This is a genomic window from Rhizobium pantanalense (assembly GCF_030182525.1).
GTDB lineage: Bacteria > Pseudomonadota > Alphaproteobacteria > Rhizobiales > Rhizobiaceae > Rhizobium.
Genome location: NZ_JAQJCH010000001.1, coordinates 562,512 through 677,854 on the forward strand (window position 1 = coordinate 562,512; position 115,343 = coordinate 677,854).

The window sequence follows — 115,343 nt, forward strand, 5'->3', positions numbered from 1 at the left end:
CAAATCCTCTATCGATTGGTCATGATTTTCGGGCGGATACCAAATCGGATGGATATCCGCTTGCCCAAGCTCATTTCTACGGGCTTCGCGGTCCGTCCCTTCAACCAGGGGGAGGAAGGCGAAATGCCGAGGAGTCTCGACGACGGCGGCCTGCTTTATTTCACCTAGCACCTGAACGGTCCGATCGACCGACAGACTGCAGCCAAGGAAGAGCAAACTCGTATTAGCAATCAATAGCTTGAAAATCTCCCGATAGTTCCCGCCGTCTCCATAGCAGGCCGCATATTCATCGCGAGTAAGAACGCGCCCTTGAGCGCTATCGGCTTCACCGTGGAGCCGAAGAAGGCAGTGCGGTTCGTCCGCTAACCTTCTCGGCGCCTCTTTCAGCCTTGTCCCAGCAAACTCGCCCTTGAGGTGGCAATCAGAAGCCTCATAGACACGATTCAGGACATAATCGAAGTTCGTTGTCAGGCAGCCACGCCTGAAAATCAGCGGAAGAAGTTGAACTGGTCCCTTCAAGGTCTTGATGCGAGAACCGAACGCGTTCTGCACGGCCTCCTCGAAGACATCGGGTCCCATACGGTCGAGCACGAGCTGCGCCGCTTCTTCGTATCGGTATGCTGCCAGGTGGGCGCGAACCTGATCGGCAATTGAGGGATAGTCGGCAGTCAATCCGTCGAGAAACGCTCCCCACAATGGAAAGCCCGTCGGCCGCGAAAGGCCGGCGCCGACAAAGGGAATGACGCTTTGTCGTTGGAGTTGCATATGTAGCCGATTAAAACGATCAAGGCAGTTGAAACGCTCAAGGAATTCGCGGGCACGATCCATTGCATTCTGCTTCTGGCTCGCAACCCAGTCTAGGAAATGCGCCTCGTAGTCGTGAGGTGCCATTGTTTGAAGGACGTCGGCAGGCGGCCATTCAAAGGTCCGGACGCTGACGAGACCTTCATCGTTGAGTTCTTCGACGAAGCGGTGACGGAAATACTCCACGCCGCACCCCCGTCAAACGAACGACGCCGCGTCACCGACGCGAACTTCGCCAGACATTAATCTCGGAAGCAGGAAATCGCGTGTGGCGGCGAGGGAGCGGTTCTCCTTCTCGTTAGCGACGATCCGATCAAACAAGGGCCTTGCGGTTTCGTCGAACGCCCGTAGGAGTTCAGGTGTCGCAACGGTGAGCTCGATCGGTCGGAAGTTCGCTTTGCTAATCTCCTGGAAGGTTGACCCGTTTGCATTCTGGTGAACCGTCTCCATGTTGGCTTGTGTCCATAGCCAAACGAAGATGTTGGACAGCCGCTTCTCGCAGATCATCGCGATGAAGCCCTGATTGACCGCAACCGGTATCTGAGCGATCGCCATGTAGCCGATGGGTGCGCGTGACGACAGGAGCACCGTTCCCACTGGCAGCAAACCCGAACCGATCTGGGCAAGACCAGCGTCGGTTATCTGTCTTTCCGTGCTGAGCAGCGCCGGAGTGCTCAATGACGAGAGATCCTTTGGTGTAGCCCACGCGATGTCGCCGCCCCAAAAGGCGGGCTCCTTCGTGCTCGGTGTTGATCCGCCGAAAACCTCAACTTCCTGCCCGATCGTTGATGTGATCCACCCAGTCGGCTTGCCTTGGTCATCGAGGCGGTCGGGGAAGAGGGACCAGATATTCGGCGCGAGGTAGGGCGCGCGGCCTTCCATCTTCGCGCGGGTCGGGCCGAAATCGACAAACCAATCCTTGTAAATCGCCCGCGCCATCGCCTCCAGCGTTCCGTTCATCCGTCGGTTTAGCTCGATCTTGTCGTCGAGCGTTCCGAGGACTGAGGCGATCGCCTCTTGTTCTGCAAGTTCGGGAACGCTGAGATCGCGTACGTACACTGCCGCTCTAGTTGTCGAAGGGATCGGTGACCCGTCGTCGATCTCGCCAAGCTTGTGATGGATGATCGCATAGTAGAGCCATCTCATGTCCAGTTCAGACTTCGGCACGACGTAGTACGCCGTGTCGATCACGAAGAACGGCTCTTTCGAAAACTGGACGCCGCGATATGCTCCTTTGCGTCCAAGAATTACTCCCGGCCCCGGAGCCAGCGGCTCATTCGTCCAGCCAACCGGTCCGTTCGACCCGAAAACTCGATATGGACCCACAGCGTCCGCATAGCCCCGAATACCCTTGCCGTATTCAAGGCTGATTTCGGTTCCCCATGTGGTTTCTCGCCACTCAACCATCCGCGCCGACTCCGGCCAGCTTTTTCAGGATGGCAGCAGTTAGGGTCTCTGCCTCGGCGAATTGCTCGTTGAGTGTCGCCTGAAGAGCAGCGAACCGCTCTGCAAATGGCATATCATCATCCTCGACATCGGCCGCGCCGACGTAGCGGCCCGGCGTCAGTACGTAGCCGTGACCCTTGATCTCTCCCAAGGTTGCCGACTTGCAGAAGCCTGGCACGTCCTCATAGACGCCTGCATCGCCTTCGCCCCGCCAGGCGTGGTAGGTACGCGTGATTTTCTCGATATCGGTGTTGGACAACTCCTTGCGCGTGCGGTCCACCATGTGGCCGAGCTTGCGCGCATCGATGAACAGGATTTCCTTGCGCCGGTCGCGCAACTTTTCACTTCTGACCAAGCCATTTGATCGATCTCTCGCGAGGAACCAGAGGCAGACCGGAATCTGGGTCGAATAGAAAAGCTGGCCGGGCAACGCGACCATGCAATCGACCACGCCGGGCGCACCATTCACCCCTTCAATCAGCGCTTGGCGGATCGCACCCTCGTTGTTCTGCGTGGACGACATCGAGCCATTTGCCAGCACCACGCCCGCCACACCCGAGGGCGAGAGATGGTGCACGATATGCTGCACCCAAGCGAAGTTGGCGTTACCGGCGGGCGGAATGCCGTATTTCCAACGCACATCTTCGCGCAAGCGGTCGCCACCCCAATCGGAAATATTGAACGGCGGATTGGCAAGGATGAAGTCGGCCTTCAGATCGCGCAGCTCGTCCTTGTGGAAGCTGCCTTCGCTGTTCCATTTGATGTCGGCGTCAATCCCGCGCACAGCGAGGTTCATCTTACACAGCCGCCACGTCGTGTAGTTCGACTCCTGCCCATAGACCGCGATGTCGCCGATGCGCCCCCCGTGAAGTTCGACGAATTTTTCCGACTGCACGAACATGCCGCCTGAGCCGCAGCACGGATCGTAGACGCGGCCCTTGTATGGCTCGATCATCTCGACCATCACACGCACGACCGAGCGCGGCGTATAGAACTCGCCACCGCGCTTGCCTTCCGAACCGGCGAACTGGCCGAGGAAATACTCATAGACACGGCCGAGCACGTCGCGCGCCTTGCCATCTTCCTGGCCGAGCGCGATGCCAGAAATAAGATCGATCAGTTCGCCGAGCATTACCGCGTTGAGCGCGGGCCGGGCATAATCCTTGGGCAGCACGCCTTTCAGTGTTTCGTTGCGCTTTTCGATGGCGATCATCGCCTCGTCGATCATCTTTCCGATCGACGGCTGCTTTGCGTTCGCTTGAAGATGCGACCAACGCGCTTCTTTCGGCACCCAGAATACGTTTTCGGCGGAGTATTCGTCCGGGTCTTCAGCGCCGTCGGGATAATCGGCCAGCAGCTCGGCGCGCTTGGCCTCGAAACTATCGGATATGTGCTTGAGGAAAATCAGGCCCAGCGCAACATGCTTGTAGTCCGACGGCTCCATGTTGCCGCGCAGCTTGTCGGCTGCCTTGAATAGTTCCGCCTCAAAGCCGAGATCGCTACCATTGCCATTGCCATTGCCATTGGCACGGACAGGCTTCGAGCGTGGGGCGACTGGCGCCGATTCTTCGGTCGCCGCCTCCGCGGCTCCAGCAAGCACCACAGATCCGCCACGCCCTCGCCCGGGCGTCACAACGCTTTCGGCAAGGAGCTCATCCTTCACGGCGTTGTAGACGGCTTCGTTCCACCGCAGGGCCTCACGCAAGCGCACGTTGCCAGCGGAGCCCCCAAGCTTTGTCAACGCCGCCACGAACATGTCCTTCTGAGCCTGATCAGCCACGAAATCCTCGCAATTCTTCGTTCGGTTCCAGCGAACTCCGCTGGCGCCATATCCATATATTTCGTTTGTCTGTTATCGGAAGCTGCTTACCAAGTCCCCGACTCAATTATCAAAATCAACACGGCATATTCAACAACGCCCCAGATGTTGCAATTGGAAGACGCTGCGATAAGTCTCAGGCGTTGGCAATCTGAAGTCACCCTGTATGTGTACTGGCCCGGAAGCTAATAGCGAATGCGTGTATCAACTGCCGAGCGCGTATCCGGAAGAAGGAGGCTCTGCGAAGCAAAAACCTAATAAAACACGCAATTTCTGATATTTTGAATTGCTGCGACCGCTTTGCGCCCCTTCTCCTATTCTTCATCAAAACTGCACGTTATCGGCAGAGCTTCTTCAACCCCGCCAAATGCTTCCCGTCGACCTGCTCCATCATTTCGATCAGCGCGCCGGCCGCGGCTTGTGTTTCCTCCAGCGTCATCGAAGAGAAGGATAGCAAATCGTCCAAATTGTCCGAATGCGATTCGACTTGAGCTAGTCGTTCGAGTGCCATCAACTTGTCTCGATCGAGCTCGGTATAGTCTGCGTAAAGCTTGGCCATCTGACCGGTTAGCCCGGAGCTCCCGGGACATTTGAAAGCTAGAAAGACATCGAGGACACGCCGCATGACATTAGGGATCATGTACCCGTGATCGTCATAGGCACCTGCCTTCTCGACGAAGCGTAGGACATGGCTGAAGAGGAAATGATACTCGGAGTCATATTCCCGAAGCAGCTTCGACATCTCGACGATTGTCGATGATCGCCGGATTTGGCCTTCCGGAACAGCGACGTCGATGAACAAGAAGGTAGCTGAAGGCTCCTTGCCCTCAGGGGGGCGCGCCTTGTTCTTCCATGCCTTCCGAAATTCGTTCATGCACTGGAGATTGTGGGTGAGCACGATAACCTGGCCGGCCTTGTCGAGCCTGTTACGAACAAGTGAGCAAGCGAAATTGAGCGCCTTTGTGTCGAGGCTTGACACCGGGTCGTCGATGACAACGATAGCGTCCTTTAGTTTGCGATTGTCCGCCTCGATCGAGGATAGGAAGTATGAGATCGCAATTGCAGTCTTCTCTCCTTCGCTCGGCATCCCTGTGATCGGCATACCGTGACGATGAAGCTGATAGCCATCTTCCACCGGATGGATTGTCAGTTCTGCATGTCCGAGGTACGACGCTACCAGCTTGTTAATCGCCGTTGCTGCAGGGCCGTGAACCCTGATTTTCTGTCGCAGGTCGGTTGCGGTCTGTTTCAATGCAGCCAGCGCATCACTTTCCGTGATGACATTGGTGGTCGCGTCAGCGAGGTCTTTTGCCTGCTGAGCAAAATCGGTGCGGCACTCAAGCAGGAAATGGCGACGGATCGCCATCTCGGCGGAGTTTCTGTGCTTGGCAAAATTATCGACGATGTCGTTGTGTGTAGTGATCGCCTCATTGATCGCTGTGATCGCTTTAGCCAATTCATCTGCGGTTGCGATGACGTCCGCCTCAGTCGACAAATTGCTGGTATCTGCGGGTGATGCGGGGCGCGTGCGTTTGGTATCGAGGACCCCTCGCAGGCCGGAAAGGTGCGCAATCGCATTTCTGACCTCTTGTGAGACCAGCTTTCTCGCTTCACTGAAGCCTTCCCGCAGTTCGGCGGTAAGTGCCTCTTTCGATGGTACGCGCTCCTCAATATCTGTGAGTGTTGCGATCACTGCATCGAGGCGCTCAGCGGTCTTGTCGAGGCGTGCGACGAACTGGTCGACTTGGTCGTCAAGCGCGGCGGTTAGTTGGGCGCGTCGCTCACTTGAGATTGCATTCCCGCAATAAAGGCAGTCGGCCATCTCATTCGCTTGATGAAATTCGTGACCATGCTTCAGCCATAGCAGCATATCGGGATAGCGTTGCACCTCATCGAGGGCGACTGTGGTAAGTGACTGACCGCAGATGTCGACGATAAATCGGTACGCGGCGCCTATACTTGTTGCTTCGAAGGCAATCGGTGCGATTCGCGGCATTGGTTCGTCTTGGCGCCGCGTATTTTCGGCGGCCATCAGTTCATCCTGGGTTAGCGGAGTGCCATCATCATCTTTCCAAGACTCGAAATCCTTGGTGAGCGTTGGGGCCTCATATTTGCGGCTGCCCAGATGAAGGCGCGAAGCGATCGATTTCGCGCGCTCGCGTTTAAAGGTCGCGAAGGATTTTTCAGCTGCTTTCTCTGCCGCGAGCGCCAGAGCGTTGGCCGTCTCTGCCTTCACGATCTCGCCTTCGATCTTGGTCAGCTCGGCGGCGGCATCCGCCTGCTCGGCTCCAATGTAGAAGACAGGGTTTGCCATCCCTGCCGCCCATTGCAGGTTCTGCTCAATATAATCGGTATTGAACACCAGCAAACGCTGTTCGAGGCCACTGGGATTTGTCGGGCAACCGTACGCAGCACCATCGTCCAGCACCACCTCGAACGAACAACCGTCGGGCAACCTCGCGTGCAGCTCTCCGGCTTGTAGGCTCGAGAACAAACGCGAGAGCGTGCTCTTACCAGACCCATTAAACCCGTAAATAAGATTATACTGGCGCAGATTGAGTGACGGGGATCGCGCATTCCGGTCAACGTGAATGCCCATGCCGTGCATTGATCGGATATTGGCGATGATTCCCATGAGTTGAAATTCACAACCTATTCTATTCTTGTCAAGATTGCGAAAGGTCGCATAGACAAGAATAAGCGGGACATTCACCGGCCCATTCCCTAGCCAGTCGGCTAGCGGCCACAAGCGGTCACTCTTCCAACCTGATCGCCATGTCTCCTGCTGGCGATGAATAGCCGTCATTCTCCTAAAACGTATAAAAAGGACCAACCTCACAAAACACACATTTCCTGACGTTTTCGTGCTTAATGATGCTGACTCCTTGATCCTGCAGAGCAATTCCCGGCGTGCAATGAACACTCGCCCTTTCCGATGATCGGCAACATAACGAACGGCACAGAAACGCTGTCTTTTGTGAGGTTCTGATGAAACAGGCGCGGGTGCTGACTGATGCGGAATTTAAGCGCCTGCTGGCCGTGGTTGCACAGATGAAACACGCTGGCCGTAACCGGCTGGCGCTGACACTGTCCCACCTCGCAGGTTTACGCGTGGGCGAGATTGCGGCCCTGACGGTGCGCGATGTTATCGACAGCGACGGCAAGATACGGGAACAATTGCGCCTTCGGGCCGAGGTCACCAAAGGCGGCCATGCCCGAGTAGTCTTTCTGAATGAGAAGCTGCGTAGAGAGATTGACCGATATGCCGGCGACCATCTTGGCGGCCGACCGGCGGATGCGCCGCTGCTGATGACGCAGAAGCGTACTGCGTTTTCTGCGAATACGCTCTGCCAGTTGATGGGACAATTATATAAGAGTGCGGGTCTCGACGGGGCGACTTCACACAGCGGTCGCCGATGGTTCATCACCCGGCTTGCCCATTCCGGCGTCAGCCCGAAGGTCATCATGACGCTGGCAGGCCATCGCAACCTGACGACCACCCAGCGATATATCGAGGTTCGAGACGAGATGATGAAAGCGGCGGTCGATCTGCTATAGCTGTTCGACCACGAAAAGTTCGTGGCCCGAACTTTTCAGCGGGGTTTTGCGATTGCAATGCGCACGTCTCCCGCGCGTCCGGTTCTCTTCAGCATTTCGCTTCGGTCAAGAAGGTGTTCGCTGCCTTTGCGGGTACTCATCCTTAATCCCTGATCCGCATACATCTCGGCCATTCGAGTATTGCCGATTTTCATTCCCGCCACGCGGTCGGGGAAATGCGAAGCGCCGATGCCGAATTCTTGCAGTACGATGTTGCCGCAGCGTCGCACAGAATAACCCTGTTTCAGGGCTTCAATTGCAAACAATGTATCTTCACCATGGAAATCAAAATCTGCAGGCAGCAACACTGTGGGGTTTCCGAATTTGCGGAAGTTTCGAACGACAAATAAGCTGCCCTTCAAGTCATGCTCGGGATCGAAAACGTGATTGCGTTCAAATAGTTCGGGTTCCGGCTTCCAAAGGGGGCCTTGGCTATTCGCTTTACCGGGGAAAATCGGATAGAAAATATCAATGTCATCATAGTCGGCAGGGCTGTTTGCAGCTATCTCCGAAAATAATGCAGCGCCGCTGTTGTATAAGGGGCCATGGGAGATTGCAGCATCGTCATCCATGACGATACCCCAATCAAAATCGCTGGCGTAGAACTCGGTGAGGCAGCGATTTCGGTTGAGCGTTATTCCTTGAGCCGGTTCCCGTATGATGCGCCCGCCTTGTTCCTTCACGCGTTGCAATTCCTCCATTTCGGTGACTTCGCGATCCGTCCAGTTGGACGCAACGACATGAACCGGGATATCGGTCATGCGCCGCCACCATTCCAGTTGCCAAGCGAAGTCAAACTTTCTTTCCGTCCGATGATGGGGATAATCAGGCAGGAAGGAGCTTATGAACGCGCCGAATATCTTGCCTGACGAATATGGCTGCGCCGGAAAGGCAGTATTTTTCCTTCGGTTTGCAAGCGTGCCTGGATAATTGTGGCTTTTCCCTTTGGAGGATGCTGGCGCATTTGACGGGGAGGTCCCTTTCGATCCTGATGACGGCGTGGGGGAAGTCGGTGGTGGGATGGGCTCAGCAGTGAAGTTTTCGCAGACTTGGGTGCGTGCCATCGAAACACCGAGCACCATCGGCGAGATGTATTCGAAGCGGTCGCCGTCATGAAATGTATGGTCGATGCAAAATGCTGCATCGGCTACGTCGCTATCGGCGATATAACCGGCCAGGTCTTCTCCGTAGGCTGACGCGGTTTTCCAGAGTGCTGCAATGTCAGCCAGCGAAAGTTCCATCTGCGGATCAATCGCCATCGTTGGAGCGGTGAATTCAAGGAATGGGTAGCTCAGTCCAGAATAGATATGTGCGTTGGCGAAGCCGACTTCTGGTGTTGCTCCCTCTGATAGCCACTGAAGGCGTTTTGGTGTCGGATTAGCGGCGGGCTGTGCTCTGTTGGCCTTGTCGAACAAGGCAGCGGCCATTTCAAGATTGCTTGCGGAGGCCTTCATTCCTGTGCATGTCGCCTGGAAGTGCCGTGTTCTCAGCCCAAGCTTCGCACCCTGTCGTAGCTTCACATCGAGATAGTTCGCAATCGGTCGAAGCGTCAGCCGTGCTTGCGACTTTGCATCATCAACGATGGAAATGGCCTGATCGTCAATCGACATATGCCATTGGCAATCATGCTGGAATAGCTGCCGGAAGGTTTCGGCGTCGGAGAGCTCAAGGACAAGCTGCCCTTTGCCTTCCAGTTCCGGCAGTGCGTGAGCAAGCGTAACGGTGGCATTTGTGAAACGGTTTGCATCCGACAGGAAGCGCAGTTTTGTGACGGGTACATTATCGGTTGCTTCGTTCCAGATCGCGATCAACTGGAGTTTGCCCGTATTGGACGGCTTGCACGTGCCGACGATCAGGTCGACGGCCCGAAACAGCGGATAGAGTGGACGAGCGGCAAGCGGATGATCGTCGGGTTGCCTGTTGCCAGCGACTTCGAGCAAATATTTGTCGATGGTCTTCTGGTTGTCCTCATCGCGGACATGGACAAGGAATGTCTGGCCGCCTTCAGAAAACAGCAAGGAACGGTGGAAGCCGTCGGCAAGCGTCACCCCCGGAAGCGGGCTCGTGACAATTCGCGATTGCGTCAACTCGGCAGTGATCATGTCGAGCCGCGAAGACCGGAGCTTTTGGTTTTTTTGGGTCGCTGTACGTGCGAAGTAGTCCTTTGCTTCTTTGTAGCGCCCAGAAATGCCATCGCCGTCTTTCAGCCATTTGTGCAAAGGCTCTGTGACTTTGGTTGCGGACGCGAGCCTCAGAACATTGCTGATTTCGCTGCGCCAGCTTTTGCTACTGCCCTTCGAGAACGTCAGATCGACCAGCGCATTGTAAGGGTTCTCTTTAGTGACTTTGTTCAGCGTCTTGTCGTGGTCATCAAGGAATTTCTCGAACGTCGGCATATCATGGCGGATTTCCTCGCCGAACGCGAAAACTTGTTCCAGAGCCACATACAACAGCTTCTGGCCTTGGCTGTCATGGTTTTCGAAAGCATTGGCGGCGGCGATAACGGTCTGAAACTGGTTCCTGTACTGATCGAGAACGGAAAGGATTGGTTCTTTCTTAACGGCTTTGCCCATTGGATGCTCGCAATGACTTCATCAACATTGCTGCAATCAAGCCGTGCAGATCTTAAGAAAATTGCAATGGGCCAGCAAGACAAGGACTTTAAGGTTATTCAATGCTTTCCACGAAATCCGCGCATGCCGTCTACCTGCCCGCCATCAGTGCAAACTTTGCGAAACTCGGCCACTCGCTGCATCTCAAGCGCAACTTTTCGTTTGCTGAGAGAGATCTGAATTTCCTCAATCCGTCGAGCGGCCTGTTTTATTATCCCTATGCGCTCTACAGCGCGGGACAGGCCGCCAGAACAGAGGGCGCGGCGAAGCAGACCGACATCGTGAGCCACAGAGATCGCGACCAGACAACAGTGATCGGTGATAGTGGTGGCTTCCAGATACAGGAAGGCACGATCAAGTTTACCGGCGATGCCACATGCGAACGTATGCTGCGCTGGATGGAAGACCATTCGGATTATTCCATGTCGCTGGATTTTCCGACCGGCGGCATATCGCCGGGGAATGTCGCGCAGCACACGACGCGGCTCAACGCGCAAGGGCAAATCACGGCAATGAGCGCGGCCAACGGCTTATCTTTGGACTATAACGCTTGCCTGACGCAATCGCTGCTCAACCTTGATTATTTCGTTCAGAAGCGGATTCCGGGAAAGACCAACCTTCTCAATGTCATCCAGGGTCGCACCGAACGCGAAAGCAAAGTCTGGTACGAGGCCGTAAAGGGCTACCCGCTGGAGGGGTGGGCCTTCGCCGGAGCGCATCAGAGCGCGTTTTCCATGACCATGGCTCGTTTGCTCGATATGTATGATGATGGCCTCTTACAGAAAGCCAAATGGCTACATTTTCTCGGCATTTCGACTCTTGAGCCTGCTTACTTGTTCACGACGATCCTTCGCTGCCTGCGCCAATACAATCCCGATATCGGCGTCTCCTTCGACACATCGAGCCCGTTCGTTTCAGCGGCGAACTTTAACATGTACACCTCGTTCCGGTTCGACAAGTACGGCTGCGCCCTGACATCGGTTTCCTTTGCGGAGCATGCAACCGCCGATGACAACCGGACACTCAATGAAATGGCCCGTGACCTTGTGAAAGAGGTGATCATCGAGCGAGCGAGGACACCCGAACTGCGCTTCACGCCGCTCCCCGTCGCGACAGCCATCGGTTCAAAAGTGACCGCCGCCGAAATTTGCGAGATTCAGGATAACCGGTTGCGGGTCACGACAGATGGCGTCTGGATTTTGATGAACCACAATGTCGAGGTGTTTAAAAAGGCGTTCGAAGCTCTCAATCGCAGCTTCGATGAGAACCCATTGCATGATGACGTGCCGGTGTATGTCCGGGCGGCGAAGGTCGCAATCGAGAAGATTTTTGAGGAGCGCGTATCGAAAGGTCCGGTCGCCGCCCGAGACTTGTTGCGAGAGTGCACTGCTTTGTTGGACGTATTCGCTGAACTTAGGTGATTGATTTCGCAGCGGATCATCGCATGAACACGATTCCGATGAACAGCTCCACACAAAATATCCTTCAAACGTGAGCTAACCCCGGATATCCATCGCAGTGACCGAAAGCCGTTTCAGCTCTGGCGTGCGTTCAAAAAATGCGACGAGAAGGATATTAGAATTCGTGAGCCATTCTCAGTACGTGCCTAGTCACGACGATTTGGAAAATCTTTTTGTCAACAATGAAAAACTGGATCGTGTGGGGGCTTACCTAAATCGCTTCAACCCGATCAAGACCATGCAAATGGAAGGGATGGAGATCCGTCACTCTGCAATACTCGCATGGCTTCTCGATCCTCGCGAGACGCATGGATTTGGCGATCGCTTTTTGAAAGCCTTCCTTTGCGAAGCCCTTCGAGGGCGAAGCGGATCGGGTAGCCTGACAGCAATTGAAGTGTCACAAGGAGATTTGAGGGACGCAACTATTCGGCGTGAATGGCGGAATATCGACATCTTCATATTGTCGCCCGGAAATAATTGGGCCTTCGTGGTGGAGAACAAGTTCCACAGCAAACAGCGGGAAGGGCAACTTCACAGTTATATTGGCAAAGTGAAAGATGCATTTGAGCCGAAGGGGGAGGAGCTTATCGTTTGCGGGGTGTTTTTGACGCTGCAAGAAGAGGACCCGCAAGACCCGCGCTATGCTCCCTTGAGGTACGCCGATATTTGCGATTTTCTCCCCCGCCTTATCGACCTCGAAGGGCAATCGATCGGGCAGGAGGTGAAGGTCTTTCTACAGCATTATCTGGAAGTTATTAAGGACGCGACTGGCATGAACGAACAGCGAAACGAAATGGAGAAATTGGCGCGTCAGTTGTACCGGACTCATCAGAAGGTGTTGGAATTTGTGATGGAGCACGGCGCAGCCACCGATTTCATAATCGCTGCAGAAATGATTTTCCGCGAAGTATGGGAAAGCGGAAACATCGTCCGAGCTTCTGACGTAAACTATGTTTACAGCCACCACACCAGCAACATATTCAGCTTCTTGCCGGAGAGTTGGTCTAAGGCGTTGGGTGGCAGCAACCATTCTTGGGAAGGCTGCCAAAATTGGTGGGCGGGCTATCCTCTGATCTGCTGGTTTCAGCTCTTTGAGGGAGGCGATGGGGGCAAGGGCTATCTTCGGCTCTTTGCTGAAGTTGGTCCCATTGCGAAGCACGAAGTTCGACGAAGGCTAATCGATGTCATAAAGTCGCTTTCGTCTGAAGAAAGCCTGAAAAACATTCGTTTTCAGCAGGGAGCTGCTGACGCAGGTAAGAAATACTCGAAATTTTTCAGGAACAACAACGTGGATATTCAGGACGTTCACGATGCCGACGAAATTGCCAAAGCTATAAGCGCCCTACTTACTCGATTTGGGCCTTACTTCGATGCTATATCAGCTCGCTTGCCAGATTTCAGATCATATGCACTGGACGAACGTGATTGAGAGAAGCGCTGCTGCGCTTCTGTCGTGTTCGCATCCGATAGGACGCTCAGCCCGCTGACCTCTTGAGTGCTAACCCGACGCCCTTGCATGAAAAGCGCGTGTCGAATGCCTTGGTAACATCGGTCTCGGGCTTGAGAAGTTTGACGCTGACCAGCGTTTTTGCGAACTGCGTGTAGTGTTCCGCAGTCAAGCAGCCGATGCCCTTGTCCAGAGCATCGCCGCTATCAATGATCCCGTATTCCTTGAGCTTGCTGATCGCATATTCGATCTGGCCATCTGTCATATCCGGGTTCTCTTTCTTAATCAGCGCGTTCGCGGCTGAGTTATCCCCGTACAAATAGTTGTACCAGCCCTCAATAGAGGCATCGACAAAGCGTTGCACGAGATCGGGGTTGGTATCGATCAGCTTACGAGGGACGGTGATCATCGTCGCGTAGGGCGCGTAACCGGCGTCGGCGAGCAGGAATATCTTCGGGTCGATACCTGTCTGCGTTTTGATCGCGTAGGGTTCAGATGTAATCAACCCCTGCTGAGCGGAATTTTCATCGGCAAGGAAAGGTGCAGGGCTGAAGTTATAGGGGCGAAATTGCTCGTCGTGGAAGCCCTTGAAGTTGGCCTTCATCCATTCGAAATACGCGCCGAAGCCGCCCTGTGTCATGAAGATTGTCTTCAGCTTGGCAAGGTCTCCGAACTGGTCGATGCCCTTGTTTGGGTGGGCCAAAATGACCTGAGCGTTCTTCTGATAGATCGCTGCGACATCGACCAACGGAATGCCCTGCTCCTGGCCGACAAGCTGCTCCTGCTGTGTGCCGAGATAGAAATCAAGTTTGCCAGCGAGGAGCATTGCCCGATTCTGCGCTCCTGGTCCCCCCTGTTGGATTTCCACTTCGAGGCCGTATTTCGCATAGGTGCCATCGGCAACCGCTTGATAAAAACCACCGTGATCAGCCTCGGCAAGCCAATCGGTACCGAAACGAACTTTGTCGAGAGCGAAGGCGGGCGATGTGATGGAGACGGCGGAAATCGCGAGCAAGGCAACAACTGCCGGCTTGCTAGAAGAGATATGCGCATTCATCGGAAATTCCTGATACAGAAAGATGGGAAAGATAAACGCGATGATTGTATTGGGTGGCAGTTGGCCAAACGTTAAGATCGATGGCGGCGGATATCGATTATCGCTCTGCGATCGATCTCGTTGGCGAGTTTCCGCTGGAATTCTAGCAGGGCCGGATTGGGTACAGGCGAAGATTGAGCCTGTAGCTGTTCAAGTCTCCATTTGATCCCATACAGCGTGGCAAGACCCGGTTCTCTGCCGACGGCGATGAGGTGCGAATAATAACGCGGGCTGCGTCCAAGCCAGATGCTTGAGAACTCCATCTGTGAACTGGTCAATCCATCCGTCCGCATAGCCTCATAGATTTCCTTAATCTTCATCTGCATAACTCCTTGATTTAAATATTTATTTCCAAGGAGCTGCGGAGCTAAGATGGTGCTGGATAAATAGCACATTATTTTAGCAGGAGATTTTCATGACGAACGCCATGTGGGAGCTACGGAACGCAATTTGGGCCGCGCCCGGATATATTGACTGGGGCGACAAGAAGAGGTTTCGCTGGCTCAGCGAGGGGAACGAGCAGCAACGAACCAAGCTGATGGACGCCTTGGGCTACGGCCATCCACTGAGAGGGACCGCTATTCGCTGCGGCAGGATTGACGACCCCGACACCAACTACATGCAGCGATGCGGCATTCCATTATGCCCGCGCTGTTTCATGACGGAGCGAAGCAAGCAGATAAAGCAGGCGACACGAAAGCGGTTCGTCGGCATACCCAACGAGCAGTTAGCGTTTGTGACAATCCTCTTGCCGATGGCAACCATGCTTTCTGATGTTTCCGCAATCATCGACACGGAGAAGACGCGCATTCGCAACTTGGTGGGGCTGAAACGTCGCAAGGACAGCCGATGGGATAACTTCGAAATTCTTGGATGGTGGGAGATCGACCGCATGACCTACAGCGATTACGAAGGCATGGGCCGCAATTCGCGGATTGCGTTGGAACAGCTTGGCATTCCTTTGGTCTGGTCCGACGACACGACTATTTGGCGACCGCACCTTCATGCGATTATTCGGCTTGATCAACTCTCCATCTCCGAAGTGGCCGATGCCTTCCGCAAAAACGGATACGGCGCTGCGTATCAGGTCGATATCGAGCCATTTAAGGCCAACCGGAAAGTGGGCCAAAACATCAAGCGGGTAATCCAATATGCCCTGAAACTCCGTATAGAGGGCGATTTCAAAGCCGCTGATAGCGATTGGAATACTGACAAATATGATCTTGCAAATCGAAAGTGGTGGCCGGCTGAAGACATCAAGGCATATGCGGAATGGCTATGCAAAGAAAACTCGGGGTTTCAGTCGCTTCGCTTTTCATTGGGTGTGAGGGGCAAAAGGGCGAGCGCAGGTGCCGCGAGGTCGAATCCAGCTATTGCCGTGTCAAATTCAATGCCGATGCGGAGGTCAGACAATAACGATCTTGACGGTGCTAATCTTCTTGAAGAAGCATTCGATGACCGTTTCGATCAATCAGATGATATCGCTGGGTGTTTTCTTGACGAGTACTCAGCTCATGGGATTTGTGTTGAAGACGAAGGAGTTGTTGAGTGGGGAAGTTCTGTTAATGGTGTAAGGTATAAGAACCCTTATGTAGATACGAACTGGACAGATGCCGGCATTGATATGCCACCGTCAATCTCGAAAACGGAAGATGTCAGCAAGACATCTAGATACCCAGGAAACGTCATCAGCCTGAAGGAGCGTGTACGCAACATTCGGACATCCATTCGTGCCAGCGGTGATCCGGTGGAGCCGGCGAGGCAATAAGATAAAAGTTCGTTCAGCGAACTTTCGTGGTTTTATGTGGGCTGTATAAAATTGTAGTCCTCATAGATCGTTCGGCTACGAAGCTGCTCAAGCTCGGGATGTTCACGGCACTGATGATCGAAAATACGCTGCACGGTCGGCGCCGGCTCAGGCAATCTCAGTCGTGGCACATTACCGCTGAGCGGCAAGATCCTGATCTCGTCTTCGTCTACAATGCGGCCGGTCAACGCGGCAGCTTCGATATATGCGCTGATCGGCATTGCTGCGGCAAACGCCTGGTCGCGTACGAGCTTCATGCCGATCTTTGTATCGAGCCGCATCAGATCGGAAACCCAAACCGGTTGAAACACAGGCTTGCCGTCGTCCAGATTGTGGAGGGCATCGACGGCATGGCCCGCGCAGCGGCTTCGCGTAACGATGACCGTCGCTGACCCGGATGGATCGATCAGCTTCAAGACAGGTACGATGTCGCCATAGGCTTTGGCGTTGTCGTCCAGTCGCCGCGTGATGTTTTCGGGAAACAACTGCCCGAGCCGTCCCGGCTCGTCCATCTCATAAACCTTGAATTCCTGGCAATCTTCCAGCGCGAACAGCATCAGCGCGCGCCATGACAGTGCTGAGAGATAGCTGCGCTCCTGCACAAGGCCATCTGCCTTATAGCGCACCCAAAACGGTCGTTTGTTCGTATTGATCCGGTAGATTGATCGACCGCCGACGCGCAGGTCGCTCATGAAGAGCAAGGCGAGGTCGATTTGCGTCTGAGACAATCGGGAAGTTTGCGCGCTGGTTTCGTCGTGTCGATGCATGCTGCCTCCGCTGTACGCGGGCCAGCAAAGTGCCATTGAACAAAAAGGGCTAGAGACAGACACGGTGAGCGCAAAACCAAAGCATCGCCCCACAGGTCTTCCTATCCGGCGGAGAGGAAGAAAGTGGAAAGTCGGCAGCAGGCGTCCAGTGCAATCATAGAGACCAATAGACGTGTCAAGGAGCGCATCGAAGGGCAAAAGCGCAATGCGACAACGAACAACACCGAATGCTTATCGCTGATGCTCCATTGGACCCGCAGGCATTAAACAAATCCGCTCGGACGGTACGCCATCTGACAGGGTAGAGATCCGCCTTTGGGCTTTTGCCACCATGCCGTCTTTCTGGTCTTCGGGACTGGCGACGCGTTACAGGGAGTAATCGGCGTTCAAGAACAGGTTGGAACATCAGGCCGTAACGTACCGGTAAAGTCTCCCAACTACTCTGCTGTCACCAAAGCAACTCAAGAGAGCAGACATGGTACAGCGACATTGCGTAGTCATTCCTAAAGAAGACGGCGGATTGGAAGTTTATCCGCTAAAGAATTGGCTCCGACAAAATCCGCAATATTTGCCTGCTGATCTCGACGCTACGAGAAGCACGTCGCATCAGTTGCGGAGCGCACTCAAGCAAGCCGGATGGACGATGCAGGAGACCCTTGACGAAGTTCGTATGATATTTCCGGGCCAATCCAGCAATATTGATGTCGTGGAAGAATTGCTGGGAGGTGTCGAAGATACTGTCGTGGGAGACGAAAGCTCTCCATATTTCTCTCTGGAGTATCAGTTGCGGGATTTTCTCGCTGCAAACCTTGGCTCAATAGATTTTGGAGGAAAGAAGTTGCGTCTCTACGTCGACCCCACAGGGCGGGACGGCATCGAATACCCTTCCGCCGTTGGTCCGATCGACATCCTTGCTGTCGATGAGCACGGAGCGTTTTTCATTTTCGAGCTAAAGCGAGCCCAAAGCGCAGACCGTGCTCTTGGTCAAATCGCCCGATACATGGGTTGGGTCAAGCAAACCATCGGCCATGATAATGATGTGTCCGGCATCATCATCTCTAAATCAGTCAGTCGAAACCTGAAATACGCGCGTACGGTAATGCCGAACGTTTATCTTTACGAATATGCTGTGAGCTTTACCGTGACGCCGGCACACGATATCGAACCTAGCATTTAGCATCGCGCCGCGACTGTCGTGCAGATGCCAGCAGCTATCAAGGAGCGCGACGAAGGGCAAAAACGCAACGCGGCAGCGACCAGTACCGAACGCGCATCGTTGACGCTCCATTGGCCCCGTAGGCAGAAACGCGAGCCCCATGAGATGGAAACCATCTCATGGGGCTCGGAGGGTATTTCGAGGGATAACGTGCTGCTTACTGTGTCTTGCGCAGCATCTTGCCGCGCTCGATGGCTGCAGCGGTCAACTGCGCGTCAAGCTCGCCCGCGCGGACGGCCTCGATCAGCGTCTCGATGATCTTCGGCAGTGCCGCCAGTTCGCCAACCTCGATGGCGTTCTTGTCCTTGGCAAAGTCGATCACCTTGCCGGCGTAACGCAGGATAAAGAATACCTTGCCCGCCGCATCCATGAACCAGCCCTGACGCACGCGCTTGGCCGTCTCGACCTCGACGCGCTGCCCCTCGGCATTTTTACGGCGAACAATATGCGTGGGGGTGAATGCCTGACCGGCAATCTTCGCCTCGGCCATCTGCTTCTGCTCGATGAGCGCCGCAACCATCTTTTCCCGCGCCCTTGCGACGGGATCGTTCGTCGCGCGAACCGGAATCGCCTGAGCCAGCTTGAGATCCTTCAAATGAGACATGCCATTGCCTTTCCCGAACCGTTGATCGTAAGTCCGGGATACAGCCATCCGCCAAAAGGGCGAGCAAAGAATGAGTTCAGCGGTCAATACCATCAGCCTTGCCTCAAGGTAATCTGTCAACTACTGGCGAAATAGTTGCATAATGTTCTGCGTGCTGGAATTTGCGATCGAAAGCGCCTGCACGGCGAGCTGCTGTTGCGTCTGCTGTGCTGCAAGCTTGGCAGACGCCTGTTCCATATCTGTATCCACCAGACGACCTACGCCTTTATCGATGCTGTCCATCATGTCGTTGGCGAAGCTCAATTGATAGTCAAGCCGCTTTTGTAGGCTGCCGACCTGTGAAGCTCCCGCAGTTACGCGCTGACTGATGGTTTCGATATAGTCGAGGTAATCTTTGATGCTGCCTGGGTTCTTGACGATATCGATATCCATGAAATCGATCGTGGGCAGTGGCTCGTTGCTGACGTGGAAATTGGAGAATGAGACGCTCGTACCCGCACCGGATAAACGATCGAGCGCAGGGTCTGATTGAACAACAACAGATGACGAGCTGTTTGCATCGATCTTCAGAGTTGGCCAATCAGCCGACATCAGCGACCGGAGAAGCGTCGCCATTTGCTCAGACGTCTCGACCTTTCCATTTTCAACGCCAAGCAAGTCGTTCACATAAGTACGATTGAAGGTGTAAGTTTTCGGGGCAGCGCCGTTGATTGAAAAATTGAAGCTGATTGTGATGCCGTCCGGATTGTCACCGTCCTTGTAATCCTGAAACGGTGTAAAATTCAGCGTCAACGTCGATCCGCGTGAACCGTAATCCGACGCATTCCCAAGCCCGCCGGAGCCAACGTTACTCGCAAAGTTGCTGACTTCAACATAAGATCCGCTCAGCCCGGTTGAGCGGTCCTGCTGTGTGTAGATGCCAACCCGATTGATGATCGGTTGATTGTTTACGTCAACATACGTCGTGGCAGCGGCCCCGGTGTTGGCCTGCGAAAGTACATAGTTCAGCACTTGCTGATATTGCGTATAGGTAGAGATCACCCCATTCCACGAGGCGTTCACTGCATCGATTGTCGACCTGTCGATTGTAACGGCTGTGGTCTTTCCGGCCGCATAGGGCGGGTCAATGCCGTCGGCCGGGTTATCTGCGTCTACCGTCACGTCGAAGCTGATCTGCTTTGATGGATCATTGAAGGTCAATGGCCCTGAAAATGTGAAGTCGAAGCTCGCCTTCATCCCTTGGCTTGCGTTATAGGGATTCCAGCCTGTTTCGATCTCGGAGCCATTCTGCCAACTGGTCAAGTAACGTAGACCGCCGATCGATCCCGCATCGCGGCCGTCCTTTTGCAAGATGCCGCCGCCCGTGCTGTTGAACAGCGACGTTTCCGACAAATGCATATTGGCCGAATTCACCGAAACCGTGCCGTTGGCGCTTCTGACGAATGAAGACGCGACCGTGTCGCTATTGGCGCTGACGTCATAGATGTCGTCAACGTTTGTGGATAGCCAATTCTGGCCGTTGAAGGAGCTGGACTGCGCGATCCCGAGAATCTGTTGTTTATATTGATCCAATTCTTGCTGGATTTTGTCTTTGTCCACGCTGGTTTCGGTTGCGGCGACGAGCTTCTCCTTGAATTGGGAGAGAATATCGCTAACCGCATTGAGCCCGCTATAGGCGGTATCGGCTTTTGCTTGTCCAAGGCCTATAGCGTCGGAAACGGCGGAAACTGCCGATCTATCCGAGCGCATCGTCGTTGCTATCGACCAATAGGCAGCGTTATCAGCGGCCTTCCCAATCCTTAAACCTGAGCTGACCTGTTGCTGTGTTTGCTCAAGGCCTGAGTTTACGGTGCGAAGGGTTTGAAGGGCGGCCATTGCCGCAGTATTGGTTAAAATGCTGGTCATGTTAAAAGCCCCCTGAGTATAGGCTAGCTCCCGGACGTCATGATCGGTCCGACAGAAAGAGGATAGGGTGGGAACACTTTTAACGGTTAACCACTGGGGTGCTCGCCATAATGGCGAGACCGTTGCCCTAAAAAGCGGGTAAACTCGACGGTTTAGGGCTTCTCTGCAGAGATTTGCCTATGCAACCAGGCAGAGTACTTTCATTAACGCTTTTGCAACAGAAATGGTTAACAAAGAGTTAACTGCGCCGATGCCGTCTAGCAATATTGACGAATAACCCTGCAAATTACTGCTGCCCTCAAGCTGTTCTGTATAGCTTTGTGCAAGGTTATGGCAGCTCGTCCGATAGCTCGGGTATAAGGCTCGCAACCAAATCGAACTCTGGCTCGAAGTCAGCAATAAGCTGTTCGAATTTTTTCTCCATTTCGTCTGTGTCGCGAATGTCGTTCACAGCGATGGAATTCCGGCGTAGGAAACGTGAATAGAGGCGTCCTTTATCCAAGGCGTCAGCGGGAAATTGGATACGATCAAAGTTTTTCGCAAGTGCGGCCTGTGTGATCGTCACGATGATACGTTTCCGGACATTGTGCTCTGAAAGCGGGCCGACTTCAGCATTCAGCTTGAGGTGTCCTTTAATGCCGTCATCGGATACCTTCAATTCCATCAAAGCGACAAATGGATAGCCCAGCCACCAGTTCTCGCAACCCCGCCATGTGACATTGATCTTATCCAGTTCTTTGCGCCAATTAACGGGCAAGAAGCTCACGAGGTCCTTCTTAACGCCCGAAAATAGGAATTCATGGTTTACAATCCTGGCTGTCTTTCCTCGCTGGCGTTTGTCACCAAACAAGTGATGGATCGCAGGTTCAAAACCCGAACGGGACTTCGGCTCCTTGATGAGATCCAGTATGTTTCTTTGATCCCGAAAAAGCTGGCGGGCCTGATCCTCCGTTTCAGAGCGTCCTTTGCTCATGTTAGTAAGGCATCCCCCGTCTGGCGCTTCTGCTTCCGTCAGCCTAATTTGCGTCCCAGCAAGTGTTTTTGCACTCAGCAAAAATTTATATCTTGTTACCCGGGCGGGCCACAGTAATCTCGCTGGAATCAGCGACGACTTACGCCCAATTTCCTCAACCCAATTCCGCAAGCCGTAACTTTACGCCGGCTTAGCCCTTTACACCCGGCCATCCTCGCGCTCGAACCTCATCGCCTCTGGTGTTAGCGGTACGACGCAAAGGAGGCGGTCATGCAGGACGATTTCCCCGGCAATCATCATTCATTGGGTCCGGTGCGGGCCTATTCTTACGTGCGTATGAGCACTCGCAAGCAGCTTCGCGGCGACAGTTTACGCCGACAGCTTGAGCGGTCGAAAGCCTTTGCGGAGGAACATTCTCTGCTTCTGGATGACAGCTTGCAGGACTTGGGGGTGTCGGCGTGGAAGGGAAAGAACTTCAAGCACGGAGCGCTTGGACGCTTCCTCGCCATGGTCGAGAACGGGGAAATCCCCAAGGGCAGCTATCTGCTGATCGAAAGCCTCGACCGGCTATCGCGAGAGGCCGTGCCGGATGCGTTGACGCTGTTCATGGCGATTATCAACGCTGGCATCGTCATTGCCACGCTCGGCGAGGACCGGCAAATCTACAGCCGCGACCGGCTCAACGGGGACTGGACGAAGCTAATCATCGGGCTTGCGGTGATGTCTCGCGGTCACGAGGAGAGCCAGACTAAGAGCGAGCGCGTCAGTGCAGCCAATCGGAAGAAGCGCGAGAATGCCCGTGAAGGTAAAGGGCAGATCACCGGACTGACACCCGCATGGATCGACGCCGAGCGGATCGACGCGAACCGCTATGAGTTCGCGCTGAACCATCATGCGGAGACGGTGAGGGCAATCTACGAAATGGCAACGCGTGGTCTTGGCGCAACGGCAATCGCCCGCAAGCTCAATGCAGATGGAGTTCCGGCTTTCAAGAGCAAGGAGGGCTGGTACCAGAGCATCATCAAGGCCCTGCTCGCCCGACACGATGTCATTGGTACGTTTCAGCCGCACCGCATCGTCAACGGCAAGCGTGTACCGGATGGCGATCCCATCGAGAACTATTTCCCCGCCGCGATCGACAAGGATTTGTTCCTGCGCGTGCAGGCTATGCGCAGGAACCGCGGCAGACCGGGCCGCAAGGGCGAAACGTTTGCCAATCTCTTCACCGGACTGTGCCGCTGCGCGCATTGCGGCGGGTCGATGACGATGAAGTTAAGCCGCGTCAAAGGCAACGAGAACGGGCGTTATCTCGTCTGCGCCAACTATGTGCGGGGGCATCGCTGCACCGAGGGCAATCGGCATTTCCGCTATGAGCCGTTCGAGATGGCTGTCCTTGATCACGTCAAGGAACTCAACCTTGCGGAAGCACTGCAAGCGACTCGCGCCGATCAGGTCACCAGCGACATCAATGAGACGATTGCTACGCTGATGCTCAGGCTGGAGGAGCTTCGCCACAAGGAACACCGGCTGGCGCTCGCCATCGAGGATGATCGCCAGCCACTGGAAACCGTCCTCGATTTGCTCAAAGCAAGGCAGGCCGAACGACAAGCCGTCGAAGCCGAATTGCGGCACCATCAGAATGAGCGGCAGAGATTGTTAGCGAGACATAACGCTCCTGAACTGACTGGCGCCCGGATCAAGTTCTTGCGCGCGGCATGGGAAGCCGCCGAAGGCGCTGACACCCGGTATGAGCTTCGGTCGGAAGCCCATGCTGCGATCAGGGAGCTTGTCAGCGAGATCAGCTTCGACGGCGGCAACCAGGAGGCAATCATTATCGTCGCGAACGGAATAACCGCCTACAGGGTCAAAGACGGACGGATCAGCGGGAATTTCCGAGCGTTTGCTGCGTAAACATCAGTGGCCATCCAATGCTAAAAGTTCGTTCGAATGAACTTTCTCGCCTTAACAGCTGGAAATGCCAAGAAACCATCCCCCGCAAGGCTCTGCCTATGCTCCTTAGAGCTGCGTGCCGTACCTTTTCGAAAGTTTCTCTGCGGTTTTGGTACTCATTTCGCCAGCCTTCAATTCGGCCAGCCGCTTCTCCAGCAGGGCGATTTCGTCGTAGGTCTCGTCGTCCAGCAGTTTCGGTTCGTTCATCAAGTCCTGTTCGCCGGGGCGGAGGAAATCCTTGATCTGCTCCGTGTTGACCTGAGCGTAGTGCTTGTCGATCATCGCAATGGAGGTTCGGGTGTTGCGGGCGACGTGATGGATCGAGACGTTGTTCGCGAGCATCTGCGAGATGTAGAAATGCCTGAGCGAATAGGCGGTTCGCTTGACGCCCCGCTGATCGCGTTCCAAGTCTGCCGCCTTGAGCAAAGCGCTCAGGCCGCGACTGAACGACAAGATTGCCGTGCCCTTCGCGTCGGCAAAGACAGGATCGTCATCAGTAGGTTCGCGGCCGACCTCGCCGACAAAAACAGTCCATAGCATGCGAAGCGCCTGTATCGCCCCATGCAGTGGCACTGCATTACCGTGTTTGCTTTTCCCATGCACCTGGAGCCGTGCATCTTGCTGGAATTGGGGAAGGTCTTTCGTTTCCCTATACCGGAGAATGTTGCCCCATTTCAGGTTCTTCGCCTCCGTGGGACGCAGGCCTGAATTGGCCATGAGTTCGATATAGGCGTGCAGGCGCATCCGATCCGAGCGCACGCGGTCTGTCAGCGTGCTTTGCGTCCAGACCCGTCCGTCCTTGGCTTTGATCAGCCTCACCGCATGCTGCGGTTCGCTGATTCGTTCCAAACTCTTGTTGAGAAGCCGTTCATATTCCTCCGGCGAGAAACCCGGACGGCGCGTGTCGGGTTTCTTTCGGGCTTTGACCGCTGGAATGACGATCGGCTTGCAGTAGCCCCACTTGGCTGCCTGCGCAAATATCTCGCGGATGATGACCATTTCACCTTTGATCGTGCTCAGCGCTGCGACCTTGCGCGGTGCGGGCCGAATGAAAATACGACCATCGTCCCGTTCGCATCGGATTTTCTGAACCTGCAAACCCGGGCCTGTGGTCCAGTAGGTCTTGCGCCATTCCAGATAGCGCTCGATGTCGGCGGTGGTGATCGTTTCGATGGGACGGTTACCGAAGTAGCCGATCGGAAAGCGACGAATGATCGGCGGCCAATAAATCGGATGGTATTTGCTGCGTTCGTCGCGCTCGGCTTCAGCAACGACTTTTTCGATGAACTCCTCCGCTACCTCCGAGAACGGGTGACTGTCCAGCGATAGGCCCTGCTTATTGCGAAAGCTCTGCTCGTGCCAGATTTCATAAGCGAGTTGCAGCGCCTGATCCTCGTCAGCGGTGCCAAGAGTTTTCTTGTATTGCTTACCGCCGAGCGAATAGCGCATCGACCAATTCCGGGTGCCTTCGCGCTGAAAAAGCGTGAACGGGGTTTTCTTGGTCGGGGCAGGGCTGTGGAGCATAACGTTGGGCACCTTTCGAGTTGCTTTGGTCGGTGCGCTGCGCTGGAACTGCGCTAGGCGCGTGCCCAAGCCCTGGAAAGCTACGTTGAAATCATTGAGAAATTCCGAAGGGTATGCGCTACTGAGCTAGGACTGAGCTAGCTTATTTCCAGCGCGCGCGAGGACAAGCAAAGACTGATAAGTCAATAATTTCAATGGGAAAGGAACCGCACCCGACAGGATTCGAACCTGTGACCTTTGGAATCGGAATCCAACACTCTATCCAGCTGAGCTACGGGTGCATGCCGTGGCGGTTTTGAATCGCCTGTCCGATGGCTGGTTCTTAGCCTAGGAAGCGCTTGGCTTCAATCGGGAAAATTCAGGAAAGCGTGAGATCGGACATTTTGGTGGGGAGGCCGCGGGCTTTTGACGCGCGGCCTCGGTTTTGGTGGCCGGATCGGCTCATTCCTTCATGGCGCCGGGGCCGGGGGTGGCCTTTGGCGGCACCTTGCCGAGGATGATCATGCCGAGAACTTCGTCCTTGGTGACATCTTCCGTGCGGGCGTGGCCGACGACCTGGCCGTTCTTCATGACCGAGACGCGGTCGGCGAGGTCGAAGACATCGTGGATGTCGTGGCTGATGAGGAAGATGCCGATGCCTTCCTTCTTCAGCTGCTTGATCAGCTCGCCGACCTGTGCCGTCTCCTGCGGGCCGAGCGCCGCAGTCGGCTCGTCCATGATCAGGATGCGGGCATCGAAGAGGATGGCGCGGGCGATCGCGACCGACTGGCGCTGGCCGCCGGAGAGCGCCTTCACCGGCTCCTTGAAGCGCTTGAAGTTGGGGTTGAGGCGTCCCATCACTTCGCGGGCCTTGGCCTCCATCGCCACGTCATCGAGCGTGCCCCAGCGGGTCTGCAGCTCGCGGCCGAGATAGAGATTGGCAGCCGCGTCGACATTGTCGGCGACGGCGAGCGTCTGATAGATCGTCTCGATGCCGTATTTCTTGGCGTCGCGCGGGCTGCGGATATCGGCAGGCTCGCCGTTGATCAGGATATCGCCGCTGTCGCGCTTGTAGGCGCCCGAGAGGATCTTGATCAGCGTCGACTTGCCGGCGCCGTTATGGCCGAGGAGCGCTACGACTTCGCCGGGGTAGAGATCGACCGAGGCGTTGTCGACCGCGTGGATGCCGCCGAAGGAGATGGAAATGTTCTTCATTTCCACAAGCGGAGTGGTTTGATCCGTCATGGTTCAGAATTCCTTTTACTTGGCGCGCGAGCGATAGACGATGTCGAGCCAGACGGCGATGACGAGCACGACGCCGACCACGACGTTCTGGATCGGCGTATCGACATTGGCGAGCCCCATGCCCGATTGCAGCGACTGCATGACGAGGGCGCCGAGCATGGCGCCGGCGATGGTGCCGCTGCCGCCGGCAAGCGACGTGCCGCCGATGACGGCCGCGGCGATGGTGAAGAGTTCGTAGGTCGTCCCTTGCGAATTGGCGGCAGCGTTCAGGCGGGCGGTGGAGATAGCGGCGGCGACCGCCGCAAGCAAGCCCATCAGCCCGAAGATGCGCACCGTCACCCAGCGGGTCTTGATGCCGGCGAGCTCGGCTGCCTCCGGATTGCCGCCGATCGCGAAGACGTAGCGACCGAAGCGCAGGCGGGTGGCGATGAAGGTCATGATGATGCCGATGCCAACGGCGATCAGCACGGGCACGGCAATGCCGTAGGGGATATCGAGCCCGGTTTCCGGCCAAGGAATATTGTGTTCGGTCGCGTATTTCTTCGCGATGCCGACCGGCCAGTAGTAGATGTTGAACACATAGATGGTGCCGAGGACCAGGACCGAACCGAGAATGGCGAGGAAATATTCGGCCCAGAGTGGGCGGCGCGGGAAGTTGAAGCGCTTGCGCTGATGCCGCCCGCCGATGATGCCGAGCACGATGAAGACACAGGCGAGCACGCCGAGTATCCAGCTCCAGGTGGCGCCGATCGAGCCTTCGGCGCCGCCGCCCATGATGCGGAAAGTCGCATCGAGCGGGGCGACCGTCTGGCCGCTGGTGACATACCAGGCAAGACCACGCCAGGCGAGGAAGCCGCCGAGGGTGACGATGAAGGAGGGGACATTGAAGAAAGCGATGATCACGCCCTGGAAGGTGCCGAGCAGCGTGCCGACTGCGAGGCCGCAGATCAGGGTGATCGCCCAGGTCCAGGAACTGTCGAAGCCGAGATAGGTCGGCAGATATTTTGCCTGGACGACGCCCATCACCATGGCGACGAAACCGAGCAGCGAGCCGACGGAAAGATCGATGTTGCGGGTGACGATGACGAGCACCATGCCGGTGGCGAGCACGGCGATTTCGCAGGTCTGGACGGAAAGGTTCCAGAGATTTCGAGGCGTCAGGAACAGGCCGCCGGTATAAAGATCGAAGCCGATCCAGATGACCAGCAGTGCGCCGACCATGCCGAGCAGGCGGGTATCGATTTCCGTTGCACGCAGGAAGCGCGTGATGGCGCCTTCTTCTGCATTGCGCGGACCGCTCGATGTTGTGGAATGTGTCATGTCGGCCATCGCTTTGCCGTTCTCCCACTTGTTGGGCGCAGGCCCGCGAATGCTCTTTCTTGATCGCTGGGCAGTATCCGCGCTGGTCACAATAGACGTCATCGCTTGCCCATCCGGTGTCCCGGGTCCACGACCGCCATCCGGCAGGCCGATCGGATATGCGATGACGCAACACATGCGGGAGGCCTTCATTCCCATTCTGGGTTTGGTTGCGGGCCTCTCATCCGCATTCGACGCCGCAATGGAGAGCCCCTTGCGGCGTCGGCATTATCTTCGGGTCAGCCCGTCAAGCCGGGTGCTTATTTGCAGGCAGCGACGCTGCCGGCCTTGACGCCCTGGCAGGCTTCAGCCTTGGAGATCCAGCCTGCGTCGATGACGACGTTCAGGTTGTCCTTGGTGATCGGGATCGGGGTCAGGAAGACCGACTTCATGGCGACGTGCTTCGGGCCGCCGTTGAAGGTCTGAACGCCTTCGATCTGGTCCTGGGTCTTGCCGCCGGCAAGAGCGAGGGCGATTTCAGCGGCGCGCTTGCCGAGTTCGCGTGAGTCCTTCCAGACCGAAACGGTCTGCGTGCCGAGCGCGATGCGGTTCAGAGCGGCCTTGTCGGCGTCCTGACCGGAAACCGGCACGGAGCCTGCGAGGCCCTGGGCGTCGAGAGCAGCAACGGCGCCGCCGGCGGTGCCATCGTTGGAGGCGACGACCGCGTCAACCTTGTTGTTGTTGGCGGTCAGGAACTGCTCCATGTTGCGCTGCGCGTTCTGCGGCAGCCAGCCGTCCGTATAGGCTTCGCCGACGTTCTTGATCTTGCCGGCGTCGATGGCAGACTTCAGCACTTCGATCTGGCCGGAGAACAGGAAGTCGGCGTTCGGGTCGGACGACGAACCCTTGATGAAGACATAGTTGCCTTCCGGCTTTGCCTTCAGGACTTCGCGAGCCTGCATGCGGCCCACTTCCTTATTGTCGAAGGTGATGTAGAAGGCTGCCGGATTTTCGATCAGGCGGTCATAGCCGACAACCGGAATGCCTTCGTCGGCGGCCTTTTCAACGGCGGGGCCGATGGCATCGGAATCCTGGGCGAGAATGATGAGGGCGTTGGCACCCTGCGAAATCAGCGACTCGACATCGGTCAGCTGCTTGGAAGCGGACGACTGGGCGTCGGCGGAAATATACTTGGCGCCGGCGGCTGCAAGCGCTTTCTTGATGGCTGCTTCATCCGTCTTCCAACGCTCTTCCTGGAAGTTCGACCAGGAAACGCCGACGACGAGATCCTTGGCGAAGGCAGTGGTCTGCATAGTCAAAACGATGGCCGCGCCCGCAGCCAGCTTGATGAAAGCTTTCATGTGATCCTCCCGAGTGAATGCGACCGCACGTATCCTGAACTCCCGTCGGCCGCGGCGAAAATGCTGACAAGAAAAGCTTTGGACTTTTTTCTCGACAGTCGAGAAATTTAGTGTCAGAGATTTTTTCAGCTGTCAACACCCGCATCGCCAGGTTTCATCGGTCATCCGAAAAAGCTATCACGGGCTGCGGAGGAGGAGGGTTGAATGAGCAGGGAGTTCGCCGATGCTGGCCAAATCGAGCACCGAATTGGTCCGTCAAAAGAACAGCGCTTTGGTCCTGTCGGCGCTGCGCCGGCATGGCCCGCTTGCCCATACCGAGCTTTCTGATTTCACGAAGCTCTCCTCCGCGACCGTATCGGTCATCACGGCGGATCTCGAGCGGGCGCAGATCATCGAAAAGGCGGAGCAACAGGCGGCCGGCGGCCGGGGGCGGCCGCGCGTCCTGTTTTCGCAACGGCGCGATTGCGGCTATCTGATCGTCGTCGTCATCTCGTCGGATGCCGTGCAATATTCGCTCGTCGATTATACCGGTCGGCTGATCGACCGCTTTACCGAGGACAGGCAACAGAACGCTACGGGTGTCGAGAGTTTCGTGGCCGGATTGCGCGATGCCCTAAACCGGATCGTCACCCGCTCGCAATTGCCGCGCGACAAGGTGCTGATGATCTCGATCAGCAGCAAGGGGCTCGTCGGTGCTTCGGAGCCAGTGCTGCGCTGGTCGCCGATTTTCGGGCGCGAGGAAATCGATTTCGCTGCCGTACTTCGCGACGAGTGGTCGGCGCAGATCATTCTCGGCAACGAGACTTTGCTGGTGGCTGCCGCGCTCGGGCGGCAGGAAGAAATCGATACGCGTGGTGATTTTCGCGCAATGGCGGCGCTATCGCTCGGCCATAGCATCGGGCTTGGTATCGTACGCCGAGACCATGAAGGCCATCACCAGATATCGGCACCGAATTTCGGGCATATGATGCATGTGCCCGGCGGCGGCCTTTGCCGCTGCGGCGCGCGGGGATGTATAGAGGCGTATGCCGGTTTCTACGCCATGCTGCGCACGGCCTTCGATGTGCCGCTCGATACGATCCCGGCGAAGTTCGTGCCGATCGCCGAGCTCGACAAGATCGCCGCGAGCGCGCGCCACGGCGGGCGCCGCAATGTACTGGCCTTCCGCCAGGCGGGCCTGGCGCTCGGCAATGGCCTTTCGCGTGTCTTGAGCCTGCACGAGCGGATGCCGATCGTCATCACTGGTCCCGGCGTACGCTACTATGATCTGCTGATCGAGGGCATAACCGAAGGTTTGGCGGAATCGCATGTCGTGCGCATGGAGGGTATGCCGGAGCTGCGAGTCATCGTCGACGAGCCAACGCTCGTCTTCGAAGGGCATCTGGACCGCGCATTCTCGATCATCGACAATGATATCGTGAAGAGGGGAGGCTCGATCGTGGAGCTGCGCGACCAAGCGGGCTGAGAGGCGTGAGGACAGGGCAAGGCTTAGCAATGCGCTTGGCCGTAGGGGTCGTCATTTTAATCAATCTGCATCAATCTGCCAGGCCTAAAGGCTGTTCGTCTTCGCGGACCTGAAGGATACGGTCGATCAGCCCCCATTCGAGAGCTTCTTCCGCCGTCATGAAGTGGTCGCGGTCCATGGCGCGTTCGAACTCTTCATAAGAGCGGCCACAATGCTCGGCATAGAGTCGCGTCATGCGATGCTTCGTTCGCCTCATTTCTTCCGCGTGGATAAAAATGTCCGATGCCTGTCCCTGGAAACCGCCCAATGGCTGGTGAATATGGATGCTGGCATTTGGAAGCGCGGAGCGCTCACCCGGCTGGCCTGACATCAAGAGGAAAGAGCCCATCGAACGAGCGGTTCCCATGCATAGCGTATGCACCGGCGCGCGGATGTAACGCATGGTGTCATACATTGCGAGACCGCTGGTCACGACGCCACCGGGCGAATTGATGTAGAGATGGATCGGTCTCTTGGGATTTTCGGCTTCGAGAAACAGCAGTTGCGCGCAGACGAGAGCTGAGACGTCGTCGTTGACCTCGCCATTCAGGAAGATGATTCTCTCGCGCAGCAGGCGGGAATAGATGTCGAAAGATCGCTCCCCTCTGCTGGACTGTTCGACGACCATAGGGACGAGTTGCATCGCTTCGCGCATCGGCGAACTCCAATGTTCTTGAAATTGTTGATCTATTCAGAGCGTCAGGCGGCGCGCATGACGGTCAGGCTGTTATTGTTTGCTGCAGCTCTTTCCGTTTCGCGAATCCGAACGTCATCGAGCTCGTGGATGATCCGCAGGCTGGTGCCACCGCTTGCGTTTGAAGATATTCTGAAAGTCACAGTGCTTTCGAGGAAGGGCGGTGCGTCGTCTCGCAGCCTGTAGCTGACTTCCTTGCCGGGCGTGACCGATATCGCCTCGGGATTGGCCAAGGCCTCCTGCGGCAGCCAGTTTTGGCGAAGCTCAGAGGTGCTGATTGCACGCCAGACTTTTTGCGGCGCTTCGTCGAGTTGGTATTCCAGCTCGATGCCGTTCTTTCGCTCGGGGATCTCGGGATTGTTCATTGATCCATATCCTTCAGCAACACCTTGAGAGCTTGGATGCGGGCGGGCCAGTATGCGCGGTATTTCGCCAGCCACTGGGCGATGAGGGCAAGTCCCTCCGGATCGACCTCGTAATTCACGAAACGCCCCTGTCGTTCTTCCCTGACCAGCCCGGCATTCCGCAGAACCGCCAGGTGCTGCGACATCGCCGGTTGGCTGATGTCAATACCTTCACGCAGGGCGCTGGCATTCATGCCGCCTGCCGCCAGCTTCTCGAAGATGGCGCGTCGCGTCGGATCGGCCAAGGCCCGGAATATCTCGTTCTCCATCATGAGAACAGATAAGCATGGACTTATGTGATTCGCAAGGGATTTCCATCGAAGCCTCTTCGGGAGCTCCAGATTGTGCGAAAGAAAAAGTCCGCCGCAAATGGAGATCGCGGCGGACTTTTGGGAGGATCGCATTCCTTGAGGAATGGAGACGGCTCAGTCGATCTTGATCAGGCGGCCTTCCTTGACGGACTGCAGGGCGGCATCCGCCAGCTTCAGTGCGGCAAGACCATCGGCGCCCGATGGTGTGATGGCGACGCCCTTTTCGACCGCGGCGATGAAGCTCGCGATCTCGTTGGCATAGGCTTCGGTGTAGCGGGTCATGAAGAAATCGTGCAGCGGCGGGCGGGTGTAGCCATCGCCGTTTGCGACTTCGATCGAAAAGGGGCGCTGGTTTTCGGCCGATACCAAGCCCTTCGAGCCATGGATCTCGATCCGCTGGTCGTAGCCGTAGGTGGCCCGGCGCGAGTTGGAGATAACAGCCTGCTTGCCGGATGCCGTCTGCAGGATGACCGAAACGCTATCGTAATCATCGGCTTCGCCGATCGCCTTGTCGACGAGGACTGCGGCGGTTGCGGTAACGGCGACCGGCTCTTCGCCGAGCAGGAAGCGGGCCATGTCGAAGTCATGAATCGTCATGTCGCGGAAGATGCCGCCGGAGCGTTTGATGTAATCGACAGGCGGGGCGCCCGGATCGCGCGAGGTGATCGTCACCATCTCCACGGTGCCGATGCGGCCTTCGTCGATCGCCTTCTTCACGGCCATGAAATGTGGGTCGAAGCGACGGTTGAAGCCGACCATCAGCTTGCCCTTGGTTTCCTCGACAACCTTGATGCAAGCCTTCACGCGGGCGACGTCGAGATCGATCGGCTTTTCGCAGAAGACGGCCTTGCCGGCGCGCGAAAAGCGCTCAATCAGATCGGCGTGGGTATCGGTCGGCGTGCAGATGACGACGGCATCGATATCCTTGGCGGCCTCGATCGCCTCAATGGTGCGGACTTCGCAGCCATAGGCGGCGGATATGGCTTCCGCAGCCGCGGGAAACGCATCCGCAACGGCGACGAGCTTGGCGTTGGCATCGCCGCTGACGGCTTTCGCATGCACCTTCCCGATGCGTCCGGCGCCGAGCAGACCAAATCTGACAGTCATTCTTACCTCCCTGAATTCGGAATAAATGGACCGAATATAAATCTCTATGGAATTTTCATTCCATTTTCCGGTGGCGGCGTCAAGCCGCCTGGACTTCACAATTCTCAAAATCACCGTTCGATGCCGGCTTAGCCGAAATCCGCCCGCGAAACCTTATTTTATCTGGACGGCTTCACAATTTTCGTGGGGATGCGCTAAAGACATGTCTTCTTACACAGGCAGAAGAAACCCATGCAACTGATCGATCCCAGCCATCCCATCTACAAGCCGCTTTGGGTGCGCATTCTCATCGTGGCTGTCTGCTTTGGCTGGGCAGCGGTGGAAACGCTGGGCTCGCAGCCATTCTGGGCGATGCTGTCGGGTGCGCTCGGCGCCTATTCGGCCTGGATGCTGCTCCTGAATTTCAAGCCGCAACCGCCTGAAGCCGCAAGCGAAGCCCGGCCGCAAGAGGACGCTGCTGAGGATGATGAGCCATCCTCTGACGACAAGAAATAATTATCGTCTGAGGCGACGTATGGCTTCATCGATCAGCTGATTGGCGAGCGTCATACGGATCGTCGCCTGTTCGCGGAAGAGAGCGGCGACGCTGTCCGGATGATTGGCCTTGGCGAAACTGCGGCGTTTTTCCTGCAGGGCTTCGCGTGTGAGGTCGGAGGTAATTGCGAGCTCGGCGGCAACTTCTTCCCGCGATGTTCGTGCCAGATGTTCTGGCATGATCGGCGGCTCCGGCTTTTGCGGAGCGGGTTCAGGCTCCAATTCAGGCAACATGATGGGGTCGCCGAGGTTGTCGCGGTAGGCTTCGTCAGGCCGATGGGCGTCCGGTGTCTCTCCGCCCAGCACCGTTGCGGCAAAGCTGACGTTCAGGCCGCGGATGCGATGCGCGGCCTCTTCCTCTTCCGCGGGTTCCTCTTCGCTATCGAGGCGATCGAGCACGGATTGAAACAATGATTGCTTGAACAGCATGCGTGGTCTCCACACCAAGCTTCATAGGAGAGGAAGTTGGCGCGGAGCTTATGGCTTGCATGTATGTTATGTCAGCGAGAGATGCCGGCTCTCTTCCAGGATCATGTCGTGCAGCAGCCGCGCGCTCGGCGGCATGGCGCGTTCACGGGCGGTGATGAGGCTATAGGGCCTGACGTCGATATCGAAATCGATCGGCAGGATGGAGGATTCGCCGGCCTGGGACGTCTGCCCGCAGATGAATTGCGCCATGTCGAGCGCAATCGGTGCGATCGCATCCGTCTTGCAGACGACCGCAAGCGTCAGAAGCAGAGACGAGGTGTTGACGACGTTTTCGGGCAGGGGCACGCCGGCGGCGAGAAAAATGTCTTCCACCTTGCGGCGAAGCAACGTGCCCGGCGGTTGGAATACCCAGTCGTAACCGGCCAGATCGTGCAGGCTGGCTACACCTTTTTCAAGCAGCGGATGCCCGTTGCGGACCACCAGGCAGGCTTTCTCGACGCCGATCTCATGGGCAGTGAACAGACGCGGATCGAGATCGTCCGGGATGCGGCTGATGATGAAGTCATGGCGGGCCGCCAGCAGCTCGCGGGCGAGCACATTGCTGTTCTCGACCTCGATATTGATCTCTATGCCGGGATAGGTGCGCGTCACACGCTGGATCGCCGGAACGACAAGGCTGATCGCCGGCGCGGTCACCGCCCCCAGAAAGACCGAGCCGCCCTTGCCAGTCCGCAAGGCGCCAAGCTCCCGGCCTGCCTCGCGCAGCTCCAACAGGATCTTGCGCGCCCGCTTGGCCAAAGCGAGGCCGAAAGGGGTCAACACGACGCCTCTGGCGACGCGCTCGTAAAGCGGGCTTTTGACAATCGACTCCATTTCTGAGAGCATGCGTGAAGCCGCAGGTTGTGACATATTCATGGACTCAGCGGCGGCGGATATTTGCCCGTGATCCTCGATCGTGACGATCATGCGCAGGTGATTGAGCTTCAAACCGGCTTTCAACAACGCATCGTCGCGAAAATTGTCGGAATGAATCTCAATGCCATCGCTCACATAATCGTTATATATTTTCTCCATAACGGCCAATTTTCCCCTTCATCGGCAAAAAAGTACTATTTTTTAACATTATACCAAACTTGGTATATGTTTAGCCAGTTATTCTATTTGACAGTTATACGAAATCGTACGAGTTTGCCGATTGTGCGCTGGGTACAGCTCATAAACCGTGAGAGCGTGGAGGAGACCTACTTCGTTTCTCACAATTAGAAGTAAATCATTCCTTCTACGGAACCTGCCGCAGTTTCGGGCGGGCATTTTTTGTCCGCCGCATTAATTCAACAAGGGAGAGAGTAATGAAATCCATTATCTCATTGATGGCCGGCGCTGCGTTCGGCGTCGCTACGCTGGTGGTACCTGCCTTCGCGGCGGACAAGGGCACGGTAGGCATCGCCATGCCGACCAAGGCTTCGGCTCGCTGGATCGATGACGGCAACAACATCGTCAAGCAGCTCCAGGCTGCGGGTTACGGCACCGACCTGCAGTACGGCGACGACGACATTCCGAACCAGCTCTCGCAGATCGAGAACATGGTCACCAAGGGCGACAAGGTCCTCGTCATCGCTTCGATCGACGGCACCACGCTGTCCGACGTTCTGCAGAAGGCTCACGATGCCGGCATCAAGGTCATCGCCTATGACCGCCTGATCCGCAACAGCCCGAACGTCGACTATTATGCGACCTTCGACAACTTCAAGGTCGGCGTCCTGCAGGCAAACTCGATCGTCGACGCTCTCGGCCTCAAGGATGGCAAGGGCCCGTTCAATATTGAGCTGTTCGGCGGTTCTCCGGACGACAACAACGCCTTCTTCTTCTATGACGGCGCAATGTCGGTCCTGAAGCCGTACATCGACAGCGGCAAGCTGGTCGTAAAGTCCGGCCAGATGGGCATGGACAAGGTCGGTACGCTGCGTTGGGACCCGGCAACGGCCCAGGCTCGCATGGACAACCTGCTGTCGGCCTACTACACCGACGCTCATGTCGATGCCGTTCTGTCCCCGTATGACGGCCTGTCGATCGGCATCCTCTCCGCGCTCAAGGGCGTCGGCTACGGTTCCGGCGGCGTGAAGCTTCCGATCGTCACCGGTCAGGACTCCGAAATCCCGTCGGTCAAGTCGATCATTGCCGGCGAGCAGCATTCGACGATCTTCAAGGACACCCGTGACCTTGCCAAGGTTACCGTCAACATGGTCAACGCTCTGATGGAAGGCAAGACGCCTGAAGTCAACGACACCAAGACCTACGACAACGGCGTCAAGGTTGTTCCGTCCTACCTGCTGACCCCGGTCGCAGTCGACAAGACCAACTACGAGAAGGTCCTCGTTGAGGGCGGTTACTACAAGGCTGACCAGCTGAAGTAATTTTTCAATAGACCGGTCAGGGCTCGCTGAAAGGCGGGCCCTGGCTTTCATATTTAAGACGATCGCGCGGTCTGCTATGTTCAGTCGTGGCGTTGGATTTGGACAATGGACAATACCATTCTCGAAATGCGGAACATCACCAAGTCGTTCCCCGGTGTGAACGCCTTGGAAAATGTCAATCTGAAAGTCCGTCAGGGCGAGATCCATGCCTTAGTTGGCGAAAACGGGGCCGGCAAATCCACCCTGATGAAGGTGCTTTCAGGCGTTTATCCGGCCGGCACCTATGAAGGCGACATCTACTACGATGGCGGGGTCCGCCAATTCAAGACGATCAGGGATTCCGAAGACATCGGCATCATCATCATCCATCAGGAGTTGGCGCTCGTTCCGCTTCTGTCGATCGCCGAGAACATTTTCCTGGGCAATGAGGTCGTAGCCAATGGCATGATCAATTGGCAGGAGACTTTTAGCCGGACCAAACAACTCCTTTCCAAAGTGGGCCTCAAGGAATCTCCGAATACGCTCGTGACCGACATCGGTGTCGGCAAGCAGCAGCTCGTCGAGATCGCCAAGGCCCTGTCGAAGAGCGTCAAGCTGCTCATTCTTGACGAGCCGACGGCATCGCTGAATGAAAACGACTCCGATGCGCTCCTCAATCTCCTCATGGAGTTCCGTAACCAAGGCATCACGTCGATCATCATCACGCACAAGCTCAACGAAGTGCGCAAGGTGGCCGATCAGATCACGGTGTTGCGCGACGGCATGACGGTGAAGGCGCTGGACTGTCACGAGGAAGAGATCAGCGAAGACATCATCATTCGCAACATGGTCGGCCGTGAGCTGGCGGATCGCTACCCGCCGCGTTCGGTTCCGATCGGCGAAACGATCTTCGAAGTGAAGAACTGGAATGCCTTCCACCAGCAGCATCGCGATCGCCAGGTCCTGCACAATATCAACATCAATGTGCGCAAGGGCGAAGTGGTCGGCATTGCTGGCCTGATGGGCGCGGGCCGTACCGAATTCGCCATGAGCGTCTTCGGCAAGTCCTATGGCCACAAGATCAGCGGCGAAGTCTTCCTGGACGGCAAACTGGTCGACACCAGCACGGTGCGCAAGGCGATCGATGCCGGTCTTGCCTATGTGACCGAAGACCGCAAGCAGCTCGGCTTGGTTCTGACCAACAGCATCCTGCACAACACGACGCTTGCCAATCTGCTTGGCGTTTCCAAGGCGACCGTCATCGACGACGTGCGCGAGCTGCAGGTGGCGACGAACTATCGCTCCAAGCTGCGCATCCGTTCGGCCGGCGTCTTCCAGGAAGCGGGCAACCTCTCCGGCGGCAACCAACAGAAAGTGGTGCTGTCGAAATGGCTGTTCTCGGACCCGGACGTCCTGATCCTCGATGAGCCCACACGCGGCATCGACGTCGGCGCCAAATACGAAATCTATTCCATCATCAACCAGCTTGCCGCCGACGGAAAGGGCGTTCTGATGATCTCATCGGAAATGCCCGAGCTTCTCGGTACCTGCGACCGCATCTACGTCATGAACGAGGGTCGAATTGTTGCCGAACTGCCGAAGGCAGAGGCAAGCCAGGAGAGTATCATGCGCGCTATCATGCGCTCAGGGGAGAAGCATCAATGAGTTCGGCCAACCCAGCCACGGAAAGCAGCCACGTCGTTTCAATCGGCGACCATATCCGCAACAACATTCGTGAATACGGCATGTTGATCGCGCTCGTCGTCATCATGCTGCTGTTTCAGTACTTGACGAACGGCGTTCTCTTTAGGCCGCAGAACCTGACCAACATCGTCCTGCAGAATTCGTTCATCGTCATCATGGCGCTTGGCATGCTGTTGGTCATCGTGGCCGGCCATATCGACCTTTCGGTCGGCTCCGTTGTCGGCTTTGTCGGGGCGGTTGCGGGCGTTCTGGTCGTGCAGATGCACATGAATCTTGCGCTCGCAACGGTCATTTGTCTGCTGATGGGTGCTGCGGTCGGCGCCTGGCATGGCTATTTCATCGCGTATCACCGCATTCCGTCGTTCATCGTGACGCTGTCAGGCATGCTGGTTTTCCGTGGGCTGACCTATACGATCATCAACACGACCGGCAACGGCAGCAGCATCGGTCCGTTCCCGCCGGCGTTCCAGATCGTCGCAACAGGCTTCATTCCGGATTTCGTCGATTTGGGCGGCATCCATTCGACATCGATGTTGCTGACAGTTGCCATTCCGATCGTGATGTTCTTCCTGTCATGGCGTCGCCGCAGTGTGAACGAGAAGCATGGCATCGATGTCGAGCCGTTCAGCTTCTTCGTCGCCCAGAATCTGGTGGTTGCTGCCGCCGCCATCTTCATCGGCTATCAGATCTCCTCCTACAGGGGCTTGCCGAATGTTTTGGTTCTCATGCTGCTTTTGATCGCGCTCTATAGCTTCGCGACACAGCGCACGACGATCGGCCGCCGCATCTATGCCATGGGCGGCAATGAGAAGGCGACGAAGCTCTCAGGTATCGATACCCGCCGCCTGACCTTCTACACCTTCATCAACATGGGCATCCTGGCGAGCATCGCCGGCATCATCATCGCGACGCGCCTGAATTCGGCAACCGCAAAGGGCGGTGACGGCCTCGAACTCGACGTCATCGCAGCCTGCTTCATCGGCGGCGCTTCGGCCTCCGGCGGCGTCGGCAAGGTGACGGGTGCCGTTATCGGCGCTTTGATTATGGGCGTGCTGAACCAGGGCATGTCGATCCTCGGATACCAGACGGACTCCCAGAAGATGATCAAGGGTGCGGTTCTGCTCGCCGCCGTGTTCATCGACGTCTACAACAAGAACAAGGGTTGATCGTTTAGCGATCAACCCAGCTTTTAAAACCAAATCTATGACAGAGTCCGGCTCTCGCTGAGAGCCGGAACGGGAAACTGCATCCGATCTCTGTCTGTTAGGAAAGGATGAAAGACATGCTCATCTCGCAGATCAAGGGTTCGAACGGCGAGATCGTCGTTGCGGTCCGCAACGGACCCGGCGAAGCTGCCAAGGCTGTCGTCAATGGTGGCAGCGTCTACAAGCTTGCGATCGAAGCTGCCGATAGCGGCAAGTCCCTCGCTTCAGTCATCGAGGCCCATGGTCTCGGCGAGGCGATCGATCTCGAAAAAGCCTATGCAGAGGGCCGTTTCCTGCCGCCGATCACGCATCCAGATGCAGCTCACCTGCACCTGACGGGCACCGGCCTGACGCATCTCGGCTCTGCCGCGACGCGTGATTCCATGCACAAGAAGACGACGGAAGCAGCCGAGGAGACGCTGACCGACTCCATGAAGATGTTCAAGATGGGCATCGAGGGCGGCAAGCCGAAGGCAGGCGAGAAAGGCGTGCAGCCCGAGTGGTTCTACAAGGGCAACGGCTATGGCGCTGCAGCCCCGGGTGCGGCACTCGTATCTCCATCCTTCGCGCTTGATGGCGGCGAGGAGCCGGAAATGGCCGGCATCTATGTCATCGCCAAGGATGGCACGCCGTTCCGTATCGGATTTGCGCTGTCGAACGAGTTTTCCGATCACGTCACCGAGCGGATCAACTATCTCTATCTCGCCCATTCCAAGCTGCGTCCGGCAAGTTTCGGCCCGGAAATCCGCGTCGGTGTTGCGCCAGAAGATATTCGCGGCACGTCCCGCATCAAGCGTGGCGACAAGGTGATCTTCGAGAAGCCGTTCCTGTCGGGCGAAGCGAACATGTCGCATACCTTCGCGAACCTTGAATATCACCACTTCAAGTACGGCATCTTCCGCGTTCCAGGCGATGTGCATGTCCACATGTTCGGCACTGCGACGCTTTCGTTTGCCGAAGGCATCAAGCCGGAAGTCGGTGATGTCTTCGAAATCGAAGTTGGGGAATTCGGACTGCCGCTACGCAATCCGCTGGCGATCGATGCCGAGGAGAATGTGGCTGTTCGCCAGCTGTAATGCATCGAGCCCGGCCGCAAGGGATCGGCCGGGCATCTTTAATACGATCCAGGAAGGCATGACGCCATGACCATTCATCAGAACTTGATCGCCGGGGAGTGGACGGGGACGAACGGCACCGAGAACATCAACCCGTCGGATACGAACGAGGTCGTCGGCCTCTATGCGAGCGCAAGCGCGCAGGACGTCACGGATGCGATCGCTGCTGCGAAGGCTGCTTTTCCGGCCTGGTCGCGTTCCGGTATTCTGGAGCGCCACACGATTCTGAAGAAGGCCGGCGACGAGATCCTGGCGCGCAAGGACGAGCTCGGCGCGCTGCTCGCCCGCGAAGAGGGCAAGACGCTTCCGGAGGCGATCGGCGAGACGATCCGCGCCGCGCAGATCTTCGAATTCTTTGCCGGCGAGGCCTTGCGTCTGGCAGGCGAGGTGGTGCCTTCCGTGCGCCCGAACATCGGCGTCGAGATCACCCGCGAGCCGCTTGGTGTCATCGGCATCATCACGCCCTGGAACTTCCCGATCGCCATTCCCGCCTGGAAGATCGCGCCGGCGCTCTGCTACGGCAACACCGTCGTCTTCAAGCCGGCCGATCTCGTTCCCGGCTGCTCATGGGCGATCGTCGATATTCTCCACCGCGCCGGTCTGCCGAAGGGTGTCTTGAACCTCGTCATGGGTAAGGGCTCTGTCGTCGGTCAGGCAATGCTCGATAGCCCGGTTCTTTCGGGGATCACCTTCACCGGCTCGGTCGGCACGGGCAAGCGCGTGGCGCTGTCGTCGGTCGAGCACGGCCGCAAGTACCAGCTGGAAATGGGCGGCAAGAACCCGATGGTGGTGCTTGACGATGCTGACTTGACCGTCGCTGTCGAGGCGGCTGCCAACTCGGCTTTCTTCTCGACCGGCCAGCGCTGCACGGCCTCGTCGCGCCTGATCGTCACCGAGGGCATTCACGACAAGTTCGTGGCGGCGCTGACGGAAAAGCTGAAGACGCTGAACGTCGATAACGCGTTGAAGTCGGGCACGCATATCGGCCCGGTCGTCGATGCCAAGCAGCTGAAGACGGATACCGACTATATAGAGATCGGCCGGCAGGAAGGCGCCAAGCTTGCCTTCGGCGGCGAACTCGTCAACCGTGACACACCCGGCTTTTACCTCCAGCCGACTTTGTTCACGGAAGCGACGAACCAGATGCGCATCAGCCGCGAAGAAATCTTCGGCCCGGTTGCTTCCGTCATCCGCGTTAGGGATTACGAGGAAGCCTTGGCAACGGCCAACGACACGCCATTCGGCCTGTCCTCGGGCATTGCTACGACGAGCCTGAAGCATGCGACGCATTTCAAGCGCAATGCGGAAGCGGGCATGGTGATGGTCAACCTGCCGACGGCGGGCGTCGACTTCCACGTACCGTTCGGCGGCCGCAAGGGCTCGTCCTTCGGTCCGCGCGAGCAGGGCAAATATGCCGCCGAATTCTTCACTACCGTCAAGACGGCTTACACGCTCGCCTGATCATCGATTTTAAAGCCCAGGCGCGAACGAGGCGGCCTGGGCGACGCAAAGGGTACTGAGACATGAAAAAGAAAGCTGAATGGCCGCGCAAGCTGCGCTCCTACGACTGGTTCGGCGGCACCGGCAAGAACGCGATCATGCATCGCTCCTGGATGAAAAACCAGGGCCTGCCGGCCGATACGTTCGACGGCCGTCCGATCATCGGCATCTGTAACACCTGGTCGGAGCTGACGCCCTGCAACGCGCATTTGCGTGATCTTGCAGAGCGCGTGAAGCGCGGTGTCTACGAAGCGGGCGGTTTCCCGGTCGAATTCCCTGTCTTCTCCGTCGGCGAAAGCACGCTGCGCCCGACCGCGATGATGTTCCGCAACCTCGCGGCCATGGATGTCGAAGAGGCGATCCGCGGCAACCCGGTCGATGGCGTCGTGCTGCTCGGCGGCTGCGACAAGACCACGCCGAGCCTGCTGATGGGTGCGGCGTCCGTCGACATTCCGGTCATCCTCGTTTCCGGTGGCCCGATGCTGAACGGCAAGTGGCGCGGCAAGGATGTCGGTTCCGGCACGGCGATCTGGCAATTCTCCGAAATGGTGAAATCCGGCGAGATGTCGCTGGATGAATTCATGGATGCGGAGCAGGGCATGGCTCGCTCGGCTGGTAGCTGTATGACCATGGGTACGGCTTCGACCATGGCGTCGATGGCCGAAGCGCTTGGCATGACGCTCCCCGGCAATGCAGCGATCCCGGCCGTGGATGCTCGTCGCCGCGTCATCTCGCAGCTTTCAGGCCGCCGTATCGTCGACATGGTCAAGGAAGACCTGAAGCCTTCGGATATTCTGACCAAGGAAGCCTTCGAAAACGCGATCCGTGTCAATGGCGCCGTCGGCGGCTCGACGAATGCCGTTCTGCACCTGCTGGCGCTTGCCGGTCGCGTCGGCGTCGATCTATCGCTGGACGATTGGGATCGTCTTGGCCGCGAAGTGCCGACGATCGTCAACCTGCAGCCGTCGGGCAAGCACCTGATGGAAGAGTTCTACTATGCCGGCGGCCTGCCTGTCGTCATCAAGGCGGTTGGCGAGATGGGCCTGCTGCACAAGGACGCCATCACCGTCACCGGCGATACGATCTGGGCCGGTGTCAAGGATGTCGTCAACTACAATGACGACGTGATCGTGCCCCGCGAGAATGCATTGACGCAGTCGGGCGGCATCGCCGTCCTGCGTGGCAACCTGGCACCGAAGGGTGCGGTCTTGAAGCCGTCGGCCGCTTCGCCACATCTGATGCAGCACAAGGGCCGCGCCGTCGTCTTCGAAAGCATCGAGGACTATCACGCCCGCATCAACCGCGACGATCTCGATATCGACGAGAACTGCATCATGGTGCTGAAGTATTGCGGCCCGAAGGGTTATCCGGGCATGGCCGAAGTCGGCAATATGGGCCTGCCGCCGAAGGTACTGAAGAAGGGCATCACCGACATGATCCGCATCTCCGATGCGCGCATGTCCGGCACAGCCTATGGCACGGTCATCCTGCATACGGCTCCGGAAGCCGCCGATGGCGGCCCCCTGGCGCTGGTCCAGAACGGCGACATCATCGCCGTCGACGTTCCCGCCCGCACCATCCAGCTCGAAGTGTCGGATGAGGAACTGGCAAAGCGCCGCGCGGCCTGGGTTTCCCCGGTCAAGCCGCTCACCGGCGGTTACGGCGGCCTCTATGTGAAGTCGGTCATGCAGGCCGACACTGGCGCCGACCTGGACTTCCTCGTCGGCCAGCGCGGCTCGGAAATCCCGAACAACCGCGACAGCCATTGAGATTGGTGTCTGGAGTTTGATAGGGGCGGGGCGAAAGCTCCGCCCTTCTTCATTCCCGCACTTTAGGGTATTGACCGTCTCGCTTTAGATGACCATATTTTATGTACATCTGTACGGGAGTTGTGCCCATGTCTGTCAAATCTGTCGGTGCCGCCGAATTCAAAGCGAAATGCCTTCATCTGATCGATCAAATGGGCAATGACGGAGAGCCCATTATCATTACGAAGCGTGGAAAGCCGGTCGCTTTGTTGGCCCCCGCGCCGGAGAAATCAAATCGCCCCAGTATCATCGGCGCGATGAAGGGCACTGTTCTCCAATATGACGATCCGTTTCTGCCTGTTGTCGATGCTGAAGAATGGGATGCGACGCATTGATCGTCATCGATACGCACGTTCTGATCTGGGTTATGCATGACGATCCGAGGCTGAACGCTCGGGCTCGTGAACTTATCGATGAAACGACGGCGCGCAGTCGCATTCTGATCTCAGCGATTACTCCTTGGGAAATCGCCATGCTTGCTGAGAAGGGACGCATCGCACTTGGTGACGACGTCAGCCGTTGGCTCGGTACAGCACTCGCCTTGCCCGGTTTGGAGCTAGCTTCCATAGAGCCACAGATCGCGGTGGATGGCGTTCGGCTGCCGGGAGAATTTCATGCCGATCCGGCTGACCGGATTATTGTGGCGACAGCACGCTTTCACCGTATTCCGCTACTGACAGCCGATGATGCAATTCTTCGCTATGGCGGCAAAGGCCATGTCGAGGTTTTCTCGGCAGGGTAAATTATGCCTGTCAGCTTTGACTCTGGCTCTGGCTTTGCCCTTGGCTCGCTACCGTCACTTTGACCATAAGAGTTTCGCCCGGCGTGCCGATCCGCATGCCGGAAACGGGAGCGGCATCCCGATAGCATAGGCCGGTCGCGATGCGGACATAACGGGCATCGGGGCAGACATCGTTGGCCGGATCGAAGCCGACCCAGCCGAGGCCGGGGATATGTGCCTCGGCCCAGGCATGCGTCGCAGCCTGTTCGTTCTTGCCTTCCATCATCAGATAGCCCGAGACGTAACGGGCAGGGATCTGCAACGCACGGGCGCCGGCGAGGAAGATATGGGCGTGGTCTTGGCAGACGCCGCTCTTGGCTTCCAGTGCCTGTTCCGCCGTCGTCTCCGTATTGCTGGTGCCCGGCTTATATTCCACGGTCTCGTGGATCGCTTTCATCAGTGCATGCATCCTGCTGAGCTCGTTGTCGCCGGAAACGCCGCGCAACAGCTCCTTCGTCAGCCTGCCTGCCTTGGTACGCGGCGATTCCCGCAGGAAAAGCCAGAGCGGACTGAATCCCTGATGCAGCCCGACAACGCCGTTGAGGTCCTGCGTCTCGACTTCGCCTGAGGCAATGATCTTCGTTGCGTCCTGCTGTCCGTCGAGGGACACCAGCGTGGCGCGATTGCCGAACTGGTCGTCATATTCCACCTCGGGCTTGGCGCCTTCGACCGAGAGTTTCCAGTCGATGACCGTCTGTCCAACGCCCGTCAGCGGCGTCAGGTGCAGCCGCTGCAGCGAAAATTGCGCCGGCTCGTCGTAGCGATATTCCGTGATATGGCTGATCGTCAGTTTCATGATATCGCCCGCCTATTCGTAGAACCGGTAGCCGTCGGAGATTTCGGCGCCCAACTGATTGTTGCGTGCGACGAAATCCTCGAGGAACTCATGCAGGCCCTGATCCATAATGCGCTTAATCGTCAGCTTTTGCAGCGACTTGCGGATGGCTTCCGCCGTATCGTGCGCCGGCAGCTTTTTTTCATATTCGGCGCTGAGATAACCGATATTGCTGACGATCTTCTCATAGCAATAGGCGAGCGAACGCGGCATCTGCCCATTGAGGATCAGGAAGTCGGCAATGTTCGCCGGCTTGTACTCCGGATCATAGGCCCATTTATAGGCCCGGTGCGCCGAAACGGATCGCAAGATCGATTCCCATTGCGCATTGTCGAGCGAGGAGCCGACATGCGAGACGGACGGCAGCAGCACGTAATATTTCACGTCGAGGATGCGGGCCGTGTTGTCGGCGCGCTCGATGAAGGTGCCGATGCGGGCGAAGTTATAGAGTTCATTGCGCAGCATCGAGCCGTGGAAGGCGCCGCGGATGAGGCCCGCCCGCTGCTTGATGACGTCGATCGTCTCAGGCAGCTCGGCCGTCTTCAGCTTCTTGCCGAGCAGCGACTTCAGCTCGATCCAGCATTCGTTGGTCGCTTCCCAGGTGTCGCGGGTCAGCGCCGTGCGCACCATGCGGGCATTGTTGCGGCCATATTCGATGCAGGACATGACGCTCGATGGATTGGAGCGGTCCCGCATCAGATAATCGATTGCGTCGGTCCCGGTCAGCTTGTTGTGCACTTCATTGTAGGCCTCGCGCACGCCGGCGCTTTGCAGGACGCCATCCCAATCGTCGTCGACCGCGTCGCTGCGCGTCAGCGACATGCGCTGGCCGGCGTCGACGAGGCGGGCTATGTTCTCGGCGCGCTCGATGTAACGGAACATCCAGTAGAGGCCATTCGCGGTTCTTCCCAGCATGTCCGATCAGTCCTCCAGAACCCAGGTATCTTTGGTGCCGCCGCCCTGGCTGGAATTGACCACCAGCGAGCCTTCCTTCAGCGCCACGCGGGTCAACCCGCCGGGGATGATCCGCACCTTGTCGGAGACGAGGACATAGGGCCGCAGGTCGACATGCCGCGGCGCAATGCCTTTGTTGACGAGGATCGGCACGGTCGAGAGCGAAAGGGTTGGCTGCGCGATGTAGTTGTTTGGCTTGCTCTTGAGCTTCTCGGCAAAGGCCGCCCGCTCCCTCTTCGTGGCCGTCGGCCCCACAAGCATGCCGTAGCCGCCTGAGCCGTGGACTTCCTTGACGACGAGATCGGCGAGATTATCGAGCACATATTGCAGGCTGTCTGGCTCGGAACAGCGCCAGGTCGGGACGTTCTCGAGGATCGGCTTGCGGCCGGTGTAGAATTCGACGATCTCGGGCATGTAGGAATAGATCGCCTTGTCGTCGGAAATGCCGGTGCCGGGCGCATTGGCGATGGTGATGTTGCCGGCTCGGTAGACATCCATGATGCCGGGGATGCCGAGCGCGGAATCCGGACGGAAGGTCAGGGGATCGAGGAAATCGTCGTCGACGCGGCGGTAGAGCACGTCGATCGCCTCATAGCCACGTGTCGTGCGCATCTTCACCTTGCCGTCGATGACGCGCAGATCGGAGCCTTCCACCAGCTCCACGCCCATCATGTCGGCGAGGAAGGAATGCTCGTAATAGGCGGAGTTATAGATGCCCGGCGTCAGCACGGCGACGCGCGGCTTACCAGTGCAGCCGGGAGGGGCGAGCGATGCCAGGCTTTGGCGTAGCAGCAGCGGATAGTCCTCGACGCGCTGCACTTTGTTCTGGTGAAACAGTTCGGGGAACATCTGCATCATCGTTTCGCGGTTTTCCAGCATGTAGCTGACGCCGGACGGTGTGCGTGCGTTATCCTCGAGCACATAGAACTGGTCTTCGCCGGTGCGCACGATGTCGGTGCCGACGATGTGGGTGTAGACGCCGCCCGGCGGACGGAAGCCGATCATCTCGGGCAGGAAGGCAACGTTCTTCTCGATCAGTTCGCGCGGGATGCGGCCGGCGCGGATGATTTCCTGCTTGTGGTAGATGTCGTCGAGAAAGGCGTTGAGGGCGATGACCCGCTGTTCGATGCCCTGGGCGAGCTTGCGCCATTCGCGGCCTGATATGATGCGGGGGATGATGTCGAAGGGGATGAGCTTTTCGGAGGAGTCGGCGTGTCCGTAGACCGCGAAGGTAATACCCGTCTTTCGGAAGATGGTTTCCGCATCGCGGGATTTGGCAATGAGGTGGCCCCTGTCCTGGCCTGAGTACCACTCGAAGTATTTCTCGTAAGGCGCGCGCGGACTTTCATCCGCAGTAATCATTTCATCAAATGCCAAAGGTGCGGTCCCCGTGTTTTTACCCATTTGAATACAACGGTTTTTACAATGCAAGAACTATGCGCAGTTGCCATCGCGAATTTCGCAACATCGAAAAATGCCGGATTTACAGGCATTTAAGAGTAATAGAGTTGTTGCCTGCCGGCTCTTGCCGCAATGTTTGGATCAAAATTTGAGCATCTGCTTCTTTTGCGGACTGGACGTCTGGGTGGTGGCTAAGGTTTCTGAAACCACGGCGGTGGTTGGCCGGACCTGAAGAAAAATTGATCGCTGTTTTCAGCAGATCGATTTTGACCGTACAGCCGCCATCGGCTATCAGCCTTCAACCCCTCCGCGCGACACCCAGAGTCGACCAGGATTCCGGATCCTAAGCGCCACATATATCGGTCCGATTCCCATGTCCCTCGATAAACTTGCGCCCGCGATTTTTGTCCTTCTCTGGTCCACCGGCTGGATCGTCGCCAAATATGCTTCGCTGCATGCAGGCCCTTTCACCTTCCTGATGATCCGCTACAGCCTGTCGGCTGTTGCTTTCGTGCTGCTCTGTTCGATCGTCGGCGCCCGGTGGCCGCGCGACTGGTCGAGCGTGTTCCGGGCCGTCTATTCCGGAATTTTCCTGCATGGCATCTATCTGGCGGGCCTTTGGTGGGCGATTGCCGAGGGCGTGCCGGCCGGCATTTCCGGCATCATTGCGGCGCTGCAGCCGCTGATGACTGCCATGGCCGCACCGCTTCTCGTCGGCGAGCGGCTGCGGCCGATCCAGAAGGTTGGCCTTCTTCTCGGTTTCCTCGGCATTGCCATCGCGATCTCGCCGAAACTCTTGGCGACGGATACTGCCAATCTCTGGCAATCGGCGGTGCCGCTCGTCGTCAATCTATTGGCTATGGTCTCGGTGACTTATGGCACGCTCTATCAGAAGCGGCACCTGCAGACCGGCGACCTCAGAACCATTGCGACCTTGCAATATGTCGGCGCGCTGATTGTGACCGTTCCCTTGGCCTTCATTTTCGAAGGCCTGCGCTTCGACGGCACGCAGACGGCGATCCTGTCGCTGCTCTGGTCCGTCTTCGGCCTGTCCATGGGCGCCGTCGGTCTGCTGCTCTATCTCATCCGCCGCGGGCAGGTGTCGCGCGCCGCATCGCTGATCTACCTGATGCCGCCCGCCGTCGCCATTGAGGCCGCCATCGCCTTCGGGGAGCCGCTGACGCTGCCGATCATCGTTGGTACGGTGATTGTGGTGATCGGCGTTTACCTCACCAATCGGCGTCAGGCGGAAGTCGTGCCGGAATAGCGGATTAACGAAAGCTTTCTGTTCTCGGCGACGAAGAACTCCCCTGCTAATAAAGGTACGTTTGAGACGGCAGAATCGGCCTTGCTGGCATGGTATTCGCCTATTTCGCTAAGAAGAGATCGTCATCTCTTAGGATCTATACAATTGGATGATGATGTCTCTTGCGGTGCTGTACCTTTTTTAGCTTTGAAGCAATAATTGTGCTTTCATATTGTTTCAGAGGAAAAAATGAAGCGGAAAGCAGTGAAATGGAGGTCGATACTCCGAGACTATACGATCATTTTATCCATTTTAATCGCAGCAGGGGCTCTTGCCGTACTGGCCCCAGCGATCGGCCTACCTTGGATTATCGGTCCGCTCCCGCTCATTGCAACTATATGGACAGCCTATGGCTATATGAAGGGTCTAGTATACAAAAGGATGAGCGACAGTGCTCGCATACTGTGTTCGTTTCTGCTGCCGATCGGTGTTTTTTCGGTTCTGGGAGAGTTGGTATTTTGGGAGCATAATATCCGGCTGTTGATAGTCTTTTCCCAGATACTTTCAGGGTTAAGTTGTTGTGGTCTGTTGTTGTTGGCCAACTATGTAGTGTCTGGGTCTATATTTGCAACTGATTATACAATGGTAAATCGAAATGTATATGAAGTTGATCGTGGTAATATTCGTATTAAGGCGATTAAAATTATAATAATGTGCAACATTATCATTGTTGCCTTTGATTATTTCGTCTTCAACTTTGATTTGAACAGCAAATGTACAGGCAAGTGTCGAGGTTACGAAGTCCTGATCGGACAGAAGACGCATGTTTTTGCTAATTTGTATACGTCATCCCTCTTCGGCTCGGTGTTGATCATGGGTATTATCGGCGGAGTTTCGCTTTTGTATCGATCTCTCATCGCGCGAAAGCTCAGTTCATGAATGGAACATGGCAGGTATAGACAGGGACGAAGATTCGCTCTAGCGAGCCATATTCAGCATGAGATTAGCTCCGTACGATGGGGCTGAAGAAGTTACAATGAACGCTCCAAAAACGGCTTTACGCTAGATGGTACATTGGGATTAGAAAAAGGGGGCCAATCGGCCCCCTTTGAACTTTATCAAGCACGTTCGCGGCGCTGGCCGCCATTGCCTGGGCCACGACGCTTCATGCGGCCGTTGCCGCCATTGCGCTGTTCGCCCTGTGCGCCGCGTTCTTCGTTGTGGCGGCCTGCGGGGCGGCCATGGGAATGTCGCTGGCCGCGATGGGCTCCGCCCTCATGCGCGGCACCGTTGCCGTTGGACTGGCCGTTGTGCTGCTTGCGAGCGGGGCGGAAATCCGAGGTCGAGGCGAGGTCGTTGTCGGGTTCCTGACGCGGCGTCGGTTCGTTGCGACGCTGGCCACGGAAATCGGCATTGCGATTGCTTTCTCGCTGCGGGCGATCGTTGCGGGGGCGGCGATCCTGGCGATCGCTAGCCTCGCCGTTTTCCTTGTCGAAGAACGGACGGCGGGCCGGACGTTGCGGGCGGCCTTCGCCGCGCTCGCGTCCCTGGCCATTCTGCCCTCTGCCCAGGCCGCCATTGTTCTGGCCACCACGACCCTTGCCGCGAACGGGACGGCCGCGATCGGCCGGGGCTTCGCCACTGGCAACGGCGATCTCGATCCCCATCAGGCGCTCGATGTCACGCAGCAGGCGGATTTCATCGGGGGCACAGAAGGCTATGGCGATGCCATCGCGGCCGGCGCGCGCCGTGCGGCCGATGCGGTGAACATATGCATCCGGTACTTCCGGCAGATCGAAGTTGTAGACGTGCGAAACGCCGGGGATGTCGATGCCGCGGGCGGCAACGTCGGTCGCGACGAGAACACGGACATCACCGTCGCGGAAGCCCTTGAGCGCGCGCTCGCGCTGACCCTGGCTCTTGTTACCGTGAATGGAGGCAGCCGCGAAGCCGACGTGATCGAGGTGCTTCATCAGCTTCTCGGCGCCGTGCTTGGTGCGCAGGAAGACGATGGCACGGCCATCCGGATTGGCAGAGATCGTTTCCTTAAGGATTTCGGTCTTGTGGTTCTGGCCGGCGACGAAGTGGACATATTGCTCGACCTTGTCGGCTGCCTTGCCCGGAGGAGAGACTTCGACCTTGACCGGATTGGTCAGGTAGTCGGAAGCGAGATCGGCGATCGCCTTCGGCATGGTTGCCGAGAAGAGCAGGGTCTGGCGCTTGGCCGGAACGAGCTTGGCGATCTTGCGCAAGTCGTGGATGAAGCCGAGATCGAGCATCTGGTCGGCTTCGTCGAGAACGAGATGGGTGACATGGCCGAGGGAGAGGGCACGGCGATTGATGAGGTCGAGGAGGCGACCCGGTGTCGCGACGAGGATATCGGTGCCGCGCTCGAGTTGAAGCTGCTGTTTGTTGATTGACGCGCCACCGACCACAAGGTTGATGCGCAGCGGCGACTTGCGCACAAAGAGCTTCAGATTGTCGGCGATTTGGTTCACCAGCTCGCGGGTTGGGGCGAGGATCAGCGTGCGGACGGTGCGGTTGTCGGGACGCTTGGCTTCCTTCAGCAGCATCTCGATGATCGGGAGGCCGAAAGCGGCTGTCTTGCCGGTGCCGGTCTGGGCGAGGCCGATGAGATCGCGGCCCTGGAGAACGAGCGGGATCGCCTGTGCCTGGATCGGCGTCGGCGTAGCGAAGTTGTTCTGCGACAGTGTATCAACGATCTGCTTGGAGAGACCAAGCGAGTGAAAATCGGTCAATTCAATACCTTTCGGGGGCGCCACAGAAAATAGGCCGGGTCGCACCATGCGGTCCGGTCTGTCTGTGGCGTCAAGAACCCCGCGTGAAGTGGGAACTTGTAAGTTGGAAATAGCTTTCCAGCGCATCCGGCCACAGCACCTAGCGCGGCCTCATTCATAAAAGCGCTTTTGTCCCTCTCTTGCGTACAGATTGTCCCGCAGGGCACGCTCACGCGGCGGCCGGAAGGTGAAAGCTGAGGCGCATTTGGTCTTAAACGCGGCGAATGTCAAGAGGTGTAAGCGAAAGCTCTTTCATCAGGCGTACAAAAATGCCGCCGAAATCCGGCGGCATCCGAGATCTGATAAGGGTGCATGCCCTCAATCAGCGATTGCTGATCCTAGCGGCAAACCTCCACGCGATAAGGACGGCCCCAGCCATCGTGACGCCATGCCCAATAGCAGCTGGGGTAGGGGCGTACATAGACGCGCTCGTAGACCGGGCCATCATAGTAGGCCGGATATGCCGGGTAATAAGCGGGGTAGGCCGGACGCGCAGCCCCGGCTACCAAAGCGCCGCCGACGACACCCGCGGCGAGACCGCCGAAGAAGGCGCCGCGGTCGGAGGCGCTGGCAGTGGTGGTGGTTACGGCGGCGGCGCTGCCAAGCGTCAGCGCGATCAAACCGGCCGTCGTTAATGTGCGAAGCACAGACATTGACATCCCTTTCCCAAAAACACGGGGCTTCCAGCCGAAGCCGAGTTTGACGGTGCTTGGGAAAGCTGGCGAAGTCGCGGCCAAAAAGAGGTCGGGAACATTAAATTTCGTTCATGATTTGAGGCGTAAAGCCTTTGATTTTCAATCAGAAATCCGTAGGAACGCCACCCTCTGCCTTGCGCTTGGCGACAAAGGCGTCGAGCTCTTCCTCGATGGCCGGATCGAGCGGGGGGCGTTCATAACGCTCGAGCGTTTCCTTATAGACACGATTGGCGTGATCGTAAGTCGTGGGCCTCCCGGCTTCCGTCCATGTCTCGTTGTTTCGCCAGTCCGACAGGATCGGTGAATAGAAAGCGGTTTCATAGCGAGCCAGCGTATGGGCCGTGCCGAAATAATGGCCGCCGGGGCCGACGTCGCGCACGGCATCCAGCGCCAGAGCATCGGCGCTGACATCGAGCGGCTTCAGGAATTCCGCGACCATCTGCAGCATGTCGACGTCAAGGATGAATTTCTCGAAGGAGGCGGTCAGCCCGCCTTCGCTCCAGCCGGCCGCATGCAGGACGAAATTGCCGCCGCCCTGGGTCAGCGCCCAGAGCGACAGCGCCGATTCGTAAGCCGCCTGTGCATCGAGCGTATTGGAAGCGTTCGTGTTGGAGGTGCGGTAGGGGATGCCGTATCGACGGGCGAGCTGCCCGCCCGCGATGACCGCTTTCATATATTCCGGCGTGCCGAAGGCGGGGGCACCCGTCTTCATGTCGACGTTCGAGGTGAAGCCGCCATACATGACCGGTGCCCCCTTGCGCACCATCTGGGTGAAGGCGAGGCCGCAGAGCGCCTCGGCATTCTGCTGCACCAGCGCGCCGGCGATCGTCACCGGCGCCATGGCGCCCGCCAGCGTGAACGGTGTCACCACGACTACCTGGCCGCGCGAGGACATTTCGATGATGCCTTGCAACATCGGCCCGTCGAGACGCAGCGGCGAGGAGGAATTGATGATGGTGAAGAGCGAGGGCTCGCGCTCCATCTGCTCCATGCTGATGCCGCGGCCGATGCGGGCGATCTCGATCGCGTCGAGATTGCGCTGCTTGCCCAGCGAATAGCAATGGAAGGCCTTGTCGGTGAGTTTGACGATGTCGGAGAGGCAATCGAGATGGCGGACCGAAGCGTGGATATCGATAGGCTCGACGGGATAGCCGCCAGTCATATGGATGATGTCGAAGGACTGCGCGAGCTTGATAAGCTTGCGGAAATCCTCCTGATTACCAGCTCTCCTGCCGCCGTCGCGGTCGGCGACGAAGGGGGCGGAGGCAACCTGCGCGAAGACAAGATTGCGGCCGCCGATCTCAACGTTTCTAAGGGGATTGCGAGCGTGCAGCGTGAAGTTCGACGGGATCGAAGCGATCAGTTCCATGATCATGTTGCGATCGAAGCGGACGCGTTCCTTGCCCGGCGTGACGTCCGCGCCGGCAGCCTTCATGCGCTCGCGCGCTTCCGGCAGGATGATATCCATGCCGATCTCTTCGAGGATGGTCAGCGATGCCTCGTGAATATCGTCAAGCGCTTCAGGCGACAGGAGTTCCGTGTGCGCGAGATTGTTGACGAGGTTGAGATATTTCGTGCCGCTCGGCTTGCGGCTGCGTTCGGCGCCACGCCCTCCGGCCCGCCGCCGCCGTTCGCCCGTCGCCGTTGCGATCTGCGCTTCGTTCAAGGTCAGGCTTTCTTCATCGCTCATGGCGCTCGCTCCCAGGGATCCGTTGACGGATTCTTGGCAGAGTTTCCCCCGATGTGCCGCCGTCGTTTGCGACCAAGACATGACCGTTATAGGATAGCGCATAGTCTGAACGCGACGTCGGCGCGATGGTTAAACATGGTTAAGGCTTTGTTAAAGCCAATCATGTTAGAGCGTCGTTTCATGAACTATCATGCGCGGTGAAAAGAGAGGCTCCGTTTGACCTTGGACGGTGAACTGCTCGACATAGCGTGCCGCCGGATCACCAGTCTGGACAGGCCCGCCTACATCAAGAACAGCGAGCTTCGTTACGTCGCCGTCAATGATGCCTATGCGCGGTTTTTCAGGCGCGATATTTCCGATTTCATCGGCAATCGCAGCCATGATCTTCTCGATGCCGCGGAGAGCGCCGATAGGGAAGACAGGGAGCGCCGGGCGCTGGTCTTCGGTTCGGAAGAGGTGGCACTCTGCTTTGACGCATCGGGCCGTGAGCGATCGCGCATCCAGATCGAGAGTTTTTCCCCTGCGGAAGACCGCGTCTATATTTTCGGGGTGTTTCTGGAAGCACCTGCCAGGGGACTGCATCAGGATCTCGACAATATTCTTCGCTCGATGCCGATCGGTGTTCTGATCCACGACGGTGGCTACGTCGTCGAATACGTGAATGACGCCTTCTACGACATTTTCGAATTCTCGAAGGATGAGCGCTTCGAAGGCCGCCCCTATCGGGATCTCATCGCCAAACACTATGAACTGGCGCGCTTCGGCTCCGACGGGCGCAGCATCGACGACATCTATCAGGCGCGCCTGGCGGCATTGCGCAAGGCGGGCGAGCATCTGCAGACGGAAGTGAATTTTGCCGACGGCAAATCCGTCATCATCGATGCGCGCCGTATTTCCAACGGGCGGACGCTGATGTCCTATACGGACATCTCGGCCGTCAAGCAGCAATTCCGCGAGATCACCGAGGCCCGGCTGGCGCTGGAACGCCTCGGCGAGTTGATGGCCGATGCCATGCAGGCCATGTCCCAAGGCCTGCTGATCGTCCAGGACGGTACGATCATGCTGGCCAACGACCGGCTGAAGGACATGCTGAAGCTGCCGGCGGAGCTTCTGGAAGTCGGTAAAGACTGGTCTGCGGCGTTCGATTATTGTGCGCAACGCGGAGACTTTGGCGAGGATGCCGAGGCCGTGCGGGCATCGTGGGGAGAAAGCATTGCTGCCGGCAAGCCGATCTCCTGCATATTTCAGATTGAAGGCGATCACTGGATGCAGCTCGATGCCGCCCTCGGAGAGCATCGCCGCTGGACGGTGGTGCTGACCGACGTTACCGAGATGAAGGAACGTGAGGCGGATTTGCAGTTACTCCTGGCGCGCAGCAATGCTGCGGACAGGGCGAAATCCGAATTCCTGACCCATATGAGCCATGAAATCCGCACGCCGATGAACGGCGTTCTCGGCATGGCGGAACTGCTTGGCAAGACCGATCTCGATGCGAGGCAGAAGACCTTCGTCGATATCATCGTCAAGTCGGGCAATGCGTTGCTGACCATCATCAATGACATTCTCGATTTTTCCCGCATCGATACCGGCGAAATGCATCTGCGCAAGATGGCATTCGATCCCACCGAGGCCGTCGAGGATATTGCGACCCTGTTGGCTGCGGCCGCATCGGAAAAGAATATCGAGCTGATGGTGCGCATCGCTCCCGGCGTGCCGGCGGCGATACTCGGCGATGCCGGTCGTTTTCGGCAGATCGTGACCAATCTCGTCGGCAATGCGATCAAGTTTACCGAGCGCGGTCATGTGCTGGTGGAGTTGGACAGCCAGCCGGCACCGGGCGACACCATATTGCTTGTTCTGCGTATCGAAGATACGGGCATCGGCATTCCCGACGAAAAACTCGATACGATCTTCGACAAGTTCTCGTTGGCGGATTCGTCCTTTGCGCGGCGGCTTGAGGGCTCGGGCCTTGGTCTGGCCATTACTGCCGGTCTCGTCGATCTTTTCGGCGGTTCGCTCTCGGTGGAGAGCGAATGGGGTAAGGGATCGGTCTTCACGGTCAATCTGCCCATGCCGCTGGTTGCCGCGCGCGGCAAAGTCGCGGAGCTGCCGGCCAATGTCAAGGATGCCCGCATCCTGATTGTGGAAGACGACGCGATCCATCGGCGCATTTTGACCGAACAGTTGGCGCAATGGGGTTTTGACGGACATGTCGCCGAGGATGGTAGGACCGCACTCGCTATTCTGAATGCTGCCTTCGATATGGGAGTATCGGTCGATGTGATCATCGTCGATTACAGCATGCCCGGCATGAATGGCTATCAGGTCGCGACCGCCGTGCGCGCCGATCCGCGTTTCGACACGCTGCCTATCGTGTTCCTGACGTCGATGGGTGTCGCCGGTTGCGATAGGGAATTCGCCGCCGTCAACGGCCAGGCGCATTTGATGAAGCCTGTGCGCGCCAATGTGCTGCGTGGCACGATCATCGATGTCGTGCGTGCCTCGCGGCGCAAAAAGCTGGGTGAGCGATTGGCCTCTGTTGAACGTCGGCTGCCGATAGAGACGGAAGCCGCAGTCGCGATCGAAGCCACCGATCGGATGATGTCGGCCAAGTCAGGCAACGCGATCGACGTCCTCGTTGCCGAGGACAATGAGGTGAACCAGATCGTCTTCACGCAGATCCTGCAGGCGACCGGCCTGAGGTTCCTTGTTGTGGAGAACGGCCAGGCGGCCGTCGACGCATGGCGCCAGCTGCGGCCGTCGCTAATCCTCATGGATGTGTCCATGCCGGTCATGAACGGTCATCAGGCGACTCGCATGATCCGGCAGTTCGAGACACAGGCCGGGCAGGGATGGCATGTGCCCATCGTCGGGGTGACGGCGCAGGCACTGGATGTCGATCGCATCATGTGCATGCAGTCGGGCATGGACGATTGTATGTCCAAGCCGATCAGCCCCGAACTTCTCGAGACGAAGATCCAGCGCTATCTGGGCGATACCGCTCTCCGGGCCGATCGGTCTAAGACCTAGAGTTCAGATCCACAGACTTGAGCGCATGGCTGCATGCCATCTTTTGGCCATCGCAACCGTCGCGGCCATCAGCCATCGGTAGAAACGGTAACGGCTTTCCAGGCTTCGATCTCCTGGCTGAGGCGCTCGATCCTGTCAGTGACGAGTCTAAGAGCATCGCTGCCAAGCAGGAGCTGTGGCGGAGGGGCCTCGGACTCGATCAGGTCCAGTACGGCTCTGGCGAGTTTGTCGGGGTCGCCGAGCTGCTTGCCGCTTTTGGATTGCCGCGCCTGACGGATCGGATCGAACAGCGCGTCATAATCCGCGATTGATCGTTCGGTTCGGATCATCGAGCGGCCTGCCCAGTCTGTCCGAAAGGAGCCGGGGCAAAGGGCGGTGACCCGAACGCCGAAAGGCGCCATCTCTGCTCGCATGACCTCCGAGATGCCCTGAAGCGCGAATTTGCTTCCGCAATAATAGGCGATGCCGGGCATGGTGATCATGCCGCCCATGGAGGTCACGTTGACGATGAAGCCGCTGCGCCTTTCGCGGAAGCGCGGGAGGAAGGCCTTGGCGACCGCAACGGCGCCGAAGACGTTCACGTCGAACTGGCGCCGCATCTCCTCAAGGGAGGACTCTTCAAGAATTCCCTCGTGACCGTAGCCGGCGTTGTTAACCAGTACGTCGACTGGTCCGTGATCCTCCTCGGCCCGTCGGACGATGTCCGCTATGCGGTTGAACTCCGTCACATCGCATAGGATGGACCGCACTGCCGGTAAGCGTTCCGCCAGGGCCATCCGCGACTGTTCCGAGCGGATGGTGCCGATGACCTTGTGGCCATTCCGGATCGCCGCGGCTGCAATTGCGAAGCCAAAGCCCGAATTCGCTCCGGTGATGAAAAAAGTCTTCTGTGACATGGTCGAAATCTCGTCTTGATTGCTTGATGCCTATGACAGATAATCTTCGAAATCATCGTCTGCGATTGCAAAGCCTATGGATATCTTGCCAAATCCTATGAAACCGAGCGATGAGGGTTCAAGGCGCCGGGAGTTGCTGGAGCGGGCAGGCCTTCTTGCGCCCGGCCAGGGATACAACCCAACGGCACTTGCCGGTGTCCGCATTCTCAGGACCGAAGCGATCCTTCATGATGTTCCCGTGCTCTACAAACCTGGCGCGGTCTTCGTCCTGCAGGGCCGAAAGCAGGGCATGCTTGAAGGCGAGGTCTATCTTTACGATGAGGAGCATTATCTGGCCGTGTCGGTGCCTGTTCCGTTTCGTATGGAATCGTCAGCCAGCGCAGAACGCCCTTTGCTTGCTGTTTATGTCGAGTTCGACATGCTTCTGGCTGCCGAGATCGCCTCGGAGGTGGGGGCGAGACGATCGGTAACAACGGTGGGCAAAGTGAGAAGCCTGATATCGAGCAGGATGGAGCCGGTGATCGAGGATGTCGTGCTGCGCCTGCTGCGGGCGCTTAGCGATCCCGTCGAGCTTACGGTTCTGGGAGCAGGCATACTGCGCGAACTGCACTACCGAGTTCTCGTTGGCCCGCAGGGCGGAGCGATGATCTCAGCGCTTCAGCAGCAGGGCATTTCCGGGAAGATCGTGCGAAGCCTGGCCCGATTGCGTGAAACCTACAATTCCGAGATTTCGGTTGCCGCGCTGGCGCGTGAAGTGGGGATGAGCGTTCCCTCCTATCACGTCCATTTCAAGGCTCTGACGGGCAGCAGTCCGATGCAATATGTGAAGGCGATGCGGCTCCACGAGGCGCGGTTGATGATCGCGCGCCAAAGTGGGACGATTGCGGAGGTGGCGGCATCGGTCGGCTATGTCAGTGCTGCCCAGTTCAGCCGGGATTTCAAACGGCACTTCCGGCGGACGGCCTCGGAAGAGGCCAAGTGGGTTCGTCAGCATCTTGGCGAGCTCATCTGAATCCCCAAGATGCTTGCCACCTGGCGCGGCACATCAGCTCCGGCCTCAGGCGGGCTTGATGCCGCAGAGCATTTCGCGCTTGCCGGCGAAGCCTTTGCGCCGCTCCACCATGAAGCCTGCCGCCTGCAGGTTTCGCCGCACGAAGCCAGCCGCTGCGTAGGTGGCGAAGGTGCCGTTCGGAACCGTCTTGTCATGGAGTGTCTGCATCAATTCCGGCGACCACATGTCGGCATTGCGCGATGGTGCGAAACCGTCGAGATACCAGGCATCAAAACCCTGTTCGGCGCGGCTGACGCCTTCGAGAGCCGGACCGCAAACGACGCTGAGGCGCGTATTTGCATCTAGCCTCAGCGACACGATACCCTGCGGGTTGCCCGGCCACGCGGCGGCAAGAGCCTCTCGCTCCCTATCGATTTCGGGCCAGTGCGTCAGCGCGCGATCGATTTCCTCGGCCCGCATCGGATAGAGTTCGAAGGACATGAAGTGCAGGTTCGAACCGGGGATGGCCTGCTGTCGCCACTGGCGCCAGGTCTCGCAGAAGTTCAGGCCGGTGCCGAAGCCGAGTTCGCCGATAAGGAAATCTCGCTGTCCGTGCCAGCGGGCAGGCAGGCCGTTACCGGCCAAGAAGACATGGCCGCATTCCAGCCTGCCGTCGGTCTGGCAATAAAAATGGTCGCCAAATGCGGCCGAATAGGGCATATCGCCGTCGCGCCATTCGAGCTCCGGGCTTGCCGCATGAGTTTCGGACGCCTTGGTCCGATCTGAAACTGGATCTGTCATGGAAAGAGCCGATAATCTTCCAAGACCTGCGGGTCAATCGTCCGTCGATCTGCTGATCGTCGGTGGCGGGATCATGGGGCTATGGGCCGCCGTTCATGCCGAGCGTCTTGGTATCCGGACATTGCTTGTCGAAGCCGGCCGTTTCGGGCTGGGGGCAAGCGGCGGTCTGCTCGGCGCGCTGATGCCGCATATGCCGGACAAATGGTCCGACAAGAAGCAGTTTCAGTTCGATGCGCTTGTCGCGCTGGAGGAGGAAATTGCAGCCCTGGAAGCGGAGACCGGGCTTTCGGCTGGCTATCGTCGCGCCGGTCGCTTGATCCCGCTGCCGAAGCCGCATCTGAGGCAGATCGCGTTAGGCCATTCCCAAGATGCGGAAGTGCATTGGCGGCACGGGGAGCGGCAGTTTCACTGGCATTTGCTGGATGTCGCACCAATCGAGGGCTGGATCGAACCGTCAGCCGGAGAAAGCGGATTTGTCCACGATACATTGGCGGCCCGCGTTGCGCCGCGCGCGTTTCTGGAGGTCCTGCGGAGGTTTCTCGCGGCGGCACGACATGTCCGGCTTTGCGAGGGCGTTACCGTCGAGAGTATCGATCCAGAGCGGGGCATTGCGCGTTCAAGTGATGGCGACATTCGCTTCGGTCGCTGCATCCTTGCCGCCGGTTACCGCTCGTTTCCGATCCTCGATGAGTTGACGGAGCGACGCAAAGCCTCGCTGGGGCAACCGGTCAAGGGGCAGGCGGCGATGCTGAAGGCCGATGTTGACGGCGACTTGCCCGTTATCTTCCGCGACGGGCTCTATATCGTTCCGCATGAGAATGGATTGGTCGCGGTTGGCAGCACGAGCGAGAACCGATTTGACGATCCTTTATCGACGGATGGGCAGCTCGACGATCTGCTTGCAGCGGCGCGTGCCATGGCGCCGGTGCTTGCTGGCGCGGAAGTCGTCGAGCGTTGGGCGGGCCTGCGTCCGAAGGCCGTGGATCGTGACCCGATGGTGGGTACGCATCCCGATCACCCCGCGCTGATTGCCCTGACCGGTGGCTTTAAGGTGAGCTTCGGGCTGGCGCATAGGTTGGCAGAGGCAGCGGTACGTGAGGCGGTGGGCGCGCCCGGTCGCTTCAACTTGCCGCAGAGTTTCACTTTAGCGAGTCATATTTCAGTCATATCACATAAAACGTGAATTCAGGCCTCTTTCGGGTCGTCAATCTGTCACGCAAATCACCTATCTCCTTGGCCATCGGTGCCGGTTCGGTCTGCCTGACGTTACGCCCTGGAGGATTTTTATGCGGTATGCCATTTGCTTCACACCGTCTGCGAGCGATCCGCTGACGCTTGTGGCGGCGAATTGGCTCGGCCGCAACGTCTATTCCGGCGAGATGGTCGATCCGCCGGCGGTCGGTGGGCTCGGCATTCACGAGATCGCTTTCTACACCGCAGTCCCGCGCCGCTATGGTTTCATGGGTTTGCTCAAGGCTCCGTTCCGGCTGGCAGAGGACATGTCCGAAGCCGGGCTGCTGCGCGATCTGATGCGGTTTTCTGGCACGGTGGCGCCCTTCGAAATCCCGAGGCTCGAGGTTGCGCGGCTCGGCGGCGCACTGGGCCTCGTTCCTTCCGTGCCAAGCCAGCAGATGCATTTCCTCGCGGCATCGCTGGTGCAGACCTTCGATCAATATCGCGCACCCCTGAGCGAAGCCGAGATCGAGCGGATCGATCCGGATGGGCTTTCTGCGACCCAGTTCGCCAATTTGCATCGCTGGGGTCATCCGCATGTCATGGACGAGTTCCGCTTCCAGATGATGCTGACGGGTACGGTAAGCCCTGCCGATATGACGCGCATCGAGCGTGCTTTGCGCGATTTCTTCGAGCCTGCTTTGGCTGCGCCCGTCCCCGTTTCCAACATTGCGCTCATGATGGAAGAAGGCGCCGGTGGTCCCTTCCGGGTGCATTCGCTGCATCCGATGGGAAAGGTCAGCGCCCGCAAGATCGCCTAGATTAGCGGATGGCGTTCACGCCAATACCCCGCTTTGAAGCGAAAGTGATTTTCCCACTTTCCGTCTCGACTTTCGTGGCGTGGATGCTACCGTTCCGCGATCAGAGAAGGTGCATCCAATGTCGGAAATCTATCCCCGTAATCTCATCGGCTACGGCCGCAACACGCCGGATCCGAAATGGCCTGGCGATGCCCGCATCGCGGTGCAGTTCGTGATCAACTATGAAGAGGGCGGGGAAAGCTGCATTCTCGATGGTGATCCGGGGTCGGAAAATCTGCTCTCGGAGATCGTTGGCGCAGCCTCCTGGCCGAACCAGCGCAACCTCAACATGGAATCGATCTACGAATATGGTTCGCGCGCCGGCTTCTGGCGGCTATGGCGCATGTTCACCGAACTCAAGGTTCAGGCGACGGTCTATGGCGTGACGCTTGCCATGGCGCGCAACCCGGAAGCGGTTGCCGCCATGAAGGAGGCGGGCTGGGAAATCGCCAGTCACGGTTATCGCTGGCTGGAATACAAGGATTTCTCCGAAGATCTGGAGCGCAAGCACATTCTCGAAGCCGTGCGGCTGCATACCGAACTCACCGGCGAGCGGCCCTACGGCATGTATCAGGGCAAGCCGTCGGACAATACGCTGCGGCTCGTCATGGAGGAGGGCGGTTTCCTCTATTCCTCCGATTCCTATGCCGACGATCTGCCTTTCTGGGTCGATGGTTTGAACGGCAAGCCGTTCTTGATCATCCCCTATACGCTTGAGACCAACGATATGCGCTTTGCGACTCTCCAGGGCTTCAATTCCGGCGACCAGTTCTTCACCTATCTGAAGGATGCCTTCGACACGCTCTACGAAGAGGGCAAGGATGGCAGTCCGAAGATGATGTCTGTCGGTCTGCATTGCCGCCTCGTCGGCCGCCCCGGTCGCGCCGCCGCGTTGCGGCGGTTCATCGAATATGTGCAGAAGCACGACAAGGTCTGGATCCCGAAACGAATCGAAATCGCCAACCACTGGTATGAAAATCACCTTCCAGGGGGCGTGCGCTGATATGATCTCGCGGGATGATTTTGTCGGCCGCTTCGGCGGCGTCTTCGAACATTCGCCTTTCGTTGCCGAGCGCGCCTACGATCAGGGCACCATTGCCGAGCCGTTGACCTCCAGCGGCGTGCATGCCGCGCTGGTGCGGGTCTTCCGTGCCGCAAGTGAGACGGAGCGACTTGGCGTGCTGAGGGCACACCCCGATCTCGCCGGCCGGCTGGCGATTGCCGGCCAGCTTACCGAGGATAGCCGCAAGGAGCAGGCCGGTGCCGGGCTCGATCGGCTAAGCCCCGAGGAGCACGCCCGGTTTACCGAACTGAATGCCGCCTATGTGACGAAATTCGGTTTTCCCTTCATCATCGCAGTGAAGGGGCTCGGCAAGGACGATATCCTTGCCGCCTTCGAAACCCGGATTGGCAACGGCCGGGACACGGAATTTGCGACGGCTGCCGCTCAGGTCGAGAAGATCGCGCTGTTGCGTCTGCAATCCATGCTGCCTGAGGCCTGACGTTTGGCCTCAGGGCCGCGATTCTTCCAACCCATGCCCTTGGGCTGATTTCCCGTTGAGGTACGCGCTGTTTTTCGGTCTACTCATGGCTTAGTATCCGCTTGGCAGGATATTGAGCCATGGGGCCGCGGAAAGCATTGGACAAAGATAGAAGCGGACGGATGATTGGTGACGCCAAGAGGCGCGTCATCGCACCGGAATCGGGCGTTGCCGGCGGAGGAAAGCCGGCATGAGCCTGGATCGACTGATTACCTACCTCGAACGCATGCAGCAGGCTGCATCCGAAACCGGCCATTTCCTCAGGGAAGCCGATCAAGCGACATTCTCCACCAATATCGAGAAACAGCGTGCCGTCGGCATGAACCTTCTGCTGATCGGCGAGGCTGCCACACGCATTTCCGAGGAATATCCGGAGTTTGTCGTTGACCATCCGGAGCTGCCTTGGCATGTGATGCAGGACTTCCGGAATCGGATCACACAAGGATACTTCGGCATGGAGCCGGCGACCCTGTGGGATATCGCTCACAAATCTCTTCCGGAGTTGCTCCTGCAACTGGACTCCATTCGCCACTGGCGAGCGGAAGGCGAATAATCAATCAATGATACAGCATCTAGACATCAATCCTTTGACAAAGGCAGCGTTCGAACCATTCGGCGATGTGATCGAGGCCGATCCTGCGACCATGCGATACATCAACGGTGGCACGACCGAGCGGTTCCATGCGTTGTCGAATGCCGAAGCTCTCGGTGACGGGGCGCGGATTATCCTGAACCTCTTTCGCGGCCAGCCGCGTGCCTTTCCCTTCTCGATCGACATGATGGAGCGCCACCCCTTCGGCAGCCAGTGTTTCGTGCCGCTGAATGGCCGGCCGTTCCTCGTCGTCGTTGCAGAAGATGAGGGCGGCAAGCCGGGTCGGCCGCAAGTCTTCCTTGCGCGCGGCGACCAGGGCGTGAACTATCGGATCAATGTCTGGCATTATCCCCTGATGGCACTCGACGAACAGAGCGATTTCCTTATCGTGGATCGTGACGGGTCGGAGAACAACCTCGAGGAATATTTCTTCGACACGCCGTTCATCATCGGAGCGCCGACGCTATGACCGGACTGACTACCCATGTGCTCGATACCGCTCTCGGCAAGCCTGCCGAAGGCCTGGTGATCGATCTCTTCAGGATCGAGGGTGATGCTCGCACGCATCTGAAGACGGTAACGACCAATGCCGACGGGCGCGTGGATGGCGGTCCCATCCTGATCGGCGACAGCTTCATTGCCGGTACCTATGAATTGCTGTTTCGCGCCGGAGACTATCTGCGTGCCAGTGGAACCAAGCTGCCGGAGCCGGCTTTCCTCGATCTGGTGCCGATCCGGTTTGGTATCGCTGATACAACGGCGCATTACCATGTGCCGTTGCTGATTTCAACCTACGGCTATTCCACCTATCGCGGGAGTTGAGATTGCGTTTTGCAGCCATAGCGGACATTCACGGCAATCATCTGGCGCTCGAAGCCGTGCTTGCGGATATCCGCAGACAGGGTGTTAGCGACATCATCAATCTCGGCGATTGCTTCAGCGGGCCGCTGACGGCGGGAAAGACAGCCGATCTGCTGCTGGAACTGAATGCGCCGACGGTGCGCGGCAATCACGACCGCTATCTGATAGAACTGGCGCCCGAGACGATGCATATTTCAGATCGGGCCGCGCATTCTGAACTGACGGAACGTCATCTCGAATGGCTGCGCACCTTGCCCGTCAGTGCGGTCCATCTGGATGAGGCCTATCTCTGCCACGCGACACCAACCGATGATAATGTCTATTGGCTGGAATCCGTCTCGCCGGACGGTCAGGTCTATTTGAAGCCTCTGGAAGAGATCGAGGCCCTGGCTGCCGGCATTGATTTTCCGCTGATCCTGTGCGGGCATAGCCATATTTCGCGTGCTGTTCGCCTTTCCGACGGGCGCCTGATCGTCAATCCCGGGAGCGTCGGCTGCCCCGCCTACGACGATGACCTGCCCTACTATCACAAGGTGGAGGCGGGCCATCCCTTTGCTTCTTACGCCATTCTGGAAAAGATCGGCGATACTTGGCTGCCGGTCTTCCGGCAGGTCGCCTATGATCATATGGCGATGGCCGCGCTCGCGGCGCAGAACGGTCGCGAGGAGTGGGCTAGCGGTCTGGCGACAGGCTGGCTGCGCTAGAGCATGCCGCGCAAATGTGTGCAGCGGTTTCGCGGCAACGACATGCGCTATTAAAGGTCAGCCAGGATCGACCGATCCACCGCCTTGATATCCCGTTTGCCGCAAAGCGCCATCGAGATGTCCAGCTCCTTGCGGATGATTTCGAGCGCCAGTGTGACACCTTCCTTGCCCATGGCGCCGAGACCATAGAGGAAGGGGCGACCGATGAAGGTGCCTTTGGCGCCGAGTGCCACGGCTTTCAGCACGTCCTGGCCGGAGCGGATGCCGCCGTCCATATGCACCTCGATCCTGTCGCCGACGGCATCAACGATCCGCGGCAGCATGCTGATGGAGGAATGAGCGCCGTCGAGCTGCCGACCGCCATGGTTGGAGACGATGATGGCGTCGGCGCCGACATCGACGGCCGCCTTCGCATCCTCGATGTCGAGAATGCCCTTGATGATCAACGGGCCGCCCCATTGCTCCTTGATCCAGCCGACGTCGTTCCAGGACAGCTTGGGGTCGAACTGCGAATGCGTCCAGTGCGACAGTGTCGTCATGTCGGAAATATCCTTGGCATGGCCGACGATGTTGCCGAAGGAGCGGCGCTTGGTCTTCAGCATACCCATGCACCAGCCTGGCCGCGTTGCCATCTGCCAGAGATTTTTCGCCGTCATTTTCGGCGGTGCCGACAATCCGTTGCGGATATCGTTGTGGCGTTGCCCGAGGATCTGCAGGTCGGCCGTCAGCACCAGTGCCGAGCATTTTGCCGCCTTGGCGCGCTGGATCAGATTCAGGACGAAATCGCGGTCCTTCATGACATAGAGCTGAAACCAGAAGGGCTGCTTCGTCACGGAGGCGATGTCCTCGATCGAACAGATGCTCATGGTCGAGAGCGTGAAGGGGATACCGAATTCTTCCGCCGCCCGCGCCGCCAGCATCTCGCCATCGGCATGCTGCATGCCGGTCATCCCCGTCGGCGCCAGCGCCACCGGTATCGAAGCTTTCTGGCCGACCATGGTGGTTGCAAGCGATCGATCGGACATGTCGACGAGGACGCGCTGGCGCAGCTTGATCTTGGCGAAATCCGCCTCGTTCGCCCGATAGGTCGATTCCGTCCAGGAGCCGGAATCGGCGTATTGGAAGAACATTTTCGGCACGCGCCGCTGCGCAAGCGTTTTCAGTTCGGCGATGGTCAGCGGCGCGGTCATGGCTCTTTGCCCTCTGGATGGTTACACGGAGGCGGGTTGGGATTGCCTTATTGCAGGATGGATTTCATCGGCTTTCCAGCAACATAAGTTTCGACGACTGCCCGGTCGTCGCCCATAGTCTGAAGCAGGAACAATTCTTCGGTGAGGCTCTTCGTCACCTCCATCTTCAGCGCCATGGCTGGCGTTGCCGCTGCATTCAGCACGATGAGGTCGGCTTCCGTGCCGGGATCAAGCGTGCCGATCTTGTCGACGAGGGAGAGCGCCTCGGCGTTGCCGCGTGTCATGTAGTAATAGCTTTCCAGCGGGTTCAGGCGTTCTCCGAGCAGCTGCTGGATCTTGTAGGCCTCATCCATCGTGCGCAGCATGGAATAGCTGGAGCCGCCGCCGATATCGGTGGCGACACCGATACGGACGGGCTTCTGGCGGCGGGCCAGCGCCTTCAGCGGGAATAGGCCGGAGCCGAGGAAGAGGTTCGAGGTCGGGCAATGCACCGCGACCGCACCGGCCTCGCTCATGGCATCGGCTTCGCGCTCGGAAAGGTGGATCGCATGACCGAACAGGCTCTTTGGTCCAAGCAGCCCGTAGCGCGCATAGATATCGGTATAGTCGATCGCTTCCGGATAGAGCTCGCAGGTAAAGGCGATCTCCTCGTGGTTTTCGGAAAGGTGCGTCTGAATGTGCAGATCCGGAAACTCGCGGGCAAGCGCTGCAGTCGCCTCCATCTGCTCGGGCGTCGAGGTGATGGCGAAGCGCGGCGTGATGGCGACGTGGTTGCGGCCTTTGCCGTGCCAGTCAGATATCACCTGACGGGTCTCGTCATAGCCCATCTCGGGCGTGTCGAGCAGACCCTGCGGCGCATGGCGATCCATCATCACCTTGCCGCCGACCATGCGCATGTTGCGGCGCATTGCTTCGGCAAAATAGGCGTCGGCGGAGGTCTTGTGCACCGAGCAATAGGCGACGGCCGTCGTGGTGCCGTGGCGGACCATCTCGTCGTAGAAATGCGTGGCGATGCGCTCGGCATGCGCGCTTTCGACGAAGCGGCATTCCTCGGGAAAGGTATAGGTGTTCAGCCATTCCAACAGGTTGGCGGCATAGGAGGCGATCACCTGCATCTGCGGGAAATGCAGGTGCATGTCGATGAAACCTGGCAGGATCAGGTGCGGGCGGTGGTCGACTTCGGCGACAGCTTCCGGCGCCTGCGCCTTGATATCGGCATAGGGCCCGGTCGCGACGATCGTGCCGTTCTCGATCAGCAGGCCGCCGTCGTTTTCGTAAGCGTAGCTGCCGGTATCATCGACGCTTTGCGGCAGGTGCTTGAAGGAAAGCAGTCGGCCGCGCAGAAGGGTGGTCATTGGCTTTTTTCTCCGATGGAGCTTTCGAACCAGGCGACCAGCAATTTACGTTCCTCGGGCGTCACTTCGGTGACATTGCCCGGAGGCATGGCATGGCTGCGGCCGGCCTGAATATAGATCTCCCGGGCATGCATAGCGATTTGCTGGTCATTTTCCAGCATTACACCCTTTGGCGGCCGAACAATCCCCTCATAGACTGGTTCGGCCGAATGGCACATGGTGCAGCGCGTCGAAACTATCTCTTTGACGGACGAGAAATGTATATCCGAGGCATATTGCTGGAAGGCGGGAGGAATCGCATTAGCCTCCTTCTCCTCGGTCAGCACCTTCGGAACGGTCGAAAGCCATATGATGATAATGAAGAGAACGACAGTAACGATCCAGGTCCAGGTTGGATGACCCTTTCGGGCATGTGTCGTGTTGAACCAGTGACGGATGGTGACCCCCATGAGGAAAACCAGCGCAGCGATCACCCAATTATAGGCCGTGCCGAAAGCCAGCGGATAGTGGTTGGACAGCATGAAAAAGATGACAGGCAGCGTCAGGTAGTTGTTGTGCAGCGAGCGCTGCTTGGCGATACGGCCGTATTTAGGGTCGGGCGTGCGGCCGGCAATGAGGTCTGCGACAACGATCTTCTGATTGGGAATGATGATCATGAAGACGTTCGCCGACATGATCGTCGCGGTGAAGGCGCCGAGATGCAGGAAGGCGGCGCGGCCGGTGAAGAGATGCGTGTAGCCCCAGGCCATGAAGACCAGCACCGCATAAAGCACGATCATCAGGCCCCAGGTGTTGTTGCCGAGCGGAGACTTGCAAAGCAGGTCGTAGACGATCCAGCCGCCGGCAAGCGAAGCGAGCGAGATCAGGATCGCGACGGGGACGCTGACGTCGAGCACATGCCGGTCGATGAGGAAGAGGTTGGCGCCGCCGTAATAGACGATACACAGCATCAGGAAGCCGGAAATCCAGGTGAAATAGCTTTCGTATTTGAACCAGGTCAGATGCTCCGGCATCTGCGCGGGAGCCACGAGATATTTCTGGATATGATAAAAGCCGCCACCGTGGACTTGCCATTCTTCGCCATAGGCGCCGGGCGGAAGATGCGGGCGCTTCACCAGCCCGAGATCGAGCGCGATGAAGTAGAAAGACGAACCGATCCAGGCAATGGCGGTTATGACGTGGAACCAGCGGGCGGCAAAGGCCAGCCATTCCCACGCTATGGCGTATTCATACATTCAGTTCCCCTTTTCTTCCTCCGACTCCGCACCTTGCAAAATGTTGGCGACGGAGGGAAGGGGAGAGTTTGCCGCGTCAGCAAAAAGCCACGCTCTTGTCTGGCGCCCGGGGCGCATTAGATCAGATTATGGCAGTTTTTTAATAAAATGCCCTTGGCTGCTTGGAGCGGGCCGTGTCCGCGGCAGCCGTCTATTTTTTCGACGGAGAATTGCCCATGCGAGGTATTCTGGCGTTCGTATTTTTCTTCTCTCCGCAGCCTTCGCCCTGGCGCATGAGGCGCCCTCCGGCTGGTCCTACGACCCCTATTGCTGCAATGGTGACAGCAAGACGGGCGATTGCGAGATGATCCCCTCGCGCACCGTCACCATTGTACCTGGCGGTTATCGGGTGACGCTCAATCCGGGCGATCATCGCTACATAACCCACGCGCACATCTTCAATCTGCCGCAGCAAAAAACGATGCGTTCGCCCGACGGAGCCTATCATCTCTGTCTGTTTCCGGACGAGAATACGCCGCGCTGTTTTTATGCGCCCGACATGGATTATTGAGCGCTATTCGAGCGGCATGCCGAATTCGCGGAGGAGCCAATCCCTGAAGGCGCGGATTCGCGGCGTATGACGCCTGTTTTCGGGATAGGCGATCCAGTAGTCCGTATTGTCGGACGAAAGAATATCGAAGGGCTGGATCAGCCGCCCGGAAGCCAGATCATCCGCATAGAACTCCGGGGTCAGGATGGCGACGCCCTGGCCGGCCAATGCTGCGCTCGCCTCGAAGGACTGGGCACCAAGCCTGCTGCGTGGCCGGCCCTGAAGGCCGGGATCGGGAACGCCGGCTTCCTTGAACCATTGCGCCCACCACGGGTCGCCCGCGTCGATGATGCGGAGCTTCAGGAGATCTGCCGGTTCATGTATGCCGCCGATAGTCTCCGCAAGCGCCGGGCTCAGCATCGGCGTGAAATAGACCTTCATCAAAAGATGGGCGCGCAGTCCCGGCCATTGGCCACGCCCGGCACGGATGGCGATATCGGAGGGCTCCCGGGCGAAGTCGATGATCGAGCCGGAGGTATCCAGCCGGACCGCGATATTGGGATGCTTGAGCTGAAACGACCCGACATGACGAGCCAGCCATTGCGAGGCGAAGGTGGGCGTCGAATGAATGCGCAGCGTCGTTTCGGCATCGCCACTGATCGAGGCCATGGCCTCCTGCAACAGGGCAAAGGCTTCAGCCACTTTCGGCGCGAGCTGCTCTCCGGCTTCAGTCAACAGGATCTGCCGCGGACGACGCAGGAATAGCGGCTCTCCAACCGTCTCCTCCAGTAGCTTGATCTGATAGCTGACCGCCGTCTGCGTCATGCCAAGCTCTTCGCCGGCGCGGGTGAAACTGCCGAGCCGGGCGGCGGCCTCGAAAACGCGAAGCGCATTCAGCGGGAAGCGCTTGGGCTGCTTCATGGATAAGTTCTCTTTATGTATGCAGACGATAGTTCGATTGGAATTTCAGCATTTTTAGCGCCAGACTGCAATTCATATCGTTGATTTGATTGAGGTGTTGTCATGGATTGCTATGTGATCGAGCCGGTGGAAACCCCAAGGCCCAGGATTCTAGCTCGTCTTCTGGAATCGGTGGCGCAGGCCTTCGTCAAGCACGCGGAGCCCTCGTCGCATTTGGATCTCGACGAGATGCCAGACCGGCTGAAGCGCGACCTTGGATTTCTGGATGGGCGGGAGCCGCGTTGTGATGACTGCCGACTGTTGTAGGTGGCAAGGAGCGAATACCCGGAGAGGGTAATCACATCCCCTTCAGCCGTTCGACTGCCATGAGCACCCGTTCCGGTGTTGCCGGCGCATCGAGGCGCGGGCAGACGCGGTAATCCGCGACGCTGGCGACCGCCATCGATAGAGCCTCCAGCACGGATATGCTGAGCATGAAGGGCGGCTCCCCGACGGCCTTGGAGCGGCCGATGGTCGCCTCCGTATTTTCCGACCATTCCGCCAGCCGGACGTTGAAGATCTTCGGCCGGTCTGAAGCGAGCGGAATTTTGTAAGTCGATGGCGCGTGCGTGCGCAGCCGGCCCTTCGCATCCCACCAGAGCTCTTCGGTCGTCAACCAGCCCATGCCCTGCACGAAAGCGCCTTCGACCTGGCCGATATCGATCGCGGGGTTGAGGGAACGACCGACGTCATGAAGGATGTCGGTGCGGTCGATCAGATATTCGCCGGTCAGCGTATCGATCGACACTTCCGAGCAGGCGGCACCATAGGAGAAGTAATAGAAGGGCGTGCCGCGGCCGGCCTTACGGTCCCAATGGATCTTCGGCGTCTTGTAGAAACCGGCGGCGGAAAGCTGCACGCGGGCGAAATAGGCCTGCTTGATGAAATCCGGGAAGGGAATTTCCACCTCACCGACGCGTACGCGGTTGGGAAGAAACTGCACTTCTTCTGCTCCCACTCCCCATTTCTCGGCTGCGAAGGCGACGAGCCTTTCCTTGATTTGGCGAGCGGCATCGAAGGCGGCCATGCCGTTCAGGTCCGAGCCGGAGGAGGCAGCGGTTGCCGAGGTATTCGGCACCTTGCCTGTTGTCGTAGCCGTGATCTTCACGCGATCGATATCGACCTGGAAACTGTCGGCCAGAACCTGCGCAACCTTTGTATAGAGGCCCTGGCCCATCTCGGTGCCGCCGTGGTTCAGATGGATGGAGCCATCCTGATAGATATGCACCAGAGCGCCGGCCTGATTGAAGGCGGTCATGGTGAAGGAAATGCCGAATTTTACCGGCGTCAGCGCGATGCCCTTGCGGATGAAGCGGCTGCAGCGGTTGAACTCGATGATCGCCTTGCGCCGCGCCTGATAGTCGGAACTCTGTTCGAGTTCGTCGACGACGCGGTTGATGATGTTATCAGTGACTTCCTGATGATAGGGGGTCAATGTCCTGCCGGAGCCCGGCTGGCCGTAGAAATTGGCACGACGGATTTCGAGCGGGTCCTTGCCGAGCGCGTAGGCGATCTCCTCGATCATGCGCTCGCCGCCGACCATGCCCTGCGGGCCTCCAAAGCCGCGGAAGGCGGTGTTGGAGACGGTATGCGTCTTCAGCGGCTTCGAGACTAGATGGACATGTGGGTAGAAATAGCTGGAATCCGCATGGAACAGTGCGCGGTCGGTGACCGGGCCGGAAAGATCGGAAGAGAAGCCGCAACGCGCGGCATAGGTGGCGTCGACGGCATGGATGCGGCCTTCGTCGTCGAACCCGACTTCATAGTCTACCAAGAAGTCGTGTCGCTTGCCTGTCGCGCTCATGTCCTCGTCACGATCGGGACGGAATTTGACGGCGCGGCCGAGTTTCTTGGCGGCGACGGCAGCGAGCGCCGCGAACTGATTACCTTGCGTTTCCTTGCCACCGAAACCGCCGCCCATGCGGCGTACGTTGACGGTCACGGCGTTGGACGGGATCCCGAGAACATGGCCGACGATATGCTGGATTTCACTCGGATGCTGCGTCGAGGACCAGACGGCGACTTCGTCGTCCTCACCGGGGATTGCCATGGCGATGTGGCTTTCGAGATAGAAGTGCTCCTGACCACCGATGCGCATCTGCGCCTTGATGCGGTGCTTGGCGTTGGCCATCTCGGTTGCGGGTTCGCCGCGCTTCAGCGTCATCGGCTCGTAGACGAGCGGTGCGCCATTGGCGAGCGCACCGTCGATATCGCTCCAATGCGGCAAGTCGCGATAGTCGATCTCGGCGAGGCGGGCTGCGCGGCGGGCAGCATCGCGGGTCTCGGCGATGACGGCGAAGATCGGTTGGCCGTGGAATTCGACCTTGGTCTCCGCAAGCAGCGGTTCGTCATGCATGCCGTTGGAGCTGGTGTCATTGACGCCGGGAATATCGGCGCCCGTGAAGACCCAGAGGACACCTGGATAGGCTTTTACGGCCGAGAGATCGATGCCGGCAATCTCAGCATGAGCACGGTCGGAAAGGCCAAGCGCGCCATGCAGCAGACCGGCCGGTTCGGGAATGTCGTCGATGTAATCGGCGGCCCCGGTGACGTGCTTATGTGCGGAGTCATGACGCAGCGAGCCGTGCATCGAGCCGTTGATGACCTTACGCTCCTCGAAGGTGGATTTATCCATGGCTCACGCCTCCGCGGTTTCCCTTCTCCGCGAGGGGAGAAGAGGGAAGGAAGCGGCTGCCGTCTTCCGGTGAAAGGTGCTGTGCCGTATCCAAGAAATACGGTCGAATAAATTCGCAATTCGTCATCATGCCAGCACCTCGAAACGCTTCAATTCCTGCGGCGCGCCTGATGTCTCAAGATAGAAGCGGATGAGAAGGTTTTTAGCGGTCAGCTGGCGGTATTCGGCGGAGGCACGCCAATCGGTCAGCGGTGTGTAATCGCTGTCGAAGGCATCGCGTGCGGCCATGACGGTTGCCTCCGTCCACCACTTGCCGATCAATTCTGCCTCGACAGTGCGGGCGCGCTTCGGCGTACCGGCCATGCCGCCGAAGGCGATACGGATATCTTCGACATTGCCGGTTGAATCCAATGACAGATGGAAGGCGCCGCAGGCAGCCGAAATATCCTCGTCGCGGCGCTTGGAGATCTTGTAGACGGCGAAATGCGTACCCTTGGCCGGATAGGGTACGAAGATACTCTCGACGAACTCACCGGGATGCCGGTCCTGCTTGCCGTAATCGATGAAGAAATCTTCGAGCGGCAGGCTGCGCGCGCCCGCCGTCGAGCGGAGTTTCAGCGTTGCGCCGAGCGCGATCAGCGGCGGCGGCGTGTCGCCGATCGGCGAACCGTTGGCGATATTGCCGCCGATGGTGCCCATGTTGCGCACCTGCTCGCCGCCGATGCGGTTGATGAGGTCGGCAAAGGCCGGGATTTTTTCGCCGATCACAGCAAAAGCGCGGCTGTAGGTGACGCCGGCGCCGATGGTCAGCCCATCGCCTTCGATGACGATTTTCTGCAGATCGGTCAGATGATTGATGAAGACGACCGGATTCAACCGGCGCATCTGCTTGGTGACCCATAGGCCGACATCGGTCGAGCCGGCAACGACGGTCGCGGTCGGCTCGTCGGCAAGCACCTGCGCCAGTGCTGAGACTGAACCGGGCACGATGAGGCGATCCTCGCCCTCGGAAATCTCGATGGTATCGTCGCCCTCCATGGCCCAGAGGCGGGCGATGATATCGGCTCTCGTCTTTTCGAGGGGATCGAAGAGCGCGCTCGGCCGCTTCTGGCTCACTTGTTCGGCGGCCTTGACGATCGGCTCATAGCCTGTGCAACGACAGAGATTTCCCTGGAGCGATTTTTCGATCTGCGCCCGGCTGGGCTTTTCTGTCGAAAGCCAGAGGCCATAGAGCGACATGACGAAACCCGGCGTGCAGAAACCGCATTGCGAGCCGTGACAATCGACCAGCGCCTGCTGCACGGGGTGAAGCGTGCCGTTCTGGGCGGCGAGATGCTCGACGGTAACGACATGGGTCGCATGAAGCGAGCCGACGAAGCGGATGCAGGCGTTGACGGATTCGTAGTACAGCCCGCCATCGATCAGCCGGCCCACCAGCACCGTGCAGGCGCCGCAGTCGCCCTCCGCGCATCCTTCCTTCGTTCCCGTCAGCCGCCGGTTGAGACGCAGGAAGTCGAGCAGCGTCTCGGTAGGGCGTAGGCTGGATAGAATGATATCCTCGCCGTTGAGGATAAAGCGGATGCTGTCGCTCATGTCGTTCCCGTTTCATCTATTGGCCGGGCCGGATGCGCGAACGAATCCGGCCCTAACCGCAAATGGTTATTCCGCGGTCCAGCCACCGTCAATCGAGACGTGCGTGCCGGTCACCTGACGTGCCTCGTCGCTTGCAAGGTAGAGCGAGAGGGCACCGATCTCCTCGGCCTTGACGAACTCATGCGTCGGCTGGGCCTTGAGGATGACTTCGTTCTTGACCTGCTCCTCGGTCATCCCGCGTGCCTTGGCGGTATCCGGGATCTGTTTTTCGACAAGCGGGGTCAGCACGTAGCCGGGGCAAATGGCGTTTACCGTCACGCCGAATTCGGCAAGCTCGAGCGCTGCCGTTTTGGTTAGGCCTAATATACCATGTTTTGCCGCGACATAGGCGGATTTGAAGGGCGAGGCGACCAAGCCATGCGCCGAGGCGATGTTGATGATGCGCCCGTATTTCTTCGCCTTCATCAGCGGGATGGCGGCGCGGATGGTATGGAAGGAGCTGGAGAGATTGATCGCGATGATCTGATCCCATTTCTCGATCGGGAAATCCTCGATTTTCTCCACGTGCTGAATGCCGGCATTGTTGACGAGAACATCGACGCTGCCGAAGGTCGAGTTGGCGGTCGCGATCAGATCGGCGATCTCGGCGGGCTTCGTCATGTCGGCCGAATGATAGATCACCTTGCCGCCGCCGGAGGCTTCGAGCTTCGCCTTGATCGCATCGATCTCCTCAGGCTTTCCAAAGCCGTTGATGACGACGTTATCGCCCTTGGCGGCGAAGGCGGCCGCGATGGCGAGGCCGATACCGCTTGTGGAACCGGTGACGACAACTGTTCTTGCCATGATCTTCTCCTTGGACAGCGCAGCTTCCTGCTGCAGTGCAAAACGATCTCAGCCTAGTCCCAAACCTCCAGATATGGCAATCGCAATGCTGCTGGCCCTTCGGCCACGATGCTGTGAATCGAAAAGCTTATCCTTCAGCGAAAAAATTTCGTTTTGCTTTCTTTTCACATTCGTTTTGCTCGCGTATCTGTTGTTTCGGGACGCAACAGGCGGGAGGAGTGCATGAGCGGTTATATCTTGGCGATCGATCAGGGAACGACGTCAACACGGGCTATCGTTTTCGACGGCAAGATGAAGGTTGCCGGTGTCGGGCAGAAGGAATTCACCCAGCATTATCCGAAGCCCGGCTGGGTGGAGCACGATCCGGAGGAAATCTGGTCCTCCGTCCTCGTCACCGTCCGCAAGGCGATCGAGGCTGCCGGCATCACCGCCAAGGATATTGCAGCCCTCGGCATCACAAATCAGCGCGAGACGGTCGTCGTCTGGGATCGCGAGACCGGCAAGCCGATCCACAATGCCATCGTCTGGCAGGATCGCCGCACGGCGAGCTATTGCGAGAAGCTCAAGCGGCAAGACCTGGAAAGGCTTTTCACACGCCGCACCGGCCTGCTGCTCGATCCCTATTTTTCCGGCACCAAGCTTTCCTGGCTGCTCGCCAACGTGAAGGGAGTGCGTACCCTTGCCGCCAAAGGCAAGCTGTGCTTCGGCACCATCGATACCTTCCTGATCTGGCGGCTGACTGGCGGCAAGAGCTTCGTCACCGATGCGACCAATGCCTCGCGGACGCTGATGTACAATATCGGCGGAAACGAATGGGATGAGCAATTGCTGGATATCCTGCGCGTGCCGGCCGCGATGCTGCCCGAGGTGAAGGATTGTGCCGCCGATTTCGGCGTCACAGAGGCCGCGCATTTCGGCGCGGAAATCCCGATCCTCGGCGTTGCCGGCGATCAGCAGGCGGCGACGATTGGCCAGGCCTGCTTCGAACGCGGCATGATGAAATCCACCTATGGCACCGGCTGCTTCGCGCTGCTCAATACCGGCGCGGATATGGTGCGGTCGAAAAACCGCCTGCTGACCACCATCGCCTATCGGCTGAACGGCGAGACAACCTATGCGCTCGAAGGCTCGATCTTCATTGCAGGCGCTGCGGTCCAATGGCTGCGCGATGGTCTGAAGGCCATCCAGCGTGCCTCGGATTCTGGCGAGCTGGCGGCCAAGGCCGATCCGCTGCAGGAGGTCTATCTGGTGCCGGCCTTCACCGGCCTCGGGGCACCGCATTGGGATCCAGATGCCCGCGGCGCGATTTTCGGGCTGACGCGCAATACCGGACCCGAGGAGATCGTCCGGGCTGCGCTGGAGGCCGTCTGCTATCAGTCTCGCGATCTGCTGGATGCCATGCACAGAGATTGGCGCAACGGCAACGGGCAGGAGACGGTACTGCGCGTCGACGGCGGCATGGTCGCTTCCGACTGGACGATGCAGCGGCTTGCCGATCTGCTCGATGCACCGGTCGACCGCCCAACGATCCTCGAGACGACCGCGCTGGGCGCTGCCTGGCTCGCTGGCAGCCGGGCCGGCGTCTGGCCGGATCGCGCAGGCTTCGCCAAGGCCTGGGCACGCGACAAGCATTTCGAGCCTGGCATGGATGACAAGACCCGAAACGCGAAGCTCAAAGGCTGGAAGAGCGCCGTCTCGCGCACCTTGAGTACACGGCAGGGGTGATCGGCCTTCATCGGCTGCTCACCCCAGGTTATATCGTGTAAGATTTCTTTATTTTGCTTATATAAGGGCACGCAGCGATACTCGTATTGTTCGTGGCTTGGGGAGGATTCCGGGTCACATTTCGCCGGGCCGCACTCCTTGAGGGCGGGCGCCTTCTCAAGAGACGATAAAGCGAATAATGGCTGCGCAATTTTCTGAACTGAAGAAACATTACTATCGGCAGATCAAATATCATCTGACCCGGCCGAAGCCGCCGATGCTGGCGGAGCGGTTCGATGGGCCTGTTCTCGTCGTCGGCTCGGCGCCGGTTTCGAACAAGCCGGTGGATTTCGATGAAAGCTTCAAGGTCATCACCATCAACGGTTCACAGACGGTGACGAAGGGCTGGGGGATCGAGGCGCCCGATGTGACGCTCGTCCAGTTTAATCAGATCGAAGGCACGAACACCAATGCCGTCGAGGTGCGCCGCGTTCTGAACGGCGAGCGGACCAAGATGCTCTACGTTCTGCTCTGGCGCAAAGAGCGTGAGCGGCTGGAAGAAGGGTTGCGGAGGTTCAATTACAGCTACGACAAGCTGGAGATCGTCGATCGCTACAAGCGCATGGCGCTGCTTGACCGGGTCGGCGGGGTAAAGTGCAGCGAGCTCGGCGCGGACGACAAATGCTCCAACGGCATCAACGCCATACTCTTCGCGATCTACAACGGCGCGACCGAAGTCATCATCACCGGCATCAATCCCGATTCCGGCGGACACGTCTATAATCAGGAAAATCTCGCCCGGCTGCACGTCCGCAAGGACCGGGAGGTTCTCGAACGGCTGATCGAACGCGGTTATCCGGTGTTCACAACCGATCCGGCGGTTTCGCAATCCATCGGTTTGCCGATATGGACTGGCAAGGGGAAGGTCGGCCGGATAGGGGAAGGCGATGCCAAGGCCAAGCGACCCGCACCGATAACGGCGGCAGCCGTCATCAATCCTTGAGATAAGGGCTCGCCAACGGTCAATCTGCGCTGACGCTTATCGTGATTCCGTGCCAAGATCGCAGCATAGAATCACTCAATTGCGCAGAGATGAGTCCAATGCTGATGCCGCCGTCACTACGGTCGGGCGACAAGGTGCGCTTTGTATCGCCCGCAAGCTCGCCCGACAGGGATAAGGTTCTGAGAAACGCCGAAATCCTGAACGGCTGGGGGCTTACCGTTGACTTCGGCGAACACACCTTCCGCAAGTGGAATTATCTTGCTGGCACGGACGAAGAGCGGCTGTCGGACCTTAACGCCGCACTTCGCGACACCGATGTGCGGGCGATCTTCACCACGCGCGGCGGCAAAGGATCTTATCGCATCGCCGATCAGCTCGATTTTGCGGCGGCGCGGCGTGATCCGAAATTCGTCATCGGCTTCAGCGATATCACCGCATTGCATTTGATCCTGCTGAGGCATTGCCATCAAGTCGGCATTCACGGCGCTTTTTCTATCGGGCCGGGTGAAGAGAGCGTTAGCTCCTATACACATGACTCGCTGCGACAAGCATTGATGACAACTGGGGACATCATCATTGCCGCGCGCGCAGAAGAGCCGACCTCGCGGTTGACAACAGAGGGAACGGCCGAGGGTCGGCTGATTGGGGGCAATCTGGATATGGTGGCGGCATCGGCCGGCTGGGCGCTGCCGGATATGCACGGTGCCATCCTGCTGCTTGAGGCCATCGGCCTGTATCCTGGTCAGGTGGACCGGCAGATGACCATGCTGCGCAAGGCAGGGTATCTGGATGGTTTGGCAGGGGTCGCTGTCGGCCAGTTTACTGACTTCGAGTTCGACCGCCCTTATTCGGTGATCGATATCTTGCGCGAACATTTGGCCGAACTGAACGTGCCGATCCTCGGCGGCTTGCCGCTTGGGCATGGCGATAGCCCGGCAAGCGTTTTTCTCGGCGCTGTGGCGGAGCTTGATGCGAAGGCCGGTATCCTGGCGATCCGGCGTGGGAACATCTGAGGCCCTCTTCGATATTTTTTGACGTAGCCTGTCGGAGCAGGTGATATTCCTTCGTCTTTAAAGGGAGAAGGGAATCTCAATGCTTTACGCGATCCTATGCTACAACGACGAAGATACCGTGTTTGCCTGGTCCAAGGAACAGGAAGACGCGACGATGGCACGGTTGATTGCCGTGCAGGAACCGCTGGCAAAGGCTGGCAAGCTAGGGCCTGTGGCACGGCTGATGCCGACCACGGCGGCAACGACCCTGCGCAAGGGCAAGAACGAGCCGATCGTGATCGACGGTCCCTTCGCGGAAACGAAGGAGCAGTTGCTCGGCTTCTACGTCATCGACTTCGAAACCCTCGACGAAGCCATTGGCTTTTCAAAGGAGCTTGCCGCGGCCAATCCCGGCGTCGGCTCCTATGAAATCCGCCCGCTTTACGTCTTCCGGCCGGGAGCTGTTGCAACATGACCGACATTGCCTGGATCGACATCGCGCTTACCAATGCCCGACCCCAAGTGATGGGCGCGCTTTTGCGCTACTTCCGCAATCTCGACATCGCCGAGGAGGCCTTTCAGGAGGCCTGCCTCAGGGCCTTGAAGACCTGGCCGGACAAGGGGCCGCCGCGCGACCCCGTTGCCTGGCTGATCTTCGTCGGCCGCAACAGCGGCATCGATACGGTGCGCAAGCAGGCGAAATTGCAGAGCCTGCCAGACGAGGAGGCGATCTCCGATACGAGCGATGCTGAAAGCGATCTTGCCGAGCGGCTCGATGGCTCGGGCTATCGCGACGATATTCTCCGGTTGCTGTTCATCTGCTGCCATCCGGATTTGCCGGCGACGCAACAGATCGCGCTGGCGCTGCGGATCGTTTCCGGCCTTTCGGTGCAGCAGATCGCCCGCGCCTTCCTCGTCAGCGAAAGCGCGATGGAGCAGCGCATTACAAGAGCTAAGGCGCGTGTTGCTGCTGCGGGTGTCCCTTTCGAGACGCCGGGTGCGGTGGAGCGGAGCGAAAGGCTGGCGCTTGTCAGCGCCATGATCTATCTGATCTACAATGAGGGCTATTCGGCCGGCGGAACACATCGCGAGGCGGCAGCCTTTGCTGACGAGGCGATCCGGCTTGGCCGGCTGCTGTTGCGGATCTTTCCCTCCGAGCCTGAAACCATGGCGCTGCTGGCACTGATGCTCCTGCAGCAATCGCGCAAGGATGCCCGGTTCGATGCCAATGGGCAGATCATCCTTCTGGAAGATCAGGATCGTTCGCTTTGGGACCGGACGCTGATCGACGAGGCGCTGGCGCTGCTCGACAAGGCGATCCGCCACCGCAAGCCCGGCCCCTATCAGGTGCAGGCGGCAATTGCGGCGCTGCATTCGCGGGCGAAGCGTGCCGAGGATACCGATTGGGAGGAGATCGACCTTCTCTATCAGATGCTGGAACGGTTGACGCCGTCACCCGTCGTCACGCTCAATCGTTCGGTCGCGCTCTCCAAACTGAAGGGACCGGAGGCGGCTCTAGCGCTGATTGCGCCGCTGGAAGCGCAGCTCGATAGCTATTTCTATTTTCATGGGGTGAGGGGCGGCCTGCTTGCACAGCTGGGCCGCGCGCAAGAGGCGCGCGTCGCCTTCGACAGAGCGATCGCGCTTGCCCGTTCGCCTGCCGAAGCAGCCCATATCCGTTATCAGCTCGATCGTTTGAGCGCGGATGCTGTTGCCGCTGCAAAATAATCGAAAAACCTGCGTCTTCGCTGTCGGGAAATGGCGGTCTCGAACGTCATTCGTGTATGGGCCGAGCAGGCCGCGTCAAACAATAAAGAGGAGCAAGATATGACTGAACAGAGCCAACGCCACGAGCTTTCCCTGACCCGCGTCATCGACGCACCACGAGACAAGATCTTCCGTTGCTGGACCGAAGTGGAGCTCTTGAAACAATGGTTCGCACCGCTGCCATGGACGGTGTCGGCAGCCAGCGTCGACGTTCGTGCCGGAGGCTCAAGCTCGATCACCATGCGCAGCCCCGAAGGCGAGGATTATCCGGGCAACGGCGTTTATCTGGAAATCGTTCCCAATGAGCGGATCGTCTTCACAGATGCCTTCACCAGCGCCTGGGTGCCGTCGGCAAAGCCCTTCATGGTCGTGACGATCCAGCTCGACGATCTCGGTGGCGGCAAGACCCGTTATACCGCGACCGTCTTGCATTGGTCCGCGGAGGATCGCGAAGCACATGAGAAGATGGGCTTCCATCAGGGATGGGGTCAGTGCGCCGAGCAGCTCGCGGCACTGGCAGCCAGAATCTGAATTTCCGATTCAATTCCGGGGGATACCACAATGTCTTATGCAGTCGATTCAACTTTGCCTTCGGTCACGCGCGCTCAGCGCGTGGCGGGCTTGATCCTTAGCGGACTGGTCATTGCCTTTCTTGTCTTTGACGGCGTGATCAAGCTCATTCCGCTGCCCGTGGTGACGGAGACGATGGCGGGGCTCGGTTATTCCGCCGATCCGGCGCTCGCGCGGCTGCTCGGCATCATCACATTCGCCTGCGCCATTCTCTACGCGATCCCGAGAACGTCGGTCCTCGGCGCCATCTTGCTGACGGGTCTTCTCGGCGGCGCGATTGCGACGCATTTGAGGGTCGGCAGCCCGATCTTCTCGCATCTGCTGTTCGGCGTTTATCTCGGGGTGATCGCCTGGGGCGGACTTTATCTTCGCTATGAAGCGGTTCGGAAAATGATTCCATTCTTTCAGCGAAGCTTTTGATTTCGGATTCGATTTGCTAAGGCTCGTCTCCCAATAAGGATGGAGCGCGCCATGCCGCAAGTGATCATCGCACCGGTTAAGCAATCCGATGCGGACGAGCTGATCGCTGCCAATATCGCCAGCCGTGCCCATCATGTGCCTTGGGCCTATCCCTTCCTCGATCGCGACGGTTTCGACGCCTGGTTCGGTCAGACGGTGACGGGGCCGAATATCGGGCTGGTGGCACGCGATCCCGGTTCGGGCGGCATCGTCGGCGTCGTCAATATCAGCCAGATGGTTTGGGGAGGCTTTCGCAGCGCCTTTCTCGGCTATCACGGCATGGTGGGTTTCGCCGGCCAGGGGTTCATGACGGAGGCGGTTCGTCTGGCCGTCGCGCATGCCTTCGATGCGGTGGGCCTGCATCGCGTGGAAGCCAATATCCAGCCGGGCAACCATCCGTCCATTGCGCTGGTCAAGCGGCTCGGCTTCCGCAAGGAAGGATTCTCGCCGAAATATCTGAAGATCGGCGGCGTATGGTGCGATCACGAGCGCTGGGCATTGTTGTCGGACGATCCGCGCTCTTGACCGCTTTCGCAATTCGAAAGTCGCGCTATCTGGCAGAAAGCCCAAAAAGACATTGACTGTGCGAAGGGAAGGGGCGAAAGCCACCTTGAGCCTCTCGCTGAACCGCTGCCGAGAGAGCGGGAGTGCCGGAAACCGTAGATGATCGTTTCGACCGAAGAAGAACTGACCAAGCTGAAAGATATCGGCCGCATCTGCGCCAATGCGCTACAGGCCATGGCCGCGGCACTGGAGCCGGGCATCACCACGCTGGAACTCGATGCTATCGGCCGCAAGGTGCTGGAGGATGCCGGCGCGCAATCGGCGCCGGAACTGGTCTACAAGTTCCCCGGCGCGACCTGCATCAGCGTCAACGAGGAAGTGGCGCATGGCATTCCGGGTCCACGTGTGATCAAGGCGGGGGATCTGGTCAACCTCGATGTATCGGCCGAGAAGGATGGCTTCTTCTCCGATACCGGCGCATCCTTTACCGTGCAGCCGGTCAAGCCGAAGATCGAGCGCCTGTGCCGGGACGGCAAGCGGGCGCTTTGGGTCGGCCTCAATCAGGTGAAGAGCGGCGCGCCACTTGCGAAGATCGGGCAAGCCGTCGGTGCTTTCGCGCAGAAGAACCGCTACACTTTGATTGCCAATCTCGCCAGCCATGGCATCGGGCGCTCGCTGCACGAAGAGCCCGCCGAGGTTTCCACCTGGGCAGACCCTTCCGAGAGCCGGATCATGGAGGATGGCCTGGTTTTCACCGTCGAGCCGTTTCTGTCGCTCGGTGCAACCTGGGCAGAGGGCGGCGACGATGCGTGGACGCTCTATGCCGATCCGCAGGCTCCCACGGTCCAGTACGAACACACGATCATCGCCACCCGCAACGGGCCGATCATCCTGACATTGCCGGACGCCTAAGGCGTCGGCTCATTCGTCGGCCTTCGGGCTGCCCTCGGTCTTCGCGTCACCGCGGATGATATCGGCGGCCGCGCGCTCGAGGATATCAGCGATGCGTGCGCCTTCGGCCTTGCTCCACGGGAACTTCGAGCGAAGCGCGGAACGCAGCAGGTGGCGAGCGCGATTGACGTCATCGGCGCCATGGCGGTCGAACGGATTGTCGCGACCGTCTTCATCCCCGCCGTCGAAGACCTCGCGGACGCGAGCCATCTTCTCGCCGATGGAGGTGAGCTTGGCGAGGGTTACCTCGACCAGATCACGATTGTCGTCGACGCGCTTCTGGCCGCTTTCGGTGATGCGGTAGAGCTTTTTCGCGCCGCTGACCTCTACTTCGGCCTGGCCGGTCTCCTCGAGATAGGTCAACGCCGGGTAGATGACGCCCGGGCTCGGAACATAGAAGCCGCCGGAGCGCTCCTCGAAAGTCTTGATCAGCTCATAGCCGTGGCGCGGCTGCTCGGAGAGCAGGGCAAGAATGATGAGCTGCAGGTCGGCCGCATCGAACTTGCGCCCGGTGCGAAACCCGCCGCCGAACATGCCGCCCTTGAAGCCTCTCATGAAGTCTCTCCTGTGCTCGCCGCGCGATTCACGGCCTCGACCATGTCGTAGGATATATGCCTCGACGATGTCAAAGCCATCTCCGAACATGTGGCGATCTTTAAAACCTCTCATATTGTTTCTCCTTGAAGTGTGAGAGTTTATATCGTTAGTCATGTCGTAAGATATATATCGTAAGATAGTATTCTGCAAGAGGGCGGTTTGCGGACGAGATGGATTGGAGAAGAAGGCGTGGCCGTATAGGGGAGGAGTTCATCCAATGGGTGAAAATGCGCCGTTGAACAACTGCATCACGATCATGGGATAAGCGATTACATCTACGTAAGAATAGGCGGCTGGCGGTTGCCGCTCCCGGCGAACTGTCCTAGGCTCGCCACAAATTAACGTCATTGCGGTCGTTCGAACCAACAGGAAGCCTAACCGTCGTGTTTCATTCTTTCTTCCCGAATCCGAGATTGTTTTTTTCCTCAGCGGTCGTCTGGGCGCTCGTCTGCGTCTTCCTATGGTATTTTGCTGGCGCGCATGTCGTGGCGTCCATGGGCTATCCACCGATGCCGGAAGAACAGCAGCCGGTCGGGGCAACGTTCTTCGTTGCTCCTACTAATTTCTTGTTTTACCTTTACTTTATTCTCTGTGCCGCAGTCTTTTGCGGTTTTTGGCATGTGATTTCGAAGAGCAATCCCTGGGTCGCCTGGTCTGTCTGGGGCTCCGCTTTCATCGTCTTCATCACCTATTTCGGTGTTCAGATCGACGTAGCGGTGAACGTATGGCGCCGGCCTTTCTTTGACCTCCTGCAAAATGCGCTCGGCGGAAAGCCCGGCGTTACGGATGGGGATTTCTACGGATTGTTGTGGGCGTTCACGCAGCTCGGTCTAGTGGGCGTTGCGGTCAGCGTCATTTCATCGTTTTTCCTAAGCCACTATCTCTTCCGCTGGCGTTGGGCGATGAATAATTTCTACATGTCGAAATGGGAGAAGCTTCGGCACATTGAAGGCGCATCGCAGCGTGTCCAGGAAGATACGATGCGTTTTGCGACCAACCTCGAAGGGCTCGGCGTCAGCCTGATCGGCTCCGTCATGACGCTCATCGTCTTCCTGCCGATTCTGTTGGAACTATCGAAATTCGTGACCGATCTGCCGATTATCGGCGCAATTCCTTATTCGCTTGTTTGGCTCGCGCTGATTTGGTCGGTATTCGGTACGTTCCTGCTTGCGCTGTTCGGGATCAAGCTTCCGGGGTTGAACTTCCGCAATCAGCGCGTCGAAGCAGCCTACCGAAAAGAGCTTGTCTACGGTGAAGATCGCGAAGACCGCGCACAGCCGCCCACCGTGGCGGAACTGTTCTCAAACGTTCGTCGCAACTATTTCCGCATGTACTTCCACTACGCCTATTTTAACGTCGCTCGCTATTCCTACGGCCAGCTGGATGCGATCTTCCTCTATTTCGTGCTGGTGCCGACTTTCGTCGCGCACAAGATCACGCTCGGCATCTGGCAGCAGATCGCCACGGCTTTCGGCCAGGTCAGCAACTCCTTCCAGTATCTCGTCAGCTCCTGGACGACGATCATCGAGCTTCTGTCGATCCACAAGCGTCTGAAGGCCTTCGAGGCCGCTATCTATGACGAGCCGCTGCCGCCGATCGATCAGCGCTATTTGGAGCGCGAAGCGGGCGTCATTCACGCGGATGGCTGACGAATTAAGGCTCCGGACACGGAGCCTTTTTCAATGGGAGGAGGTTGGTTTTAGGCTTTAGAGGTAGCGGAAGGACTTCCCTTTGCCGTACCACCGGTCCTTCGCCTTGGCATTATGAGCCCGCCGAAGGGTGTTCGTTGCGGCAATCGATTCACGGATCGATAGCTCAGGCTTTGTCCGATCGCTTTTCACCCCTGCTGCGGCTTACCGCGCGCCGCAATCAATGGAATCGCTTCGGAATAGCTGACGCAGGCAACATCCTGTTTGTGGCAGACATCGCTGACGAAGCGGTCCAGGGCGCGCCAATAGGCGCCGTCGTTCATTTCGACGAAATGGAAGCCAAGCTGCAGTGGGATGCGCTCACCGTCATACTGCTTGTTGAAGGCGGCTTCGAAGGCATCGAAGGTGCGATCTTCATAGGTCTTGGCGTTGGCCTTGTCCTCGACGCCCTTCGAGTGGCGGACATAGAGATTATAGTCCATGCCGATGACCGGGCGGTGTTCGGGACCTTCGGGGATCAATGGCAGGCCGAAGCGGTAGATGCCGTCGACGACCTGCGGCAGGGCAGGGCCTTTGGTGACCAGGCTTGCATCATACTGGAAGCCCATTTCCTTTTCAGCCGGCACAAGGCCATCGCTGGTGGAGAGATAAGGTGCGCGGAACCCCTTGACGTCGTGCGTGGCGAAATCTTCCCAGCCCTGGGGTTCCTTGTCTGCAAGGCCGACATTCTTCCAGGCGTCGCGAAGCGCGATCCGCGCATTCATGAATTCTTGGCTCCAGTCGGCAGCACTCCAGCCCTTGCCGTCAAAATGGCCGCAGGCATGGCTTGAGATGTCGTGGCCTTCCTGATGCGCGCCCCAGATATTGGCGATGCGGGTGCGCACATCGTCCTCGCTCTTGGCGAAGCCGACGTTGGATTTGCCGGGCCGTTGCTTCGGCCCCTGATAGGCCTTGGCCTGCGTCTTGTTCATCAGGAAGGTGCAGGAGAGAAAGTAAGTGAAATGGGCGCCATTGCGCGAAGCGATCTCGCGGCTCTTGGTCCAGAGCGCATTATCATGGGCACCGTCGAAAGAGATCATGACGAGTTGCTTGGGCTTGTCATCGGCCTGGGCGGCGATGGGGAGCCCTAAGGAAAGGGCGACGGAGAGACAGGTAGCAAAGCGAAACATGGGCACCGAATATTGATTGGGTCGAGCACGGCTTGCCAGGAATCGTCTGGCGATATCGGATGGCGTGCTCCAGGTCATTTCCTTCCTTTCGCGCAAATGCGGCGAAGCTGCGGTGATGCTGGCATTTTTTTGCGGCAGCCGATAAGGATGTGACTACAAGACCATAGAGGATTTCATCCATGGCATTGCTCATTCTCGGCATTGTTCTTTTTCTCGGCCTCCATCTGATCCGCGTCATGGCACCCGGCTTGCGAAGCTCGTTGATTGCGCGTTTGGGCGAGGGCGGCTGGAAGGGTGCCTATTCGATTGCCAGTATCGTGGCGCTGATCATTCTGATCTACGGCTTTGGTCAGGCGCGCGACATGACACCGATCTGGACACCGCCGTTCTGGATGAGTCACATCACCATCCTGCTGATGCTTTTCGCCCTGATCTGTCTTGTCGCCTCGCTGCTGCCGGCGGGGCATATCGCGGTCAGGACCAAACATCCAATGGTGCTCTCGGTGAAGATCTGGGCGCTGGCGCATCTTCTGTCGAACGGCGATGGCGCTGCCATCCTGCTCTTTGCTGCCTTTCTCGCCTGGGGCGTCATCCTGCGCATTTCGCTCAAACGGCGCGAGCGTGCCGGCGAAATCACGCTGCGTCCCTTCGTCTCGGCGAAATATGATGTTTACGCGATCGTCATCGGCGTTATTGTCTGGGCCTTGATCATTTGGAAGCTTCATGCGTGGATTATCGGGGTTTCGCCGCTCGTTATGTGACGATTTCTGCCATTCCCCCTTACATCAGCCGCAAAATGGAGTAGAAGGCCCCACTAAACCTAAGCTTTGAACTATTTGGCCTGGGCCGGAGACAAGAATGGCATTCAATGACGATAGCTTCATCCGCGAGGTGAACGAGGAACTGCGCTCGGACCAGCTGCGGTTCATATGGCGCCGTTTCGGCAAGCTCATCATCGGTGCTGCCGTGCTCGTCGTTCTCGGTACCGCAGCCTATAGTGGCTATCGCTATTGGGCCGGCAATCAGGCTGGCAGCGGCGGTGATCAGTTCATTGCCGCGCTGACGCTGGCCGATCAGAACAAGACGGATGAAGCGCTGGCCGCATTTGCCGCCATCGAAAAGAGCGGCCCCGGCTCCTATCCGGTACTGGCCCGCCTGCGCGCCGCGACGCTGCAGGCGCAGAAGGGGGACAAGGCCGCTGCCATCGCCACCTTCTCGGCGGTCGGCAAGCAGACGGACCTTCCGGTTGTTATCCGTAATGCGGCCCGCCTGCGTGCTGCCTACCTTCTCGTCGATACCGGCACTTACGATCAGGTCGCCGCCGAAGCTCAGGAACTGGCCGTCCCCGCCGATGCTTTCCGCCATTCGGCGCGCGATGTTCTCGGCCTTGCCGCTTACAAGGCCGGCGATTTCGCCAAGGCCCGGCAGTGGTTCCAGGCGATCGTCGACGATCCGCAGAGCCCGCGCAATGTTGCCAACCGTGCCCAGATGCTGCTCGATCTCATCACTGCATCCGGCAAGGCTCCCGTCGCAAAAGGCTGAAGGATCGCTCAATGAGTTTTACGGTCGCGATCGTCGGTCGCCCGAATGTCGGCAAGTCCACGCTGTTCAACCGTCTGGTTGGCAAGAAGCTGGCGCTCGTCGACGATACGCCGGGCGTCACGCGTGACCGCCGCCCCGGTGAAGCCAAGCTGATCGATCTGCGCTTCCGTATCGTCGATACCGCCGGTCTTGAAGAGGCCCAGGATGAATCACTTCAGGGTCGCATGCGCGCCCAGACGGAAGCGGCGATCGATGAGGCTGATCTGACGCTCTTCGTCGTCGATGCGAAGATGGGCTTGACCCATGTCGACAAGACGCTCGCCGAAATGTTGCGCAAGCGCGGCAGACCTGTCGTGCTCGTTGCCAACAAGTCCGAGGCGCGCGGCTCCGATAGCGGCTTTTACGATGCCTATACGCTTGGCCTTGGCGAGCCTTGTCCGATCTCGGCTGAACACGGCCAGGGCATGATGGATCTGCGCGACGCCATCGTCGAGGCAATCGGCCCCGAACGCGCCTTCGGGGAAGAGGAAGATGAGGCGGAGACGAATGTCAGCATTCCGCGCCCTGCCGTCGGCGAAGATGGCGAAGAGATCGACGAAGAGCCCGCCTATGACGAGACGCGCCCGTTGCGCGTGGCGATCGTCGGCCGTCCGAATGCCGGTAAGTCGACGCTCATCAACCGCTTTCTTGGCGAAGATAGGCTGCTGACCGGCCCCGAAGCCGGCATTACCCGCGATTCCATCTCCGTCGACTGGACCTGGCGCGGCCGCACCGTCAAAATGTTCGATACCGCCGGCATGCGCCGCAAGGCAAAGGTGACCGAGAAGCTGGAGAAGCTTTCGGTTGCCGACACGCTGCGCGCCATCCGTTTCGCCGAAACCGTCGTCATCGTCTTCGACGCGACCATTCCCTTCGAGAAGCAGGATCTGCAGATCGTCGATCTCGTGATCCGCGAGGGACGCGCCGCCGTGCTCGCCTTCAACAAGTGGGACATGATCGAGGATCGTCAGGCTGTCCTTGCCGATCTGCGCGAAAAGACCGACCGGCTATTGCCGCAGGCACGCGGCATTCGCGCTATTCCGATCGCCGGCCAGACGGGCGAGGGCCTTGACCGCCTCATGCAGGCGATCGTCGATACCGACAAGGTCTGGAACAAGCGCGTCTCGACCGCGCGCCTCAACCGCTGGCTCGAGACGCAGCAGGTTCAGCATCCGCCACCGGCCGTTTCCGGTCGCCGCATCAAGCTGAAATACATGACGCAGGTGAAGGCGCGGCCTCCGGCCTTCATGATCTCATGCACTCGCTCGGATGCTCTGCCGGAGTCCTATGTGCGTTATCTGATCAACGGTCTGCGCGCAGATTTCGCCATGCCCGGCGTACCAATCCGCATCCATTTCCGGACGTCGGAAAATCCTTACGAAAACAAGAAGAAGCGGTAAATCGCGTAAGCGGCAGACCGCGTGATCGCGCGCGTCAATTCAGGCTGCGTTTCTGCTCAGCGCTTCGCGCAGCATCGTGATTTCCGCCTTCAGCCGCGTCAGTTCGTCGGCCGTTTGCTCGGTGGCATCAAGGATGCACGGCGGAACGGTTGCGGCCTTCTTCTTCAGCGCCTTGCCTTCGCTGGTCAGCTGGATCATTACTTGGCGCTCGTCTTCCTTGCTGCGGATGCGCTTGATAAAGCCAGCTGCCTCCAGACGTTTCAACAGCGGCGTCAGCGTGCTTGATTCCAGGAACAGCTTTTCACCGATACCGCCGACGGTCTGGCCGTCTTCTTCCCATAGCGTCACCATGACGAGATATTGCGGATAGGTGAGATTAAGCGCGTCCAGCATGGGTTTATAGAGCCGATTCATCGCATGGTTCGCCGAATAGAGCGCGAAGCAGATGAAGTTATCCAGCTTTAACAGGTCGTCAGTCATCCCAAGAACTCCCGGAGAGGTCTCATGTAAGTCGTGCGATAAATAATTGTACACCCAAATTTATGCCTGGGCTATGGGTTTCTTCCTTGTTGAGGATACTGTTCGCCGGCAGATATCTTCCGGCACTCGCATCTCGGCTACGAGATTTGACAGCGGGTATTATGGCAGGATCTCAGGTGCTGACCTTGAAACCAAGGACGAAATGCTCTTGATTTCTGGCGCGTCAGGTCAACAAGATTCAATGCTGAAAGAAGCAGACTCCGAGTTCAGCGAGGATGAGCTCGGCCGCGGTGATTGGCAATGCGGACGTTGCCGATGAATTGCGCCGTCGCGGCCGCCCAGGAATAGTTGAGCGCCAGCGCGCGCGCAGCATCGCGGGAGCAGGAGAGTGCGGCAAGGCACGCTGTCGCCAGATCCGGGTCTACGACGCCGGCTGTCCTGTCTCCCCCCAGGATGTCCGCAGGCCCGGTAACCGGATAGGCGGCGACCGGAACGCCGCTCGCGAGCGCTTCCAAAATGGCATTGCCAAAGGTATCTGTCTTCGATGGAAAGACGAAGACGTCGGCCTGTGAATAGGCGTGAGCTAGTTCCTCGCCGAATTTCGCTCCCAGAAAATGGACATCAGGATAGAGCTTCTGCAATTCCGCTCGCGCGGGACCATCGCCCACCACCACTTTCGATCCAGGCAGGTCGAGAGCAAGGAAAGCGGGGAGGTTCTTTTCCAGCGCGACACGGCCGACCGTCATGAAAATCGGACGAGGCAGGCCGAAGGGGTTGTCCTCCAGCGGGTGCGGCCGAAAAAGATGGGAATCAATCCCACGGCTCCAGGGCAGCAGATTGCGAATGCCGCGCAGTTTGAGCTCGCTCGCAAGGCTTGGTGTCGCCACCATGCAGCCGTAGCCCGCATTATGAAACCATTTGACGAAGGCATAGAGCCAGCTTTCCGGTATCGGCAAACGAGCAGCGACATATTCGGGAAATCGCGTGTGGTAACTGGTCGAAAACGGCATGCCGTTTCTCAGGCACCAGCGCCTCGCCGTGAGCCCGAGGGGACCCTCCGTAGCGATGTGGACATAAGTCGGCCGGAGTGCTTCTATTTTTGCCGCGATCTTGCGGTAGCTGGCGATCGAAAGCCGGATTTCCGGGTAAGTCGGACATGCGATATTGCGAAAGCCGTCCGGCGTGATCATCGAAACCTCGACGCCCATGCGCGTGAGTTCGCGATTGGTGTTCTCGATGGAGCGGACGACGCCGTTGACCTGCGGATGCCAGGCATCGCTGACGATGAGCAGCCGTTCGGGTACTGCGACGGGTGTCGCCGCCTGCGTCCAGGTGGTTTGATCGATGTCTGACAAGCGTTGCAACATGCCCAAAACAGTCCATCCGCACCGCATCCTCATGATGACGGTGCCAGCGATTGCGGTGTTTCAAACATGATTCCCGCGCCCACTCTATTGTGGGGGGTGTCCATGATGGAAATATTACAGCGTTTAGAGCGTGATGCCGAAAAGTGTAGGCGGTTGTCGGACGACATCCGGCTCTAGTGGATGGATTTCAGCTTCTCGGGCGAGACGAGTGCACCGTATTCCTGAATGACCTTTGCCGCGATCTTGGCAGCGAAGCCGGCGGCGGCGACTGCATCCTGATGCTGCAGATAGTGAGCCAGAAATGCGCCATTGAAGCTGTCGCCGGCGCTCGTGGTGTCGACGACCTTGGCAACCTTGACCGCCGGAACGAGGGTTTCATCGGTTCCGTCGCCGATGGTCGCGCCCTCGGCGCCGTTCTTGACGACAATCATCTGGGCTCCGTACTGCCGGTAACGGCGGATGGTGGCGGGGATCGAATCGTCGCCGAAATGGATGGCTTCATCGTCGAAGCTCGGCATGACAAGCGTTGCGGCACGTGCGCCTTCCGAAATCATGGTGTGCATGGCGTCGAGGCTGGACCACAGGCGAGGGCGCAGGTTCGGATCGAAGGCGACCAGCTTGCCGGCAGCCTTGGCGCGACGCAGCTCCGCCAGAAGCGTGAAGGCGTCTTCGCGCGGCAGGATCGCCAGTGTGATGCCGGAGAAATAGAGAACGTCGGACGCCTCTATTGCCGCGCGCAGGGCATCGCCATCAGCGGCGAGCTGGCGGGCGGCGGAGCTGTCGCGCCAATAACTGAAGGAGCGTTCGCCATCCTTCAGATTGATCATGTAGAGGCCGGGCGTCTTGCCGCGAAGGCGGCGGATGCTATCCGTGGCGATGCCGGCGCCGTCCATGAAGGCGATCATCTCGTCGGACATGGCATCGTCGCCGAGCGCGGTGAAGTAATCGATCGCCCAGTCCTCAGGCAGGCAGGCGCGGGCATACCAGGCGGTGTTGAAAGTGTCGCCGGCAAAGCCCTTGCGCAGGTGCCCGTCATCGGCCTGCGACAGTTCCACCATGCATTCGCCGATCGATAGAAAACGCCCGCCCAAGACTGCCTCCTGCATTTTGTCTTGGTGCTGCATACGCGCAAGCGGCGGCTGGGGCAAGGTGGACGGCGGTTGCCGCCGTCCACTTCTGCTGGAGCTGATTTATGGCCGATCCATATGATAGCAGGCGGCCGTCTGGCCTGGGCGCACCTGTTCCGTCGGCGGCATCTTCGTGCGGCAGACATCGGTCGCCTTCCAGCAGCGGGGCGAGAAGACGCAGCCCGGCGGCGGATTGAGCGGCGAGGGCGGATCGCCCTGCAGGCGGATGCGCTCGCGGCCACGCGCCAGTTTCGGGTCGGGGATTGGTGCGGCGGAGAACAGCGCCTGCGTATAAGGGTGGGCCGGATGATCGAAGACCGTCGCGGCTTCGCCCGCTTCCACCACCTTGCCGAGGTAGAGCACCAGCACGTCGTCCGAGATCAGGCGCACGACCGAGAGGTCGTGGCTGATGAAGATCAGGGTGAGGCCGAACTCCTTGCGCAGGCGGCGCAGGAGCGTGATGACCTGCCCCTGGATCGAGACGTCGAGGGCCGAAACCGGTTCGTCGCAGATGATAAGCTTCGGCCGGGTGATGACGGCGCGGGCGATGCCGATACGCTGCGCCTGTCCGCCCGAGAATTCGTGCGGATAGCGGTTGATCATCTCCGGAACGAGGCCGACGGCCGCCATGATCTCCCGAACGCGATCCTGCCGCTCAGCGCGGGTCAGTTTCGGTTCAAAGACGGTCAGCGGCTCGGCGATGATGTCACCCACGGTCATGCGCGGATCGAGCGAGGCGATCGGATCCTGGAAGATGATCTGCATGTCGCGGCGGGCGGCGCGCATTTCCTCTTCGGTGAGATCGAGCAGGTTGCCGCCTTGCCAGAGGATGCGGCCCTTCTGCGCCTTGATCAGCCGCAGGATCGAGCGGCCGAGCGTGGACTTGCCGCAGCCGGATTCGCCGACGATGCCGAGCGTGCGTCCGGTCTTCAGCTCGAAGCTGACATCGTTGACCGCAGTCAGGATCAGCGGCGGCTTGAAGAGGGACTTCGACGGCAGCTCGAATTCGGTCGTCAGATGCTCGACCTTCAGAAGCGTTTGCTCAGCCATGGACGAGGCTCCGTTCCTGATTAGCCGAAAGGGGGTGGAAGCAGGCCGCGCAGCGACGCGGCGCCAGCGGATCGAGCGGCGGCGCCGCATCCAGACAGTCGTCCTGCACATGGGCGCAGCGCGGCGAGAAGGCACAGCCGCGCGGCAGGTGCATCAGGTTCGGCGGCCGTCCAGGGATGACGGTGAGGTCGTCGACATCCTGGTCCGGCCTCGGGATCGCCGAGTGAAGCGCCGCCGTATAGGGGTGGGCCGGATTTTCGAACAGCTCCTCGACCGGTGCTTCCTCGACGATGCGGCCGGCATACATGACGGCGACGCGATCGGCGAGGCCGGCGACGACACCGAGGTCATGGGTGATCATGACGAGCGCCGTGTGCATTTCCGCCGTCAGCTCATTGAAGAGATCGAGGATTTGCGCCTGGATCGTTACGTCGAGCGCCGTGGTCGGTTCGTCGGCGATCAGGAGCTTCGGCTTGGTCAGCAGCGCCATGGCGATGACGATGCGCTGGCGCATGCCGCCCGAAAGCTCGTGCGGGTATAGGTTGAAGCGGCGGGTCGGGTCGGGGATGCCGACACGCTTCAGCATGTCGAGCGCTGCTGCCGAGGCGGCACGCGCCGAAAGCCCGCCATGGACCTCGAGTTGCTCCGTCAGCTGCCGCGAGATGCGCAGCGATGGGTTAAGGGCGGTCATCGGGTCCTGGAAGACCATGGCCATATCCTTGCCGCGCACATGGTCGAGTTCGCGCGGCTTCAGGGTCAGCAGATCCTTGCCGTCGAGCAGCGCCTGGCCGCTGGTGCGGCCGTTCTTGGCGAGCAGGCCCATCAGGCCGAGGAAGGTCTGGCTCTTGCCGGAACCGGATTCTCCGACGACGGCGATACGTTCGCCGCGGCCGATCTTGAGGTTCATCTTCGAGACCGCGGCCACTTCGCCTTCAGGCGTGCGGAAGGTGATCGAATAGTCTTTGAGTTCGAGAAGTGTTTCTGTCATGTCAGCGATCCTTCGGATCGAATGCGTCGCGCAGACCGTCGCCGATGAAGAGCAGGCTCATCAGCAGCGCGACCAGGAAGCCGGCCGGGAAGAACAGCAGCCAGGGCGTCGTCTCCATGCCGGCCGAACCTTCGGCAATCAGCGTACCGAGCGACGTCAGCGGCTCCTGAACACCGAAGCCGAGATAGGACAGGAAGCTCTCGGTCGCGATGATTTCCGGGATAGTGAGCGTCGCGTAAATGACGACTGGACCGACGAGGTTCGGCACGATGTGCTTGAGGATGATCTTGAACGACCGCTGCCCGGAAGCGCGTGCGGCCTCGATGAATTCCCGCTGCTTGATCGACAAGGTCTGGCCGCGCACGATACGCGCCATGGTGAGCCATTCCAGCGCACCGATCGCCGCAAAGAGCAGATAGACGTTGCGGCCGAAGATCACCATCAGCAGGATGACGAAAAGGACGTAGGGCAGGGCGTACATGATATCGACGAAGCGCATCATGATCGCGTCGACGCGACCGCCGAAATAACCTGCAACGGCGCCATAGAGCACGCCGATGACGACCGAGACGAGGGTGGCGACAAGTGCGACCGTCAGCGAGACGCGGGTGCCGTAGAGCGTGCGCGCCAGCAGGTCGCGGCCGTTGCCGTCGGTGCCGAAATAGTGGCCGGCGGCGAAATCCGGAGCGCCACGGAAGGACGTCCAGTCCGGATCCTCGTAGTTGAAGGGCAGGAAATACGGGCCGAATATGGCGACCAGCACCAGCGCGGCCAGTATGAACAGCGAAAGTGCCGCTGCCTTGTTGCGCAGGAGACGACGCATCGCGTCGCCGGTGAGGGATCGGCCCTTTGGTGCGAGCCCTTCTGCCGAAAGCAATTCCGCTTCCAGCAATTCTCTCTTGGCGGAATTGAGGATCATCGCATTCTCACTTTCGGGTCGAGCCAGGCATAGGCGATGTCGACCAGCAGGTTGAGGACCACGATCAGGACCATGTAGAAAATGACCGTGCCGAGGACCATGCCGTAGTCACGGTTCAGCGCCGCGCCGACGAAGTAGCGGCCGACGCCGGGGAGGCCGAAGATGCTTTCGACCACCAGCGAACCGGTAAGCAGATAGCTTGCCGCGGGTCCCAGATAGGAGACGACGGGCATCATGGCCGGCTTCAGCGCGTGGCGCATGATCGTCAGTCGCGGGCCGATACCCTTGGCCTTGGCGGTTCGGATGAAGTTCTGGCCCATCACCTCGATCATCGAGCCGCGCATCAGGCGCGAGATGCGTGCCGCATGCGGCAGCGTCAGGACGATGATGGGCAGGATCAGGAACTTGATCGAGCCGTCCCCCCAGCCACCGACCGGCAGCCAGCCGAGCGTGTTGCCGAAGATGAGCTGCAGGATTGGCGCGATCAGGAAGCTCGGCATGACCAAGCCGATGAGAAGACCTCCGCCCAGCCAGTAATCGGCCGCGCGGTTTTGATAAAGCGCCCCGAGACAGCCTATGAAGATGCCGACGATGGTCGCGAGCACGAAAGCGGCGCCGCCGATGGTCAGCGTGTAGGGGAAGCCCGACATGATCTGCTGGGTGACGGTGAAGTCCTGATTGGCGAAGGAGGGGCCAAGATCGCCCTTCATGACGTCGCCGACATAGATCAGGTATTGCTCAACCAGGGGCTTATCGAGGTTGTAGTGAGCCGCGAGGTTGGCTTTGACTTCCGGCGGCAATGGCCTTTCGCCATCGAAGGGGCCGCCGGGAGCGAGGCGCAGAATGAAAAAACACACTGTCACGGCAATCCACAAGACGGGGATTGTCGACAGCAAACGACGGAGAGCGTAGCCAAACATGGTCTTAGACGGCTCCCTCCCGGTTGTGTCCGGGAGGGAGCCTGTTCCCAATTATTCTTTGATCGACAGCCAACGCGTACGGTGGATGTCCTGGATATTGTCGACGAAGCCCTGGACCTTCGGGGCGACGATGTTCTGGGAAACGTAGTAGTAGATCGGGATTGCGGCGCTGTCGTCGAGGGCCAGCTGTTCGGCCTTCTTGTAGATCTCGGCGCGCTTCTTCAGATCGATCTCTTCATTGCCCTGCTTGATCAGAGCATCGTAGTCCTTGTTGCTCCAACGGCCGTAGTTCATCTCGACGCCGGTAGACAGCAGGTTCAGGAAGTTGATCGGGTCGTTGTAGTCGGCGAGCCAGCCGGCACGGCCGATCTGCACCTCGCCACGCTGCATTTCATCGTAATGCACCTTGGTTTCGGTGTTGTAGAGCTCGATATCGACGCCGAGCGGCTTCCACATGGCGGCGATCGCAACGGCGATGCGTTTGTGGTTGTCGTTGGTGTTGTAGCGCAGCTGAGCCTTCAAGGGATGATCGGGGCCGAAGCCGGCTTCCTTCAGAAGCTTCTTTGCTTCTTCGACCTTCTGCTTGTAGGGCTCATCCTTCCAGCTGACATAGGCCGGCTCGCCATAATTGGCGGTGCCCGGCGGGACCCAGGAATACATCGGCAGTTCACCGGTGCCGAGGATCTTCGGGCCGATGACTTCGCGGTTGACTGCCATGGAGAGAGCCTGACGCACGCGCTTGTCGTTGAAGGGCGGCTTGGTGGCGTTCATGACGTAGTAGTAGGTGCCAAGGAACGGCACCACATGCGCCTGACCAGGAAGATTCTTCTGGATCCAGTCATACTGATCGGCCGGGAACGAGGTCAGAATATCGAATTCGCCGGCACGATAGCGCTTCAGGGCAGCGGCCTGATCTTCCAGCGTGTAATAGTTGACGTTGTCGATCTTGATGTCCTTGGCGTCATAATACTGATCACTCTTGACCATGCTGACATGCGAACCGGGCACCCATTCGGTGGGCTTGTACGGGCCGTTGGTGACGATGTTGCCGATCTTGACCCATTGGTCGCCCTTGGCTTCCACGACGTGCTTCGGCAGCGGATAGGCCGTGTAGTGCATCAGCGCGTTGAGGAAGTAGGGGGTGGGATTCTCAAGCGTGATTTCCAGGGTCTTGTCGTCGATCGCCTTGACGCCGAGCTGTGTCAGGTCCTTGATCTCGCCCTTGTTGATCTTTTCCGCGTTCAGGATCGTGTATTGCAGATAGGCGTACTGGGCTGCGGTTTTCGGGTCCATCAGGCGCTGGAAGGCAAAAACGAAGTCCTGAGCCGTCACCGGCTGGCCGTCGGACCACTTGATGCCGTCACGCAGCTTGAAAGTATAGACCTTCTGATCCGGGGAAATGGTCCAGCTTGCGGCCTGGCCGGGAATTGGGTTGTCTTTGGGGTCCTCGGTCACCAGCCCTTCGAAGATATCGCCGTCGATGCGGTTCTCCCAATCGCCGGAAATTTTTTGCGGATCGAGCGAAGTCGGGTCGCCGCCGTTGTGGATATTGAGGGTCGCGGCATGCGCGGAAACGCTCAATATCGTGCTGACGAAAGCCGCAGCGATAAATTTTCTGGTGATGTGCGCCATATGTTTTCCCACCTTTCTGGAGTTCTTGTCCTTGTTTTACAAGGGTGTTTTTGATCCGCAGGTGACCTGTACGTGCAGGTCAATGCGCGAAGTTATCGAAAGCGACGTCGCTTTCAAGTTAAAAAAAGTCGGGCATGCTTAGCGTGTGAACTTTCATATTGGTAATTCGCTAAAATTGATACTGCGAATTTATCCGCCGGTGGTTGAGCTTTTCGGATGACCGATTTGCGGCTTGCCGCCTGCGCCCGAGTGTGCAAACTGGCAGGCCTTGTGCGATATCGAGGCGGTTTGATGAAATCGACGAATAAAGCGGCGGGAGCCGACTGGTGGCGCGGGGCTGTGATCTATCAGGTCTATCCGCGGTCGTTTCAGGACACGGATGCCAACGGGCTCGGCGACATCAAGGGGATCACCCGGCGCCTGCCTCACATTGCCGCACTCGGGGTCGACGCGATCTGGCTGGCGCCGTTCTTCACCTCGCCGATGGCCGATATGGGCTATGACGTCGCCGATTACTGCGATGTCGATCCGATCTTCGGCACGCTTGCCGATTTCGACGAGATGATGGCGGCAGCGCACGAACTCGGCCTCAAGGTCATCATCGATCAGGTCATCTCGCACACTTCCGACCGGCATCCCTGGTTCGTCGAAAGCCGTACAAGCCGCGACAATCCCAAGGCGGATTGGTATGTCTGGGCCGATCCGAAGCCGGACGGCACGGCGCCGAACAACTGGCTGTCGATTTTCGGCGGCCCCGGCTGGGAATGGGATGGCGTGCGCCGGCAATATTACCAACACAACTTCCTGACATCGCAGCCGGATCTGAACTTCCACAATCCGGACGTTCAGGATGCGGTATTGGCGGCCGTCAAATTCTGGCTCGATCGCGGCGTCGATGGTTTCCGCCTGGATACGGTCAACTACTATTTCTGCGACAAGAAGCTTCGCGACAATCCGCCGGCGCTCGTCGCGACCGGCGGGCTCGACGCGCCCGAAACCAACCCCTACGGGATGCAGAACCATCTCTACGACAAGACGCAGCCGGAGAATATCGGCTTCCTGAAGCGGTTGCGGGCATTGCTTGATCAATACGAAAACCGCACGACCGTCGGCGAAGTGGGTGACGGCGTGCGCTCGCTGGAGACGGTTGCGGCCTATACCAGCGGCGGCGACAAGCTGCACATGTGCTACACGTTCGATCTTTTGGGTCCCGATTTCACGCCGGCGCATTTCCGGCGCTGCGTCAGCGATTTCCAGGATAATGTCGTTGATGGCTGGGTCTGCTGGGCCTTTTCCAACCATGACGTTCAGCGTCATGTCAGCCGCTTTGCCGAGACGGAGGAGGAACAGCCGCGCGTGGCGAAGCTCGCGATTTCGCTGTTATCAACCCTGCGTGGCACGATCTGCCTCTACCAGGGCGAAGAACTCGGTCTACCGGAGGCAGAGCTTGCCTTCGAGGATCTGCGCGATCCCTACGGCATTCGCTTCTGGCCGGCCTTCAAGGGCCGCGACGGCTGCCGCACGCCGATGCCCTGGGAAGCGAGCCGTGCCCATGCCGGCTTTACCACGGCCGACAAGTCCTGGCTGCCGGTTCCCTACCAGCATGCGGCGCTCGCCGTCGACAAGCAAGAGGCGGATGCGGATTCCGTGCTGCATCACTACCAGCGGACGCTGGCTTTCCGTGCGGAACATGCCGCTTTGCGCGATGGCGACATGACCTTCCTCGATACAAAAGAGGACGTTCTCGCCTTCACCCGCTCCAAGGGTGACGAGACGCTGCTCTTTGTCTTCAATCTCTCCCGCAAGCCTGTGAAGGTTGCCTTGCCGGAGGACATCAAGCTTGGCAAGACGATCGCCATGCCGGGGTTTGACACGGCAGATGCCGGGGCAGCGCTAACGCTTGCTGCTCTGGATGTTTATTGCGGCAAGCTCGCCTGATCAGCCGATCAGCATGAACTTGTCCACATCGACCAGGCCTCTGTCCGATATCTTCAGATGCGGGATCACGGGCAGGGGCAGGAAGGCGAGCTGCAGGAAGGGCTCTTCCAGCGTCGCGCCAAGGGCATAGGCCGCCTGGCGCAGATGGTGCAGCGTATCGCGCACGCTTTCATAAGGCTCGAGGCTCATCAGGCCGGCGACCGGCAGGGCGATTTCACCGGTCACGACGCCGTCCTCGACGACGACAAAGCCGCCGTTGATGTCGCTCAAGCGATTGGCGGCGAGCGCCATGTCATCCTCGTTGACGCCGACGACGCAGATATTGTGGCTGTCATGGCCGACGGTCGAGGCGATCGCGCCTTTCTTCAAGCCAAAACCTTGGACGAAGCCGTTGGCGTGGTTGCCGTTCTTGCCGTGCCGCTCGATGACGGCGACCTTGATGATATCGTTGCCGAGGTCGATATCGGTCTGGTTGCCCTTGGTCGGCAGGCGATAGCGGCGATGTTGGGTGATGATCTTGCCAGGCGTCACGCCAATGACGGAGCTTTCGCCCTCCGTCACCGGCACGCCAAAATCGGCTGCGTTGATCGGGCGGGCCTTGACGCTGTCGAGGCCGACCGGCTCTACCGAACCGCGGGTCGCGAAGAGTTCAGCGGTGACACGGCGGCCTGCGGAGAAGACGATCTCGGCCTTGCAGCTTTCCAGGCTGTCGACGACGACGAGATCGGCGCGCCAGCCCGGTGCTACGAGACCGCGATCACGCAGACCGAAGGCGCGGGCTGCCGAGATCGAGGCGGCGCGGTAGATCGCCAGCGGCTCGACGCCATGGGCGATCGCCGTGCGGATCATGTAATCGAGGTGGCCCTGTTCGGCAATATCGAGCGGGTTACGATCGTCGGTGCAAAGCGCCAGATGAGGCGACAGGCGCTCAGTGATAACAGGCATCAGCGCGTGTAGATCCTTGGAAACGGAACCTTCACGCACCAGCACGTGCATGCCTTTGCGGATCTTCTCCAGTGCCTCTTCGGCGGTTGTCGATTCATGCTCCGTGCGAATGCCGGCTGCGAGATAGCCGTTGAGGTCATTACCGCGCAAAAGCGGCGCGTGGCCATCGATATGGCCGCCCTGGAAGGCTTCGAGTTTCGCCATGCAGACGGGATCCTTATGGATCACCCCGGGGAAATTCATGAATTCGGCAAGGCCGATCACCTGCGGATGATTGCGGAACGGCAGGAGCGTCTCGATCGGCAGATCGGCACCCGAGGTCTCCAGATGCGTTGCCGGCACGCAGGAGGAAAGCTGGACGCGGATATCCATGATGGTTTCCAGCGAACAGTCGAGGAAGTAGCGTATGCCTTCGGTGCCGAGCACGTTGGCGATTTCATGCGGATCGCAGATGGCGGTGGTCACGCCATAGGGCAGGACGCAGCGGTCAAATTCGAGCGGGGTCACCAGCGAGGATTCGATGTGAAGATGGGTGTCGATGAAGCCTGGTACGACCATGCGGCCGGCGATATCGATTTCCTCACAACCGTGATAATCGCCGCAGGTCCCGACGATACGGTCACCGCAGATGGCGATGTCCGAGGCCACCAGCTCTCCCGTCACCAGATCGAAGAAGCGGCCGTTCTTGAGAACAATGTCCGCAGGCTCCCGGCCAGCGCCCTGGTCGATATAGCGTTCGAGTTTGGTGGTCATGTTTGTCCCTCGCATATGGATCGCCCCTCATGCCAGCTCTTCTGCTAATGCAAAAGGAGGCGTGAGGGGCGGAGATGTGTTCGAGCTTATGCCTTAGATATTATTCTGCAAGATCTCGCGGAGCTTGCCGAACAGCTCGTCGATGTGATGCTTTTCGATGATGAGCGGCGGCGAGAGCGCGATGATGTCGCCGGTGGTGCGGATCAGGAGGCCCTTTTCATAGGCCTTGAGGAAAGCGGTGAAGGCGCGCTTGGTGGGCTCGCCGGCGATAGGGTCGAGCTCGATGGCGCCGATCAGGCCGGTGTTTCTGATGTCGATAACGTTCGGGCAATCCTTCAGGGAATGCAGGGCATCGGCCCAGTAGTCGGAAAGTTCGGCTGCGCGCGTCAGCAGGCCTTCTTCCTTGTAGGTGTCGAGCGTCGCAAGCGCTGCAGCCGAGGCGATCGGATTGCCGGAGTAAGTGTAGCCGTGGAAGAACTCGATCATATGCTCGGGTCCCTGCATGAATGCGTCGTGGATCTCCGAGGTGACGAAGACCGCACCCATTGGAATGACGCCGTTGGTCAGGCCCTTGGCGGTCGTGATGATATCCGGCTTCACATCGTAATATTGGGCGGCAAAGGGGGCGCCGAGGCGGCCGAAGCCGGTGATGACTTCGTCGAAGATCAGCAGGATGCCGTGCTTGGTGCAGATGTCACGCAGCTTCTGCAGATAGCCCTTCGGCGGGATCAGCACGCCGGTAGAGCCGGCAATCGGCTCGACGATGACGGCCGCGATTGTTGAGGCGTCGTGCAGCGTGACGATGCGCTCAAGCTCGGTGGCGATATCGCCACCATGTTCTGGCTCGCCGCGCGTGAAGGCGTTCTTACCGGGAACATGCGTGTGCGGCATATGGTCGACGCCGGTCAGCAGCGTGCCGAACATCTTGCGGTTGGTGACGATGCCGCCCACGGAAATGCCGCCGAAATTGACGCCGTGATAGCCACGCTCGCGGCCGATGAGGCGGAAGCGCGAGCCATTACCCTTCACGCGATGATAGGCAAGCGCGACCTTGAGCGCGGTTTCGACCGATTCCGAACCGGAATTGGTATAAAGAACGTGGTCCATGCCCTCGGGTGCAATATCGACCAGCCGGTTCGCAAGCTCGAAGGCCTTGGGATGGCCGAGCTGGAAGGCCGGAGCATAATCGAGTTCGCCGGCCTGCTGGCGGATCGCCTCGGTGATCTTCGGACGGCAGTGTCCCGCGTTCACACACCACAGACCCGCAGTTCCGTCCAGTACCTGCCGACCGTCATGGGTGGTGTAGTACATATCCTTGGCGCTGACGAAGAGGCGCGGTTCCTTCTTGAACTGGCGGTTGGCCGTAAACGGCATCCAGAAGGCGCGCAAATCGTTAGGGGTGGCATTCAAACGGTCCGACATGCTGTTCTCCAATGGCCATTCGGGGGCCTGTTACCCGACCGCGGCGCGGCGCCGCGCGATTATATTTACTGCTTGGTCAAATTATCAGCCGGCCTTTTTGCGTCAAGGCAAAGATGGGTCGGGGAAGAAGGCTGGGGCGCGGCAGAATTGGATCGCAGCATGCCGGCGGCGTTGGGCGAGGATCATCCGCAGACGGATGTGAGCTCGTTCAGACATGAAAAAACTGGCAAATCCGAAGATTTGCCAGTTAAAGCAGTAAAACACCTGGTGATGAAAGCAAGTCGATCTTTCAGGGCCTAAAGTGTTCCCCAGAGATCGTTTGTCGACAGGCCCTAAGCTATTGAAAGCTCTTAAGCAGCCGATCTACTTTTTTCCGGCTCGCAATAAATGTCTTCCAGCGTTTCAAGAACACGGATCACGGATTCTGATGTGCTGGAGTAGTAAATCGTTTGAGCATCACGACGCGTCTTGACCAGCTTCTGAGCGCGAAGCTTCGAAAGATGCTGAGAAAGTGCTGATTGGCTCAGTCCGACCTGATTGGCAAGAACGCCAACAGGAACTTCACCCTTAACGAGACTGCAAAGGATCAAAAGACGCTTCGGGTTCGCCATTGCTGATAATAATGCTGCCGCAACATTAGAGTGTTCGGCCAAATCTCTTGTCTTCATCTGTTAATCTTCCCAATGCGGAGCGTACATCAGAAACTGTGCTATTTCCAAGCCGGTCCAAACCGATATCTAACAATACCAAGAGGGGTCGAAGATTGTATATACCTAAATTTAAGGTATCGAGTATGCTGTTTTAGGTATGTACGTATGATGCCTCAGCGATAATGCTGAGGTCTCCAGCGTTCCATCCAGGGGCTAAATTAGACCAAAATAGGTCGATTCTTATCGTTTCGGAGCCGCAAACATGCCAATTTTGGTCACCACGGATTTGCAACCTGGGAATATTGGCTGTTTCTACGTCAGGCTGTCCACCTACTAATTCTCGCACTATTGTATGATTTTATTGCCGCCGGATTTTGTTTTCGGTTTAAAGCATCATCAGGTCTTTTGAGGACAAGATGTAAGCCCTTCCAAAGCCGCCGTTCAGGCTGGCATCGAGCGGAACGAGGCGGAAGAAGCAGAAATCCGGAAAATCAATATAGAGGTTGGATTTCGGGTGGCGATCGAGAAAAAGCGCTCGGATGCGATCGTGCGCTTGGCTTTGCCGATCGATGCGCTCTGCGCTGCAGCGTAAGGTCAGGCGGGGATGGGCGAGAGGGTCGCCCTTGCCGGGCTCGCCAAAAAGCGCCGAAGCGCGGCTGTCCTTCATCAAAGCTTTGGAATGGGAGGAGAGGCCGGAGACCAGGATGACCGGAGCGCCATCGGCATCCATGGCGATCAGGACACGGCTGACGGAGGGAAAGCCGGTTTCGGGGTCGATGACGGCCAAGGCCGCATGTGCGGCTTTGTGCATGAGGTCGCGTGCCTGAATGCGCGCATCCTCATCCGTTTCCCTGATCACCGATGGTTTGTCGTTCATTAACGGCTCCATGAATTGAGGAGCAGTCGCGAACGACTACTCCTTTCGCCGGTGGCTGGTGAGACCCGACACAACGTCTTGCGCCGAGATCGTTCCAATAATCGTGCCATTGTCAACAACGCCGATATTGCCCGGCTGGCGCGTCAGTGCGTCAAGAATATCGATGAGCGGCGTCGCGGCGGTTGCCGTGGCGGTGACGGAACCGGCATTGGCCGAGTGTCCGACGCCCTGTTGCATGATGTCCCGTGCCGTCAGCATACTGATCGGATTCATGTGCTGTACGAAGTCGGCCACATATTGATCGGCTGGGTTCTTTACGATCTCCTGTGGCGTTCCGCACTGGATGATGTGGCCGCTTTCCATGATGGCGATGCGGTTGCCGATGCGGAATGCCTCGTCCAGATCGTGGCTGACGAAGAGGATCGTCCGCTTCAGGCGGCGCTGGAACTCCAGAAGCTCGTCCTGCAGGCGGGTGCGGATCAGCGGATCGAGGGCCGAGAACGGCTCGTCCATCAGCAGGATTGGCGCGCCGGTCGCAAAGGCACGGGCGAGGCCGACGCGCTGCTGCATGCCGCCCGAGAGCTCGTTGACCTTGCGATTGGCCCATTGCGTGAGATTGACGAGCTGCAGCTGTTCGTCGACCAGCTTCTTGCGCTCGGCGTCCGGAACGCCGGCAAGCTCAAGCCCGAAGCCGACATTGTCGGCCACCGTTCGCCAGGGCAGAAGCGCGAACTGCTGGAAGACCATGGAGACGGTATGCATGCGCAGGTCGCGCAGGGCTTTTGGGCTGCAGGAGTAGGGGCTGACGGCGCCGTTCTTGGTGTTGACGGAGACCTCGCCGCGCACGACCGGCGCCAGGCCGTTGACGGCGCGCAGCAGCGTCGATTTGCCGGAGCCGGACAGGCCCATGAGCACCAGGATTTCGCCTTCCTCGATTTCCAGCGAGGCATTGGCAACACCGAGCACCATGCCGGTGGATTTACCGATATCGTCGCGCGACTTGCCTTCGTCGACGAGTTTCAGGGCGGCATCGGGACGATCCCCGAAGATGATGCTGACATTTTTGAAATCAACGGCGACGGTCATGAGCGGTCTCCTTCGCCGGGCGCGCGGAACATACGATCGAGAATGATCGCAAGAATGACTATGCAGGCGCCGGAATCGAAGCTCTTGGCGACATTGACGCTATTCAGCGCGCGCAGAACCGGCACGCCGAGACCCGGGGCGCCGACGAGGGCGGCGATCGAGACCATCGAGAGCGACAGCATGATGGTCTGCGTCAGGCCGGCCATGATCTGCGGCGTGGCAAAGGGAAGCTCGACCTTGCGCAGAACCTGGCGGGGTGTCGCGCCGAAGGATTCGGCCGCTTCCACCAGCGAAGGGGGAGTGGAAATGATGCCGAGGCGTGTCATGCGGATCGGTGCGGGAAGAGCAAAGACGACGGTGGCGACTAGGCCCGGGACCATGCCAAGGCCGAGCAGGATCATTGCCGGCACCAGATACACGAAGGTCGGGATGGTCTGCATCAGATCGAGGATCGGCCGCATGATGGCGTAGAGCCAGGGACGTCGGGCCGCCGCGATACCGAGGGGGACGCCGACCAGCATACAGACGAAGGTGGAAGCCAGCACCAGCGCCAGCGTCTCGGTCGTCTCTTTCCAGTAACCCTGGTTGATGGTGATCAGCAGGCCGATCAGGGTGAGAACCGTAATCGTGACGCTCCGGCGCATCCAGTGGGCGATTGCCGTGAAGACAACGACGACGATCAGCGGATGTGGTGCCTGCAAGAGGAACAGCAGTCCGTTGATTCCATGCGCGACAACAAAGGAAAGGCCGTCGAAGAACCATGTGACATTGCTCGTCAGCCAGTCGACGACGGCTTTGGCCCATGGCCCGATGGGGATGCGGTAATCGGTTAACCAGTTCACGTCTTTGCCCATGATTGGGGGCGGCGTTTTCCGATTGTTACTTATGGTTCCGGAAGTGCCACCGAAGAATAACGGTCTGTCACGCCAAGCGGACCATTGTCCGGGGATGGCGGGACGCGAAAGCAAGCAGTCCGTTCAAGGAAGAGAAAGGGGCGGTTTGGCCGCCCCTCCATCCATCCATTTATTACAGGCCGAGCTTGGCCTTGACCGCCGCCAGGCCATCACCGCCATCCTTGGTGGTGACGCCTGCGAGCCACGGCGTGATTGCTGCGGGGTTGGCCTTCAGCCATTCCGTTGCTGCGACTTCCGGATCCTTGCCGTCATTCAGGATCTTGCCCATGATTTCGTTTTCCATCGGCAGCGAGAAGACGAGATTTTTAACGAAGGTGCCGACATTCGGGCATTCCTGCAAGTAGCCGGCCCGGACGTTGGTATAGACCGTCGCGCCACCGAAGTTCGGTCCGAACACGTCGTCGCCGCCGGTGAGATAGGTCATCTTGTAGGTGGTGTTCATCGGATGCGGGGCCCAGCCGAGGAAGATGATCGGCTTGCCTTCCTTATCGGCGCGGGAGACCTGAGCGAGCATGCCCTGTTCGGAGGATTCGACCACTTCGAAGCCCTTGAGGCCGAAGGTGTTCTTGTCGACCATGTCGATCACCAGCCGGTTGCCGTCATTGCCCGGCTCGATGCCGTAGATCTTGCCGTCAAGCTCATCCTTGTGGGCGGCGATGTCCTTGAAGTCCTTGATGCCGAGATCCGCGCCCTTTTGATTGGTCGCCAGCGTGTATTTGGCGCCTTCCAAATTGGCGCGTACGGTTTCCACCGACTTGTCCGCGGCGAACGGCTTGATGTTCTCGGCCATGGAGGGCATCCAGTTGCCGAGGAAGACATCGATGTCCTTGTTCTTCAGCGACTGGTAGGTCACCGGCACGGCGAGAACCTTGACGTCGGTGTCGTAGCCGAGCGCCTTCAGGAGGATGGAGGCGGTGGCCGTGGTGGAAGTGATGTCGGTCCAGCCCACATCGGCGAAATGTACAGTGCTACAGCTTGCCGGCTCGGCTGCGGAGGCCGCGGTGGCGCCCAATGTCAGTGCGGAGAGAGTTGAGGCGAAAGCGAATGCAGTAAGGGTCATTTTTATCATTGCGTGACTCCCAGTCTAACGTTCCCAAGCAACCATCAATAACTGACATTTTCAAGCGACCACAGTGTATTTGCGGCGGTTTGAGGGGGCTGAATGCGACGCCCGTCTTTTTATGTCCGCTGGTGGCCAAGGCTTTTGCGCCCTAGGTGAAGCACGCCGGAATCCTGTGGTTTTCGCCGCGACCATCTTTCCTTATCGTCCCGCAGCACCCATGAAGCATTCAAGGAGAATGTCATGGCCAAGCTCTACTTCCATTATTCGACGATGAATGCCGGCAAATCGACGATGCTGCTGCAGGCTGCCTATAATTATCAGGAGCGCGGCATGCGCACCGCAGCCTTCATTGCAGCCCTCGACGATCGCGCCGGGCGTGGCACGATCGCCTCGCGCATCGGCCTGACCATGGATGCCTTGCCCTTCGAAACCAGCGATGATCTCTATGCGATGGTCGATGAAATGCATGCAAGCGAGCCGCTTGCTTGCGTCTTCGTCGACGAGGCGCAATTTCTGACGCGCGAGCAGGTTTGGCAGCTTGCCCATATCGTCGACCGCCTCGGCCTTCCGGTCATGACTTACGGGCTGCGCACGGATTTCCATGGACATCTGTTTCCGGGATCGCAGGAGCTGCTGACCATCGCCGACGAATTGCGGGAGGTGCGCACCATCTGCCATTGCGGACGCAAGGCGACGATGGTGGTGCGGCTCGATGCCGCCGGCAATGTCGTCCGTGAAGGCGCACAGATCGAGATCGGCGGTAGCGACAAATATGTCTCGCTTTGCCGTCGCCATTGGGAGGAGGCGATTACCTGCGAGTGAAACAGCCACTCATGCAGGCTTTCGATAGCGGTGCGGACTATCTTTGGCATGTGATTGCCTATTGAGGCTGATCGGGAGAGACGATGAAACTGCAATGTCTGGTGTCGGCGGTCATCGTGCTTGCCTCGACTTCTTCCGTGCTCGCAGATGGCGATGTCGTCGCGGGTGCCGTCGTTTTCAAGAAATGCGGAGCCTGTCACACGGCGACCGGGCCCGACAATCGCGTTGGCCCCTCGTTGATGGGGGTCGTCGGGCGAGCCGTCGCAAGTAAGCCGGATTATGCCTATTCACCGGCGATGAGGGCATTCGGTGCGGACGGCAAGGTCTGGGATGAAGCGCTGCTGCGGAAATATCTGCCGGCGCCGCAATTCCTCGTCAAAGGCACCCGGATGGCGTTCCCGGGTCTGAAAAACGACAAGGACCTCGACAACCTTATTGCCTATCTGAAGAATCCAGCCGCTGCCCAATAGTTTTCGAGCATTTCCTTCGCCTCAGGAAGCGGCTAGTCTCGCGCCAAAGGTAGGGGAGGGAAGCTTCATGGTCAGGCCTCATTCCTTCGATGGCATGCTCGATAAGGCGCGAACGACGCTCGATGACGCCCTGAACGACGCGAATTCGGCCGTGGCGACGCTCGCCGACCACGCCAGGGAGGGCGAGCGCGTCGAAGTCGTCAATTTTCCTGTCGAAGAAGCGTCTGTCCGCGAAGCGGTCGAATTGCTCGATCGGTGGAAGTCAGCCGCCCTGTCGCTGGTCAAAGAGCTGGATCATGCGACCGAGGAGGCGGACTTGCAGCATCGCCGATTGTTCAACGAGAAGCTCGGTCTTGAAAATGCAAGCCTGCTCAGCCGGACGCTGGCGCGTGGACCGATGAAGCCGGAGGCTATCAGCGCCGATCTCGATACGATCCTTAGCGTATCGGCCGAACTCGATCTTCTTTTCAAGCAGGCGAGACCCATATTCTCCCGATGCTTTCATGACTGCGAACTACAGCTGGAAGGCGTGATCGAACGCCGGCGGAAACTCGATTTCGATATAGAGGAGATGCAGCGCCGGGCCGATGCCCTTGCGGAAAAGCTCATGTATCAGCGGCGCAACCGCCCATCCTCGCGCCATGCCGATCTGCAGTCCGAGCTCGAAGGGGACTATTGTGCTCTCTTGCTGGAGCAGGATGATATTCGGCGTCAAGAACAGGAGCTTCAATCCCGCCGGACCGCGCGACAGCGTCTTATAGACATTTATGAAGGGCTGGCGATCGCCCTGAACAATCAGATCGCCGCCATCGGCGCTATGGCCGCTAAGCTGACCATCGATATCGAGCAACGGATTGCCTTGCTCAAGGCATTGGCGGCGGAAGCGGTGCCGGCATCGACCACGGTTTCGCGAACGGGAGCGGTCGAGAGCCTGATCCAGGCGTTCGAGGCGAATGTGCTGGCGGGGCATGACCTTGCCGTGCGCAAAGCTCATGTCGATGCCGTCTTCAAAAGACGGCTGGAGCCGCATCCGCTACCCGCATCCACTGACCCGAGCGGAGCGGCGGAAGAGGCGCAACCTGAGGATTGATTGTAGCTTGGCACCGAAAATTCCATGCGGACGGTTGTTGTTTTTCCCAAGAACACATATTTGCTGGAACGTGAATGGCGATAAGGACTTAACGATCCGAGGGCCGCGGCGATTGTCGCGATGTCCATCGCGCAGGTTTGGTGTGGTGCGTCCTTTGCGTGTCGGCGGGATGCGCGGTACGGTTTAGGAGGCGTGTCCATGCTTGACTCGATCACGGCGTTCTTCAAGCGGATCTGGGGCGCTATCGTACGGTGGCTGGGATTGGTTTTCGTCGGGTTAAGCTGGCCGTTTCTTGCTGTTCATGGCTGGTATCGGCAGCGCAACTGGCTGATCAAGTTGCCTGTCGCCGCCTTCGTGACGCTGATGGCGCTGCTCTATATCTACTTCGTTTGGCAGACGCAGGTCTGGACAGGGTTCAATCCGGCCTATCCGGATGTCTACAAATTTTCCGAGCGCAAATATTCCGCCGGGCAGGAGCTGCCTGCGATCGAGGGACAGCAGGCGGGAGCAACGGCGCCCAAGACCTGCCAAACCTCGGCTGTCGTCGACGTTGCCACCGATCTGATCGATTTCAACGTCAACCAGAATGCCTGGATTTCCTCGATGCTGCTCTACAAGCTCGGCTTCTTCGGCATTTCGTGGGATGACACGCCCTTCCTCGACAACAAGGCTTCCTTCCAGCGGGGCATCAATTCCGTCGTTCGTCGTACCTCGGCGGAGCTGGTCGATACGCTCGGCCGCGTGCGCGGAACCTCCGGCATCAACAGCGATCTGCAGAAGGCGCGCGGCAACCTGCAATTTGACGAGTCCAGCTGGTATTTCGGCCTGCATCCCTTCGGGCCGAAGACGCCGAGCCCAAGCTATTATCGCGCCGCGATGAGCAATCTGCGCAGCTTCAATAGCGACCTCGGCAACTGCAAGGCAATTTTCGATGGGCGCGCCGACAATCTTCTCCAGTTCGTCGACCACATTGCCAACGATCTCGGCAGCACTGCAGACATATTGGCGAAGCGTGCCGGGGATCACAGCTACGGCTGGCTGGATACGCGGGCTGACGATCGCTTCTGGTTCGCCTATGGTCAGCTTTACGCGAGCTACGGCATTCTGATGGCGGCCCGCTCGGATTTCCAGCAGGTGATAGCCGAGCGCAATGTTGGCACGCTTTGGGCTGACGTCACCACGCAATTGCAGACTGCCTTGCGCATTCAGCCCTTCATCATTTCCAATGGGCCGGAAGACAGCTCCTTCATGCCGAGCCATCTTGCGACCATGGGCTTCCATATTCTGCGGGTACGTTCGAGCCTCGTCGAAATCCGTACGGTTCTGGGTGGTCGCTAAAGAAGAAGTGGACTGCAGTCCATTCCGGCGCGGCGGGCGCGTATAGACGCTGGGCCTGGTCGTCGGGCTCAGTCCGGAGGTGCTCGAGCGAAGGCTCGCCTAGCTGATCAGCTTCAGGCGGATGGCTTTTGCGACGAGCTGTGTGCGGTTGACGCAATCGAGCTTCTTGATCGCATTCATCATATAGGCGTTGACCGTATGGTCGGAGAGGGTGAGGATCTGGCCAATCTCCACCGAGGTCTTCCCCTGAGCGGTCCAGCGAACCACTTCCAGCTCACGTGCCGAAAGCGAGTGCGGCGCGGCACTGTCGTTGCGCTTGAGGCAATTATAAGCATCGAGCGCCTGCAGCATGATCAGGGTGAGTTCGTTGATCTCGCTCTGGCCGAGACTGTTGCGATTGCCCATGAACCAGAAGACAAGGCGTTGACCATCCGGGGCGTTGACCGGAATGACGACGCTCATCGGGCAATTGTAGTTGATCAAGAGCGTGCGAAGTTCGCGCGGCAAATCCGCGTCGGGTTCGGCGTCCTTTTCCAGCAGATGCCAGGAGCGTGGCATGACCGAATCGCGCGTGCGCAACAGCATTGGACAACGGCGAACGAGCTGATGACGATCAAATTCACGGACGAACTGAGCCGGCACCGTGCCTTCGATGAGCAACGGCGTCATCATCGTGTCGTCGGGAACTGGGGCGTTCATGAGAGCCATATGGCTGAAGCCAAAAGCTGACCCGGTACGTTCCAGGGCCAGTGCAAAGGCCGCTTGTGTCCGAGCAGCAGCCAGCTCGGCAGAAAGCAGCAATTGTCTCTCGGCAGTAATGATATAGGACATATGAGTGAAGCGCCCAAAGCGTGTTATCGTTATCAAATACCGGATTTATGAGTGAATGCTAGACGCAAAAATACCACAGAACCAGAAATAATTTCATTTTCATATATTTTAATATTCAGACATGCAAAACTACGAAAATTTTCGCCCAAAATGGTCATTAAGCGTAAAAATAGCGTTTCCGTTAGTCTAATTTCGACGGAGCCGTACATTTTGCGTCGAGCTCGGCAGCTAGGGAGCAACTCGGCGAAGCGCATTTGCCAGGTCAAAATGAGGTCTAAATGTGCGTTTTGAACAGGGCAGTCTGGAGCTGGCAGACACCTGCGGCCTGATCCAAAACTGTCCCACGCTTCATGTTAGGATTAACCGTTTGTCACAGCGTCAGTTCGGTTCCATCTCTCGTTCCTGCGGCCCCGGCAGTGCTCATTTTCTCGTCGCCAGCTCTTGCATGGGTGCAAGCGGCCGGGAGTTTCATCAAATGATGCGTTGCCGCGTCGGCGCGCCTTGCGAAGGCCCAAAGCGGTTGCTATCGGTCATGCCAAAGTAATCGCTTGCAGGCGTATGGCTCATGAATTTTCGCTTCTTCCCGCAGCTCGCGGCGCGCTGCTGTCAAACGCTGTTGTGGTTCGTCACCGGCGTTTCGCTACTGCTTGTTTCGCCTGCGCTTGCCGAAGCGGCTGGCGTTGCCGGCGGCACGCCGATGCGGTTTTTGCTCGTTCACGGCGAGATGGGCCAGTGCCGGGCCGATAACACTTGCCCGGACTGGATCTCCGCCGAAGGGCAGATCATGGCGGACACGCCGCGGAAGCTACAGAAAATCCTGAAACAGGTCGGCGATCGCAAGTTGCCCATCGTCGTCAGTTCGCCGGGTGGCGATGTCAAGGCGGCGATGGAGATGGCTCGCATCATTCGCAAGCAGAAGCTTTCGATCGCAGTCGGCCGCACCCGCTCGCGGGTATGCCCCTATGCCGAGCCGATCTGCTCAGCAGCCTTTGCAAAGGACGGCTCGATCACGGGGCAGCCATTCTCGGATGGCGCAATCTGCTTTTCGGCCTGCCCGCTGTTTTTTGCAGGCGGTGCCCAGCGCGTTTCCAGCCCCTTCGCACTGCTGGGCGTTCATCAGATTACAACGACCTACAGCGAGGTACGCGTCCAGTACCGCACCGAATATGAGATGGTGGATGGCAAGCGCAAGGTCATCTCCAAGAAGGAAATCGGCCGCAAATTCGTCGGCAAATACGATACGACCAAGCTCGACAAGGCGCAAAGGACCAGGCTGGTCAACTTCCTTGACAAGATGGGCGTGGACCGGGGACTTGTCGATCTGATGCTTGGAACCGACCCGAACGGGATTCATCTGATTTCGCAGATGGACGCGTTGAGGCTGAGGCTGACGACGGAGCTTGCCGATGCCGACGCACTGGTCTCGGCGCGCAATTGCAAGGAAAATCAATCGATTTCCGATTGTGTTGCGCCGACACCCTCGACGACCACTGCGCCGATGACCAGCGCATCGGCAATGGCCGGCAAGTAGCCGCGGGTTCAGCCTTAGCTATCCTTTGGCTTTGGCCTTCGCCATGATCTTCTCCAAGAAGCCCAGCAACAGTGCCGAGACGACAAAGGCGAGGTGGATGATGGTGAACCACATCAGCTTGGCGTTGTCATATTGCGTGGCGTTCAGGAAGATTTGCAGCAGGTGGATCGAGGAAATGGCGACGATCGAGGATGCGACCTTGATCTTGAGGCTGCCTGAATCGAGCTTGCCGAGGAAGGAAACCTCACCTTCGGCTTCGTCGAAGCGGCTGACGAAATTCTCATAGCCGGAAATCATCACCATGACGATCAGGCTTGCCACCAGGGCGGCATCGATGAGGCCGAGAATGGCGAGGATCATGTCCGCTTCGTCATAGGCGAAGACGTTGATCGCCACCTTGTGGAACTTGTAGGCGAACGAGACCGCGTAGACGGCGAGCGAAGCGGCAAGGCCGAGATAGAAGATCACCAGGAGCCAGCGACTGGAGAGGATGATGCGCTCGACCAGCAATTCCAGGGACTTCATATCTTTTCCTTCTTTCTCGGTTTGGATTGGACGCCGAAAATAGGCATGCCAACGTCGTGAGACAAGGCGGTGCGTTTCGACGAGCAGAGTGCTACGCCACTATTCACACCCGATACATATTGGTTTATCCCGACAGGGAAATGACCGTATGTTCGGGGGCGAGACTTATGGCGACGACAGTGGCATCCGATATCGAGATCGCGCGCGCGGCGAAGAAGTTGCCAATTATGGAGATCGGCGCAAAGCTCGGTATTCCGGCGGAAGATCTCGCACCTTACGGCTATGACAAGGCAAAGATCGGTGCCGCGTTCATTGCGGCGCAGGCCGGCAAGAAGGATGGCAAGCTGATCCTTGTCACGGCGATCAATCCGACGCCTGCGGGCGAGGGCAAGACCACGACGACGGTCGGCCTTGGCGATGGCCTGAACCGCATCGGCAAGAAGGCGGTGGT

General features: G+C 58.5%; 104 protein-coding genes and 1 tRNA gene (2 of these 105 cut by a window edge). 49 read left to right on the forward strand and 56 right to left on the reverse strand.

The genetic code is table 11. The features are described 5' to 3' along the window. The 4 genes from PH558_RS02720 to PH558_RS02735 form a co-directional block, all read right to left on the reverse strand. Positions 1-990: the 5' portion of an SIR2 family protein gene (locus tag PH558_RS02720; protein ID WP_285202012.1), read on the reverse strand. The gene continues 36 nt to the left of window position 1, outside the view; 990 of the gene's 1,026 nt are visible here — the first part of the coding sequence; it begins with the start codon at positions 988-990; the stop codon falls past the left edge of the window. Between the two features lie 12 nt (positions 991-1,002). Continuing rightward, positions 1,003-2,211: a restriction endonuclease subunit S gene (locus tag PH558_RS02725; protein WP_285202013.1), complete on the reverse strand. Its 1,209-nt coding sequence runs from the start codon at positions 2,209-2,211 to the stop codon at positions 1,003-1,005. Beyond that, the gene (locus PH558_RS02730) at positions 2,204-4,030 is read right to left on the reverse strand and encodes a class I SAM-dependent DNA methyltransferase (RefSeq protein WP_285202014.1); all 1,827 of its coding nucleotides are present in this window, start codon (positions 4,028-4,030) and stop codon (positions 2,204-2,206) included. The genes PH558_RS02725 and PH558_RS02730 overlap by 8 nt, the downstream gene beginning before the upstream one ends. Before the next feature lie 376 nt (positions 4,031-4,406). Next, the gene (locus tag PH558_RS02735; protein WP_285202015.1) at positions 4,407-6,875 is read right to left on the reverse strand and encodes an AAA family ATPase; all 2,469 of its coding nucleotides are present in this window, start codon (positions 6,873-6,875) and stop codon (positions 4,407-4,409) included. A 182-nt stretch (positions 6,876-7,057) separates the two neighbouring features. On the opposite strand from PH558_RS02735, the gene PH558_RS02740 reads away from it, so the two are divergent. Beyond that, on the forward strand, positions 7,058-7,627 hold the full coding sequence (locus tag PH558_RS02740) for a tyrosine-type recombinase/integrase (RefSeq protein ID WP_285202016.1): 570 nt from the start codon (positions 7,058-7,060) through the stop codon (positions 7,625-7,627). Between the two features lie 35 nt (positions 7,628-7,662). Here the strand turns inward: PH558_RS02740 and PH558_RS02745 are convergent, their stop codons facing one another. Beyond that, on the reverse strand, positions 7,663-10,239 hold the full coding sequence (locus PH558_RS02745; RefSeq protein WP_285202018.1) for a hypothetical protein: 2,577 nt from the start codon (positions 10,237-10,239) through the stop codon (positions 7,663-7,665). Positions 10,240-10,340: 101 nt separating this feature from the next. Here PH558_RS02745 and PH558_RS02750 point away from each other — a divergent pair, with 101 nt between their 5' ends. Beyond that, positions 10,341-11,699, forward strand: coding sequence for a hypothetical protein (locus PH558_RS02750; protein WP_285202022.1), 1,359 nt, complete (start codon positions 10,341-10,343; stop codon positions 11,697-11,699). A gap of 97 nt (positions 11,700-11,796) precedes the next feature. Continuing rightward, positions 11,797-13,167 carry a PDDEXK-like family protein gene (locus tag PH558_RS02755; RefSeq protein WP_285202028.1) on the forward strand — a complete coding sequence of 457 codons (1,371 nt, stop codon included), beginning with the start codon at positions 11,797-11,799 and terminating at the stop codon, positions 13,165-13,167. A 46-nt stretch (positions 13,168-13,213) separates the two neighbouring features. Here the strand turns inward: PH558_RS02755 and PH558_RS02760 are convergent, their stop codons facing one another. Both PH558_RS02760 and PH558_RS02765 read right to left on the reverse strand, forming a co-directional pair. Then, positions 13,214-14,242, reverse strand: a complete 1,029-nt coding sequence (locus PH558_RS02760) for an ABC transporter substrate-binding protein (protein WP_285202030.1) — start codon at positions 14,240-14,242, stop codon at positions 13,214-13,216. Between the two features lie 71 nt (positions 14,243-14,313). Next, positions 14,314-14,601, reverse strand: coding sequence for a DUF6626 family protein (locus tag PH558_RS02765; protein ID WP_285202032.1), 288 nt, complete (start codon positions 14,599-14,601; stop codon positions 14,314-14,316). A gap of 95 nt (positions 14,602-14,696) precedes the next feature. On the opposite strand from PH558_RS02765, the gene PH558_RS02770 reads away from it, so the two are divergent. After that, the gene (locus PH558_RS02770; protein ID WP_285202033.1) at positions 14,697-16,049 is read left to right on the forward strand and encodes a hypothetical protein; all 1,353 of its coding nucleotides are present in this window, start codon (positions 14,697-14,699) and stop codon (positions 16,047-16,049) included. A gap of 32 nt (positions 16,050-16,081) precedes the next feature. Here PH558_RS02770 and PH558_RS02775 read toward each other — a convergent pair whose 3' ends face one another. Continuing rightward, positions 16,082-16,948 carry a DUF2958 domain-containing protein gene (locus PH558_RS02775; RefSeq protein WP_285202035.1) on the reverse strand — a complete coding sequence of 289 codons (867 nt, stop codon included), beginning with the start codon at positions 16,946-16,948 and terminating at the stop codon, positions 16,082-16,084. A 382-nt stretch (positions 16,949-17,330) separates the two neighbouring features. On the opposite strand from PH558_RS02775, the gene PH558_RS02780 reads away from it, so the two are divergent. After that, a complete protein-coding gene (locus PH558_RS02780) occupies positions 17,331-18,032 on the forward strand; it encodes an endonuclease NucS domain-containing protein (RefSeq protein WP_285202037.1) in 702 nt (233 codons plus the stop codon). A gap of 196 nt (positions 18,033-18,228) precedes the next feature. On the opposite strand, the gene PH558_RS02785 is transcribed toward PH558_RS02780, so the two are convergent. From PH558_RS02785 to PH558_RS02795, 3 genes are all read right to left on the reverse strand, one after another. After that, positions 18,229-18,675: a DUF6641 family protein gene (locus PH558_RS02785; protein WP_285202039.1), complete on the reverse strand. Its 447-nt coding sequence runs from the start codon at positions 18,673-18,675 to the stop codon at positions 18,229-18,231. Between the two features lie 120 nt (positions 18,676-18,795). Beyond that, positions 18,796-20,580, reverse strand: a complete 1,785-nt coding sequence (locus PH558_RS02790) for a flagellin N-terminal helical domain-containing protein (protein WP_285202040.1) — start codon at positions 20,578-20,580, stop codon at positions 18,796-18,798. A gap of 328 nt (positions 20,581-20,908) precedes the next feature. Next, positions 20,909-21,553, reverse strand: coding sequence for a hypothetical protein (locus PH558_RS02795; RefSeq protein ID WP_285202041.1), 645 nt, complete (start codon positions 21,551-21,553; stop codon positions 20,909-20,911). Between the two features lie 270 nt (positions 21,554-21,823). Between PH558_RS02795 and PH558_RS02800 the strand changes: the two genes are divergently transcribed. Then, a complete protein-coding gene (locus PH558_RS02800; protein WP_285202042.1) occupies positions 21,824-23,464 on the forward strand; it encodes a recombinase family protein in 1,641 nt (546 codons plus the stop codon). A gap of 105 nt (positions 23,465-23,569) precedes the next feature. Here the strand turns inward: PH558_RS02800 and PH558_RS02805 are convergent, their stop codons facing one another. The 5 genes from PH558_RS02805 to xylF all read right to left on the reverse strand — a co-directional run bounded on the left by PH558_RS02805 (position 23,570) and on the right by xylF (position 28,911). After that, complete coding sequence (locus PH558_RS02805) at positions 23,570-24,952, reverse strand: tyrosine-type recombinase/integrase (RefSeq protein WP_285202045.1); 1,383 nt, start codon at positions 24,950-24,952, stop codon at positions 23,570-23,572. 282 nt (positions 24,953-25,234) lie between these two features. Continuing rightward, positions 25,235-25,308, reverse strand: a tRNA-Arg gene (locus PH558_RS02810). A 160-nt stretch (positions 25,309-25,468) separates the two neighbouring features. Continuing rightward, positions 25,469-26,251 carry an ATP-binding cassette domain-containing protein gene (locus tag PH558_RS02815; RefSeq protein WP_069612788.1) on the reverse strand — a complete coding sequence of 261 codons (783 nt, stop codon included), beginning with the start codon at positions 26,249-26,251 and terminating at the stop codon, positions 25,469-25,471. A gap of 15 nt (positions 26,252-26,266) precedes the next feature. Beyond that, positions 26,267-27,580: a sugar ABC transporter permease gene (locus tag PH558_RS02820; protein ID WP_285202046.1), complete on the reverse strand. Its 1,314-nt coding sequence runs from the start codon at positions 27,578-27,580 to the stop codon at positions 26,267-26,269. A gap of 290 nt (positions 27,581-27,870) precedes the next feature. Beyond that, positions 27,871-28,911, reverse strand: coding sequence for a D-xylose ABC transporter substrate-binding protein (xylF, locus tag PH558_RS02825; protein ID WP_095435522.1), 1,041 nt, complete (start codon positions 28,909-28,911; stop codon positions 27,871-27,873). A gap of 223 nt (positions 28,912-29,134) precedes the next feature. On the opposite strand from xylF, the gene PH558_RS02830 reads away from it, so the two are divergent. Beyond that, a complete protein-coding gene (locus tag PH558_RS02830; RefSeq protein ID WP_285202049.1) occupies positions 29,135-30,376 on the forward strand; it encodes an ROK family transcriptional regulator in 1,242 nt (413 codons plus the stop codon). 70 nt (positions 30,377-30,446) lie between these two features. Here PH558_RS02830 and PH558_RS02835 read toward each other — a convergent pair whose 3' ends face one another. The 4 genes from PH558_RS02835 to iolG form a co-directional block, all read right to left on the reverse strand. Continuing rightward, the gene (locus tag PH558_RS02835; RefSeq protein WP_095435520.1) at positions 30,447-31,070 is read right to left on the reverse strand and encodes an ATP-dependent Clp protease proteolytic subunit; all 624 of its coding nucleotides are present in this window, start codon (positions 31,068-31,070) and stop codon (positions 30,447-30,449) included. A 44-nt stretch (positions 31,071-31,114) separates the two neighbouring features. Beyond that, positions 31,115-31,474: an SRPBCC family protein gene (locus PH558_RS02840; protein ID WP_095435519.1), complete on the reverse strand. Its 360-nt coding sequence runs from the start codon at positions 31,472-31,474 to the stop codon at positions 31,115-31,117. Then, positions 31,471-31,785 (reverse strand): ArsR/SmtB family transcription factor, encoded by a 315-nt coding sequence (locus tag PH558_RS02845; protein ID WP_285202051.1) that lies wholly within the window; start codon positions 31,783-31,785, stop codon positions 31,471-31,473. The genes PH558_RS02840 and PH558_RS02845 overlap by 4 nt, the downstream gene beginning before the upstream one ends. Before the next feature lie 153 nt (positions 31,786-31,938). Continuing rightward, positions 31,939-32,931, reverse strand: coding sequence for an inositol 2-dehydrogenase (iolG, locus tag PH558_RS02850; protein ID WP_095436330.1), 993 nt, complete (start codon positions 32,929-32,931; stop codon positions 31,939-31,941). Positions 32,932-33,162: 231 nt separating this feature from the next. Between iolG and PH558_RS02855 the strand changes: the two genes are divergently transcribed. Then, entirely contained in the window at positions 33,163-33,426 is a 264-nt protein-coding gene (locus tag PH558_RS02855; protein WP_095435517.1) for a hypothetical protein, read from the forward strand. Here the strand turns inward: PH558_RS02855 and PH558_RS02860 are convergent, their stop codons facing one another. Both PH558_RS02860 and PH558_RS02865 read right to left on the reverse strand, forming a co-directional pair. Next, a complete protein-coding gene (locus PH558_RS02860; protein ID WP_285202055.1) occupies positions 33,427-33,894 on the reverse strand; it encodes a hypothetical protein in 468 nt (155 codons plus the stop codon). Positions 33,895-33,960: 66 nt separating this feature from the next. Further along, the gene (locus tag PH558_RS02865) at positions 33,961-34,968 is read right to left on the reverse strand and encodes a LysR family transcriptional regulator (protein WP_113408124.1); all 1,008 of its coding nucleotides are present in this window, start codon (positions 34,966-34,968) and stop codon (positions 33,961-33,963) included. A gap of 275 nt (positions 34,969-35,243) precedes the next feature. Between PH558_RS02865 and chvE the strand changes: the two genes are divergently transcribed. From chvE to PH558_RS02905, 8 genes are all read left to right on the forward strand, one after another. Beyond that, a complete protein-coding gene (gene chvE, locus PH558_RS02870) occupies positions 35,244-36,308 on the forward strand; it encodes a multiple monosaccharide ABC transporter substrate-binding protein (protein ID WP_069612777.1) in 1,065 nt (354 codons plus the stop codon). A 105-nt stretch (positions 36,309-36,413) separates the two neighbouring features. Beyond that, positions 36,414-37,952 carry a multiple monosaccharide ABC transporter ATP-binding protein gene (gene mmsA / locus PH558_RS02875; protein ID WP_095435514.1) on the forward strand — a complete coding sequence of 513 codons (1,539 nt, stop codon included), beginning with the start codon at positions 36,414-36,416 and terminating at the stop codon, positions 37,950-37,952. Continuing rightward, entirely contained in the window at positions 37,949-39,157 is a 1,209-nt protein-coding gene (gene mmsB / locus PH558_RS02880) for a multiple monosaccharide ABC transporter permease (protein ID WP_095435513.1), read from the forward strand. The genes mmsA and mmsB overlap by 4 nt, the downstream gene beginning before the upstream one ends. Before the next feature lie 116 nt (positions 39,158-39,273). Continuing rightward, a complete protein-coding gene (gene araD1, locus PH558_RS02885) occupies positions 39,274-40,272 on the forward strand; it encodes an AraD1 family protein (RefSeq protein WP_285202060.1) in 999 nt (332 codons plus the stop codon). A gap of 66 nt (positions 40,273-40,338) precedes the next feature. Next, positions 40,339-41,772 (forward strand): aldehyde dehydrogenase family protein, encoded by a 1,434-nt coding sequence (locus PH558_RS02890; RefSeq protein WP_285202061.1) that lies wholly within the window; start codon positions 40,339-40,341, stop codon positions 41,770-41,772. A 62-nt stretch (positions 41,773-41,834) separates the two neighbouring features. After that, positions 41,835-43,580 carry an L-arabinonate dehydratase gene (gene araD, locus PH558_RS02895; RefSeq protein ID WP_285202062.1) on the forward strand — a complete coding sequence of 582 codons (1,746 nt, stop codon included), beginning with the start codon at positions 41,835-41,837 and terminating at the stop codon, positions 43,578-43,580. A gap of 128 nt (positions 43,581-43,708) precedes the next feature. Continuing rightward, positions 43,709-43,954: a type II toxin-antitoxin system Phd/YefM family antitoxin gene (locus PH558_RS02900; protein WP_095435510.1), complete on the forward strand. Its 246-nt coding sequence runs from the start codon at positions 43,709-43,711 to the stop codon at positions 43,952-43,954. Next, a complete protein-coding gene (locus tag PH558_RS02905; RefSeq protein WP_285202067.1) occupies positions 43,951-44,361 on the forward strand; it encodes a type II toxin-antitoxin system VapC family toxin in 411 nt (136 codons plus the stop codon). Before PH558_RS02900 ends, PH558_RS02905 begins: the two co-directional genes overlap by 4 nt. Before the next feature lie 10 nt (positions 44,362-44,371). Here the strand turns inward: PH558_RS02905 and PH558_RS02910 are convergent, their stop codons facing one another. The 3 genes from PH558_RS02910 to PH558_RS02920 are packed head-to-tail and all read right to left on the reverse strand — an operon-like array spanning position 44,372 to position 47,566. Continuing rightward, positions 44,372-45,196: a transglutaminase family protein gene (locus PH558_RS02910; RefSeq protein WP_285202068.1), complete on the reverse strand. Its 825-nt coding sequence runs from the start codon at positions 45,194-45,196 to the stop codon at positions 44,372-44,374. Positions 45,197-45,208: 12 nt separating this feature from the next. Next, the gene (locus tag PH558_RS02915) at positions 45,209-46,150 is read right to left on the reverse strand and encodes an alpha-E domain-containing protein (protein ID WP_285202069.1); all 942 of its coding nucleotides are present in this window, start codon (positions 46,148-46,150) and stop codon (positions 45,209-45,211) included. A 6-nt stretch (positions 46,151-46,156) separates the two neighbouring features. Then, on the reverse strand, positions 46,157-47,566 hold the full coding sequence (locus tag PH558_RS02920; protein ID WP_285202070.1) for a circularly permuted type 2 ATP-grasp protein: 1,410 nt from the start codon (positions 47,564-47,566) through the stop codon (positions 46,157-46,159). A gap of 397 nt (positions 47,567-47,963) precedes the next feature. Between PH558_RS02920 and PH558_RS02925 the strand changes: the two genes are divergently transcribed. Together PH558_RS02925 and PH558_RS02930 are read left to right on the forward strand one after the other, a co-directional pair. Further along, entirely contained in the window at positions 47,964-48,857 is an 894-nt protein-coding gene (locus tag PH558_RS02925) for a DMT family transporter (RefSeq protein ID WP_095435505.1), read from the forward strand. 228 nt (positions 48,858-49,085) lie between these two features. Further along, positions 49,086-49,775 carry a hypothetical protein gene (locus tag PH558_RS02930; RefSeq protein ID WP_285202071.1) on the forward strand — a complete coding sequence of 230 codons (690 nt, stop codon included), beginning with the start codon at positions 49,086-49,088 and terminating at the stop codon, positions 49,773-49,775. A 179-nt stretch (positions 49,776-49,954) separates the two neighbouring features. On the opposite strand, the gene PH558_RS02935 is transcribed toward PH558_RS02930, so the two are convergent. The 3 genes from PH558_RS02935 to PH558_RS02945 all read right to left on the reverse strand — a co-directional run bounded on the left by PH558_RS02935 (position 49,955) and on the right by PH558_RS02945 (position 54,019). Then, positions 49,955-51,643: a DEAD/DEAH box helicase gene (locus PH558_RS02935; RefSeq protein ID WP_285202073.1), complete on the reverse strand. Its 1,689-nt coding sequence runs from the start codon at positions 51,641-51,643 to the stop codon at positions 49,955-49,957. Positions 51,644-51,972: 329 nt separating this feature from the next. After that, entirely contained in the window at positions 51,973-52,287 is a 315-nt protein-coding gene (locus PH558_RS02940) for a hypothetical protein (protein WP_095435501.1), read from the reverse strand. Positions 52,288-52,432: 145 nt separating this feature from the next. Beyond that, complete coding sequence (locus PH558_RS02945; RefSeq protein WP_285202075.1) at positions 52,433-54,019, reverse strand: trimethylamine methyltransferase family protein; 1,587 nt, start codon at positions 54,017-54,019, stop codon at positions 52,433-52,435. A 216-nt stretch (positions 54,020-54,235) separates the two neighbouring features. Between PH558_RS02945 and PH558_RS02950 the strand changes: the two genes are divergently transcribed. After that, positions 54,236-57,049 (forward strand): response regulator, encoded by a 2,814-nt coding sequence (locus PH558_RS02950; protein WP_285202076.1) that lies wholly within the window; start codon positions 54,236-54,238, stop codon positions 57,047-57,049. Between the two features lie 68 nt (positions 57,050-57,117). On the opposite strand, the gene PH558_RS02955 is transcribed toward PH558_RS02950, so the two are convergent. Beyond that, complete coding sequence (locus tag PH558_RS02955) at positions 57,118-57,945, reverse strand: oxidoreductase (RefSeq protein WP_285202078.1); 828 nt, start codon at positions 57,943-57,945, stop codon at positions 57,118-57,120. An 82-nt stretch (positions 57,946-58,027) separates the two neighbouring features. Here PH558_RS02955 and PH558_RS02960 point away from each other — a divergent pair, with 82 nt between their 5' ends. Continuing rightward, the gene (locus tag PH558_RS02960) at positions 58,028-58,957 is read left to right on the forward strand and encodes an AraC family transcriptional regulator (RefSeq protein WP_285202724.1); all 930 of its coding nucleotides are present in this window, start codon (positions 58,028-58,030) and stop codon (positions 58,955-58,957) included. A 45-nt stretch (positions 58,958-59,002) separates the two neighbouring features. Here PH558_RS02960 and mnmC2 read toward each other — a convergent pair whose 3' ends face one another. Next, positions 59,003-59,737, reverse strand: a complete 735-nt coding sequence (mnmC2, locus tag PH558_RS02965; RefSeq protein ID WP_285202079.1) for a tRNA (5-methylaminomethyl-2-thiouridine)(34)-methyltransferase MnmC2 — start codon at positions 59,735-59,737, stop codon at positions 59,003-59,005. On the opposite strand from mnmC2, the gene PH558_RS02970 reads away from it, so the two are divergent. The 8 genes from PH558_RS02970 to PH558_RS03005 all read left to right on the forward strand — a co-directional run bounded on the left by PH558_RS02970 (position 59,736) and on the right by PH558_RS03005 (position 65,468). Further along, positions 59,736-60,920 carry an NAD(P)/FAD-dependent oxidoreductase gene (locus PH558_RS02970; protein WP_285202081.1) on the forward strand — a complete coding sequence of 395 codons (1,185 nt, stop codon included), beginning with the start codon at positions 59,736-59,738 and terminating at the stop codon, positions 60,918-60,920. The genes mnmC2 and PH558_RS02970 overlap by 2 nt on opposite strands. A 103-nt stretch (positions 60,921-61,023) precedes the next feature. Beyond that, positions 61,024-61,731 (forward strand): DUF1045 domain-containing protein, encoded by a 708-nt coding sequence (locus tag PH558_RS02975; RefSeq protein ID WP_285202084.1) that lies wholly within the window; start codon positions 61,024-61,026, stop codon positions 61,729-61,731. 118 nt (positions 61,732-61,849) lie between these two features. Beyond that, positions 61,850-62,773, forward strand: a complete 924-nt coding sequence (gene puuE, locus PH558_RS02980) for an allantoinase PuuE (protein WP_285202085.1) — start codon at positions 61,850-61,852, stop codon at positions 62,771-62,773. A gap of 1 nt (position 62,774) precedes the next feature. Beyond that, positions 62,775-63,272 (forward strand): 2-oxo-4-hydroxy-4-carboxy-5-ureidoimidazoline decarboxylase, encoded by a 498-nt coding sequence (uraD, locus tag PH558_RS02985; protein WP_285202086.1) that lies wholly within the window; start codon positions 62,775-62,777, stop codon positions 63,270-63,272. 229 nt (positions 63,273-63,501) lie between these two features. After that, positions 63,502-63,864, forward strand: a complete 363-nt coding sequence (locus PH558_RS02990; RefSeq protein ID WP_285202088.1) for a HepT-like ribonuclease domain-containing protein — start codon at positions 63,502-63,504, stop codon at positions 63,862-63,864. A gap of 7 nt (positions 63,865-63,871) precedes the next feature. Then, complete coding sequence (locus PH558_RS02995; protein WP_095435491.1) at positions 63,872-64,372, forward strand: ureidoglycolate lyase; 501 nt, start codon at positions 63,872-63,874, stop codon at positions 64,370-64,372. Continuing rightward, positions 64,369-64,725 carry a hydroxyisourate hydrolase gene (gene uraH / locus PH558_RS03000; protein ID WP_285202090.1) on the forward strand — a complete coding sequence of 119 codons (357 nt, stop codon included), beginning with the start codon at positions 64,369-64,371 and terminating at the stop codon, positions 64,723-64,725. The genes PH558_RS02995 and uraH overlap by 4 nt, the downstream gene beginning before the upstream one ends. A gap of 2 nt (positions 64,726-64,727) precedes the next feature. Beyond that, a complete protein-coding gene (locus tag PH558_RS03005) occupies positions 64,728-65,468 on the forward strand; it encodes a metallophosphoesterase family protein (RefSeq protein WP_285202091.1) in 741 nt (246 codons plus the stop codon). 50 nt (positions 65,469-65,518) lie between these two features. Here PH558_RS03005 and PH558_RS03010 read toward each other — a convergent pair whose 3' ends face one another. Genes PH558_RS03010 through PH558_RS03020 form a run of 3 tightly spaced genes read right to left on the reverse strand, consistent with a single transcriptional unit; the run spans position 65,519 to position 69,248 of the window. Continuing rightward, positions 65,519-66,658 (reverse strand): alpha-hydroxy acid oxidase, encoded by a 1,140-nt coding sequence (locus tag PH558_RS03010; protein WP_285202097.1) that lies wholly within the window; start codon positions 66,656-66,658, stop codon positions 65,519-65,521. A gap of 47 nt (positions 66,659-66,705) precedes the next feature. Further along, positions 66,706-68,013: a guanine deaminase gene (gene guaD, locus PH558_RS03015; RefSeq protein WP_285202099.1), complete on the reverse strand. Its 1,308-nt coding sequence runs from the start codon at positions 68,011-68,013 to the stop codon at positions 66,706-66,708. Next, on the reverse strand, positions 68,010-69,248 hold the full coding sequence (locus PH558_RS03020) for a urate hydroxylase PuuD (protein WP_095435486.1): 1,239 nt from the start codon (positions 69,246-69,248) through the stop codon (positions 68,010-68,012). The genes guaD and PH558_RS03020 overlap by 4 nt, the downstream gene beginning before the upstream one ends. Positions 69,249-69,486: 238 nt before the next feature. Between PH558_RS03020 and PH558_RS03025 the strand changes: the two genes are divergently transcribed. Then, entirely contained in the window at positions 69,487-69,798 is a 312-nt protein-coding gene (locus PH558_RS03025) for a hypothetical protein (protein ID WP_350223797.1), read from the forward strand. Between the two features lie 3 nt (positions 69,799-69,801). Here the strand turns inward: PH558_RS03025 and PH558_RS03030 are convergent, their stop codons facing one another. The 4 genes from PH558_RS03030 to PH558_RS03045 all read right to left on the reverse strand — a co-directional run bounded on the left by PH558_RS03030 (position 69,802) and on the right by PH558_RS03045 (position 75,808). Further along, positions 69,802-70,698 carry a LysR substrate-binding domain-containing protein gene (locus tag PH558_RS03030; RefSeq protein ID WP_285202105.1) on the reverse strand — a complete coding sequence of 299 codons (897 nt, stop codon included), beginning with the start codon at positions 70,696-70,698 and terminating at the stop codon, positions 69,802-69,804. 337 nt (positions 70,699-71,035) lie between these two features. Beyond that, entirely contained in the window at positions 71,036-73,372 is a 2,337-nt protein-coding gene (gene xdhB, locus PH558_RS03035; RefSeq protein WP_285202109.1) for a xanthine dehydrogenase molybdopterin binding subunit, read from the reverse strand. 126 nt (positions 73,373-73,498) lie between these two features. Further along, complete coding sequence (gene xdhA, locus PH558_RS03040) at positions 73,499-74,965, reverse strand: xanthine dehydrogenase small subunit (RefSeq protein WP_285202111.1); 1,467 nt, start codon at positions 74,963-74,965, stop codon at positions 73,499-73,501. Between the two features lie 66 nt (positions 74,966-75,031). Next, complete coding sequence (locus PH558_RS03045) at positions 75,032-75,808, reverse strand: 3-hydroxybutyrate dehydrogenase (protein ID WP_285202113.1); 777 nt, start codon at positions 75,806-75,808, stop codon at positions 75,032-75,034. Between the two features lie 222 nt (positions 75,809-76,030). Between PH558_RS03045 and glpK the strand changes: the two genes are divergently transcribed. The 9 genes from glpK (at position 76,031) to map (ending at position 83,719) form a co-directional block, all read left to right on the forward strand. After that, a complete protein-coding gene (gene glpK, locus PH558_RS03050) occupies positions 76,031-77,533 on the forward strand; it encodes a glycerol kinase GlpK (protein ID WP_285202116.1) in 1,503 nt (500 codons plus the stop codon). Between the two features lie 178 nt (positions 77,534-77,711). Beyond that, the gene (locus PH558_RS03055) at positions 77,712-78,515 is read left to right on the forward strand and encodes a membrane-anchored protein (protein WP_113408116.1); all 804 of its coding nucleotides are present in this window, start codon (positions 77,712-77,714) and stop codon (positions 78,513-78,515) included. A gap of 104 nt (positions 78,516-78,619) precedes the next feature. Further along, positions 78,620-79,528, forward strand: coding sequence for a S66 peptidase family protein (locus PH558_RS03060; RefSeq protein WP_285202117.1), 909 nt, complete (start codon positions 78,620-78,622; stop codon positions 79,526-79,528). Positions 79,529-79,607: 79 nt separating this feature from the next. Further along, positions 79,608-79,982 carry a YciI family protein gene (locus PH558_RS03065; protein ID WP_112720878.1) on the forward strand — a complete coding sequence of 125 codons (375 nt, stop codon included), beginning with the start codon at positions 79,608-79,610 and terminating at the stop codon, positions 79,980-79,982. Then, complete coding sequence (locus PH558_RS03070) at positions 79,979-81,235, forward strand: RNA polymerase sigma factor (RefSeq protein ID WP_285202119.1); 1,257 nt, start codon at positions 79,979-79,981, stop codon at positions 81,233-81,235. The genes PH558_RS03065 and PH558_RS03070 overlap by 4 nt, the downstream gene beginning before the upstream one ends. A 99-nt stretch (positions 81,236-81,334) precedes the next feature. After that, positions 81,335-81,805, forward strand: coding sequence for an SRPBCC family protein (locus PH558_RS03075; RefSeq protein ID WP_285202120.1), 471 nt, complete (start codon positions 81,335-81,337; stop codon positions 81,803-81,805). A 30-nt stretch (positions 81,806-81,835) separates the two neighbouring features. Then, on the forward strand, positions 81,836-82,264 hold the full coding sequence (locus PH558_RS03080) for a DoxX family protein (RefSeq protein ID WP_285202121.1): 429 nt from the start codon (positions 81,836-81,838) through the stop codon (positions 82,262-82,264). 51 nt (positions 82,265-82,315) lie between these two features. Beyond that, complete coding sequence (locus PH558_RS03085) at positions 82,316-82,828, forward strand: GNAT family N-acetyltransferase (RefSeq protein ID WP_285202124.1); 513 nt, start codon at positions 82,316-82,318, stop codon at positions 82,826-82,828. A 138-nt stretch (positions 82,829-82,966) separates the two neighbouring features. Further along, positions 82,967-83,719 carry a type I methionyl aminopeptidase gene (map, locus tag PH558_RS03090; RefSeq protein ID WP_285202125.1) on the forward strand — a complete coding sequence of 251 codons (753 nt, stop codon included), beginning with the start codon at positions 82,967-82,969 and terminating at the stop codon, positions 83,717-83,719. 9 nt (positions 83,720-83,728) lie between these two features. Here the strand turns inward: map and PH558_RS03095 are convergent, their stop codons facing one another. Beyond that, positions 83,729-84,313, reverse strand: a complete 585-nt coding sequence (locus PH558_RS03095) for a PadR family transcriptional regulator (RefSeq protein WP_285202126.1) — start codon at positions 84,311-84,313, stop codon at positions 83,729-83,731. Positions 84,314-84,738: 425 nt separating this feature from the next. Here PH558_RS03095 and sbmA point away from each other — a divergent pair, with 425 nt between their 5' ends. Next, the gene (sbmA, locus tag PH558_RS03100) at positions 84,739-86,004 is read left to right on the forward strand and encodes a peptide antibiotic transporter SbmA (RefSeq protein WP_113408113.1); all 1,266 of its coding nucleotides are present in this window, start codon (positions 84,739-84,741) and stop codon (positions 86,002-86,004) included. 188 nt (positions 86,005-86,192) lie between these two features. On the opposite strand, the gene PH558_RS03105 is transcribed toward sbmA, so the two are convergent. Next, a complete protein-coding gene (locus PH558_RS03105) occupies positions 86,193-87,173 on the reverse strand; it encodes a polysaccharide deacetylase family protein (RefSeq protein WP_285202725.1) in 981 nt (326 codons plus the stop codon). Between the two features lie 179 nt (positions 87,174-87,352). Between PH558_RS03105 and PH558_RS03110 the strand changes: the two genes are divergently transcribed. From PH558_RS03110 to der, 3 genes are all read left to right on the forward strand, one after another. Continuing rightward, positions 87,353-87,934, forward strand: a complete 582-nt coding sequence (locus tag PH558_RS03110; RefSeq protein WP_285202132.1) for an NnrU family protein — start codon at positions 87,353-87,355, stop codon at positions 87,932-87,934. 97 nt (positions 87,935-88,031) lie between these two features. After that, complete coding sequence (locus tag PH558_RS03115) at positions 88,032-88,715, forward strand: tetratricopeptide repeat protein (protein WP_095435471.1); 684 nt, start codon at positions 88,032-88,034, stop codon at positions 88,713-88,715. Between the two features lie 11 nt (positions 88,716-88,726). Next, entirely contained in the window at positions 88,727-90,154 is a 1,428-nt protein-coding gene (gene der, locus PH558_RS03120; RefSeq protein WP_095435470.1) for a ribosome biogenesis GTPase Der, read from the forward strand. Between the two features lie 39 nt (positions 90,155-90,193). Here der and PH558_RS03125 read toward each other — a convergent pair whose 3' ends face one another. The 8 genes from PH558_RS03125 to PH558_RS03160 form a co-directional block, all read right to left on the reverse strand. Next, positions 90,194-90,634 (reverse strand): MarR family winged helix-turn-helix transcriptional regulator, encoded by a 441-nt coding sequence (locus PH558_RS03125; RefSeq protein WP_095435469.1) that lies wholly within the window; start codon positions 90,632-90,634, stop codon positions 90,194-90,196. Positions 90,635-90,900: 266 nt separating this feature from the next. After that, the gene (locus tag PH558_RS03130) at positions 90,901-92,001 is read right to left on the reverse strand and encodes a glycosyltransferase family 4 protein (protein WP_285202136.1); all 1,101 of its coding nucleotides are present in this window, start codon (positions 91,999-92,001) and stop codon (positions 90,901-90,903) included. A gap of 173 nt (positions 92,002-92,174) precedes the next feature. Beyond that, entirely contained in the window at positions 92,175-93,092 is a 918-nt protein-coding gene (locus PH558_RS03135) for a sugar kinase (RefSeq protein ID WP_285202137.1), read from the reverse strand. 99 nt (positions 93,093-93,191) lie between these two features. Continuing rightward, positions 93,192-94,178: an ABC transporter ATP-binding protein gene (locus PH558_RS03140; protein ID WP_285202139.1), complete on the reverse strand. Its 987-nt coding sequence runs from the start codon at positions 94,176-94,178 to the stop codon at positions 93,192-93,194. Then, on the reverse strand, positions 94,171-95,166 hold the full coding sequence (locus tag PH558_RS03145) for an ABC transporter ATP-binding protein (RefSeq protein WP_113408109.1): 996 nt from the start codon (positions 95,164-95,166) through the stop codon (positions 94,171-94,173). Before PH558_RS03145 ends, PH558_RS03140 begins: the two co-directional genes overlap by 8 nt. 1 nt (position 95,167) lies before the next feature. Further along, complete coding sequence (locus tag PH558_RS03150) at positions 95,168-96,085, reverse strand: ABC transporter permease (RefSeq protein ID WP_285202141.1); 918 nt, start codon at positions 96,083-96,085, stop codon at positions 95,168-95,170. Continuing rightward, the gene (locus PH558_RS03155; RefSeq protein ID WP_112340638.1) at positions 96,082-97,005 is read right to left on the reverse strand and encodes an ABC transporter permease subunit; all 924 of its coding nucleotides are present in this window, start codon (positions 97,003-97,005) and stop codon (positions 96,082-96,084) included. The genes PH558_RS03150 and PH558_RS03155 overlap by 4 nt, the downstream gene beginning before the upstream one ends. A 51-nt stretch (positions 97,006-97,056) precedes the next feature. Further along, positions 97,057-98,637, reverse strand: a complete 1,581-nt coding sequence (locus PH558_RS03160) for a peptide ABC transporter substrate-binding protein (RefSeq protein ID WP_285202142.1) — start codon at positions 98,635-98,637, stop codon at positions 97,057-97,059. Positions 98,638-98,928: 291 nt separating this feature from the next. Between PH558_RS03160 and bglA the strand changes: the two genes are divergently transcribed. Further along, the gene (gene bglA / locus PH558_RS03165) at positions 98,929-100,575 is read left to right on the forward strand and encodes a beta-galactosidase BglA (protein ID WP_285202144.1); all 1,647 of its coding nucleotides are present in this window, start codon (positions 98,929-98,931) and stop codon (positions 100,573-100,575) included. Here the strand turns inward: bglA and ade are convergent, their stop codons facing one another. The 7 genes from ade to PH558_RS03200 form a co-directional block, all read right to left on the reverse strand. Continuing rightward, positions 100,576-102,273: an adenine deaminase gene (ade, locus tag PH558_RS03170; protein ID WP_285202145.1), complete on the reverse strand. Its 1,698-nt coding sequence runs from the start codon at positions 102,271-102,273 to the stop codon at positions 100,576-100,578. A gap of 93 nt (positions 102,274-102,366) precedes the next feature. Continuing rightward, positions 102,367-103,695 (reverse strand): omega-aminotransferase AptA, encoded by a 1,329-nt coding sequence (gene aptA, locus PH558_RS03175; protein WP_113408107.1) that lies wholly within the window; start codon positions 103,693-103,695, stop codon positions 102,367-102,369. 350 nt (positions 103,696-104,045) lie between these two features. Beyond that, a complete protein-coding gene (locus PH558_RS03180) occupies positions 104,046-104,363 on the reverse strand; it encodes an ArsR/SmtB family transcription factor (protein WP_015340680.1) in 318 nt (105 codons plus the stop codon). A 367-nt stretch (positions 104,364-104,730) separates the two neighbouring features. Next, positions 104,731-105,222, reverse strand: a complete 492-nt coding sequence (locus PH558_RS03185) for a HugZ family pyridoxamine 5'-phosphate oxidase (RefSeq protein ID WP_095435460.1) — start codon at positions 105,220-105,222, stop codon at positions 104,731-104,733. A gap of 36 nt (positions 105,223-105,258) precedes the next feature. Continuing rightward, positions 105,259-106,308, reverse strand: coding sequence for a choline ABC transporter ATP-binding protein (gene choV, locus PH558_RS03190; RefSeq protein WP_285202146.1), 1,050 nt, complete (start codon positions 106,306-106,308; stop codon positions 105,259-105,261). Next, on the reverse strand, positions 106,305-107,162 hold the full coding sequence (choW, locus tag PH558_RS03195; protein WP_095435458.1) for a choline ABC transporter permease subunit: 858 nt from the start codon (positions 107,160-107,162) through the stop codon (positions 106,305-106,307). The genes choV and choW overlap by 4 nt, the downstream gene beginning before the upstream one ends. Positions 107,163-107,334: 172 nt before the next feature. Then, positions 107,335-108,291 (reverse strand): choline ABC transporter substrate-binding protein, encoded by a 957-nt coding sequence (locus tag PH558_RS03200; protein ID WP_145316474.1) that lies wholly within the window; start codon positions 108,289-108,291, stop codon positions 107,335-107,337. A 234-nt stretch (positions 108,292-108,525) separates the two neighbouring features. Here PH558_RS03200 and PH558_RS03205 point away from each other — a divergent pair, with 234 nt between their 5' ends. From PH558_RS03205 to PH558_RS03220, 4 genes are all read left to right on the forward strand, one after another. Further along, complete coding sequence (locus PH558_RS03205; RefSeq protein ID WP_095435456.1) at positions 108,526-109,107, forward strand: thymidine kinase; 582 nt, start codon at positions 108,526-108,528, stop codon at positions 109,105-109,107. 83 nt (positions 109,108-109,190) lie between these two features. Next, complete coding sequence (locus PH558_RS03210) at positions 109,191-109,577, forward strand: c-type cytochrome (RefSeq protein WP_285202150.1); 387 nt, start codon at positions 109,191-109,193, stop codon at positions 109,575-109,577. Between the two features lie 67 nt (positions 109,578-109,644). After that, positions 109,645-110,667: a hypothetical protein gene (locus tag PH558_RS03215; RefSeq protein ID WP_285202151.1), complete on the forward strand. Its 1,023-nt coding sequence runs from the start codon at positions 109,645-109,647 to the stop codon at positions 110,665-110,667. 198 nt (positions 110,668-110,865) lie between these two features. Further along, on the forward strand, positions 110,866-112,005 hold the full coding sequence (locus PH558_RS03220) for a DUF2333 family protein (RefSeq protein ID WP_285202152.1): 1,140 nt from the start codon (positions 110,866-110,868) through the stop codon (positions 112,003-112,005). Positions 112,006-112,104: 99 nt separating this feature from the next. Here PH558_RS03220 and PH558_RS03225 read toward each other — a convergent pair whose 3' ends face one another. After that, on the reverse strand, positions 112,105-112,836 hold the full coding sequence (locus PH558_RS03225; RefSeq protein ID WP_285202153.1) for a helix-turn-helix transcriptional regulator: 732 nt from the start codon (positions 112,834-112,836) through the stop codon (positions 112,105-112,107). A 565-nt stretch (positions 112,837-113,401) separates the two neighbouring features. On the opposite strand from PH558_RS03225, the gene PH558_RS03230 reads away from it, so the two are divergent. Continuing rightward, complete coding sequence (locus PH558_RS03230) at positions 113,402-114,367, forward strand: COG3904 family protein (RefSeq protein ID WP_285202154.1); 966 nt, start codon at positions 113,402-113,404, stop codon at positions 114,365-114,367. 18 nt (positions 114,368-114,385) lie between these two features. Here PH558_RS03230 and PH558_RS03235 read toward each other — a convergent pair whose 3' ends face one another. Further along, a complete protein-coding gene (locus tag PH558_RS03235) occupies positions 114,386-114,892 on the reverse strand; it encodes a TIGR00645 family protein (RefSeq protein ID WP_285202156.1) in 507 nt (168 codons plus the stop codon). 167 nt (positions 114,893-115,059) lie between these two features. Between PH558_RS03235 and PH558_RS03240 the strand changes: the two genes are divergently transcribed. Next, positions 115,060-115,343, forward strand: partial view of a formate--tetrahydrofolate ligase gene (locus PH558_RS03240; protein WP_285202157.1) — the 5' portion only. It continues 1,399 nt past the right edge of the window; 284 of the gene's 1,683 nt are visible here — the first part of the coding sequence; it begins with the start codon at positions 115,060-115,062; its stop codon lies beyond the right edge, outside the window.

Coding starts and splice junctions, on each gene's coding strand:
- PH558_RS02795 (WP_285202041.1), bottom strand. CDS start 21,553: ATGAGCAAAGGACGCTCTGAAACGGAGGATCAGGCCCGCCAGCTTTTT.
- PH558_RS03205 (WP_095435456.1), top strand. CDS start 108,526: ATGGCCAAGCTCTACTTCCATTATTCGACGATGAATGCCGGCAAATCG.
- choV (WP_285202146.1), bottom strand. CDS start 106,308: ATGACCGTCGCCGTTGATTTCAAAAATGTCAGCATCATCTTCGGGGAT.
- PH558_RS03160 (WP_285202142.1), bottom strand. CDS start 98,637: ATGGCGCACATCACCAGAAAATTTATCGCTGCGGCTTTCGTCAGCACG.
- uraD (WP_285202086.1), top strand. CDS start 62,775: ATGATCTCGCGGGATGATTTTGTCGGCCGCTTCGGCGGCGTCTTCGAA.
- der (WP_095435470.1), top strand. CDS start 88,727: ATGAGTTTTACGGTCGCGATCGTCGGTCGCCCGAATGTCGGCAAGTCC.
- PH558_RS02935 (WP_285202073.1), bottom strand. CDS start 51,643: ATGGTGCGACCCGGCCTATTTTCTGTGGCGCCCCCGAAAGGTATTGAA.
- PH558_RS02790 (WP_285202040.1), bottom strand. CDS start 20,580: ATGACCAGCATTTTAACCAATACTGCGGCAATGGCCGCCCTTCAAACC.
- PH558_RS03070 (WP_285202119.1), top strand. CDS start 79,979: ATGACCGACATTGCCTGGATCGACATCGCGCTTACCAATGCCCGACCC.
- bglA (WP_285202144.1), top strand. CDS start 98,929: ATGAAATCGACGAATAAAGCGGCGGGAGCCGACTGGTGGCGCGGGGCT.
- mmsA (WP_095435514.1), top strand. CDS start 36,414: ATGGACAATACCATTCTCGAAATGCGGAACATCACCAAGTCGTTCCCC.
- PH558_RS02845 (WP_285202051.1), bottom strand. CDS start 31,785: ATGATGGAGAACGAGATATTCCGGGCCTTGGCCGATCCGACGCGACGC.
- PH558_RS02725 (WP_285202013.1), bottom strand. CDS start 2,211: ATGGTTGAGTGGCGAGAAACCACATGGGGAACCGAAATCAGCCTTGAA.
- PH558_RS02930 (WP_285202071.1), top strand. CDS start 49,086: ATGAAGCGGAAAGCAGTGAAATGGAGGTCGATACTCCGAGACTATACG.
- PH558_RS03110 (WP_285202132.1), top strand. CDS start 87,353: ATGGCATTGCTCATTCTCGGCATTGTTCTTTTTCTCGGCCTCCATCTG.
- xylF (WP_095435522.1), bottom strand. CDS start 28,911: ATGAAAGCTTTCATCAAGCTGGCTGCGGGCGCGGCCATCGTTTTGACT.
- PH558_RS03210 (WP_285202150.1), top strand. CDS start 109,191: ATGAAACTGCAATGTCTGGTGTCGGCGGTCATCGTGCTTGCCTCGACT.
- PH558_RS02820 (WP_285202046.1), bottom strand. CDS start 27,580: ATGGCCGACATGACACATTCCACAACATCGAGCGGTCCGCGCAATGCA.
- PH558_RS02940 (WP_095435501.1), bottom strand. CDS start 52,287: ATGTCTGTGCTTCGCACATTAACGACGGCCGGTTTGATCGCGCTGACG.
- PH558_RS02890 (WP_285202061.1), top strand. CDS start 40,339: ATGACCATTCATCAGAACTTGATCGCCGGGGAGTGGACGGGGACGAAC.
- PH558_RS03200 (WP_145316474.1), bottom strand. CDS start 108,291: ATGATAAAAATGACCCTTACTGCATTCGCTTTCGCCTCAACTCTCTCC.
- PH558_RS03105 (WP_285202725.1), bottom strand. CDS start 87,173: ATGTTTCGCTTTGCTACCTGTCTCTCCGTCGCCCTTTCCTTAGGGCTC.
- PH558_RS02945 (WP_285202075.1), bottom strand. CDS start 54,019: ATGAGCGATGAAGAAAGCCTGACCTTGAACGAAGCGCAGATCGCAACG.
- PH558_RS03140 (WP_285202139.1), bottom strand. CDS start 94,178: ATGGCTGAGCAAACGCTTCTGAAGGTCGAGCATCTGACGACCGAATTC.
- chvE (WP_069612777.1), top strand. CDS start 35,244: ATGAAATCCATTATCTCATTGATGGCCGGCGCTGCGTTCGGCGTCGCT.
- PH558_RS03055 (WP_113408116.1), top strand. CDS start 77,712: ATGGCTGCGCAATTTTCTGAACTGAAGAAACATTACTATCGGCAGATC.
- PH558_RS03150 (WP_285202141.1), bottom strand. CDS start 96,085: ATGATCCTCAATTCCGCCAAGAGAGAATTGCTGGAAGCGGAATTGCTT.
- aptA (WP_113408107.1), bottom strand. CDS start 103,695: ATGTCGGACCGTTTGAATGCCACCCCTAACGATTTGCGCGCCTTCTGG.
- PH558_RS02860 (WP_285202055.1), bottom strand. CDS start 33,894: ATGCTGTTCAAGCAATCATTGTTTCAATCCGTGCTCGATCGCCTCGAT.
- PH558_RS02750 (WP_285202022.1), top strand. CDS start 10,341: ATGCTTTCCACGAAATCCGCGCATGCCGTCTACCTGCCCGCCATCAGT.
- PH558_RS02855 (WP_095435517.1), top strand. CDS start 33,163: ATGCAACTGATCGATCCCAGCCATCCCATCTACAAGCCGCTTTGGGTG.
- PH558_RS03065 (WP_112720878.1), top strand. CDS start 79,608: ATGCTTTACGCGATCCTATGCTACAACGACGAAGATACCGTGTTTGCC.
- PH558_RS02785 (WP_285202039.1), bottom strand. CDS start 18,675: ATGTCTCATTTGAAGGATCTCAAGCTGGCTCAGGCGATTCCGGTTCGC.
- PH558_RS03130 (WP_285202136.1), bottom strand. CDS start 92,001: ATGTTGCAACGCTTGTCAGACATCGATCAAACCACCTGGACGCAGGCG.
- PH558_RS02995 (WP_095435491.1), top strand. CDS start 63,872: ATGATACAGCATCTAGACATCAATCCTTTGACAAAGGCAGCGTTCGAA.
- PH558_RS03185 (WP_095435460.1), bottom strand. CDS start 105,222: ATGAACGACAAACCATCGGTGATCAGGGAAACGGATGAGGATGCGCGC.
- PH558_RS02840 (WP_095435519.1), bottom strand. CDS start 31,474: ATGAACAATCCCGAGATCCCCGAGCGAAAGAACGGCATCGAGCTGGAA.
- PH558_RS03230 (WP_285202154.1), top strand. CDS start 113,402: ATGAATTTTCGCTTCTTCCCGCAGCTCGCGGCGCGCTGCTGTCAAACG.
- PH558_RS02745 (WP_285202018.1), bottom strand. CDS start 10,239: ATGGGCAAAGCCGTTAAGAAAGAACCAATCCTTTCCGTTCTCGATCAG.
- PH558_RS03225 (WP_285202153.1), bottom strand. CDS start 112,836: ATGTCCTATATCATTACTGCCGAGAGACAATTGCTGCTTTCTGCCGAG.
- PH558_RS02780 (WP_285202037.1), top strand. CDS start 17,331: ATGGTACAGCGACATTGCGTAGTCATTCCTAAAGAAGACGGCGGATTG.
- PH558_RS03180 (WP_015340680.1), bottom strand. CDS start 104,363: ATGAAGACAAGAGATTTGGCCGAACACTCTAATGTTGCGGCAGCATTA.
- xdhA (WP_285202111.1), bottom strand. CDS start 74,965: ATGAGCGACAGCATCCGCTTTATCCTCAACGGCGAGGATATCATTCTA.
- PH558_RS02915 (WP_285202069.1), bottom strand. CDS start 46,150: ATGCTGGGAAGAACCGCGAATGGCCTCTACTGGATGTTCCGTTACATC.
- PH558_RS02770 (WP_285202033.1), top strand. CDS start 14,697: ATGACGAACGCCATGTGGGAGCTACGGAACGCAATTTGGGCCGCGCCC.
- PH558_RS02865 (WP_113408124.1), bottom strand. CDS start 34,968: ATGGAGAAAATATATAACGATTATGTGAGCGATGGCATTGAGATTCAT.
- PH558_RS02910 (WP_285202068.1), bottom strand. CDS start 45,196: ATGAAACTGACGATCAGCCATATCACGGAATATCGCTACGACGAGCCG.
- PH558_RS02815 (WP_069612788.1), bottom strand. CDS start 26,251: ATGACGGATCAAACCACTCCGCTTGTGGAAATGAAGAACATTTCCATC.
- PH558_RS03085 (WP_285202124.1), top strand. CDS start 82,316: ATGCCGCAAGTGATCATCGCACCGGTTAAGCAATCCGATGCGGACGAG.
- PH558_RS03145 (WP_113408109.1), bottom strand. CDS start 95,166: ATGACAGAAACACTTCTCGAACTCAAAGACTATTCGATCACCTTCCGC.
- PH558_RS02970 (WP_285202081.1), top strand. CDS start 59,736: ATGGAAAGAGCCGATAATCTTCCAAGACCTGCGGGTCAATCGTCCGTC.
- PH558_RS02735 (WP_285202015.1), bottom strand. CDS start 6,875: ATGACGGCTATTCATCGCCAGCAGGAGACATGGCGATCAGGTTGGAAG.
- mmsB (WP_095435513.1), top strand. CDS start 37,949: ATGAGTTCGGCCAACCCAGCCACGGAAAGCAGCCACGTCGTTTCAATC.
- PH558_RS03220 (WP_285202152.1), top strand. CDS start 110,866: ATGCTTGACTCGATCACGGCGTTCTTCAAGCGGATCTGGGGCGCTATC.
- PH558_RS02975 (WP_285202084.1), top strand. CDS start 61,024: ATGCGGTATGCCATTTGCTTCACACCGTCTGCGAGCGATCCGCTGACG.
- PH558_RS02900 (WP_095435510.1), top strand. CDS start 43,709: ATGTCTGTCAAATCTGTCGGTGCCGCCGAATTCAAAGCGAAATGCCTT.
- PH558_RS03115 (WP_095435471.1), top strand. CDS start 88,032: ATGGCATTCAATGACGATAGCTTCATCCGCGAGGTGAACGAGGAACTG.
- PH558_RS02805 (WP_285202045.1), bottom strand. CDS start 24,952: ATGCGCTATTCGCTCGGCGGTAAGCAATACAAGAAAACTCTTGGCACC.
- PH558_RS02990 (WP_285202088.1), top strand. CDS start 63,502: ATGAGCCTGGATCGACTGATTACCTACCTCGAACGCATGCAGCAGGCT.
- PH558_RS03095 (WP_285202126.1), bottom strand. CDS start 84,313: ATGAGAGGCTTCAAGGGCGGCATGTTCGGCGGCGGGTTTCGCACCGGG.
- PH558_RS02800 (WP_285202042.1), top strand. CDS start 21,824: ATGCAGGACGATTTCCCCGGCAATCATCATTCATTGGGTCCGGTGCGG.
- PH558_RS02955 (WP_285202078.1), bottom strand. CDS start 57,945: ATGTCACAGAAGACTTTTTTCATCACCGGAGCGAATTCGGGCTTTGGC.
- mnmC2 (WP_285202079.1), bottom strand. CDS start 59,737: ATGACAGATCCAGTTTCAGATCGGACCAAGGCGTCCGAAACTCATGCG.
- iolG (WP_095436330.1), bottom strand. CDS start 32,931: ATGACTGTCAGATTTGGTCTGCTCGGCGCCGGACGCATCGGGAAGGTG.
- PH558_RS03075 (WP_285202120.1), top strand. CDS start 81,335: ATGACTGAACAGAGCCAACGCCACGAGCTTTCCCTGACCCGCGTCATC.
- PH558_RS03125 (WP_095435469.1), bottom strand. CDS start 90,634: ATGACTGACGACCTGTTAAAGCTGGATAACTTCATCTGCTTCGCGCTC.
- PH558_RS02835 (WP_095435520.1), bottom strand. CDS start 31,070: ATGCGCGAAGCGATGCAACTCGTCCCTATGGTCGTCGAACAGTCCAGC.
- uraH (WP_285202090.1), top strand. CDS start 64,369: ATGACCGGACTGACTACCCATGTGCTCGATACCGCTCTCGGCAAGCCT.
- PH558_RS03045 (WP_285202113.1), bottom strand. CDS start 75,808: ATGGCAAGAACAGTTGTCGTCACCGGTTCCACAAGCGGTATCGGCCTC.
- PH558_RS03080 (WP_285202121.1), top strand. CDS start 81,836: ATGTCTTATGCAGTCGATTCAACTTTGCCTTCGGTCACGCGCGCTCAG.
- ade (WP_285202145.1), bottom strand. CDS start 102,273: ATGACCACCAAACTCGAACGCTATATCGACCAGGGCGCTGGCCGGGAG.
- PH558_RS03010 (WP_285202097.1), bottom strand. CDS start 66,658: ATGACCGCGCCGCTGACCATCGCCGAACTGAAAACGCTTGCGCAGCGG.
- PH558_RS02740 (WP_285202016.1), top strand. CDS start 7,058: ATGAAACAGGCGCGGGTGCTGACTGATGCGGAATTTAAGCGCCTGCTG.
- guaD (WP_285202099.1), bottom strand. CDS start 68,013: ATGACCACCCTTCTGCGCGGCCGACTGCTTTCCTTCAAGCACCTGCCG.
- PH558_RS02760 (WP_285202030.1), bottom strand. CDS start 14,242: ATGAATGCGCATATCTCTTCTAGCAAGCCGGCAGTTGTTGCCTTGCTC.
- PH558_RS03020 (WP_095435486.1), bottom strand. CDS start 69,248: ATGTATGAATACGCCATAGCGTGGGAATGGCTGGCCTTTGCCGCCCGC.
- PH558_RS03155 (WP_112340638.1), bottom strand. CDS start 97,005: ATGTTTGGCTACGCTCTCCGTCGTTTGCTGTCGACAATCCCCGTCTTG.
- xdhB (WP_285202109.1), bottom strand. CDS start 73,372: ATGGATAAATCCACCTTCGAGGAGCGTAAGGTCATCAACGGCTCGATG.
- araD (WP_285202062.1), top strand. CDS start 41,835: ATGAAAAAGAAAGCTGAATGGCCGCGCAAGCTGCGCTCCTACGACTGG.
- glpK (WP_285202116.1), top strand. CDS start 76,031: ATGAGCGGTTATATCTTGGCGATCGATCAGGGAACGACGTCAACACGG.
- choW (WP_095435458.1), bottom strand. CDS start 107,162: ATGGGCAAAGACGTGAACTGGTTAACCGATTACCGCATCCCCATCGGG.
- PH558_RS03030 (WP_285202105.1), bottom strand. CDS start 70,698: ATGAAGCAGCCCAAGCGCTTCCCGCTGAATGCGCTTCGCGTTTTCGAG.
- PH558_RS02925 (WP_095435505.1), top strand. CDS start 47,964: ATGTCCCTCGATAAACTTGCGCCCGCGATTTTTGTCCTTCTCTGGTCC.
- araD1 (WP_285202060.1), top strand. CDS start 39,274: ATGCTCATCTCGCAGATCAAGGGTTCGAACGGCGAGATCGTCGTTGCG.
- map (WP_285202125.1), top strand. CDS start 82,967: ATGATCGTTTCGACCGAAGAAGAACTGACCAAGCTGAAAGATATCGGC.
- PH558_RS03215 (WP_285202151.1), top strand. CDS start 109,645: ATGGTCAGGCCTCATTCCTTCGATGGCATGCTCGATAAGGCGCGAACG.
- PH558_RS03060 (WP_285202117.1), top strand. CDS start 78,620: ATGCCGCCGTCACTACGGTCGGGCGACAAGGTGCGCTTTGTATCGCCC.
- PH558_RS03235 (WP_285202156.1), bottom strand. CDS start 114,892: ATGAAGTCCCTGGAATTGCTGGTCGAGCGCATCATCCTCTCCAGTCGC.
- PH558_RS02765 (WP_285202032.1), bottom strand. CDS start 14,601: ATGAAGATTAAGGAAATCTATGAGGCTATGCGGACGGATGGATTGACC.
- puuE (WP_285202085.1), top strand. CDS start 61,850: ATGTCGGAAATCTATCCCCGTAATCTCATCGGCTACGGCCGCAACACG.
- PH558_RS02830 (WP_285202049.1), top strand. CDS start 29,135: ATGCTGGCCAAATCGAGCACCGAATTGGTCCGTCAAAAGAACAGCGCT.